This is a genomic window from Legionella resiliens, from assembly GCF_021344005.1.
GTDB lineage: Bacteria > Pseudomonadota > Gammaproteobacteria > Legionellales > Legionellaceae > Legionella > Legionella resiliens.
In genome coordinates, this window is the sequence record NZ_JAJTND010000007.1 from 1 (window position 1) to 115343 (window position 115343).

Below are 115343 nucleotides of genomic sequence, written 5' to 3' on the forward strand. Positions count from 1 at the left end.
GTATAAACCACTCACAAGGGCGGCTGCTAATTGAAACAGGTGCGTTGTTCTAGAGGGAATATCAAAAAACATTAGTAATTATAGGGGAAGCCTGTAATTCAAATCCTAAGCCTTGACCAAGCCAACATGCTATAATTCATTTCTGAAACTAAAAGGGGATATTAAAAAATGACAAAACGTATCTTCATCGTCGGTCATATGGGTGCAGGAAAATTTATATTTACCGAAGCTTTGGCTAAAAAATTAGGATGGCAAATCGTCGATGCAAATCCAAGTATTGAACGCTATATCGGGCGGCAGACACGAGATATTCTGGGCGAGCAAGGTGAAGCAGCGTTTAATCGATGTCAAGCCGACATCATTTCCCATTGTGCCGAAAAAGAAAATGTTGTTGTTTTATTAGAAGAATGTGTTGTGTCAAGCGAACAATGCCGAAAATTGTTATCCTCTGAATTTGTTGTTTACTTGAAGGTCTCTATTCCAACTCAACTTGGTCGGATGAAGAATGGGCGGGTCCCAGCGCTTCCGGTAGATGATATGATGACCTTCCTGGAAAAACAACATAGTGAACGCGATACTTTTTATGAAGAAGTTGCTACCTTAGTTATTGAATCTGTTGGGTATTCAGATCAGCTTTCGGAAATCAATAAAATTATTGAGGAAGATGTCAACAAAGTGATGAAGGCCTTGGAAATTTAGGCGAATATATAGACCCATTCCAATTCACAATAGTGCCTGCCACATTGAGTAGCCTCATTTGCATAATGAGGCTACTCATTAAATATCAGATAAAAGAATAAACCATTAATTTCTGTACAATTGAAGCAGCAAAACCATTCTATTTTTCAAAGATCCAAAAGACCTTTTATACCATGGAAATAAACTAAACTAACCTGGCTTCATGGAAGGTACAGCACGGTCAGCAAGTTTGTACTACTATATGATGGAGAATACTCAACGCAAGGAAAGATAATGTTAACAGGAGCTTTTGTGTGTTTGGTAATAGCGATTATTTCAGCTCTTTACCGATTTACAGGAACAAATCCCACTCTGGTCGCTATAGCAAAAATTATTCTCTATCTTTCCTTAGCTGCGTTTTTTATTCTATTAATTGTATATGTTCTTAATTCTGCACCACCACCTCCTGAGGATAAGAAAAATCTTCCTTTATAAATAGAACGAAGCAAATGATTCATTCCTTTTTAAATGGATAACTTTATTTCCTAGTGGAGATTGCAACTCCAATCGTATTGCCAAAAATCCCAGGTATTGAAAATGAATATATAAGTTATTTGATTATTGGGTTAATTTTCCATTGTCCCTATACGATGGATCTCTACAGCGAATTAGAGTAATAGAATATTCTGTGTGAGCTTATTGTTAATGAACCCTACCTACGCGGATAACAGTCAGGCTTAAAGCGCAAAATGTAGATTTGTCATGGATGTTGTAATTAATATCGATTGTTAATCAAGATATTAAAGTGATTTTTTGGCTAATCGATTTAAAATATTCTTAGGGAGCAATAACCAATAATGGCCTTCATTTTTCATATGTTCACCTAGAAATGTTGCAAGTTTTCCTGAACCCCAATAAATATCACCTCGCATAAAACCACGAATCGCGCCGCCTGTATCTTGTGCAATCATAAGACGCTGAAATTGTTTCTCATCTGTTTGATTTTTGTCGGGCCGTTTCGTATCTAACCAAAGCGGAGCACCAAGTGGGATCCACTTCTTGTCTACGGCTAAAGAATAGCCAGGTGTAAGTGCCATACCTTGAGCTCCAAGCGCCATGGGCTCTCCTAAATCCTCAAAAAAGACAAAGGACTTATTTTTCTCAATAATTGTTTTTGCTTTTTCAGGATGATTCTCTAAATAGCGTACAATCGCTGCTTTAGATGCATTATGCCGCGTCATGATCCCTTTATTAATCATTACCTTGGCAATTGACGTGTAGGGAGCACCATTCTCACCTGCATAGCCTAGGTATATATTTTCACCATTAGGTAGTTGAATCACACCAGAGCCTTCTATCTCTAAAAAAAGGCGTTCTGCAGGACTATGAATCCAGGCAATTACCGGCGCTTTTTTCTTAAGGGCTCCATTATCAATTTGTTCACGAGTATAGGAAGTTGAATATTTTCCCTTTGGTAATCCGTAAATTGGCGTATTGTATTTAGGGCTTTTTGTTAAATTTCCTTTTATTTTTGGCATGTAATAACCCGTAAATAAACCATGAACAGGCTTTTTTTGTGCAAACTCAATAGGACGAAACCACTTCTCGAAAAAAGCTTTTGCTGAATCTTCAGAGGCTGAGTCTAGAGCTAATGCCGCCTTGCACGCTGGATGCCAATCACGAGCTTTTAATTTGATGTGTTGTGTCCTGATCATATGAGAAGGGGACTGTTTCAAAAACGTCTCACACGACTTCTGAAATGCTGATAAAGATTTTTTAACATCTGCAGTATCCCAACCTGGCAATTCATCAAAAGATACTTTTGTTAAAGCAATATTTCTGCTTTTCATAATAACCTTTCTTGGGGTGTGCTTGGGCCGAGGGCTTTTTCTTACGGCCACAACTTTATGAGCACTCTTAGGTGCCATATTAGCTATTTTTTCGGCACTCTTATGCGAGGTATTATTGTCTGTCGTAACGTTTCTTACACTTTCGGTTTTAATAACTTTTTTGGTGTTATTAATAATTTCTTTTTGCGTGTTAACAACTTCTTTTTTGGTGTTAACAACTTCTTTTTTAGTATGTAGTGGTTTCGTATGAACCTGGGCTTTCTTATAAAGTGCCAATCCGATCATACCGAATGCAAGACAACTAATACCAATTATTATACAAATTAATTTCCTAATCATAGTTGCGCAAGGTTTACATAAGATGAAATTGAAATCAACACTTTTTAGTGTTTTTTATGCAAACTTAAATCGATTTAATAAAAGTTTAATCAACTTTTATTAAATAAGAACAAAAATTGGCTTTCATAAAGCCATTTAAGGAGTCAATCAAAAGACATGAATAAGCACATTGTGCGCCATTTATGCACAATTAAGTTGCTTAAGAATTGCCCCTTTCTGTCACTGCAGCAAACCACAGATTAATACTTTCAACTAAGGTAGGATGGGCAAACATAACATCACGTAATTTCTGATAGGGCATATCCAATTCCATAGCCAATTGGATTACGCCAAGGATTTCACCCGCCTCGGCACAAAAAATGGAAACACCTAAAATACGATCTGTTTTTGCATCAATAACGGCTTTCAGAACGCCTGTTGTTTCACCTTGTGTTTTTGCTCTAGGAACAACTGCAGCAGGAATTTTTGCTATTTTTAGCGAATAACCTTGTGCAAAAGCTTGTGATTCTGTCATTCCAATACGGGCTAGTTCTGGATCGAGAAATACTGTATAGGGAATAAGCCGCCCTTGTACTGAGTGTTTGTTCTGTGGATTTTTTAGATTATGCTTGACTAAACGATAATCATCTAAAGATAAATGGGTAAATTGTGCCCCGCCCTTTACATCTCCCAAAGCCCAAATACCTTGTGCTGTGGTTTCCAGATGTTCATTAACCTTGATAAAACCACGTTCATCAAGCTCAACTCCTGTTTTATCTAAATTCAATCCGCTTGTATTTGCCATACGACCAACAGCAATAAGAATGTCGCTTCCACGAATAAGCTCGGATTTTCCATTTTGATTTGTATTGATAGTTACTTCGCCTTGTGTTTCTTGAATACTATTGATTTTAGTATTAAGAGCGAAATGAATCCCTTCTTTGGTTAGCGTATCAAAAACCTGATCAGCAATATCTCTATCTTCACGGCCAATAAACTTGCTATCCGCCTCAATTACCGTGACCTCCGCCCCCAAGCGACGAAATAACTGAGCAAACTCTAAACCTATATAACCGCCCCCAATTACAAGCAAATGTTTAGGAACTCTATCAACATTCATTAAACTGTCATTAGTATAATATTTTACTTTGTCGAGCCCCGGAATCGGGGGTATAAAAGGTAAGGCCCCGGTATTAATAAAAATTTTATCCGCAGTAATTTCTAATACATCTTGCCCATCTCGTGGTGAAGATAAACTCACTTTAATCGTCTTTGGTCCTACAAAATGTCCACGACCTAGCATGAGATCCATTCCTGAATCTAGAAATTGTTTTAAATTTGCTTCACGCATCGCCTGTACTATCGCGTCTTTACGAGCACGAACCGCTTTAAAATCTACGGGGGCAAGAGTAGCATCTAAACCATACTCTGTTGCTGAGCGGCAGTAGTGGGCTATCTTAGCTGATTGTACAAGTGCTTTTGTTGGTATGCATGCCACATTAATGCAAGTACCACCAATTTGGTTGTCTTCTATTAGAGCAACTCGCTGACCTGTTTTCGCTAAATCGACAGCCAGAGTTTTTCCCCCTTTACCTCCCCCTAAAACGATCACATCATATTTTAATGTCATGATTTTTTCCTAATTTGTATTTAATTTAAAGCCACATACATAAAACTATAGAAGCAAAATATCTAATTTTGAAACATTAAATTTAAATTTTGAAATATCCTCCTGGGATTTAATATAATTGAAGAGGCATATAATTTAATTCCTTAGAAACTTTCATTTAGTTAATGATCAAATAGTTTTTATTATTCCTTGATGAAATAAGCGTAAGTTAATGATCTTAATTAAAAAAGAAAGGAGTGTTAATACAGCAGGGAAACTGAATACGCTTGAGTCAAATCCTATATAAAATAGAAAACAACATTCTATTGTACTTTCTGGAGTAAAGACCTTTGGACTAATATGCCATGATTTAAAAAAAGCATGGCATACTATTTAAAACAGTAAAAGAGTTATTAGTCTGCCTTTGTAAGAGCAAAGTTAGCTGTAATGTTGATTGTACTTATGCCAAAAGTATCATCGACTTCGTTCGTAGGATTATTATTTTTACTAAAACTAAGCGTAGAAACGTAACGAAAATCTAGGCCCAGGGTAGTAAAATCATCAAGGTAATAGTAAAACCCTATAATCCCTTGGGCGGCAAATCCTGTGTTAGACGTATCGAAACTTTCGTTGATGATCGGCGCACAGGTACCTAAGGTAACACATTGCTCATTAGTTATGAAGGCAGCATGATGTCGAATAAGCGCTCCACCAAAGCCTGCCCCTAAATAAGGGACAAAATTTGAATTGTCACCGACATCATTAGTGAATTGAAAATCATAATACACATTGACCAATCCATAAAGACCTATGACGTTTCCATTAAATCCTAGACCTGTAGCCTCAAAAGCAGCAGGGCATACTCCTTCAGGACCTAATACCTGAGGACTAATAAGCGTACAAGAACCCGATTTGAGCGAACCGTAATTATTTATATTAAAAAGAAGCTCCGCTTCTGTACGGAAATTTTTAATTTTATAGCCAAGAGCAGCTCCCATCCCGCCGCCAGCAGGTCCTAGCTGGATTGATCCTAGGGATGCGAGGTTGTTAATTGTAAAATTAATATCAGGACTTGAGGCATGGCTCACCTGCCCCAGTAAGTTCAAATAAAGTCCTTCAACAGGATCCGCACTAAAAGCGCTGCTACTTGCCATCAAACCCAATATAAATCCAAATTTAATTATTTGTCTCATTCTATATCCTATATCAATTCCAAAGGACAAAGTGCAATGATTTCTGCACAAGCCACAGGCTATATGAAAACATATACCCGATGCAAATTTTTTAATAATTTAATCTACACGATATTGGTAGTATCCTTAGCCCTTAAAGAATTCTTGATTTAAAAATCCAATTGATGAAAACTCCTGAACTCCAATATAAATTGTTATATCCCTATTTATTTAACAATAGTGTCATGCACCTCGAACACTCTTCTTTGAGCAGAAAATTTATCTTTAAAGAGATTAAGTCCCTCCTCACGCATCTTAGGGGAAAACTCAGCGAAATATACGTTTAAAGATTCCCTATTTTCCAATTGATATTGTATGGTTAATTTCTCCTGGTCCGCTGTTCTCTCATTTTCAGGTTTTAAAATAGATGCTTGCATAAATCCAGGAAGCTGGAGCATTTCTTTGACATGCTTTTTTAACCATAATTGAAATTGAGGATAAACCGCTTCATCAATGGCTAAATTTACTTCGTATATAACCATACTCCTCCCTAAATTAAAATCAAAAGTAATAAGGGCACCTTACGTGCCTACCCCACGTCTTGTTCGCGGAGGAGTCCGCGGCGTCCATGAATAGCCGCCTGAGAGCTGGATCTGGGGACAAGCCGCAGGACATAGACATTAGGACCTATTACAATCAAAGTTATAACACCCTAATTGCTCAAGAGAAACTTCGCTTGAGGCAATTATGAAGATTACAATTAAATTGGGTGTTAATCCAGTAGAGAAAACAAGATAAGAGATAAATTTTTTACACTAAAAAACAAAGAGATTAATCCGATTTTATTTCAATGAGTCAAACCCTGGTATTGATGAATTGCCAAGGATCGTCAGCATCCAAGTTTTCTGAATACAACCTTCCTCTGTTTTGTAATGGTGTCCAATCTGTATAATATCCATCTACCTTACCGAGATAAGGTAAAGCAATCTTCAAAATCTCCTCATGATTCAGCTCTTCAGGCTCAAGAATTCCTTGATTGGGATGTTCAATTGCCCAAACAATTCCAGCAAATAACCCTGCCACAACTTGTAAGCTTGTTGCATTATTATGCGGAGCCAATGCACGTGCTTGTTCAATGGATAAAGTTGAGCCGAACCAATATGCCCCTTTGGGATTCCCCATTAATAAGACCCCCAACTCATCCACACCTTGCTTTACTTCATCGACAATTAAACGACTCTTTTGTTGAGGAATCCATTCGTTTCCATAGAGCTCATAAAGAGAAAGAATCGCATCTGGACACGGACAATAGGAATAAAGAACCGTAGGGCGATAGTGTAGCTCGGCTCCCTCTTTCAAAGTTAAAAAATGCGTAATCGAAGTGGTTTCAGGATGAGTGATTAAAAAACCATGGTAGGTACCGAAGCTTGGTGTCCATGAGCGGATTTTAATACTCGCACTGGGACGCTCAAGGTAAATAGAACAGTTAGGTCCAACAGTATGGGATTTCGCTCCTTCCGGGAGGTGACGTTCGTGGCTTCCCCAACCAATCTCAACAGGTTGTCTTATCTCCTCAATAAATCCTTTAATCGACCATGTATTAACAAACTCGCCGACACCCTTAAAAGGTAAAGCAGTTTGAGTATCACGTTCAGCGATATGAATTACCTTAATACCCAGTGTATATGCAAGTTTGGCCCACTCAAAACGTGTTTTGGGTATCGGAATCTTAAGCTGATTATCTCGAGCTATATTTAATAACGCTTGCTTTACAAAATGTGACACTAAACCCGGATTGGCGCCATGAGTTATAATTGCTGTCTTACTGGTTTTTCCTTTTAATTTCAGTACTTCTTCCCGTAACAAATAATTAGTTCGAGACTCAGGCGGTATATTTTCTAAAATAAATTCGTCACCCCATCGCTCCGTAGAAGCGTTAATGTATAAAGCTCCTTTTTGTTCACAAAGTGTTAACATGCAGTAACTAGAAAGAGTAATTGAAACATCAATTACAAAATCCCCGGGTTGCAATCGGTCTCCTATAATTTCGATATAATTCGTGCGTGTAATTGTTTTTACTTGAAAATTTATCCCAAATTTTTGAGCTATGCCAATTGATTCTTCACCATTGGTAATCACTGTAATGTGCGAGGGTTTAACATTCAATTTATCAATGAGTAAGGGCAATAATGCGCGGCCAATACAGCCAAACCCAATCATAATAATTTGATTTTTATAATGCTCCTTTGCTTTTTCCATGCAAAATTCCCTCATGCGTTACTTTAATTATCTCAAAATTCCCTATCGATTTCTTTACAGGTTTAAAAGTACTATTTTATTGTTACTTATATTAGGATGTATTAACAATATAGATCAAATCTCAAACGTCGTGTTTAAAACGTTTCACTAAAAAAGCAACAAATCCGAGAGAAAGGGGGGGTGTTGAGTTTCTTCAACTACCTCACACGTAGAGGTAAGCTTTAATGCTTCTGGCCTTGGGATGATTTTATTTTCAGGGAAAATAACCCGAAATCCAGGCTCCAAAATTTGCCCTAGAGGATTCAATGAAATTTCAGATGCCCGAACCTCAGCACGTCTTTGCATCAATAAATGATACATCCTCACAACATGTTCGCTGTCTTGCAGTTTCGACTGGCATTGCAGAAGAAACTTTTGGGCTTTTCGCCTATAGAATTCGACATTTTTTTGCGGTGAGGTAAGATTTTTAAGTAATTTTTTAGCAGCCCAATCCTGAGACTGGCCGAGATTTTTCATAAAAATTTCTCGCCAATTGGATGTAGTTGTATTAGGAAGCAAACGTAAAAGACCACAACGTGCTGATGAAAATACTGGATTGGCTCTATCTACATCTAAAACATCCAATACAAACTTCTGATCAATTATTCCGTATTGTATCAAATTATCTACAGCCAATTGATCTGATTTCGCCTTAACAGGTGTAAGCCAAGCATGATCTGCATCAGTTAAATCAGTTTCAGGAAAATGACTACCTACTGTATTTAATGCGATATGATAAAAAGTCCGCGAAATCCTAATTGCCTGATTGTCTTCGGCCTGCAAAAATTTTGGATCAAGGAAAAATTCAGCAGGAATGCTTATTTCAGAGCGCAGTACGTCATTAGGAAAAATATCCGACATCAAATTTAATTCAACAGGACAAAATAAAGGTCTAAGCTGTTCTTGTAACGAACCCGATCGTTTTCGATATAAGGTTTTGCTTTGGTTCAATTTTTTAAGACCAATTAAGACATTTTTAGCTAATTCTTCTGAAGAAACCAGGGTTTCTAAAATATCGTGTAACGAGGCATCAGTCCTTCTTCCGCCAAAATCCAACCCTCTAACTGGTTCCCACCAATCATTATGAGGTTTATCCAACTCTTTCATAATAGGGCCTCCAGCACTATGACAGCCAGAACAACGGAGTCGACTCCCAAACTGAAGATGCTGTGGGTCGGGTTGGCGATGGAGCCATTCATTGTCAGCAAAAATATCAAATGAATCTCCTCGGTAAAACCATTGACCTTGAGTGCCATCGCCACGTAGCTCATAGAAATTAAATACTTCTTTCTTGGGATCCCAAGCAAATGCTTCGATCATGAGTGAATTTTTTTCTGGGCTCTGATCAGCGATCAACTCATCTTCTGAACTAATTGCCGTAAAATGTCCAAAGAAGAAATCACCCGCGTTAATGAGCAGATGATTATCCGATGTCTTAAATTCTCCAAAAACCATCTCGAATAAGCTAAAACTACCTTCACCAGGATTATGAAACCCTCGGTTTGCAACCAATGTAGTTTTCAATTGCAGGCCTGAATTTTTGAAAAGCTGACGTAATTCAAAAACATTTTTTGGGCATGCGTTTTCAGATAAAAGCAATAACCCTAAAGCGTCATGGGATCCCTTAACAGGTTGACCCGACGAATCAATGAGAGAACAGGCTGCAAAAGTCTTTTGTGGAAAAGGTACTACGCTATAGAAGAGAAGAATTAGAGAATAAAAAAATCCTTTTTTCACAATTACATTCCTATTTTGTTTTTCAGGCTACACGCGTAAAAAAATAAAATTCAGTATCTACTTCACTTAAAAAAGGGGTAATGGATTGCTGCTCCACATACCCCTTTTAAATTTATATTCCACTCTTGAACTTTTTAAGAAAGCATTTTTATTGATTTCGAGAATTTGCCACAAAGTGGGTATGGTTTGTATGACACCAAAAGATAATGAAATTCCATGTGATGTGTCAGAGTTTGTTAAATAATAATTTCGCCAATATTCATCCAAATAATTGTGCCAATATAAACTGGTCAAAGGCAAATTACTCAGACTTGTATGCAGTATTGCTCTTCCTTCTACAATTATTTGACCATGCTCCGGATTCACTAAGCAAATTCCTACATTGGGACAACGATTTAAATGAGACCATTTTGGTGAACGAGTATCCGTTAGGAAAATAAGGGAACTGTTAGGAGTGAAATGATAGAGTTCCATGGTCCTAATATGCGGCTTTTTATGCATAACCGTTGTTACTTGGGCAAATACCTTATCTTTCGGGAATGAAAACCAATGGCGTAAATAAAGTTCTACAGCATGAATCAGCTCTGAAGAATCGATAAGCATAGTTTTTCTTTAAACAGAATAAAAAATACATCATAAAAATAAATACTCATTCAGTCAAAAGATTACTTAACTCGCTGAAAGACAATCAAAAAATCAGTCAGACCAAAATAAATGCACATTTTACAAAAACTACTATACTTTTAAAACTTGGACGAACAGGAATTGAGTGATATGGATGCCATTCAATTAGCTCTGGATGTACAGTTAAGAAGGACTATTTACAATTCACAACGATTTTTTTTCAAACAACAAGAATTATCCGAAGCAACTTACCCCTTGCTCATATCGTATCTCGCATGGCTTAGAAAAATTAATGCAACCCTCAATAGCATCGATGTGATGCATCAAAATGAACAAAAAAATCGTGAATTCAAATTTTTATGCAAACGCAACTTCTTATTCTTTTTGACCGTTACGGGGCAATTTAATGTCATTGAAAAATTATTTAAAACCCCATCTTTAACAACAAAATTACGTCATTTAATCAATCTAATTAAAAAAGAACGTTGTAAGATAAAACAAAAAAAGAGCATGCTCTTAAAAGTAACCTGTTCACCTAAAGTAAAGTTCCGCAATCTGGATCAGAAACATAATGCCTATTGCTTGCCAAAAATGGGGCTATTCAATCAGGTAAGGAAAACGCACCAATTATCTTTTGAATACCCGCTTAGAAGAATAAACGTTTTTTATTTAGCATGCATCAGCAAAATTGAACTTTTAAGAAAAATTTTAAAAGCAATTCAAACCAATCCCAATCTGCAATCGCATATTAAAAAAAACTTGCTCCATCAAATAACAACGATTCATCGGCGTATATCAAAAAATAAAGCACTATTCACAAAACCCATCAATCCAAATGCGCCATCAGCTGGCGCTTTGGAACCCATACGCCAAGCATGGAAGCAATTACATAATGATGTTTTGGAACTAAATTCAATGTTTAAGCAATGCAAATACTTAAGCTTGGAATTAGAAAAAACCCGCAAAGATGAGTTTACAGCGTATACGAACCTTATGGATGAACTGAGTAATTTAATGCAAGGGTCCTATGAGTTACACAATGAGATCGACTTAGAGCAAACACCTGATGCATCAGCAGAAGATAGTGATATTAACCTAAGTTTTTTCATGCAAGATACAGAAAAATCCATAAATGGAACTCTTTTCAAACTCGCTGAGGAGAGTAATGTACAAGAAGACGAGGAGCAGGGAACGGAGGCGTACACACAGTCACATGAAGACTCGAGCACCGCAATAAAATTTGGAAAGAGTACCAATATAAACAAAAGTACCTTTGGTAGTCATCAACTCGCGTTTTTTTCACCGCCTCAAAAAAATGAAAAATCAGTACCGCTTGAACCAAAATTTAATTTCAATGAACAAAAAACAGAAAATAATATTAGGGCAGGATATTAAAAGAAATGATTGCTTTTTGTTGCAGCAAAGCTGCAACAAAAAATTCGTTAGCGGTACAAAATACCCGCTTTTTTTTAAATTAGGTGCGTTGAATGCATTCTATTCCCCCTAAATAGGGTCTTAGAGCCATTGGAATATGGATATTTCCTTCTTTATCCTGATAATTTTCCATCAATGCAACCAATGTTCTGCCTACAGCAAGGCCTGAGCCATTTAGGGTATGAACCAATTCAATCTCACGTGTATGTTCCTGCCTGTAGCGTGCTTTCATACGCCGCGCCTGGAATGATTCCATATTTGAACAGGATGAGATTTCTCGATAAGTATTTTGACTGGGTAGCCAAACTTCTAAATCATAAGTCTTTGCTGCACTAGGACCCATGTCACCTGAACATAGGGTTACCACTCGATAAGGCAGTTCTAAACGCTGTAAAATTATTTCTGCATGATTAACCAATTGTTCCAAAGCGAGATAAGAATCTTCAGGCTTGGTAATCCAAACCAGCTCCACTTTTTCAAACTGGTGCTGCCTGATCATTCCCTTGGTATCTTTACCATAAGAACCCGCTTCACTACGAAAACAAGGCGAATGACAGACATAACGAATTGGCAAAACCTGTTCATTTAAAAGAGTATCGCGGACGGTATTTGTGACAGGAATCTCTGCCGTAGGAATCAAATAGTATCCATGTTCTCCAGTTAATTTAAACAAATCCTCTTCAAATTTCGGTAATTGACCTGTACCCAATAGACTGTCTGCATTGACAATATAAGGCACATAAATTTCTTGATAACCATGCTGTTGGGTGTGAATATCCAACATAAATTGAATTAGGGCGCGATGTAGTCTGGCCAATTGATTTTTCATAACCACAAAGCGACTGCCTGTAAGTTTCGCCGCCAAAGCAAAATCCATTTGACCTAAACCGTCTCCCAACTCATCATGAGATTTAACCGGAAAATCAAAAGGAGTAACCTTACCCCAGCGCCTTACTTCTTGATTATGCTGCTCATCTTCGCCAACTGGAACTGATTCATGTGGTATATTAGGCAATCTTAAAGCAATTGCTTCGATTTGCTGTAATAATCCCTCCAAATCAGCTTTTTTTTCTTCTAACTCCTTGGCAAGACGATTCATATCCTCACGCATTGGCTCTATATCTTCACCACGAGCCTTTGCTTCGCCAATGGCTTTAGAACGTAAATTACGTTCATTTTGCAATGCTTGTGTTGCAACTTGGAGTGCTTTGCGTTTTTCTTCTAAAGTAGTAAAAGATGAAACATCAAACTTAAAACCTCGCTTTAATAGCTGCATAGCAACAAATTGCGGATCATCCCGTAATAATTGAATGTCTAGCATAGGATATCACTCTAATTAAATTTTTTTGTAATCAATTACCTAACAATTCCACGCGTGGATTGATTTAATGCATCTATCATTAAAACCACCTCAGGGCATTCATTTTGCATCAACTCTAATTCAGCAACTGCCTGTTGTACTGTTAATCCTTTGCGGAAAATTATTTTGTAAGCACGTCGTAAGCCATCGATTGCTTCAGATGAAAATCCTCGTCGGCGTAATCCCACAGTATTAATACCACATGCAGAGGTTGTGTCACCAGAAATCATAAGATAAGGGAGTACATCTTTAGCTACATAAGAAGCTCTAGCAATAAAGGAGTAAGCACCCACATGACAAAACTGATGGACTGCTGCATATCCACCTATATTCGCATAATCATTAACAGTTACATGCCCTGATAATGCAGCATAGCTAACCAAAATAATTTGATTACCGATCATGCAATCATGTCCCACATGGGAATAAGCCATAAAAAAGTTCTTATTACCGATACGGGTAACACCACCCCCTTTAACAGTTCCTCGACTAATCATACAATATTCACGAATGATATTATCATCGCCTATTTCTAATCGGGTTGACTCGCCTTTGTAAGTAATATCCTGGGGCTCATCGCCTACGGAAGCAAATTGGAAAATTTTATTATTTTTCCCAATAGTTGTAGGCCCTTCAATTACTGCATAAGGACCAATCCACGTATTCTCACCAATTTCTACATCAGCACCAATTACAGCGCCAGGACCTACTGATACCCCTTTTGCCAATTTTGCAGTGGGGTGAATTATCGCTCGTTCACTTATCACTTTTGAATTTCCTTTGCAGCACTTAATAAATCCGCGGAACAGGCCAGTTTATCACCTACATAAGCTTCACCATGTACACGCCAAAATTCTCTTTTTCTTGCTAATATCTTTACTTCCAAGCGCAATTGATCTCCTGGGGTAACCACATGTTTAAATTTTGCATTATCTATACCCGCAAAAAAATGCAAAATCCCATCAATTTCTTCCGGTGTTTGCGATAACCCCGCTAAAAGTCCACTAGCTTGTGCCAATGCCTCTAGCATTAATACTCCTGGCATAATGGGATTTTCTGGGAAATGACCACTAAAAAAATTTTCGTTAATGGTGACATTTTTTATAGCCGTCAAACAGTCAAATGGCTTGAAATCTAATACCCTGTCTATCAAAATCATGGGGTAACGGTGTGGCAATATACTAAAAATCTGTTTTATATCTACAGGTTCACTCATTGCATTTCTCGCTTAAATAAGTATGCTTAGCATGGTCCAAAAGTGAGGCTCAAAGGAAAAAACATTATCCTGATTTAACTGGTTCAAATCAATTGTTAATGTTAAAAACTTATCCTTTCTTGTCCGGGTTTACTTACATTTCGCTAGCTTGAGCCAAAATGGTCTGATTTTCGAGTACGAAGCGCAGCATACACAAAAGTATATGAGCATCGTAGCGCAGAAAATTAAGACAGTTTGGCCAAGATAGTAGAAGTAGAAACAGCCCCTATTCAATACGGCTTAACTTTTTCTCTAAGGCACCAAGCTTCACAATATAATCATCCAATCGTCGAAATCGCGCTACATTACGACGCCAACGGCGATGTTCATGTACTAAAGTCCCAGATGAATAAATTCCTGATTTGGCAAGAGATTTACTTACTGTGGACATCCCAGTAATCACTACATCATCTGCCAAATGCACATGTGCTGCAACGCAACTAGCACCACCAATAATACAATCTGCGCCAATTTGCGCATATGCGCCTAAAGCGGCACATCCGGCAATGATTGTATTTTTACCAACTAACACGTCATGTGCAATCTGGACCAAATTATCAATACAAACTCCTTCTCCCAAATAGGTATCACTTAAAGAGCCTCTATCAATCACGGTATTGGCGCCTATTTGTACTTGATTTGCGATAATAACGGCACCAACACTATAACCTTGTTGCCAACGCCCATGTTCTTTTAAATAATTGAAAGGAGAAGCACCAATAATACACCCTGTGTTTATAACTACAAAAGCACCCAGCTGGCAACCTGCATGGATCACGACTTTATGTCCAATCTGACTGTTTTGGCCGATGTGTACAGAAGACTCAATAACAGTATTTGCACCTATCGTAACTCCATCAGCAATTTGGGTATTCGCACCAATCACACTGTAAGCGCCTACTGATACATTTTGGCCTAATTGAGCAGATTGATGAATTATGGCTGTAGGATCAATGCCAGATCTTGAAGATGCAGGCACGGATAAAAACTGGGTAGCTTGCATCATTGCTTGTAAAGGATTCGATACAACAATACAGTTTCCCTGATATAAATGGTGATCTTTTGCTTTGAGTATTACTGCGCCTGCTGATGTCGTATCTAGGGCTTGACGTAATACTGAATTATCATAATAAGCAACATCCTTTAATGTAGCTCGAGCCAGAGAAGCAAAACAAAAAATGGCGTGATTGGCATTTCCATGCCACACGCCACCTAAATGATCTGCTAGTTCAGCTAAAGTTAGCAACGCGACTTCGCCGAAATTAATTAATTGCTTTTACAACTTTATCAGTTACATCAAGCGTTGTTGTACTGAAAGGAGCTGCATCTTTTTGTACAATAAGGTCGTACTTGTCATCTTTAGCTACTTTTGCAATTGCTGCACGAACTTTAGCATATAGTGCTTCCATTGCTTCGTTATTTGCTGTACTTAATTCTTGTTGATATTGCTGCCCATCACGCTCAAATTGTTGTTGTGCGCCAACAATTTTCCTCTCCATCTCTTTCTTTTGAGAAGCACTTAGAATCGCACTATCACGCTTGAACTTTTCCATATCCGCTTTAATACCCGCTTCAACCGCAACGAGTTTATCACGACGTGGTTTAAATTCTTTCTCCAATTTTTTTTGGATTTCTTTTATTTGACTGGAAGTCTGCATGATCTTTTGTAGATCAACCACGCCAATTTTTGCTGCATCAGCAAATGCGCTTGCGCCAAACACGCTGAAAACAAAGGCCACTAAGACCAGACCTAACCGTTTCATAACTAATCTCCTAAATTAAAGAGCATGATGCTAGCACAATTCGAAATGGGTTGCGATATATACAGCATGATTTTCGATAATTTTATAAATATAAAATTTCTCGCTTCCCCTCCTGATGAGGGGAAGCGAATATAAGTTTAGAATCCTGAAGATAAAGCAAATTGGAAGAATTGCTTTTGATCAAATTGCTGTGGATTCAACGGCTTAGCTAAGCTAAATGACAGTGGTCCAAAAGGGGAGCGCCATTCAAGTGAAACCCCTGCTGAATATCTTAAAGGACCTTCATACTTTCCAGTTAAAGTAGGCAACGTATTGACAGCAAACACGTTACCCGCATCAACAAAGGCTGTGGTGCGCATATTGTCCCGACTCAAAGGATAAGGCAGGATAATTCCGGCAGTTCCACTGAGCAATAAGTTACCGCCCACAGAATTACGGAAATTATCCAATGGTCCTAAAGAGTAACTATCATATCCGCGTACCTGGCCTGGCTGTGCAATACCCCCAGCATAGTAGTTCTCGAAAAATGGCAATCCATTACTGTTAAAGGAATTTCCATAACCTGCAAACCCTTGTACAGAGAAAATCCATCCCCTTCCTATAGGTTGATACATACGTGCTTGATACGACCCTTTATAATAAGACAAAGAGTCCGAGCTCGCTGGTAAAGCAACTACAGCCGAAAGTTGTTGATTAATCCCTCGTGTAGGATATGGAAACTGATCATAACTGTTTCGGTTCCATCCTGTAGATAATCGAATTTGCTGGAAATGGTTTCCATACATTTGCACAAAGTTCTTAATGACTATTACATTTCCAACGCTTTTGATATCTATATCTTGATAACCATAACCCAATTGCCATCGGCTCGTTTCACCCAGTGGTATACTATAATTCACATCAGCACCAAAGCGGTTGGAGCTGTACGTACTTACATTGAGGTTTTTGGGGTCGACGCGAGCATAATAAAGATTTAGACCTCGTCCTATACCTGTTTCAGTATAAAAGGGGTTGTAGTAGTTTATAGTATAGTCTTGCCCCCATTGGCTCGCAGTAAATGCGGCACCCATCGAGCGTCCAGTACCCATAAAGTTATGTTGGTTTACTGAAGCATTCAATTGATAACCGTTAGTACCATAACCAATGGAAGCACTCGCTTCAGCTGAAGGTGCTTCTTCTACTTGCACATCTAAATCAACCTGATTATTTGCTTCTGGTACTGGATTCGTTTTAACATCCACATTTTTCAAATAGCCTAATAAGCGCAATTGCCTTTCAGATTCTTTGATGTTATGCAGAGATAACAATCCGCCTTCATCCTGACGAATTACACTTCTCAGTACATAATCGCTTGTTTTGGTATTACCATGGAATTTAATACGACGAACGTACACGTGCCTGCCTGGCTGTACAATAAAAGTAATGAATACGGTTTTGTTCTCTTCATCGATTTGAGGATCTGCATTAATTGCTGGGAAGCCATAACCTACATCTCCTAAAGCCAAACCAATAGCAGAAATTGTATCAGTTACTTTTTTACGTGAAAAAACTGCACCTTTTTTAACTTGTACTAATGAAGTAATTTTTTCCGGTGCTAATATTGGCTTCCCTACTACTTTATACCCTGAGAAGTGATATTGGGGCCCTTCTTCAATATGAACATTAATGTAAACGTCTTTTCTGTCTGGCGACAGCAATACCTGTGACGATATGATCTTAAACTTTAAGTAACCTCTGTCCATGTAAAAGGAACGTAATGCCTCCAAAGATGCATCCATACCAGATTTGGAATATTGATCTTTTTTAGTAAAGTAGGTAAAGATGCCAGATTTTGATAAAGCGAATTCAGGCAACAATTCATTGGTAGAAAAATCGTGGTTACCTATTATTTTGATTTGTTTAATTCGTGAGACACGTCCCTCAGAAATTGTAACGGTAATTCCCACCCTATTATCGGTTAGAGGAGTAACTCGTGTTTCTATACGTGCATTATATTTACCTCGGGCGTTATAAGCTTGCTTTAATTCTTTTTCCAAACGCTCCAAAGTAGATGTTTGGAAGACACGACCTTTGACCAAGCCCATTTCTTTAAGGAAATCTTTCATCTTGTCACTAGGAATTTCCTTATTTCCTACCACGGTAATTGAGCCTATGGTTGCTCTTTCAATTACATTGACAATTAAAACATTGCCTTGACGTTCCAATGAAACAGATTGAAAAAAACCAGTATCATAAAGGGTTCGAATAATCTCAGCAGTTGATTCTGGACCTATCTCCTCTCCAACTTGAACAGGAATATAGTTGAGTACCGTTCCTGTAGAAACACGTTGCAAACCGGTAACTTTAATACTTCGAACGACGAAAGTATCTGCTGCGATTGTTTGTGCTGACCAGGCTATGAGCGAGGAACAACAAACACCTAATATTAACTTACTGCTGATTTTTTTCATTATTATTTTACGCCCAGTACTACGTGTACTTTTAATAATCAAACTCTGTACACCTAAAATTGAAACACTTTTTATAGGAAGTAGAAACTACTGTCAAGTTTTTGTTCCCTGACTTTGCCAATACTTTGCGATTGTGGACCTAATTAATATCTCCGACTATCCTGCCAGTCTCGATAAATCATTAGTCAATGCAATAAACATTAGAGCGGCTAATAGCAATAAACCTAAATAGGCCCCTGCAGATTTTAAATTATCAGATACAGGCTTGCGTCGAATTGCTTCCAATACATAATACAGTAAATGCCCACCATCCAGCATAGGTATGGGTAACAGATTTAATGCACCCAAGCTGATGCTCACCAAAGCAAGAAAAAATAAATAGGAAGTTAATCCACTGCGCCCAGAATAACCTGCTCCTTGAGCAATACCCACTGGGCCACTAATGCTATTTAATCCCAATTTTCCGGTAACCAACCTACCCATTAAAGTAAATGTAGTAGCGGTCAATTGCACGGTCTGCTTTAATGCGGTCCCTACGGCAGTTAAGGGGTCTTGTTTTTCCAAACGCAACCAATGTTCTGGCCAATTGACCTTTTGTGACCGAACTCCTAAGAACCCTTCTATTTTCCCTTTATTTTCCTGGCTACCAGTTTGTACCACAATTTTTTGTATGTTGCCTTTTCTATTAATAGAGAGAATCACTTGTTTCGCTGGCCGTTCCTGCACGTAACTCACCAAAAACAACCAGTCGTTAAAAGGCTTTCCATCCACGCTTAATATCTTATCGCCATTTTCTAATCCTGCTTTTGCTGCTGGGGAATTGGGGACGACTTCACCAACTATAGGAGGAATTGAAGGAATAAAAGGCTCAATCCCTAAACTTTGGAGCGGATCTGGCTTTTTACTATCCAATTGCCAATTAACCAAAGGTAAAGAAACTTGACGCAGATGTCCATCGACCATAGATTTCAACGTTAATTGGATCGTTTCCTGAGAACCTACAAGCGGCATGATTGCATACTGAAAATCGCGCCAGCTGTTGATCTGAGTATCATTGAGCGCAACAATTTCTTCTTTGGCATGTATTCCAGCATGGGCCGCAATACTATTAGGTTTCACCGATTCAATCATAGGCGCTAAAGACTGCATTCCTATAACCAATACCCACCATAAAGCGACAAAAGCGAAAAGAAAATTAAAAAAAGGACCTGCCAGCACGATTGCAGTTCTTTTCCAAAGAGATTGATTATTAAAGGCTAAATGACGTTCGTTCTCGGCAACATCTCCTTCAGATTCGTCAAGCATTTTGACATAACCGCCAAGAGGAAACAGAGACCAAGCATATTCTGTTCCTTTTTTATCGCGCCAATGCGCCAAAATGGGACCAAAACCAAAAGAAAAACGTAGTACTTTGACACCGCACCAACGTGCCACCTGAAAATGACCATACTCATGGACTGTAACCAATAAGACTAGGGCCAAAAGAAAATACAGCAATGTTGAAAGCATAGCGCAATCCCAAATGAAGTATGCTCGAGAATTACTCTCCTAAAATTCTCCGAGATTTAGATAAAAGTTCTTTCCTGCTATTTCACACTCACAAATAAAGTGAGTCCGAAATAAAATAAAGGTAAAGCTGCAATTAAACTGTCCAAACGGTCTAAAATACCCCCATGACCAGGAATAATAGCGCCTGTATCTTTTAAATGACAACGACGCTTCAATATACTGATGAATAAATCACCAAAGATCGCAATAATTATAGTACATATGGCTAAAACGAACCAATGAACCGCGGCAGTTGGATTAAAATAACCATAGCCAATCCAAGCAACAAGCATAGAAAAAATAACGCCGCCAACAACCCCTTCCCACGACTTTCCTGGACTAACACGCGGAATTAATTTATGTTTTCCTAGAAGCTTTCCACTAATATAAGCCCCTGTATCTGAAACCCAAATTAAAAACAATAAATAAACAAGTAAGGCTTTACCATGAGGCAAATAATATAAGTGAATCAGGCTTTGCACGAATAAGGGTAAGAGCACCAGACATACACCCGCTACAATAACAGGATAACCCCAATACTTCTGAGAGCTGGGGAACCAAAGAATAGCAAGAATATTTAAAGCCCAAATAATTAATCCTGCATATAACCAATAAGAAAAAAGATAATTACATGCCCACAAACAAAAAAACATCAACACAAAAAATCCAGCTTGAAAAGTCCAATTTTTCAAGGGAATTAATTGAAAACACTCTCTGCTTGCAGCAAAAAAAACAAGCAAAACTATTCCTGCCAAAAGCCACTGATTGCCATAAAAAATAAGCCATAAAACCAAGGGCACTAAAATCAGAGTTGTAATTAAGCGCTGCAAGAACATAATTTTGCCCTTCTTAATGTGAAAAATGAATTAGGAAATTTGCCCAAATCTTCTTTTTCTTTTATTAAATGAAGCTAAAGCCAACTCAAGTTCATGTTCACCGAAGTCCGGCCAATGAACCTCGCTAAAATATAGCTCTGTATAAGCAAGCTGCCAGAGGAAAAAATTACTAATTCGCAATTCACCGCTGGTGCGTATAAATAAATCAGGATCGGGTAACCCTTCCGTATCCAAATAATGAGCAAAATTGGTTTCGTTTATCTCTTCTATAGACAATTCACCATTCAATACAGAGAGGGCTATTTTTTTTGCTGCATTTACCAAATCCCATTTACCACCATAATTTACAACTACATTTAAAATTAATTGCTCATTATTTGCCGTCAAAAGTTCCGCTTCTTGCATTTGCTTTTGCAACACAGGTGAAAGCACACTACGGTCTCCAGTAAATCGCATGCGTATTCCGTGCTGATTCAATTCAAAAATTTCCTTTCGCAAGGACTCCAGAAATAGCTCCATTAAAAAATTAACTTCCTCTGCCGGCCTGCACCAGTTTTCAGAGCTAAAAGCAAATAAGCTAAGACAAGGAATTCCTTTAGCCATGCAGCAGCGAATCATTTTTTTTACTGACTCAACGCCCGCTTTATGACCTTCAATTCGGGGCAGCCCCCTACTTTCAGCCCAACGACCGTTTCCATCCATAATAATGGCAACATGCTGAGGTTTTTGTTCCAAACTACTCTTCCCAATCTAATAAATGGTGCATAGTCTAACCTTTTTAATACAAAATTGTCACTATTCACTCTTGTAAGTTAATAATGTAATACACTATTTTAGAAAAAAAATACCATATCAATGAGTGGTAGGCATACCTTAATTTTAACAGCTTAATGAACTATGAGAGAAGTGAATACATTACGAAATACCTGCTAAATAATGTATAATCCACCCACCAGATTTGACTGTATTCTACGGAGAATTGCATGCAAAAAAAAGCAACCTTGTTGCTCATGATCTTAGATGGCTGGGGCTATAATGAAAATAATAAACATAATGCTATTGCCCAAGCCAACACACCTCAATGGGATGAATGGTGGAACAGTTGTCCCCATATTCTTTTGCAAGCATCGGGGTTTGCCGTGGGTTTACCTGATGCACAAATGGGTAATTCAGAAGTAGGACATATGCATATTGGTGCAGGTAGAGTAATACAACAAGATTACACGCGCATTAACGAAAGCATAAAGAATGGAGAATTTGCCAATAACCCAGTTTTCCATGATGTAATTTCCACATTGCAAAAAACTGAAAAATCGTTACACATCATGGGGTTGTTTTCCCCAGGAGGCGTTCACAGTCACGAACATCATTTATTTGCCCTACTCAACTTATGTGCCCAGCACAAGTTTACTTCTGTATATTTGCATTTATTTTTAGATGGGCGAGACACTCCGCCGCAAAGTGTGTTACCAAGCTTGGCGCGCCTCAATGCAGAGTTAAAAACACATCCGGTAGCCCGCGTGTGTTCGATTAGCGGACGCTATTATGCTATGGACAGAGACAATCGTTGGGAAAGAATAGAGCCAGTCTATACTTTATTAACTCAAGGCAAGAGTGAGCATCATTTTTCGGATGCAGAAACAGCGATAAAGTCTTATTATCAACAAGAGCTGTCTGATGAATTCATACCACCCACTCTTATAGGCAAAGAGAAAGCAATCGAAGATGGCGATGCTATTTTCTTCTTTAATTTTCGAGCAGACAGAGCCCGACAATTAACTGCGGCCTTTATTGATCCCGCATTTAAAAAATTCAACCGGGCCGTACAACCTCGATTATCTTATTTTGTCAGTATGACTCAATACGATAAAAAATTGCCCACGACCCAAGCCTTCCCTCCTATTCTTTTAAATAACACTTTAGGAGAAGTTCTCGCAGCCCATGGCTTAAGTCAATTACGCATTGCAGAAACAGAAAAATATGCCCATGTTACTTTTTTCTTCAATGGTGGAAATGAAAATGTTTTTACTCACGAAGAAAGGATCTTGATTGCATCCCCCAAAGTTACCACATATGATTTACAGCCTGAAATGAGCGCACCCCAATTAACAGAATGCTTGGTCGAGGCAATTAACAGTCATGCTTATGATGTCATTATTTGTAATTATGCCAATGCCGATATGGTAGGACATAGCGGGGATTTTAAAGCTACAATTCGCGCAATAGAATGCCTTGATCAATGCATGAGTAAAGTCTGGAATGCACTGGAAAAACAAGGTGGAAAATTACTCATTACAGCGGATCATGGTAATGCGGAAGAAATGTTTGACGAAACAACGCGTCAAGCACATACTGCTCATACTAGTGAACCTGTACCCTTAGTATACGTCGGTGGTCATTGGCATTTTTCCCGAAACGAAGGCAGCTTAATTGACATCGCGCCAACCATGCTGGCTTTACTAGGAATTACTCCTCCCGTGGAAATGACAGGTCATCAATTGTTAGAAAAAGATACTCATGAATAAACGGAATTACACTGTTTCTTTTAACTTATGTTGCTCTGATGTTAAAAATTACTGCGTTTACAGTTCTAGAACAATCAGAGAACAATTAAAATTTAATAGCAGGCCTCTTTCGAAACTTGCGAAAGAAGTGAAAAGGGCTATGAAGCGCAGAACCGCAGTGTGTACACCAATACAGAATTCAGTCATTTTATCGACGAAGCAATCCTCTTCTGGAGCAAACTTTCGAAAGATGTCTGCAGGATGGAATCGTACCATCTATGTTACCGGATTGGTTTTTTGCATGCTGTTCTGCTTTGAAGTGCATGCAAAGTCGACTTCCACCGTACTGCAAACACAAAATAAATTAAAGCAATTGGACGCGCAAATTAACACCCTTCAACGAACCTTAAACTCAGCCCATGATAAACGAGGTGTTTTAAATAAGGAATTGTCAGAAACGGAAAAGCAAATTGGTGAAGGAATTCACAAGCTGCATTCCATCCAGGATGACATTAAGAATAAAGAAAATAGAATTACTGACTTACAAAATCAAGTAAATCAATTAAATCAACAGCTGATTACCCAACAACAATTATTAGCCAATCATGTACGTGCTCGTTATCAAATGGGTGAATATCAGCCGCTTAAATTACTGCTGAATCAGGATGATCCCAATAAAGTGAGTCGGATTCTAACGTACTATCAATATATTGTTAAATCACGACAACAACTTATTGATAAAATTGATAAAACACGAATGAGTCTCAGTGAGAGTAAAGAAAAACTCCGGGTAGAACTTATTGCGAACAAACAACTAAAAACAGAGCTTACTCAGCATCAGCAACTACTGCAACAAAATAAAAGTTATCATACTGCTTTAATTCAATCACTGAATCATGAAATTCAAGATAATCAAAACACCTTGCGCGAGGTGCGAAAAAATAAAGAGAATTTAGCACGCCTGCTCAAGTCATTAGCGCAACAAAGTAGTACCCCCACAAGCAAACCTTTTAACCAACCAAGCAAGCCCTTTAGTCAGATGCGCAAAAAATTGCCGGTTCCGATCCAGGGTCAGGGCCATTCTCTACGTAAAATGAACCAGGGAGTGACATTTTTTGCCGAGGAAGGAACAGTAGTTACTGCCGTTTACTCCGGGAAAGTAGTATTTAGCGATTGGCTTAAAGGATATGGTTTACTTCTTATCATTGATCACGGTCAAGGTTTTATGACTTTATACGCCCATAACCAATCTTTATTTAAAAGCAAAGGCCAATATGTCCATCAAAATGAACAAATTGCAAGCGTAGGACATACCGGCGGAATTAAACAAAACGGTCTATACTTTGAAATAAGACTAAAGGGAAAAGCTATTCCACCACTTAATTGGTTGTCGTAGATTAACCCTGGCACCTTAATTGCATTTCAAAAATTATAATAAAGAAGATGGCTTATTTTGTAGCCTTGCATCTGAGGAGATCGCTATGTTGATAAGAAAATTATATCCATACTCGCTTGCGATAGTATATGCGTTTACTCTTATGTTCCCTCTGACAAGTTTTGCAGAAGATGAGGTGGATACAGATACTTCAACAAGCTCCAGTACTTCTAAAGCGGTTCCTTTAGAAGATGTGCAACGATTTTCTAATGCCATAGGCGAAATTAAAAAATACTACGTTAAACCGATTGACGATAAAGAACTTTTTGATAATGCCATTCGTGGGATGCTGAGTGGCCTTGATCCACACTCCAGTTACTTGGATGAAGAAGAATTTAAAGACTTGCAAACATCAACAAGCGGTGAATTTGGTGGCTTAGGGTTAGAAGTTACCATGGAAGATGGCGTGGTTAAAGTAGTTACTCCTCTGGTTGACACCCCAGCTTTTAAAGCAGGGATCAAATCTGGCGACTACATTATTAAATTAGGAAAAGAATCCGTTCAAGGTCTTTCTCTTAAAGATGCAGTCAACCTTATGCGTGGTAAAGCTGGAAGTACCATCCAATTGACTGTACTACGTAAAGGGGTAAATAAAGCACTTACTTTTGATTTAATACGCGAAATTATTCAAATTAAAAGTGTACAAAGCAAAATACTTGCTCCAGGATATGGTTACATTCGCTTAACTCAATTCCAAGCATTGACTGGAAAAGATATGTTACAAGCCATTGATAGATTAAAACAACAATCTGGAGGGGATTTAAAAGGTTTAATACTGGATTTACGTAACAACCCAGGAGGATTGCTTGATTCAGCAATTCAGGTTTCTGATGCATTTCTTGGTAAAGACAAATCAGGTAAGCCAGAAACAATTGTCTCAACTAAAGGACGTTTGCCTGGGTCGGACTTTACTGCCATAGCTAAGGGAGTTGATATCTTACATAATGCCCCAATGGTAGTATTAATTAATAATGGTTCTGCATCTGCGGCCGAAATTGTTGCCGGAGCGCTCAAAGACAATAAAAGAGCGGTTATTCTTGGTACAACAAGCTTTGGCAAAGGTTCAGTACAAACCGTATTGCCACTGGATGATAAAACCGGGATTAAGTTAACTACCGCTCTTTATTACACCCCATCAGGAACATCAATTCAAGCTCAAGGAATTATACCTGATATCGTGGTTAATGAGGTGGAGATTCCTAAAACTGCTGCGAAATCTTCTGAACTCACTGGATTTAGTGAAGCAAGTCTTAATGGGCATTTAGTGAATAAGAATAATTCGGAAACCATAAAACCTAAAGACGTCAAAGCACAAATTGATGAGTTAATGCATAATGATTATCAACTCTATGCTGCTTTAACCGTCTTGGAGGGTATGGCTTTAGCTAACAGATAATTAGCCCTTGAGCGGGAAAAGGAGTCAAAAGGAGTTGATTTAAACCAACTCACTGAGGCTCCTCTTCTTTTATAGAGTAAAAATTGTTGCCCGGATGCAGGCAACTAGCAAATCTGAGTAATTTAAATAGGATTAGGCTGTAAGTATTTGCTTCTTATAAGAAACACCATTTTTATTTAAATTAAATGTACCCATTACCCCTATCCCAGATTCAAGCGCCAACAAATGTGTTGCAATCGCCTGACTGGAAAAATCAGGATAAGTTTTCAAAGCAAGCAAAGCACTCCTGTGGAGCAGGTGGAATATATCAAAAGCATAACCTGCTTCACTGGTAGGATGACTAAGGTATTCTTGTTTATATTGATCAATAAATTCTGGTTTCATTGATTTAGTCAAGACAGCAGACTGTTTGTGATTAGGGCTTTGTGCCTGAAAATTATTCTTCCCATCCGCAATTATTGAGTCATCGGTGAGGCAAAAATGAATAATATTATTTTTTTTCGCTAAAGGTGCAACTAAAGCGCCGCTTTCAGCTCCTTCAGTCAGTAAGATATTAATATGATGTGCCTCGATAAATTTTTGCACAGTTTTTGCTGCATGAACATTACTTAGCATTTTATCCAGAGTATAAAACTCATAGTTAATCTCCGAGGATGATAACTGCTCGCGCGCAATTTCCATTGCTCCCAGCATATTTCTACCAATAAAAGCAGATTCATTGGAAAAGGGAGCATAAATCCCAACATTGATTGTCATTTTGGTTTTATCTTGAGCTTTGTCCAAACCAGATGCCGCTTCACAAAAACTTACTGCTGTTAGCAATACTAAAAAGGCACCTAAGAAAGTATAAATTTTTGATAAAAAATAATTCATATTCATCATCCTAATTGATTAGACTCTATATTAATCTCATTTAAACGAATGTTGAGCTCTTTTTCCTACAGGCCCAATACCCGCTTTTCTACTCTCCTGATAGTCACTGCATAGTAAGGGCTCATTTGATTGCCCAAAGAACAGTAAAATTATTTTGCTATGAATAGAATCCAAATACAATGGTTGGGATTTAATAATAATTGTGCGATAATCCCATAAAATTGACATATTTTCGAATACAATGAACTATATTAAATCAATTGCACTTCTGACCAGCCTATTTTTTTTCTCTTTTGCTCAAGCGAATGTTCAATCCTATTTTGATCAAATAAAGAATGATCCCAATGCCTTATATGCCTTTTTTAAGAATATGCCTAAAGGTGGAGAGTTACATTATCATTTAGCTGGGGGTGCATATCCAGAAGTCATGCTGGAACTCGCATCTAAAGATAATTATTGCTTGAATCCAACCAATTGGGCAATCAGTAAAAACCCTGCAATCTGTCATGGTATAGATACTAAAGATCTGTTTAATCATCCTGAACTCTATGCAAATACCGTCAAAAGTTGGTCTATGAAAGATTTTGTTCCAGGGAAAGAATCTGGGCATGATCATTTTTTCAGCTCGTTCTACAAATTCAATGCAATAGTGGCTGATCATCACCCTGAATTAGTCGCAGCAGTGCTGCAAACGGCAGCGCAACAAAATGAACACTACATGGAATTAATGATTTTACCGGATAACGCTCATTCAGCCAGCTTCGGTGATATGCTTAAAAATACAACTTCGTTTAGCCAAAAAAGAAAGCTTTTATTAGCTAACCAGGATTTTCAGGGTAATATCAATTATACTGCAGTAGAGTCTAATCGAATACTGCAACAAGCTCACCAGGAATTAGGCTGTGATACTAATCCAGAAAAGAAAGCCTGCCAAATCAAAGTTAAATTTTTGTATTATTCACTTAGAGAACAATCTTTAGATAACCTTTTTGCACAAACTCTGAATGCTTTTGAAGCAGTAAGCCAATCCATGGAAAGTAAAGGTGCGCTTGTTGGTGTTAATTTAGTACAGCCTGAAGATGGTATTATTTCTTTACGCGACTATCGCAAACAGATGCAAATGTATCAGTATCTACACGGGGTATACCCACAGGTCAATATTGCATTGCATGCAGGTGAATTAACTCAGGAAATAGTTACTCCAGAAGAGTTGGATTATCACATTCATGATGCACTTTTTACTGGTCAAGCGCAAAGGGTTGGGCATGGGGTAGATATTGCCCATGAAAATAATGTGAAGAACACTTTAAATTACATGGCTAAGCATCATAAGCCGGTAGAAATTAATCTAATTAGTAACCTTAAAATATTAAAAGTTGCAGGTCGCAGCCATCCGTTGAATTTTTATCTTAAGCATCATGTTCCTGTTGTTTTATCTACTGATGATGAAGGTATCTTGCGAACCAATTTAAGCCAGCAATATGTAGAAGCCGCATTGAATCATGATCTGGATTATCAAACCCTAAAGCAAATCAATAGAAATGCACTAACTTATGCATTTTTACCTGGAAACAGCATATGGTCTGATGCAGAAAAAGCCCAATTGATCCCCGATTGCCAGGATTTAGAGAGTAAAGGCTGCCAGCAGTTTATAAAAGCAAACGAGAAAGCACAATTGCAGTGGAATTTAGAACAAAAATTACGTGCGTTTGAAAATAAATTTTAGATATCTATTTTTTGTGGCCTAAAAGAGTAAAGCGTAACCCGGGGAAAATATCTATATCTAGACTAAAAAAACCCGGGTTACGCTTGGCGACACCCAGGCTACACTGTTCATTTATGCAAACCGATACGAATTAAATTTTGAATGGATCTCGTAAAATAATCGTCGAATCACGTTCTGGGCCGGTTGATAATATATCAATAGGTACCTTGAGCAGATTTTCTATTCGTTTTATATAGGCAAGAGCATTCGCAGGTAAATCATTTATATTCGTAATATCAGCAGTAGATTCTTGCCAGCCTGGCATTTCTTCGTAAACAGGCTCTAAACCTTGAAAATCAGCGGCTGATTGGGGGGGGCGAGAAATTAAATTACCTGTTTCATCTTTATAAGCCACAGCAATGCGCAATATATCTAATTTATCCAGAACATCCAGTTTGGTGATGCATAATCCCGTAATACTATTTAACTCAATTGAATGTTTTAAAAGAACTGCATCAAACCATCCACAGCGCCTAGGTCTTCCAGTAACAGCCCCAAACTCCTGCCCACGTTCAGCAATCTGTTTACCCACTTCATCAAAAAGCTCGGTTGGGAAAGGACCACCGCCAACACGTGTAGTATAAGCTTTAGTAATCCCTAAAATATAGTCAAGGTATTTGGGACCAAATCCCGCACCATTAACTACCGAACCCACACAAGTATTCGATGAAGTAACAAAAGGATACGTGCCATGATCAATGTCCAGATAGACCCCTTGCGCTCCTTCAAATAAAATATTATCCCCTTGCTCTCTATGATCATGCAAACAAGCAGAAACATCACAAACCATTGGGCGTAATTCCTTAGCCCAGTGTAAAGCAGAATCCAATAAAGGGTTAAGATCCACAGCTGACTGCTTGAAATATTGAGTTAAAATAAAGTTATAGTATTCCAAAAGATCGATCAATTTTTTTTCAAAACGCTGTGGATGAAATAAATCGCTGACCTTTATCGCACGACGGGCAATTTTGTCTTCATACGCGGGACCTATACCACGTCCGGTTGTACCAATCGCTGAGTCTCCCATATGTGCTTCACGTGCTTTATCCATAGCAACATGACAAGGGAGTATCAGCGGGCAAGCCATACTAATACGTAAGCGGGAACGGACATCAATTCCACTTTGTTCTAATTCTTTAATTTCTCCCAATAGAGCATCGGGCGAAAGAACTACACCATTTGCAATGTAGCATGTGACGTGAGGTCTTAACATGCCAGAGGGAATAAGGCGAAGAACCGTTTTCACCCCATTAATTTTTAAGGTATGACCTGCATTATGACCACCTTGATAACGGACAACAACCTGCGCATCGTGGGTTAATAAATCGACTATTTTACCCTTGCCTTCATCGCCCCACTGCGTTCCTAAAACAACAACATTTTTACCCATGATAAACCTTAATTTGCACAATGCTTGTTCGTCGCTCTAAATTGCGAATCACTAAAACCCAATTTCACTAAAAATAGTCACTACCCAACCCATGCAGGGTTTTCTTCTTAAAAGAAAAGATTCCGAAAATACGTGCGCATATCCGTTGATGTGATGCATTTTCAGAATATTTTTCACTCAACCTGCATTCAAATCTGGACGCTCGCCACGATTTTAGTACAGGGATGAATAGTTACCAAAATCTGACATTATAGTTACTTTTTAGCAGGTACACCATCATTTTTTGGTGCGGCCGTTTTAAAATAATCAAAAAATGCACTACTTTGATCCAGTACCAAAATATCTTTTCTACTGTTAAAACTCTCTTTATATGCGAGCAAGCTGCGATATAAAGCAAAAAAATCCTTATCTTTATTGTATGCCTCCGCATACATTGCTGCTGCGCGCGCTTTTCCAATAGCTCTTACCTTTTGGGCATTACTACGGGTTTTTGCTAACAAAACCATCACATCAGCGTCAGCCTTTGCTTTTATTTCTTCAGCAGCTGCCTGACCATCAGCACGATGCCTATTCGCAATTTTTTGCATGTCTGCACGCATGCGTTGATAAATTGCATTACTGGTATTGGCTGGCAACTCTATTCCTTTAATACGGACATCAACAACAATAATACCTAACCCACCTGCTTGCTTTTGGGCAGCCTGACGCAGTAACTCCATTAAATCGTCACGACCACCAGATACTACTTCGGGAATGGTACGTTTACCGAACTGAGCACGCAATAATGTGTTTAATTGTTGTTCCAATAATGTTTCTGCTTTAAATTCACTGCCGCCAGTTGATTTAAAATACTGGGCCAAATCAGTAATTTGCCATTTAACATAATAATCAACCATTACGTCCTTTTTTTCCTTGGTAACAATTCGGGTTGATTTAATATCCATTGTCTGAATACGAGTATCAAAAATGCGCACATTTTCGATAAACGGTATTTTAAAATGCAATCCAGGTTTTAAGACTTTAACTTTATTAGTCGACTCATCATTGACCAGACGACCTAAACGTAAAAGAATACCTTGCTGCCCTTGTGTTATGGTAAACACACTGGTCAATAAAAAGAGAAGTATTAAAAAGATCAAAATACCAAGGGTTCTACCCATCGTTTTCATTATTCATTTCTCCCTTGTCGATAAACAGGTCTAGTAAATTCACGACCATCGACCAAATTCTCTGTCTCGCTGGTTTCATCACCTTCAACATTGCCATTTTTTGCGATTTCATGCGGGAAACCTGATGTTTTTTCGAACAATTTATCCAAAGGTAAATACAACAAATTACCTGATTTGCTATCAACAATGATCTTACTGCTCTGACTTAATACTTGTTGCATTGTTTCCAAATACATACGTTCTGCTGTAACTATTGGGGCCGCAGTATATTGAGGCAGCAAGGCTAAGAATTCAGAAACCTGTCCTTGGGCCTTCAGCACAACCTGTTTGGAATAGGCTTCTGCCTCTTGCTGGATACGACTCGCCTTTCCTTCCGCAATCGGTACCACTTTCGCCGCATAGGCATAAGCTTGTTCTTTAAAGCGTTTTTCATCTTCCTGTGCCTTAATCGCATCGTCAAAAGCATCTTGCACACTTTCAGGCGCACGTGCTGGTTGGGGTGAGACATTAACAATCACAATACCTGTTTTATATAAATCCAATGTCTTTATCAAAGTATCTTGTACTGTGTTACCCCAAACTTCACGTCCTTCAGTGATCATTTGATCTAACGTAGTTGTTCCGACTACTTGTCTTAGAGCACTTGAAGTGGCTTGTTGCAAACTTTCTTCGGGATTAGCTACATTAAATAAATAATCCTCAAGATCGCCAATGCGGTATTGTACAGCTAAAGACACGGAAACCAGATTTTCATCACGGGTAAGCATTTGTCCAGAATAGGAATAATCCAAAACTCTATCCACATTCATGATAATTTTGGAAGAAACAATTCTTGGTATCCAATGTGGTCCTGGCCCCACAGTTTCAACATATTTGCCAAAACGAAGAATAACCGCTTGCTCCGCAGGATCAACAATAAAGATGCCAGAAAGTACCCAAAGGATAAAAGCAATTAAGATAACAACGAGAGTTACCAAACCACCATTTGATTTTTTGGACGGCTCATTACCTGTTTTAGCAGAACCACCTCCAAAGAACTTCTTCAATTTGTCATGAACACGTTTAAGAGCGTCATCCAAATCTGGAGGCTGATTTTTACCCTTCCAGGGATCTTTGCCTTTATCTGGCTCATTCCACCCCATGTACTACTCTCCTGGCAAATTCTATGAAAACTAGAATTCTATGGGGTATATGAAGTTTAAGCAAGTTCTCCGGGTGTAATTAACTCAATATGGATTCTTAATTTTTTCACAGAGCATGAATTTCTTGAGATCGCCGGATAGGGTAAAGGAGTTAAATCCCGCAGCTCCTATTGACATTTTCCTCTAAGATCAATATTCCAAATATCCACTACAATATCATTTTCAGTAATAAAAAATTGATTAAATAAGTTAATAGTTGGGTCACAATGTGGAACAATAAGTTCTAAAACTTCACCATATGCTGGTAATGGAGCACCATTTACTGCAGTAACTTTGCCATGCTCATCACCAAATCCCCCCCAATCATATTCCAATCCCTGATGACTGATAATCTGGGGCTTTTGTTGATCTACATAAATGGATTTTGTACCTGCATCTACGGTAATATGTTCTGTTCTATTATTACTGATGACTGTGGTCAAAAGGGTCATTGCCGGTTTAAATAGGTTAAAATGCTTCTCATTACTTTTTGAACCAATAGCAGCGTATTGAACATCCATAACTGTATAAGAACCTGGTTGAATTTCAGTTACCTCCGCCGCATCAACATCAATATCATAAGTTCCCGTTCCGCTTCCGGTTAATATAGGGCAGTTAAGACCGTTTTCTCTAAAACTTTTTACAAGATTGCTTGCCATTTCCATCGTTTGCAATGATTTCCTTTTTCGCTCACTAAAGGAAGAAATATGTTGTAAATTCCCCGCATAACATTGAATTCCCATCAAGTTCAGCCAGGGTAATTGCTCAATCTCCAAAGCAAAATTTAAAGCACTTTCTGGTTTAATACCGGTACGCCCTATTCCTGGATCCACATCCACTAACACATGAATCATTTTTTTATTGTGTGCTCCAGCTTCATTTAAGGCAATGATATTTTCTTTATTATCTGCGACTATCAAAGTAGAGGGAGCTTTTTCCAGGCACGAAATAAGTCTGGAAATTTTATTTTTTGTGACAATTGGAGAAGTAATCAATACATTGGGTATTTTATTATGAATCAAAACTTCAGCTTCTGAGATTTTCGCGACACTAACACCAATTGCGCCGTATTCAATCTGTAAACGAGCTAGTTTGGAGCACTTATGCGTTTTACAATGAGGCCTAATATTTACATTATTTTCAATGGAATGTTTACGCATGACCTCTAGATTGGCTTTTAAAATGTTTTTATCAATTAATAAACAAGGAGTGTCCAACGCTGTTTTTCTTAGACCTAAGGCTGCCTTTGACATTCTATTCCTCATGAAATAGGGTCTATTTACATTTCGCTAGATTGAGCCAAGAGAGTAGAAATGGACCCTAATCTGCACTCAACATCACTCGAATTCCTATATAAACTAACAAACCACCAAACACACGACTTAATGCGGCTTGAAAATGAGTAAATACTTTTCGAACATTATCCGATTGCAGGAATAAAACGAGCAAAGGCCAATAAAACGCAGACTCAGAAACAAATACTCCGGCAACTAAAGCTTTATCACCAATTGATGCGTGTATTGATACAAACTGAGTAAAGACGCTAAGTAGAAAAACTGCAAGTTTTGGGTTTAAAGCATTACACAAGACACCTTCAATATAAGCCCTTGAAACGGTTATATTTTTTGTCAAAGAGAAGTCCTGACTTATTTTCATAGATCGCTTAAATTTTAAGCCTTTTAATCCAAGATAAATTAAATAACATGCGCCTGCATATTTTATCGCGGTATAGAGAACAATACTTTGAGTAATAATTAACGCCAATCCCAAAATACAATAAGTAGCATGAAAAAGACATCCAGTGACAATACCTAAGGCTGTTGCCAAAGCCTGACGCCTGGGATACAAAAGCGCATTTTTTGTAACAAGTATAAAATCTGGTCCAGGACTAATCATGCCAACAAAACAAATCATGATTAAAAGTAATAAGTTAATATTCATAATCACCATGTCTCAACAAATAGACTCGCTCCCCATCAATTTTAATCCAATGTCCATTTAATATCCATCCCAATAATATAGAGATGGTTCCCTTAAACACTATTTAAGGTTTTCCATCTCTATCATGGAAGACATGCAACAGATGTGAATCTTCACTTACATCGTAGCTTCGCTGTTAAGAGTGGGTTCTCCAGTAGAATTTTCAATTACTTCATGTACCTCCATTTTAGGCAAAGTTTTAAACATATCATCATAGATAATCTGTGTCCTGGTTCCTGGATGGTTACGAGCATACTCTTTTACTGTTTCCCAATTACATTTTCCCTCAGCAATCATCCAACGCATAGTACTCCAGGGATTGGTAATCCTTTGATTTTCATAAGCTTCATTATAACGTCGCACAAATTCTGCATAGAGTTTTAATGGAGGTTCGTCTCCTCTTAATGGGACCGCAGCCGCTGTTGGCAAAACAGAAACTTCGGAGTTTCCTTCTGGGCGACGGCTGTATTTGCGTGTAACCAACCTTTCTACAGCAAAGGCTGCGTCACTTGGTCTACCAAAAAGCTGACGCAAAGTACTACCCCAGGAATGATCCACATAAATTATGTGATACAATGCACTGTTTGCTAAATGGCATCGGTTCACAAAAGGATCGACCAGCTCAGGTCTCGTATCCATATAAGTATCAATTTCTTTGAGCAACTCTTTACGTTTATCTGCTAATACTTGACGCAGTTCCTCATTTCGTGGTGGTTCGGCGCCACGACAAAGCAACATAGCAACACCGCGAAGCAAATCTTTATCGTTTTGCTTATTAACTAACTTTTTACAAAGTACTTCAATTGCATTTTCACCTGTTTTGTTACCTTGCCCAAGATTTTTATTTCTCGCCTCAAGCTTCAATTCTTCTACTGGAGACTCTTCTAATAAAGCTTCAAGTGCCTTTATCTTACCGTGTTGTGCCGCCAACAATAGAGGAGTATTTTTCATCTCCCCCATAGGATTAGACACATCCGCCCCAGATCGGACTAAATTGGTTACTCCAGAAGCAAAATCCAATACTATAGCCTGGTGCAATGGTTGGAAGGGAATACGCTCTTCGTTAAGACGCGTTGCTGCGTTCACGTCAGGTTTACAGGTTAAGATTTCTACCAATAATTGACGGTTTCTAGTGGGTAAAACCAATGACAATAAGGTTCGAGCCTCATCATCACGTTTGTTGACATCAAAAACGTTATTCCCTAAAAGATGAAGAGCCAGTTGAATTTTATTGGCAACAATTGCTTGGTGCAAGGGCAAGCCAATATTTTTATCTTGAACTTTGCTTAAGATTGCATCAATGAAATCGGTCAAATCAGAAGAGCCCTCTTCATGGACAGAGTTTTTATTTTTTTCCTGGTGTTGTTGAATTAGATAATTCAAAACAGTCATTTGCACGCCACCTTCCGTCCAATATGGGCGCTCAAGATAGTTCGCTTCTCTTTGCAGCTTTTGCTCAATAAATAGATTAAATCCTTCTAGTCCTGATTTTATAGCTGCATTTATTTCTGTGATAAATTCCATGTTACGTCCCCTGTAATATCCTTCCGGATTTATATTACACATTGGACAATAGAAGATCAAAGAATAGTTAAATTTTATACAAAACCATCAGGGTCTGTTTACATTTACACTATCTTGGCAAACAGCCCTTTTTTATACGTTCTAAGTGCACATATTTCTGTATGCTGCAATCGATACTCGAAATCTCACATTTTGGCTCAAGCGAGCGAAAGGTAACAGCCCCTCAATTTCAAGAAATCTATCGGATATAGCGATGTATGCTATGCGTCCAATTTAGTAAAAATCAAATCCCAAACACCATGCCCTAAACGTTCACCGCGTTGTTCAAATTTAGTAAGTGGCCGCGATAAAGGTCTGGGTGAATACCCTCCTTCTTTCTGCGTATTTTTTAAAGTTGGCTCGGTAGATAAAACCTCTAATATGTGCTCAGCATAATCTTGCCAATCGGTTGCACAATGAATAAACCCACCTGGCTTAATTTTTTTTGTCAATAATTGAATGAATTCTTTCTGAATCAAGCGTCTTTTATGATGACGTTTCTTATGCCATGGATCCGGGAAAAAAATTTGTACCCCAGCAAGAGAGTTATCCAACAATTGAGTTCGAAACACTTCAACTGCATCATGAGCAACAATTCGCACATTGGATAATTGATATTCATGCAAATCAGCAGCCAAGCTTCCTACACCAGCCTGATGCACTTCTATTCCTATGTAATTAAGCTCAGGGTTATTTTTTGCCATTGCCAACAGCGATGCTCCCATACCAAAACCTATTTCAACCACTGTATCCGCAGTACGAATAAACTCTTCTGACAAATTCCATGGACTTTCATCTACAGTAAGTTCATAATTTTTAAGCCAAAGATCCAACCCCTGACGCTGTCGATTGCTCACCCGACCAGCACGTAAGACATAACTTTTTATCTTGCGCTGCATAAATCACACTCATATTTTGTTAAAGCCGGAATTATATGTCGTTACAAAAATCTTGCAACTAATGCATTTTTTTGATATAAAACCGCTCTTGTATTTCACATCCGGCTATTTGCCCAGAATTTTACAAAGACCAATAGAGTCTGTTTGTATTTAAAGTAAACAGAACCTAAATTAAAACCTATTTTGGAGTAACGCAATGTCTAGAGTATGTCAGGTAACTGGCAAGCGACCCATGACTGGTCATAAAGTGTCGCACGCTAACAACAAAACCAAAAGACGCTTTCTGCCGAATATTCAGAATCACAGTTTCTGGGTTGAAGAAGAGAAACGATTTGTCACATTAAAACTCAGTACCAAAGGTATGCGTATTGTAGACAAGTTAGGTATAAAAGCAGTTCTGGATAAACTCAGAGCTAAAGGCGAAAAAGTATAACTAAGGGGTTAAACCATGGCAGCCGTCACTATCAAAGTGAAAATGGAATCCACAGCAGGAACTGGATACTATAAAACTACGACTAAAAACCCAAGAAACCATCCTGAAAAAATGGAGCTTATGATGTACGATCCCAAAGTACGCAAGCACGTTCTTTTCAAAGAGAAAAAAGTAAAATAATTATTTAAGCCTCATACCCATGGGGCTTTACGTTTAATATTAATTTACTTCTTAAATACAATCTTTCTTCTCCTCAAAAGCTAAAAATTTAGCTTTTCTTGCAAAAGCAACTTAATTCAAAAGTGCGCTAGCAAATCGCCATTTCATGAATCTAACATGAACACTTTGATTTGTGTTTAACTCTTCCATTCTGAAAAGCCAATTAGTGTCATGCATTTTTTTCAGAGGATTCCTAAATTAACGCCCATAGATACTGGATAATCCTTACGAATCGTTTAAACTGATAGTAAATAGCAATGAATAAATACAAAGAGGATTTGCATGAAACCATCATTGCAACTAAGTATTGGACAGCATCTGACGCTGACGCCACAGTTACAACAAGCAATAAGACTGTTGCAATTATCAACGATTGATTTACAGCAAGAAATTCAGCTTATTGTTGAATCTAATCCAATGCTTGAAGCAACTCCAAATGAAGATAAAGAAGAATTTGGTCCCAATGAAGCAAAGCAGCAAAATAATGATGAGTCCTATGATTTTCAATGGTCTGAACTGTATCAAAGCCCAAACAAACGCACTTCTTTTGAGGATAATGACTATAATTTCGATAATTTGCATTGCACAACAACTAATTTAAAAGACCATCTAAGATGGCAACTTGAGCTTTCTCCTATGAGTGATATAGACAGAGCAATAGCAACCACAATTATTGATGCAGTGAATAGTGATGGTATCCTAACGATGAGCATTCCTGAACTGCATGCGATTCTTACAAGTGATGAACATCCACTCGATTTAGATGAAATAAATGCAGTACGTCATCGCTTACAATTATTTGATCCTGTGGGATGCGCCTCAACAAGCCTCGCAGAGGCACTACTTGTACAGCTAGAGCAGCTTTCTTTGGATGCGGAACATTTGGCATTGACTAAAAAGATTATTACCGAAGACATTGAATTACTGGCTCAGCATAATTACAAACAATTAATGAAAAATCATCAGATTACTGAAAAAACAATTAATGAGGTGTTGAAAACAATTCAAGGTCTAAACCCTAAGCCGGGCAATTTAATTCATGAAGACATTACGGAGTACATTATTCCTGATTTAACGGTTAAAAAAGTTAATAATAAATGGAGGGTTCAACTGAATCAAAGTGTACTTCCTCATTTAAGTATTAATAGCCAATATGCATCACTGATTCAACGAGCAGATAATAGTGCAGACAATCAGTTTTTGAAAAATAACCTGCAAGAAGCCCGCTGGTTTTTAAAGAGCATTCAAAGTCGCCAGGAAACTCTGCTTAAAGTAGCTACGTGCATCATGGAATACCAGCAAGGATTTCTAGAGTTTGGCGAAGAAGCGATGAAGCCATTAATTCTCAATGATGTTGCTTCCGCTTTGGATATGCATGAATCAACCATTTCTCGTGTCACTACACAGAAATTTATCCACACCCCTCGAGGAGTATTTGAACTCAAATACTTCTTTTCAAGTCATGTCAACACAAATGCTGGAGATGAATGCTCCTCTACAGCCATACGTGCCGTCATAAAAAAATTAATTTCTGCGGAGAATAGAAAAAAACCATTGAGTGACAGTAAAATTACCCAATTATTGGAAGAACAGGGTATTAAAGTAGCAAGACGAACCGTAGCAAAATATCGTGAAGCAATGGGAATTGCTCCATCCAATGAAAGAAAAATAATTTGTAATTAATTTAGAGGCCTGTTGACAATTCGCTAGATTGAGCCAAAATGGTGTGACTTTAGAACATCGAAATGCAGCATACATGAATAAAGTATGTGAGTATCGGAGCATATAAAAATCGCCCCCCTTTTTGTAAAGATAGTAGAATTGTCAAACAGACCTTATGTAACTGGAGATTTTCATGCAAATTAACATCACTGGACATCATATTGATGTTACTCCTGCCCTCAGAGCATTTACCGAAGAAAAATTCGATAAGCTGGAGCGTCACTTTGATCAAATCAAATCAATTAACGTGGTATTGAATGTAGAAAAATTACGTCAAATTGCTGAAGCAACCGTTCATGTAACCAAAGGTGAACTGCATGCAAGCTCAGAATCTGATGATTTATATGCTGCAATTGATACGTTGATTGATAAGTTGGAACGTCAACTAACGAAACATAAAGAGAAAAGCCATAAGCATCACGATTAAGGAATAATCGCTTGCAGTAATTTTGCAAACAGCAAAGTGAAAGCCTATTTTTATCTTGGCTCCACTTTGCTGAGCTTAACTACACTTATTACCTATTTCATGATACATTTGTAGCGCTATGATTAAAACTAAAATTAAAATAATTAATAAATTGGGCTTACACGCACGAGCTTCGGCAAAGTTTGTTTCTACCGCAGCAAAATTCCAAAGCCAAATTGATGTAACCAGTAATTCACAAACCGTTAATGGGAAAAGCATTATGGGTGTTATGATGCTTGCAGCCAATAAAGGGAGTGAACTCATTATGGAAATAGATGGCCCTGATGAAGTACAAATGAATGAAGCCTTAACTCATTTGATTAATAATTATTTTGGTGAAGGCGAATAAGTGGAATTTGAATAATATATTATTTTTTAACTGAATATAGTTCATAAGTAAACTTACATCATTGTAATCAATAAAACCTTTCGAGTAATTGGAATCAGCGAGATGATATTTTCCATCTGATGTACATAATCCACTTATAGCATATAGCATGGGTAAGGGTTGCAACATCATAATCTCATCCTATTGCAGAAGGTACTTATTGAAGACCCTTAAATAATTGTTTCTATTTCTCAGAATTCTTTCTTTGCTTCCTCACTTTGTGCAAAGCAAATAAAGTCATAAATAACCCAGATAATGCATAAACAGTAAAACCTACAAATAAGACGACTGAAGGATTGGCTGCAATAGCTACAAATAAAATGATCATTACCAAGACATAAAGAAATGGAACTTTGCCCTTAAAATCCACTTCCTTAAAACTGTAATAGCGAAAGTTAGAAACCATTAAACCTGAAGTAGTTAATGACAAGAGCGCCGTTAATAGGGCAACAAACATATTCTGCCATTCATTTTGATAGCATAACCAGGCAAAAGAGGCCATTACTGCAGCAGATGGCGGGCAAGGCAACCCTTGAAAATATCGTTTATCTGCTGTTTCAATCTGAGTATTAAAGCGAGCTAAGCGTAAAGCAACCGCAGCTGTATAAACAAAAGCGACCAACCAGCCTACTTTACCTAACTGACTTAAAATTAAATTATATACTAACAATGAAGGGGCAACACCAAAGGTGACCATGTCGGATAAACTATCATATTCAGCACCAAACTCTGTCTGTGTATGAGTTAAACGTGCAATTCTCCCATCCAGTCCATCAGCAATCATGCCAATAAATATGGCGATGATAGCGGCTTCAAATTGTCCCTTCATCGACGCAACCAGTGAGTAAAATGCGGCGAATAAGCTGGCCGTTGTAAATAAATTAGGCAATAAATAAATACCAGAATGACTTTCTTTTTCCATTCCTAATAACCTTCAAAAAAATGCCAAATACAATATGTTGACATAATAGGGATAAAAATTGCTTTTGAAAACCAAATTTAACACAAATTTATTTTTGCAAAATGAATAAATTTCAGTACAGCCCCCTCATATGATGGTATAATTAACATACTGTATTTATATTACATAAAAAATATGGCTGCATCTGAAAAAAAAACCATCATTATCGAAGGAATAACTTCACAAGGAAAAACTTTTCGACCCAGTGACTGGGCGGAGCGTATGAGTGGCTCATTGGCAAGCTTTAAGAACAGTCGTATTCATTATTCCCCTCTATTAAGGCCCAGTGTAAATAGTGAGGGATACCAATGCATTTTACTTGATCCAAAGCTTAAAGAATCAAGCCCGTTACTTTATCAGTCCATTATTGATTTTGCTAAGGCAAATAACCTCAGAATCTGTGGGGAAGAAAACTAAGAAGAGTGCGGCTAGTACCCTTGGCTCGTTTTAATTGCTATAGTCCAGGAAGTGAGAGAATTCATTACATAATTCAGCATCGCTATGCTGTTATCAAAATTCATTGCCAATACCCCGGCAATTATAAATACTAAACCTTTAGGTCCATGCTGAGTTCCTGGCTGACTGGCATGTGCAACCAACACACATCCACGCACAAACCATAAGACTCCTGCAGTTTGGACAACTAATCCCATTGAGCTGAATATATTTGATGAATTGTATGAGGTATAAGTTAAAACATTACCTACCCCAAAGGTAGTATTGGCCATAATATCTAACGCAGTCGGCAAATAAAGTAAGGCCGCCCCCATCAGTAGATACATCATTGGGCTAAACATTTTTTCTTGCGACGAGGATCCTGACCGGTGATCTGCAATTTTCCGGAATTTGGAAATAGCGGTTATAAAAAATAAAATTCCCAGCAAATATGCTCCCCCAGTAATTAAATGTTGTACTGGATATAAGGAATGGCTGAGATTGCCTATAATTGTAATGAGATCCGGTGTATTCATAATTTAATTATATGCTGTTAAAACTTATATTGCATAATTTTTTGCTTATATTAAGCTTCATTCGGAGTTATAATCTCAGATTTTTACAGTAAAGTTGAATATTCGTCATGCAAATAAACACATTTCCCATCAAATTAAAAGAATCATTTATGATTTCTCCTAAAGTAAAGCACTTCATTTTTACTTGTGAAGTAGCCCCATATTTCAATTATTTACCTGGTCAATTTATTACCATTCATTTTGAACATCAAGGTAAAATATTAAAACGTAGTTATAGTATAGCAAATGCACCACAACAAGATAATCAAATTGAGCTTGCAGCCGGCTATTTTGAAAATGGACCAGGTACTGAATTGCTGTATAATTTAAAATCTGGTGATACGATTCAGGTTAGTGGGCCATATGGTCGATTAGTTATCAAAGATGAAACAATCCCTCGTCGATTTATCTTAGTCGCTACCAGTACAGGAATTACTCCATACCGAGCAATGCTTCAAGAACTAGGAGTACTTATGGAGCAGCACCCAGCACTTGAGGTTGTCATATTACAAGGAGTACAACGACGAGAAGAAATTCTCTATGCCAATGAGTTCCAAGCATTTTCTCAAAAATATCCCAAGGTTTTATTCAGACCCTATTTAAGCAGACAACCTGTGCATGAATTAAATGAAAATGAGTACAGCGGCTATGTACAACATGCCTTTCCTACATTAAATCTAAATCCTCAGCACGATGTTATTTATTTATGTGGAAATCCCGGTATGATCGACGAGGCTTTTCACTCTTTAAAAGAACAAGGTTTTGCTATGCAACAAATTATTCGTGAAAAATATATATCTAGATAATGTAAACAATCAGGAGCAAATACACTATGAGTTATGATGAATTATCCAATACTATGGAGCTTATACTGCAAGAGGGCAAAGGAATTTTAGCTGCAGATGAAAGCAATTCAACTATAGGTAAACGATTTACCTCGATTGGTATTGAAAATACTGAAGAAAATCGCAGAGATTATAGATTACTGCTCGCCACGACTACTGATTTAGAACAATATATCAACGGGGTTATTTTATTTGAAGAGACCTTTAGCCAAACTGATGAGCATGGAACTCCTATCCCTCAATTATTTGCTGATAAGGGTATCGTTCCGGGCATTAAAGTAGATAAAGGACTAATTCATCTCGCCAATACTGAAAGCGAACAAGTAACTCAAGGGCTCGATGGATTAGCTGAGCGTTTGCAGCATTTTAAAAAATTAGGTGCAAAATTTGCTAAATGGCGGAATGTCTATTCAATTTCTGAATTTACTCCCAGTTTGACCGCGGTTAAAACAGGCGCAGAAAATCTGGCACGTTATGCCGCAGCTTGCCAAGAAGCAGGGATTGTTCCTATTGTTGAACCAGAAGTACTCATGGACGGTGATCACACTATTGAACATTGTGCAGAAGTATGTGAAATTGTATTGCACGAACTATTCCATGCCTTATTTATTCACCAGATTGAGTTAGAACATATTATTTTAAAACCAAGTATGGTTACTTGTGGTAAAGCACATAGTCCTTTCAGTGAGCCTGATGAAATTGCTGACTACACAATTAGTGTATTCCGTAATAACGTACCTGCTGCAGTACCAACAATTAATTTCCTCTCTGGTGGGCAAACACCACAACAAGCTACAGCAAATTTGAATGCAATCAATAGCATCGACCATCAACCTTGGCTACTCAGCTTTTCTTTCGGCAGAGCACTACAGGAAGATTGTTTAGCTGCCTGGGGCGGAAATAAAGCGAATATCGCTAAAGCACAAGAAGCTTTATTAAAACGCGCCCGTTTGAATAGCTTAGCTTGTGTAAGTGAATACAACAGCAATATGGAATAATCATTCTATTGGGGAGAGGTTTTTTCCATGAAATAAACCAATCCCCAAAACAGTAACCCTCATCTTTATGCATCCTAAAAAGATTCACACTACGATTTTTAAACAAAATGCTAAAGAGGTTTAATCAATTCAAAACGAGCATAAAGCGGCAAATGGTCAGAAAGCATTCGCCAGGGCTTGCCATGTAAACACGCTACCTCTTGCACTTTCATGCCACGGAAATAGACGCGATCAATGCAAAGTGCCGGCCTTATAGCCGGGAATGAGCGTGCATGCTGTCCTTCTACTGAAACAAAAGCCTCTTCTATATTTAAGTTCTCAGCCAGAGGTTTGGAAATAACAGTACGCCAATCATTGAAATCCCCAGCCATCAATAGGGGTTCATCTTGTGGCACTACATCCTTTATGCGCTGCATTAAAGCATTACATTGCACCATCCGCTCTGTTTTAAAAAGGCCTAAGTGAACACATAATAAATGGATGGTGACCTTATCCAGTTTCAATTGTGCATGCAATATTCCCCTCGAGGCTCTGCGTATATTTGCAAGATTAATATTTTCAAATCGTTCAAAAGCATATTTACTTAAAATTGCATTCCCATGATGTCCCGATTCATATACCGCATTTTTTGCATAAACATAGTGAGGCCATATGTTTTCAGCAATATATTCAAATTGAGGGGAGTCAGGCCAAGCATTGATCCGTTTTTGTCGTTTTCTATGTTCGCCTTGAACTTCTTGTAAAAAAACAAAATCAGGAGTTAAGCTGGTAATTGCATCGCGCATTTTAGGAAGCAAAAAACGCACAGCGCCGCCTACACCAAACCCTTTATGAATATTATAAGTAATTAATGAAACGCTCTGTACTTCTTGTTGCATAATTTACTCTTTTCAAGTTCTCGTATTAAGCATAACACTAAATGTCATAAAAAAATTGCACTACTCTCTCGTTATAGAGCTTTCAAAAAAATTACTGAACACGTTAATTGTAATCATTGAAACCACGAGGCTCAAATCATTATTCATTTTATAAGGAATTATAGCTCTCCTGTTTGCAGTAGGGATATAATGATTACTTATATTAATTAAAAAAATAGTAAATAAAATGAAAACATTAAAGCTCACCATTCCAGGCTTTTCTATAGCCTGCACGATTTGGGGAAATCCCGATAAACCTACAATTCTTGCACTACATGGTTGGTTAGATAATGCAAACAGTTTTGCTCCTCTTGCTTCATTTCTAGAGAATGATTTTTATTTTATTGCTGTTGATTTGCCTGGCCATGGTCATTCATCACATCTTCCCGAAGGATGTCATTATCATTTTTTTGATGGAATTTTTGTTGTTATTGAAATAATCAATGCATTAAAACTTGATACAGTCCATCTATTAGGACACTCCATGGGCGCTTGCCTGGCAAGTTTGGTTGGAGGCGTAGTTCCCGAGCGTTTTCTCTCCCTAAGTCTAATTGAGGGATTAGGCCCATTTTCTCATCCGGCAGAAACCGCATGCCAACAATTAAGAGAGTTCGCACATTTTCTTGCTCAAAAAAGCAAAAAACCTAAGGGGTATGACAGCATAAGTAGCGCGGCTCTTGCACGTGCCTTTAAAGGATATGTTTCTCTAGACATTGCAAAAATTCTTTGTGAGCGAAGTTTAATAGAAAAGCAAGGCCAATATTATTGGCGGCATGATCAACGCTTACTGGCACGCTCACCTTTACGGATGACGGAAACTCAAATACTCTCTTGTCTGCAAGAAATTACGGCAAGAACTTATCTACTTCTATCCAGCAGAGGATTTTCTTTTGATCCTGAAATAATGAATAACCGGATTAAGACGGTAAAAAATCTGACACTTAAAAATATGGATGGAGGACATCATATTCACATGGAACAGCCAGAAGTTATAAGTAAACTTCTGGCTGAATTTATTACCACATAGATTAATTATGCACAGCCTTCCATGTTAGTAATGATTTTAACTTCGTTTAATGACTTTTTAACATCACATACAGCAGAAGAAGGATACTTCTCATGGTTCGGATCACCTGCGATTAGGTCAGTAATTGCACTTACCAAACCTTCGCCACCCTCATCAAAGTTTGAATAAGGTGTCCAATAATCCATGTTGGCTTTAACCATAACATCGAATGCTGAGCGGGTATTCCAATTAGGTTGATTGGCCAAAATGTAGAATAAATGGTTGTACACTCCACTGGAATAATGAACATCCAGACCACCATAGTATTCATCAGCAGTATCAATAGACTCACCATCACGACTTGGCATATCCATGTAACGTAATGCCTCCCAGCCGCTGTCTTCTTTCATGATCTCGCCGCCAATTTGCCAGCTACTTTTATTCACAGAATAATACTCAGCTGCCTGAGCTGCCATGTCAGAAAAGGCCTCATTCATTCCGCCAGATTGGCCAAAGTATTGAAGATTGGAATGTTGTTCTGTAAAACCGTGGCTGATTTCATGGGCACCTACTCCAAGAGATACTAATGGATACATCATGGTATCGCCATCACCAAAAGTCATCTGCTGACCATCCCAATATGCATTCTCATAACCTTCGCCATAATGAACTCGCATGACTAGCTGCATTGGGGAACCATCAGGATTACTCAGTGCGTTAGTATCATACCAATCTTTAAACATATGCCTAATCACATGGCCAGCATACAAGGCATCATTTGTTGGAGAGGCGGCTCCATTCTCTTTGTCATAACCATCTCCTTTATAACCAGTTAGGTAAACGTTGGAGTCATTGGTTGGACAATTAAACTTCATTGCTTTATTTCTAGAACTGTATCGGTGATCCATGTCAATTACTTTGACATCTGTATTTTCCATAAAGCAAACTTCATTGCTCATATCACGAGTTAAATCGAGATAGGGTAAATCAGCTCCGAATCGATAGAACCCTGTTTTGTTATTTCCACCAAAACCTGCTCCATTCGCCGAATCTCTTTTTGTTTTTATATCATTCCATTGTACAAAGGGTTTATTGGTTTTTGCGTCAATTATTGCAGTTGGGCGTTCTGGAATTTGATCTCTATGCACAACAAGAACACTTACTTTATAAGCCCAGTGTGCTTTATGCTGAGCATCGATATAAACCATAGGGGTAGATTTTTCATCACGTACCTCTTTACCCGCATACTTAGCTTTAAATTGTTGTAGCGCCAGATCAGCATTTTTCACAAAAGAAGCATCAGGTTGCCCCAATTCAGTCTGTAGGCCTTGATAAATGACGCCATTCATAGCTACATTTGACTGTGCTTTAGCTAATGATTTTGCTGTATGTATGCTATGCATAATCGCATAACCACCATAAACAGGAAATCCTACATATTGTTGCTGCATACGCACGTGAGTTACTTTATTATTATCAGTATGCTCACTTACAAAACTTAAACTGTCTTTAGCAAAAGTGATGCCTTGTGGTGTCAAAGCAAACTTTTGTTTTACTTGCTCAAGAGACGCCTTCTGTAAAGGCATAGGTTCTGCGGCTCTCGCAGAAGATGCTATTCCCAAGGCCAGAGCAACAGCTAGGGGAGATAAATAGTAATTATGATGCATGGAAACCCTCTCCTTATTTGCAACTTAATCTAAATTGAAAGCAACTCATCTCCTGCCAAACCATTAGTCCTTAAAATCAAGCTATAGAATAACCTGATTGGTTTTAACAGTGAGTCACACCTGTGAACACAACCAATAACTTTAAAAATCTTATCCAAGCTAGCATAATTTTAGGATTTTTGAAATTATTATTTATGCCTGGTAATAATTACCATAAAAAATACAGAGATGAAGAGATAAAAATTCTTCCCTACACTCTATTTTCCCAAAATGATGTGACTGAAATGAAAACTTCTTTATTGGATTATTGATTCTTGATAATACCATGCTGCCAATGCACTTAAGCCTAGTACAAGTAATATTAAAGCCAAAGAGAGTTGACCTTGTATCTTAGCCACTGCGATGATCCCACTTGTCAATGCAGAAGTTAAATCTTGCATACTGACATATAATGCCGCCACTGTTCCTGCAATTTGAGGGAATGGATGGAAAACTCCTGCAAAAGCGTTAATAAAAGTAAAGCCTGCCCCCATACTAAATAATGCAATCGGGATCATGATTGTCGCTACATTCATTATTCCTGCAAGAGCAAAACTGAGCATGATCCCTCCTCCGCCGATCATCAACAGGACACCCATAAACAACATGTAAGATACTCCTTTAGACATGACTAATTGGCTGTTAATTATTCCGCTAAGGCAAATAGCACCGGCAATAAAAATTGACAGTTGACCATATTCCAAAGGGCTTAATCCCAATACATTTTGAAACAAAAAAGGAGCAATAGTAAGATAAGCAACTAAACCAGCACATGCAAAACAGGCACATAGAGTGTAACCTAAAAAAATTTTAGACCTTAATAAAGCACAATAATTTTGCTGTATTACCCTTATTTTAGTTGCATCAGGATTAAGATTTTTATTGGTTTCAGGCAAAGCCCAGAGAATAAAAAACCAAAATACAAAACCCACGATAAAAATAAATAAAAAGTTCGCCCTCCATCCAAAATGCTCTTGAATGAACCCACCCCAAATTGGGGAAGCAACCAGAAGAAACGTACTTACAACACCGACATAAGAACCAATTTTTGATAAATATTTGTCAGCAAAAAGATCACGAATTAATGAACGCCCTACTGAACTGCACGAGCCAATGCCAAATCCTTGTAAAAACCGTCCCAACGTTAACACCATGACAGAGGGAGCAAATAAACAAAAAAGGCAACCTATGACACTGATTCCAATACCATAAATTAATGGACGCCTACGGCCAATTTTATCGGACCAAGGCCCAAAAAAAATATGGGAAATTCCCAATCCAAACATAAAAAGAAATAGAGTGAATTGGATTGATGATTCGGTACTCTTAAAGGCTTTCGTAATAGCAGGTAATGATGGAATATATTGATCAATGGAAATTTGCACTAATATCATCATCATAAAAATAACAAAATATATTACCGGTTGTACTTTTTGTATCCCTTGCTGTTGCTCGAGCCTCTCCTGCATCAAAAATTCCTTTCTCTGGGAAGAGTTGAATAGAACGCCTTTTAATTCCTAAAATGATTGCATCATGAATTAATTCAATAGTCTAGTTTTACTGCAATAAAGCCCAGCAAATTTTCACTCAATATCGTAGGGACAAAAAATATAAAAAAGCGGAGATCATGCAGATATCCTCGGAGATATATAGACAATTTTAGGAAGATCAGGCAAAATCAGCCAAAATTGCTCGATACTAACTAAAACATGAAAAAAATTCTGGTTTTACATGGACCAAATTTAAACCTCTTGGGAACTCGAGAACCATCAATTTATGGCGCCACTACGCTCGATCATATCAACACCCGTTTAATCAAAGAAGCAACACAAGCCGGACTTGCATTAAGCTGTTATCAAAGCAATTCCGAGGCGGATTTAATCCAGGCAATTCACCAGGCCAGTATCGACAAAGTAGATTATATAATTTTTAATCCTGCAGGTTTTACTCATACCAGTGTGGCTTTAAGGGATGCTTTATGTGCTGTGGCCGTCCCATTTATTGAAGTACATATTAGTAATATTTATTCCCGTGAGCCTTTTCGTCACCATTCTTATTTTTCTGATATAGCAAAAGGAACGATTAGTGGCTTGGGCGTGCAAGGGTATTCATTAGCATTAACATCAATTATTGAAAGAGAAGCAAACAATGGACATTCGTAAAATCAGAAAATTAATCGAATTGCTGGAAGAAACTGGCATTTCTGAAATTGAAATTAAAGAAGGTGAAGAGTCACTTAGATTGAGCCGTCACAGTAGTGTGCCTGCAGCAGAACCGCATCAAGTTCACTATATTTCTGCTCCTGCACCTCGTCAGGAGTCATATCCTAATGTAAATAATCCACCTGCTCATGCAATGGCTGCTTCGCACCAGGAAAGCAAGCCTGCTGCACCGACTGCTTCGGGCCATAAAATTCGTTCTCCTATGGTAGGTACAATGTACACTTCTCCATCACCAGAAAGTTCTCCTTTTGTGACTCTTGGTCAAACAGTCAAAGCCGGGGATGTTTTATGTATTGTTGAAGCAATGAAAATGTTTAATGAAATCGAAGCGGATCGTGCCGGTAAAGTCGTAGAAATACTTGTCGCTAATGGAGAGCCTGTTGAATACGATCAGGTCTTGTTTGTTATAGAATAGAGGGTACATCCATGCTCAGTAAAATTGTTATTGCCAACAGAGGTGAAATTGCTCTTCGTATTTTACGTGCGTGTAAAGAACTTGGCATTCAGACTGTAGCCGTACATTCAGATGTAGATAAAGATTTATTACATGTGCGCCTTGCTGATGAAACGGTATGTATAGGCCCTGCTCCAGCACAAAAAAGTTACCTTAATATCCCAGCGATTATTTCTGCTGCCGAAATTACTGATGCCGTAGCGATTCACCCTGGTTATGGATTTCTTTCTGAAAATGCTGATTTTGCGGAAGTAGTAGAACAAAGCGGGTTTCGTTTTATCGGCCCCCGGGCAGATACCATTCGTCTTATGGGTGACAAGGTATCTGCCATCAACGCAATGAAGGCTGCGGGAGTTCCTTGTGTTCCAGGATCAGATGGCCCTTTGTCAGATGATGATCGGGTCAACTTAGAAATTGCCCGAAAAATTGGTTATCCTGTTATTATAAAAGCAGCAGGTGGCGGCGGTGGACGTGGTATGCGTGTTGTTCATGGTGAAGCCAATTTACTCAATGCCATCGCACTTACCAGTAGTGAAGCAAAAGCTGCATTTAATAATCCTATTGTTTACATGGAGAAATTCCTAGAAAATCCGCGTCATATTGAATTCCAGGTACTTGGAGATGGCAAAGGTAAGGCAATTCATTTAGGTGAACGTGACTGCTCCATGCAAAGACGTCATCAAAAAGTAGTAGAAGAAGCACCTGCCCCGGGAATTAGTCCTGAATTGAGAAAACAAATTGGTGCCTCTGTGGTCAAAGCGTGCCAAGAATTGCAATATCGTGGCGCAGGAACTTTTGAATTCTTATATCAGGATGGGTGTTTTTATTTTATTGAAATGAATACACGAATCCAGGTAGAGCATCCTGTAACTGAAATGATCACTGGAATCGATTTAATTAAAGAACAAATCAAAATTGCCAGTGATATTCCGATGACGCTTAGCCAAGAAGATATAAAGCTACGTGGTCATGCAATTGAATGCCGGATCAATGCAGAAGATGCCAGAACCTTCATGCCGTCACCAGGAATGATAAAGTTATTGCATCAACCCGGAGGACCAGGCATTCGCTTTGACTCTCATATTTACAGCAGTTATACGGTTCCCCCCAATTACGACTCCATGATAGGCAAATTGATTAGTTATGGGGAAACACGTGATGAGGCCATCGCAAGAATGCGAAATGCGCTTGATGAAATCATCATAGATGGTATAAAAACCAATATTGAATTACATCAACGTATTTTCCATGATCAATCTTTTATGGCAGGTGGTACTAATATCCATTACCTGGAAAAAATGTTGAAGGGCTAATGCTGTGTGGTTTCAATTAAAAGTAGAACATTGTCCAACCTCAGAAATAGAATTACTTAGCGAGGAGTTGGAAGAATTCGGTGCGCTGTCAGTGATGCTTACCGATAAAAATGACAATCCTGTTCTTGAACCTGAGCCAGGAACAACACCATTATGGCCTGAAGTTGTCATTCAGGCTTTATTTTCAGAAGTTTTTCAGGCGCAATATACACGAGATCACTTGTTACAAACGTACCCCGAATTAACCTGTTCCCTGGAAGTTCTGGAAGATAAAGATTGGGAAAGAGCCTGGATGGACGATTTTAAACCGCAGCGTTTTGGCCAACGCCTATGGATCTGTCCCACTTGGTCAACTCCTCCTGAACGCGATGCAGTCAATCTCATGCTCGATCCGGGTTTAGCTTTTGGGACCGGGACCCATCCCACGACTGCTTTATGCTTGACTTGGCTGGAACAGGCTAATTTAAAGAATAAATCGGTTATTGATTACGGTTGTGGCTCAGGAATACTTTCTTTGGCTGCATTAAAATTAGGCGCATGGGAAGTACATGCAGTAGATATTGATCCACAAGCGCTGCAAGCGACTAAAAATAACGCGTTGGCCAATGGACTTGATGAACGCAAATTGTCAATTGATATGCCCGAAGTAGTACATAAACCCGTCGATTTGATTATCGCAAACATTTTGTTGGCACCATTAATGAGTCTGAAAAAACGCTTTCAGCAATTGCTAAATCCTAAAGGAATACTCATTGTCTCGGGCATCCTCGAAGAACAAGCTCCCGAACTTATTGCAACGTATAGTTCAATGTTCACTGCAGTTCATCAGGAAAACCTTAATGGATGGGCATTATTGGCTTTTAAACACAAAACAGATTAAATTGTCATAACTTAGTGCAAGTAAAAACAATCCTGAAATTAGATTTCCTGGAGGTTTGCTTCACTGCACTCAGCCATACTAGTTAAGGAAGTTATAATGGTCCAAGAACATACATTCTCTAATTTTAAGCCTCAAAGAGCCCTGCTTAGTGTTTCCGATAAAAAAGGCATAGTAGCGCTGGGAAAAGTGCTCCATGAAATGGGCGTTGAACTGATTGCCACAGGAAATACTGCTGCATTACTTAAAGAAAATAAATTACCTGTCATCGATGTGAGTGAATGCACAGGATTTCCCGAAATGATGGATGGTAGAGTTAAAACACTGCACCCAGCCATTCATGCAGGTCTACTGGCACGTAAAAAAAAGGATGAAAAAACGCTAAAAGAGCACTCCATTAAGCCCATCGATTTGCTGATAATTAATTTATATCCATTTGAACAAACCATCAGTAGGCCTGACTGTAATTTCAACGAGGCTATAGAAAATATCGACATTGGCGGTCCAGCAATGATTCGCTCAGCGGCAAAAAATCATGCAAATACGTTTGTGGTGGTAAAACCAGACGATTACCCGGAACTTATTCATTATCTGAAAACACAAAAAATTCCTTCTGACTGGGGATTTACCTTAGCCAAAAAAGCCTTTGCACACACCGCCGCTTATGATGCGGCCATCACGAATTATCTGACTACATTAGATAAACAGTATACTCCCTGTGGCTTTCCAGAGGTTCTCACCTGTCAATTTAATAAACTAACTGACTTACGTTATGGAGAGAATCCACATCAACAAGCAGCTTTTTATGTAGATAAAAACAGTTCATCCGGCTCTCTTGGTGCTGCGCAATTGCTTCAGGGCAAGCAATTGTCTTATAACAATATTCTAGATGCTGATGCTGCTTTGGATTGTGTTAAATCATTTTCCTGTGACAAACCCACTTGTGTTATTGTCAAACATGCTAATCCTTGTGGAATCGCCATAAGTGATTCTCCTCTAAATGCTTATCTAAAAGCATTCCAATGTGATCCGACATCTGCCTACGGTGGGATCATTGCGTTTAACCAAAAATTAGATGGCAATACAGCAAAAACTATTCTTGAAAAACAATTTGTAGAAGTTATTGTAGCGCCCGAAGTTAGTAATGAAGCCAAAGAAATCCTTGCCAGCAAAGAAAATATTCGTGTCCTGGTGACTGGAGCGTGGAAGTCAGATGATGCATTTCGCTTGAATATGAAAAAAGTCGATGGAGGGTTATTGGTACAAGAACACGACTCACTTTCGCTAGGAAGTTATGAATTAAAAACTGTAACTCAAAAAAAACCATCCGAAGAGCAAATGAATGATTTACTGTTTGCCTGGCTTGCCGTAAAACATGTGAAATCCAATGCAATTGTTTATGCTAAAGATGCGGCAACGATTGGTTTGGGAGGCGGCCAAACCAGTCGGGTTATGAGCGCTCGCATTGGTCTGTGGCAAGCAGAACTCATGGGATTTAATACTCATGGAGCAGTCATGGCTTCAGATGCATTTATTCCTTTTCCGGATACTGTGGAAATTGCTGCAAAAGCAGGTATTTCTGCGATTATTCAACCAGGCGGTTCAATCAGAGACACACAAATTATCGCGTGTGCTGAAGAACACGGAATAATTATGGTATTTACTGGAATTCGCCACTTTAAACATTAGGAAAAATTCAGGTAAAAAATATTGTAGCCCGGGTACAGCAAAACGTGACCCGGGTTTGAGGGACCATCAAATTTCCCGGGTTACGCTTCGCTGCACCCAGGCTACGGATATTATGGAGAAATAGGATTATGAATACTCTTGTAATTACTGGTATTAGCCGCGGGATCGGATTAGAAACAGCAAAAATCTTTCTAAAAAATGACTGGCTCGTTATTGGAACCTCAACAACTGGACGCACTGTTTTAAACCACCCGAATCTAAAAATCCATCCACTTAATTTAACAGATTCAGAACAAATTAATCAATTTGCTAGACAATTACCAAAAATTGACGCGCTAATTAACAATGCCGCTGTACTCCTGGAAGATTGGCAAGAAGAGAAAATTAGCATGAGCCAACTAAGAGAGACATTCAATGTTAATGTATTTGGAACAATTGAATTAACCGAACAATGCATTTCCAAGTTAAATCCCAATGCCCAAATCATTAATATCTCGTCAGGATGGGGGGCTTTCAGTTCCAACGACTCTGCCTCGGTCCCGCACTACAAAATGTCAAAATCCTGCTTAAACATGTATACCCTGCTTCTGGCAAAAAGATTACCTAAAATTATTGTCTCCAGTTTTGACCCAGGTTGGGTCAAAACAGATATGGGTACCAACAATGCGCCAAAACTGCCTTCTAAGACAGCACACGAACTCTACGAGCTTATCAATAAGCAAAAGGAAAGCGGTTATTTTTGGCATGAGGGAACAATTAGAAATTGGTAAATTTACTTAAATAAGGCTATTTTCAAAAAAAACACATAAATATTTCTTAATAATAATTCTGCAATAATTACACCCACACCCTTTCAGTAAGGGTTATTCTAAATAAAACTTGCTAAACACCAATAAAAAAACCAAAATATACACCTGTTAATTTGTCTAATAGGAGTTAGGATGACCCATGACAAAGAACTTGCCGAGCTGTTGCAAGCAATAGCAGAAAAAACTCTGCAAATTATCTCTGATGTAAAGGAAACTCCTTTACAAGTTCCCGTGATAATCAACCAGTACATTGAGTTGACGGAGCACTTTCAAAATGTAATGAGTATTCTTTTACAGAATCCGGAAAAAATCTGGGAAATGCAACTTGCATACTGGCAAGATGCGTTTAATTTAGCACAAGTCCAATTGCAGCATTGGTTAAATGGGACATCTATGCCCATAAATGACCCACGTTTTCATGAAGAAGACTGGCTAAATAATCCGTTTTTTAATATGTTAACCCAGCACTACCTCTTAGCTAGTCAGCATATGAATACTTTATTTGAAAATCTGGAATATCCTGACCCAAATACGGCAAAACGCTTGCAATTTTTTACCAAACAATATTTAGATGCATTATCTCCTGCTAATTTTCTGCATACTAATCCCCAAATCATGGATGAAACATTGAAAAGCCACGGCAAAAATTTATTACAAGGGCTTCATAACTTACTTTCCGATCTGGAAGTAGGCTCTCCACGTCTCATGATTAAAATGACAGATACAGAAGCATTTAAGCTCGGTAAAAATATCGCCATTACCCCCGGAAAAGTAGTCTTTAGAAACAGCATGATGGAGCTTATCCAATACACACCACAAACTGCAAAAGTAAAGTCGATCCCCCTTCTTATTATTCCACCCTGGATAAATAAGTATTATATTCTTGACCTAAGCCCGCATAACTCACTCATTCTCTGGTTAGTGAAACAAGGAATTACTGTATTTGTCATTTCCTGGATTAATCCAGATTCAAATTTCTCTCATAAAAGCTTGTATGATTATTTGAATGAAGGACCATTAACTGCGATTAGTACAATTCAAAAACAACTCCATGCAAAACAAGTGAATACTATGGGGTTTTGTATCGGTGGAACACTTCTATCCATGTTGCTTGCTTATAATAAAGCACATCAAGACAATTCTATCCGTAGTGCGACCTTTTTAGCTTCAATGATTGATTTCAGTGATCCTGGCGATATTGCTGTCTTTATCGATGAACAACAAATTGCAAAGCTGGAAGATGAAATGAAGTCTAAAGGTTATCTTGCTGGAAAATTTATGGCTTCAAGTTTTAACTCATTACGGGCAAATGACTTAATTTGGTCTTTCTTTATTAAAAATTATCTACGTGGCAAAAACCCGGTTCCTTTCGATATATTGTACTGGAATTCAGACTCTACCAATATGCCAGCAACAATGCATTCTCAATATTTAAGATGGATGTATTTGCATAATGATCTGGCAAAACCAGGCAAGATCCATCTTAATCATACTCCAATTGATGTCAGTACCATTGACATACCAACTTTTTTTCTCTCAACAGAAAAAGATCATATAGCGCCATGGAAAACCACCTACTTGGGCTTCCAGCTTATGAATGGACCTAAACGCTTTGTGCTTGGCGGATCAGGACATATCGCAGGGATTATCAACGCCCCTGAGGCTAAAAAATACGGCTATAAAGTCAATCATCATTTTCCCCCTCATGCAGAACAATGGCTAGAACAGGCAACAGAATATCCCGGCTCATGGTGGCCAGAATGGTTAAAATGGTTAAAAACTCATTCAGGGAAACTGATACCTGCCCCTGACTTGAATCAACTCCCATTAAAACCTCTAATGGATGCACCAGGTAGTTATGTATTGAAAAAATAACGTAACTTGGCGAACAGGGCAAAATGTAACCTGGGAGCCCGGGGATAAGAAACCCTCGGCTACGTTTCAACTAATTCTTTCTCAATGGTAACGTAATCAATTTTTCCTGAAGGTAAAACAGGAATTTTGCTTCCTGGAAAAATTTTATGAGGAATGAGTAATTCCGAATAAGCCATTTCTTGTATTTTCTTTACAAAACTGACTTTATCTGCATTGGCAGCCTCACTATATAGTATAATCTGCTCTCCTTTATTGGGACTTTTCCTACTCACTGCAGCATGCAATAATTCAGGCCAAATTGAAGCAGCAACCCCTTCCACAGCAGTAAGGGAAACCATTTCTCCAGCAATCTTAGCGAAACGTTTTGCTCGACCAGCTATAGTAATGAATCCTTCTTCATTCATAGTGATTATATCCCCAGTATCGTGCCATCCATCTTCTGGAGCTATGATCGTTCCAGGTCTTTCAGACGAGAGATACCCGTTCATAATATTAGGGCCGCGCAATATAAACCGTCCTCCTTCAGCTATGCCATCTACCGGCTGAATTCGACCTTCCATAAAAGGTAATAACATGCCCACGCTGCCAGGCAAAGAAGCTAAAGGACAATTCATGGAAATCACCGGGGAAGCTTCTGTAGCACCATATCCCTCATAAATTTTTACCCCGAAAGTATCTATCCAATGTCGAATCGTCTCCGGTTTAACTTTTTCAGCACCGGCAAAAATGTAACGCACGCTGCTGAAATCATGTCGCTCTGCAACTCGAGCATACCCCGTTAAAAAAGTATCAGTCCCGAGCATAATGGTTGCACCGGTTTGATAAATCAAGCCGGGGATTATTTTATAATGCAAGGGAGATGGATAAAAAAAGCAATTAATTCCATGTATTAGAGGAAGAATTGAACCCGTAGTCAAACCAAAACTATGAAATATGGGTAAAGCATTGAAGAATTTATCATGAGACGAAAAATCCACTCGCGAAGTTAATTGGCAACAATTCGCGACTAAATTAGAATGGGATAAGACAACCCCTTTGGGAACTCCTTCAGAACCTGACGTAAATAGTATAACGCCTGTCATTTCAGGAGAAACCGGCTTTCCAATTAATTGATACGCTCGAAACGGAAACATCCCCTTAAGTAACCCAGAAAGTTTATGACCTAAATTAATAGAAGGCTTAAAATCTTCTAAAAAATAAACGTTTAACCCTGCTTTCTGTAATTCTTCAACTAAACCCTCCAATTTTGCTGTAGTGATAAATTGCCTTGCTGTATAGATAGTTTTTACTTCTGCAACCCTACACGTGCCCAACAAATTATGAAGTCCCAAACTAAAATTCAGCATAGCTGGAATACGCCGATATGCATGCAAAGCAAAAAAAGTGACCATACCCGCAATTGTAGTAGGTAACATAATCCCTACATGTTCTCCTACTTGTGTTTGTGTTTTAATTTGTCTGCCCAAAATAAAACAACGCGCAAGAAATTGCTTCGGCGTTAATGGAGTTCGGTTTGCGTCTTCAATTTTCGCCTTATTTTTTGTTCCTAACGCCATTCCTTGAATAAGTGCTTCAAACATTGGCATTGGTTGAAAACTATTTGCAAAAGTTAGTTCACTAATCAAACGAAACAAACGGGTACTCATCGCATTTCGATTCAGAGGCTTATTTCCGTCCTGTATGAAGGATCGTATGGGCAATACATGTAAAATAATTTTAGGGAATAAACGAATAAGATGTTTATCCTTACTTATAGAAAAAATACTGTGTTGAGCCCCATCAATTCGAATCGGAATTACGGAAGCGCCCGCTTTTTGTAACACCAGTCCAGGAGCATCAAAAACTTTCAAGCTTTCTTCCTGTAATCCAATTCCCTGAGGAAAAATAACGCAACGCTTTCCTTCCTTTATTGCTTTTACTAAAGCTCTTGCCGCAAAAGCATTCGTAGAATCGATAACAATGACGTCGGCAAAAAGCATCATTATCTTCATCCAAAGTTTACCTGATGAGTGTGGAGGAAACGCTACAGTCAATTGCTCAGGTAAAAAAGCAGCGAGTAAAAGCAAATCAATTTTTGAGGTCCTATTAGCAATAATCACCGAGTTAAACTCAGGTTGATAATTTCCATGCAATTCTACTTTAAACCAGCGGGCTAACATTGCTCTAATCCATTTCCGAGCACGCTGCTTTTGCCTTTCCTTTCGCATAACTTGTTCCATGTTTTTGTTTCTCTTATAAAAATTCGCTTTGAGTTATACCCAATCAATCATTTTTTTTCAAGATTGCAACGGATAACCAGGTGTAATAGACTTCTTAATCAATTGATTGTTAAGGGACAGTAGCGATTACCAGGGTCTATTTACAATTCGCTATTTTGAGTCAAAACACTGCGAAATATGTGAGTATTGGAGCGCATAAAATCGCAGTATTTTGGCCAAGGGAGCAGAATTGTAAACAGAGCCTGATAAAGATTTATCCTACACAAAATAAATCCTATGAAATACCGAATCATTCATCCAGTTAAGTCACTCTTCATTGTTTTAGCATTGGTATCTCTAATTACTACTGCCTTCTTTTTTCAAAAATCCTCAAGTGAAATTATTAACTGGATTGATCATCTTGGTTGGCTTGCCCCCATTTTCTTTTTAATTATATATTGTCTGGCAACCATTATGTTCTTGCCAACTATGGTAATCACTTTAGCAGGAGGAGCACTTTTTGGCCCCTTCTTTGGCATCCTGCTCAATTTATTAGGTGCAACAAGCGGTGCTGCTTTCTCTTTTTTAATTACAAGGCATTTGATTTATAACTGGTTTTCTCAAAGAAAAGGAGAAAAGCTAGGCAAATTAATCTCCGCTGTGGAACAAAAAGGATGGGTGATTGTCGCCCTTTTGCGATTAGTTCCAATTATCCCTTTTAATATAGTTAATTATGGTTTAGGGATGACAGCAATAAAATTTCGATCTTATCTGATCACTACGTTCATTTTTCTTATTCCAGCTGAAATTGTTTATACCTATTTTGGTTATGCTGGAATGGAGTTCATATTAAAGCAAGGAGCATTTTATAAAAATACTGAAATCTTAATAGTATCCCTAGCACTCTTATTGTTATGCGTTATTAAGTTTCTGCATCTTAATAATTTTCGTTTCAAATATTCAGAGAAGAAGACAATTGATTCAGCAACGGATGATCGACTGTAAAAACGATGTCATCTAAAGAAAATACGGAACGAATACCTTGTAATGAATTCGTTATAAAAAGACCATCCGCATCCTTAAGCATTGCTTTTGTAATAGAAACCTCCGTACAACTTACACCTTGTTGTTTGGAAAGCTGAAGTACTCTTGAGCGAGTAATACCGGGAAGTACACCATCAGTTAAAGGAGGAGTCAGCAATCTTTTATCCTGTATCAAAAATAAATTAGCACAGGTAGTTTCAGTTGCATGATGCTGCAGGTTAAAAAACAAAGCATCATCAGCGCCTAGAGCAATGGCTTGGCGACGGGCTAATATCGCTTCCAAATAATTGACCGACTTAACTTGATATATAGGATTATTACCATCTCTTAGCCATAGCACACTAAGCAATTTCAGTGGATGTGATTCCACCGAATAATTAAAAGTCTGGAAGATAAGCTGGCTTACTTGTGCTCGAGCGGCTAATCCTCTAGGTGCAGAACCACCGCTTAATATCGCTTTGATCCCGCCATGATATAAATTATCTTGCTTAATTTTACTAAGCAGATGTTCTAACCAATGCTCAAAAGAAAGATCAAAGGGGATACCTAATTTTAGTGCGGAGTCCCCTAACCTCTGCCAATGCAAATAAGCACAGCATGGCGTGGCTGCCTCCACTCTAAGCGTCTCAAACAAGCCCTCGCCTAAAAAGACGCGATCATCTATTGGAAACGCAAAATTGCTTTCCCCTTCTGAGAGTATTCGTGTCCGGCTCATAAACTCTAGTTAAACCTTAATTGTCAATTGAATCTACTACGAGTGTTAATAGATTCCGTTCCAAACCGGGCATTAAAGACCAATTCGGTTAGTAGTCTCCAAAATCGTCCAGTTCATCACGTAAACGTTTTTCATCTAACATATTTTCCAATTTCCTGCGTGCATCCAAGCCACGTGGAACTGTTTCCATAACCTCCGCTTCAACATCCAATTCGCTATCAACATCGACGAAGTCTTCTCCGACTTCTACAACAGCATCTTCATCATCTTCAAACAAATCACTCATACCATTCTCTCAATGAGTTATACTGTACCTATACTCTGGATCATTAAAAACCAGGACGGCTTATATACCTTATTTTTACATTCTTGACTAGTTTTTTTAAAAAAAATTAGCAATTACCCTAGGATTTCAGGGTGACAAATTTTTTAAAGCATTGCAATACCTTGAATTTTTACCATAAAAAATCGATAATTTAATAAGAACAATACACTGATACCTGTATGACAGATCAAGTCAAGAAGGCTTTAAGAGATACGATGAAAGAAATACGATCCAAGATATCGGTTTCATATCGTGCTACCGCTTCAAATCAAGTTTGTACTCGCATCCGTTATCTGGAGCAATATCGCCATGCCAAGCAAATAGCATTTTATTTTTCGGTCAATGGTGAAATTGATTTAGATGAGCTCTGGAGGAATGCACTCTTACAAGGGAAACTCTGTTACTTCCCAGTTCTCAATGACGATTTAACCCTTTCTTTTTTGCCTGCAACACCAGATACCCCTTTTCAAAAAAATCGCTACGGAATTGCCGAACCGGAAGTTCACCCCGATTTAGCCATTCCTGTGCAAGAGTTAGATTTGGTTTTAGTTCCATTAGTTGCTTTTGATGTACGATGTAATCGCCTTGGCATGGGAGCTGGCTATTACGACCGTACTTTTAAAGGTAAAGAGAATTGTCCATTATTTGGCGTAGCTTACCAATTCCAGCGTGTAGATGATTATCTTGAGCCAGAACCTTGGGATATTCAGCTCAACGCTGTCATTACCCAACGCGCCATTTATTGGTATGGCGGATAATTCACAAAGCGTTCACACCCTATTGACCGAAAACTGTATTTGTCACATCTTCCAAGATATCCCCTGAATAGATAATTCAAGTTTTTAAACTATCCCTGGAAAAAACAATCTCAACTGCTTTTCTACGTTAAGGCATCAGCATTTATTTCGCCAGTACGCACACGAATCACTTGTTGCAACTCATAAACAAAAATTTTGCCATCACCAATTTTACCGGTATAAGCCGACTTGCAAATCGCTTCAATTGCAGCTTCAACCATATCATCCGGCAAAGCGAGTTCAATTTTAATTTTAGGAAGAAAATCCACTACATACTCAGCACCACGATACAACTCAGTATGACCTTTTTGTCTGCCAAAACCCCGCGTCTCAGAAATGGTTATTCCTGGTACTCCTATTTCCATTAATGCCTCATGAACATCATCTAATTTAAAAGGTTTAATAATTGCCATAATCATTTTCATAAAATATTCCGCTGTGATTATACTTTTGTTAGACTCTTTGCAAGCAATAGCTCAAGCCGCCCATGTTTATGTTTACTCAAACGGTTAGATTTTAGCGCGGATCGCGCCAAATAAAGCCGTTCCCGGGTAAGGGCTGGGCACTTACCTTTGCAAAACCAAAAGGAGTGATTATGTTCGACCCCAAACAATTTGACGATTTAGCAAAAAAACTTTTTGCCGCTCTCCCCCCCAGTCTACAAAACATTGAAAAAGACATCCAACAAAAATTCAAAGATGTACTCCAAGCTGCTTTTGCTCATATGGATCTGATTACCCGCGAAGAATTTGATGTGCAAACTAAAGTTCTAGCTCGAACTCGAGAGAAGGTAGATCATCTTCAAAAACAACTCGATGTTTTAATAGCCCAGCTTAACAAAGAACAAAAGTAATTACAGTGTAAACTTAGGGTCTATTTTACAATTCCCCCGGACTTGATCCGGGGCAAAATGCTTCGATTTTAGAGCACCGATACGGAGCATACACGAAGTATGTGAGTATCGAAGCGCAGAAAATCGAAGCATTTTGGCCAAGAAAGTAGAGTTGTAAATAGACCCTAAGCGACGATAGAGCTCTTGCAGGTTATGCAAGAACTCTAATAGGAAAATTTTGTCGCTCATTTTGTCCAACATTAAAGGAATAAGCAATGAATCTTTCGTTTACTAAAACGCGGAGTACGATTGGGATATTGGCACAGCCCGTGTCAGTAGAAGTACATTTATCAAATGGTTTGCCGAGCTTTACAATAGTAGGTCTTGCGGAAACCGCAGTGAAAGAAAGTAAGGATCGAGTTCGCTCTGCTATTATTAATAGCCAATTTGAATTTCCCTGCCGTAAAATTACGGTAAATTTGGGGCCTGCTGATTTACCTAAAACTGGAAGCGGTTTTGATTTACCAATCGCTCTTGGCATTCTAGCCGCTTCCAACCAAATTCCCCAAAACCAATTAGCCTACCATGAATTTATAGCAGAACTTGCTTTAAGCGGTGAACTTCGAGGCATTTCCGCAATTATCCCCTCAGTATTAGCAGCTCATAAAGACCAAAGTTTACTCATAATCGCCACTGCGAACGCTCATGAAGCATCTTTAACCGGTTATCAAAACATCTATAGCGCGAACAATTTACGTGAAGTATGCAGCTATCTTTGCCAAGGGACTCCCTTATATTCCTTACCGCCCAAGCCAGAATCTTGTTCGGAACCATACCCAATAGACTGGTCTGATATCAAAGGACAGTTTCACGCAAAAAAAGCAATGGAAATTGCCGCTTGTGGTGGACACAGTATTTTGTTAAGTGGTGCTCCTGGAAGCGGTAAAACCATGTTAGCAAAACGGTTTAATACACTCTTACCACAATTATCTGAAAAAGAAGCTCTAGAATGTGTAGCCATCAATTCCATACGCGGTAAATTACCTGATTTTAGTGAATGGCGCTCCCCTCCTTTCCGCTCTCCTCATCATACTGCCTCACCTGTATCTTTAGTGGGTGGGGGTAATCCTCCTAAACCAGGAGAAATCTCTCTGGCACATCATGGAGTTTTGTTTCTTGATGAATTACCTGAATTTAGCCGGCACGTTCTAGAAACGTTAAGACAACCACTTGAAGCAGGAACAATATGCATTTCAAGAGCCGCTGCACAAACAGAGTTCCCAGCTAAATTCCAGCTCATCGCAGCAATGAATCCCTGTCCATGTGGGCAATGGGGTAATCCTCAGGCGAACTGTTTATGCAGTCCTGATCGAATTAAGCGTTATCATGCCAAGATTTCAGCCCCTCTATTAGATCGTATCGACATGCATATTTCTGTACAAGCATTAACTCAGGAAGAATTAATTGCCCCTAACATTAATCCCAAGAAACAAAGTGATCTTATCCGAGAAAAGGTAATCAAAGTACGAAGCGTTCAATTGGAACGACAAAAGTGTCTTAATGCCTCTTTAAGTGCCAATAGTTGTGAAAAAATTTGTGCATTAGGCATCCAAGAACAAAATTTTTTACGCCAGTCTACGCTGCAACTCAAACTGTCTGCTCGAGGATATCATCGCTTATTGAAAGTTGCGCGAACTATTGCAGATATGAGTGAAAGCAGTCAGGTTTTTCAAACTCATTTACAACAAGCATTGTCCTTTAGACATATTTTGAGCGCTCCTGGGACCCTATAATTCCCATAACCTGTTTGCACTTATTCGATCATTCAGAGCTGAATTTTTTTGCACTTGAATTTAGGGTAACCCTAAATTCAAATGCTAATTTGATAAACGTATAAGGTAATATATTATAGGGACAAACACGCCGAGCATTAAAATAATGATGATTACGGATATCGAATAATGTTTCGCTCCATCCCACAGAATTTCATTATTTCCATAGATTTTTTTTCTTTTGCCTAAAAGATAAATTAAACAAATTAAACCATAAAAAAAACTCGAGAAGAAACTGATTCTCGCTAACAAATTAGGCATATTTTGACTGTTCAAGTAATCAATAGGAGCGTTGATGAGAAAAAGACAGGAAAGCCAAACAAACATTGTTTTCGCAGAACTTTTCTGCTCCTCCAAAGCGACAAACCAAGTAAGTGTCATAGGAAAAATCAATAAAGAAAAATAATACATCCAGCCAAAAGGACTCATAAATAACATCATTGCCAAAGTGAGGCAAAAGGGTTGATGATTGATGGGTTTGTTTTCGGTTGGCCCCAACTTTCCCCAATACCAAAGAAGCAAAATAATAAAGAGGACACCATAAGATAAATTAATGGCTATTAAATAAGACATATCAGGGAGTTTCTCCCCACCAAAAAAAAGACGAAAAATGAAACCATAAATTGAGGCATTCCAATCATCGCCATACCAAAATACATGATTCATCATTTTGAAATAGTATTTATAAATCATTGGACCATGAAACAGGACAGGAAGAAATGTGGCAATTAAGAGAGTGACTATCATAGTCACAAGAACTCTCTTCCTGCCTTGTTTTAAAGCATAGAAAAGTAACAATGCAGGGAATATTTTAATCGCAATAATAATGCCCCATAATATACCCGCCAAATAGTCGCGATGATTCAAATAAAAATAATAACCCACCATGATGAAAAACAATAAAATGCAGCCAAATTGCTGCGTTACAAAATTCATTAATGTCGGAAAAAATGCGAAATAAAAAAGGTATAAATTTATATAGTTTTTCTGAAAAAATTGAGTAGAAAAAGCGTAGCGAAAGGTAATGGTTACACCAATTACTCCCAAAACAAAGGACAAACAAAACCAAACAATTAAAGCATTGGAGAAACTTAATCGTGCCAAAAAATCAAAGCTCCAGAGAACAAAGGGTGGATTTAAATTAACAGGTAGTATCTTTATAGAAGACGAGTAGGGAGTAAAAAAATTTCTATAAGGATTTTCGTCATGCAATAATGCCTGCGTCGAGTAATAGAAAGAAGAAAAATCAATCCGTTGATAATTTTTAAAAATGAAAAAGGAAAGCAAGCAATAGAAACTCAGAAGCACAAGAATGCATATTTGCTTGTAGCGATGGCTGCTCATGGAGATATCCTTGGGGCTTTTCTATTTTAAATTGCTCTTCCTTTGTGGATTAGAATAGCTCTGTTTACAGTTCTATATGAGCCAAACTGGCCTGATTTTCTGCGCCCCAATACATATACTTCATATATGTTGAAAATCTGGCCACTTTGGTTCAAGCTAGCAAAATGTAAAATATATCCTACTATCCCTGGTTACATAAAGCATCAAAAATTGCCATACGCACAAAAACACCGTTAGTAACTTGGTGCAATATAAAAGAATTTGCACCATCTGCCACATCGCTGTCGATTTCAATGCCACGATTTATAGGTCCTGGATGCATCACCATCACATCCGAGTCAGCATAAGCCAGACTTTCTTTTGTTAAAGCAAAATCCCGACGATAAGAATCTAAATCCAAATGATCAGATTCCAATAAGCGCTCACGTTGCACCCGTAAACAAATCACTACATCTGCATCAGTTAATCCATCACGTAAATCATGAGTTATTCGTCCATAATGCACTGTTTTCGGCTGCCAAAGTTCTGGCGCGACTAAAACAAGCTCACCGACCCCTAATTGCGCGCAAATACATTGCAATGAATTGGCTACTCGCGAATGCCTAATGTTTCCTAGAATTGCTATTTTTAATTGATCCAACTGTGGTTTTTGTTCAAGAATTGTCATCATATCAAGCAAAGCTTGGCTTGGATGTGCATGAGTACCATCACCTGCATTAATTATATGAGCATTTTCCCCAATTTGATTTGCTAAATTTTGCTGTAAACCCTCTTGCCTATGACGAATCACAAAATGTTGAATTCCCATGGCAGCAAGGTTACGGATTGTATCTTCAATAGCCTCTCCTTTGGTTTCTGAAGAGCTTTGTAGATCCAAATTAATTACCGGCATAGATAAACGATTTGCTGCCAACTCAAAACTCACTCGAGTGCGAGTACTGTTTTCATAAAATAAAGTCGCAACAGGATGCTGTGCATAGGAAGGATAGTGATTATGGTGTTTGAAATAAACTGCACGATCCAGTATAGACTCAATCTGTTGTCGTGATAATTGACTAATTTCTAAAAAATGATTCATAAAAACCCTATCTTTTTAACTTAACCCCCAGGAATTTTGGGTCTGGTTCCATTTCGCTAGCTTGAGCCAAAATGGTTTGATTTTCGAGTAGCAAAGCGCAGCATACACAAAGTATGTGAGCATCCGAACGCAGAAAATCAAGTCATTTTGGCCAAGATAGTAGAAATGGGATCCTATTCAGGATGTTGCAGCCATTGCTCCAGTATAACACACGCCGCTATACTATCTACCTCAGACTGTTTGATTTTACGATATCCACCTTGTGCAAACAATTGCTCTTTAGCCTCCACAGTTGAGAGTCGCTCGTCAACTAAATGTACTGGCAGAGAAAATCGTTTACGTAATTCTTTGGCAAATCGCCGTGCGGCAGAAGTTGTGTACAATTCACTGCCATCAATACACGTGGGAATACCAACTATTAATGCTTGAGGTGACCATTCAGCAATAACTTTAGCCACTGCATTCCAATCAGGGATGCCCAAACGGGCACCAAGGGTTGCGAGAGGAGAAGCACTGCATGTGAGTTGTTGGCCTACTGCAACACCTATGCGTTTATAACCAAAATCAAAACCTATATAAACAGGACTAGGCATGGCCAATATTTGAACTAAGTTGACTCATTTTGATCCCTAATGTGGATCCCGCATATTCCCAACGATCTTCGAAGGGTACCTCATACAGAATCTCTGAGCGATATGGGCAAATTAACCAAGTATTTTCGAGAAGTTCTTTTTCTAATTGATTCTCTACCCATCCAGCATAACCTAAAGTAATTAAAACATCTTTAGGTCCTTTATCTTCTGCAATAGCGCGAATAATATCATTTGATGTGGTAACCGTCACCTCATCTTGCAGAAACAAGCTGGAACGCCAACCTCCAAATTGTTTATGGATAACAAATCCCCTCTCAGGTTGAACCGGGCCACCAAACATTAAAGGCAACTGGCTTTGTTCCATACGAACTGGCTCAATATGGAGTTGCTCAAAAACAATTGACAAAGGAAATTGCATTGGGCGATTTATAATTAAGCCCACTGAACCTTGTTCATGGTGTTCGCAAATATAAATAACGGTTCTTTCAAAATTGGGATCATTAAGGGAAGGCATTGCGATCAGCAAGTGATTAGCCAATGAGCTTATAATTGCCATGAGCCCTCCTGAAAGGTCAGTTTATTAATTAGTATCTTTATATTAATTATATACCATAAACAAATTGTTTAATTTTTATTCTTCTATTGAAGATCACGTTCAACTGAAACCTTTACATAAAGTGTTGCTTGCTGAGAGAATGGTCTTCCTGCTGTATACGATACCGACGTAGAATCAGTATCCTGTGTTCCCTCAGCAGTTCCTAGAGAAACCCACTTATTCAATGGAACCATTAAAGTAGTATCTATATTTTGATTATCAAATTGTTGCCCTCCCGCAGGATCTTGCTGTTCACGTACTCGACGTAGCTTTAGTTCGACCTTTGAGCCACGCATAATGGGTTGCACCAATAAACCATTTTTGATTTGATGCTGTTGGTAAGCGATTCCTGTTGTAAAAAATCCTGCACCTACTGAAGTGATGATGGGTACTTCTTCATCGGTAGATACGAACGCGGATTCGCCACTCATTACTTTAACGGATTGTGAGCGTTTTACTTCAGCTGGAGATTTTGTACTGTAGCTTACGGAATTTTCATTTTGGGCACTAAGCCAATCCGGATCACCTTGATAAATGGAAATTTTAAATGTTACTGGAGGTACATCAATTTGGTGTATTACAGTTCTGATTTGGGTAAGTGTTTGCGGCGAAACCTGAACTACTAAAGTTTCCCCGGAACCGCTTATTTTTTCCCCAGTTTGCAATAAGGGTTGTATTAATTGGATAACTTTTTGGACTGGAACATAGTGTAACTCAATAACTTTTGTGATTGTTTGGGAAAATACATTACTTGCTAAAAACAGTAATCCTATTAGGCAAAATCGCTGCATCCTCAGCTCCTTGTTCCTATTCCCTAGACAATGAAGAAAAATTTATAGTGGTAAACCCTAGTATTTTCAATTGTAGACTAATATGAAAGATTCATGTAACAAATTGAAAATATTTTTATTTTTAACCTCGAAAGATCAAAGAATAAACTGAAAAAATCTTCGAACGCTGATTCAATAGTTTTGTTCCTGAAAAAGTTTGGGTATACTTCTCAAAAATTTGCTTAAGAGATGCAAACATGGGTAGCATATTTAATATATTTGGTCCTTCTCCGATAAGGCCGATAGAACAACACATGCGTAAAGTACATCAATGTGCCAAACAACTCTACCCATTTTTTGAAGCAGCCCTAAAAAAAGACTGGTCTACTGCGAATAAAATAGCAGAAAAAATAATTTCCCTAAAAAAAGAAGCCGATTTAATCAAGCGGGATCTACGTCTTCATTTGCCTACCGGTCTCTTTCTTCCTGTTTCTCGAACTGATTTGCTTGAGGTGCTCAGCGCCCAGAATCTTATTGCAAAAAAAACTAAAGCTATCGCCAAACTCATCATAAGTAGACAAATGCTCATTCCAGAATCACTCGTTCCCGTTTTTATGCCTTTTTTAAGTCGTTGTCTGGATGCATCAAAACAAGCTTGTAAAGCAATCAATGAATTGGATGAATTGCTTGAGGCAGGCTTCAGAGGATCTGAAGTTAAAATCGTTGAAGAAATGATCTTAACACTTTATGAGATTGAACATGACAGCGATGAACGCCTAGCGGATATCCGACATCGTATTTTTGAAATCGAAAAAGATTTATCTGCAATTGATGCAATTTTCCTTTATGAATTAGTCCAATTGATTGATGATTTAGCCGATAGTGCTCAGCATGTGGGTAGTCGTCTTCAAATTCTAATAGCTCGGTAGTCACTTTTTATGGATTATTCAATTATATATCTTCTTGCAGCAGTCATTTTGTGTTTTCTTATGACTTGGGGGGTTGGCGCTAATGATTTAGCCAATGTCATGAGCACTACTATGGGCTCAAAAGCAGTTACTGTCAGACAAGCGATGCTGATCGCCATAATTTTTGAATTTGCCGGGGCATTTTTAGGAGGAACCGGTGTTACAGAAACAATGCGCGATGGGATTATTAATTCCAGTGAGCTCTCTGGACAACCACTCATTCTTATTGAAGGAATGCTGGGTGTTTTATTAGCATGCACGATTTGGATGAATCTCGCAAGTTACCTTGGTGTTCCTGTTTCTATTACTAATGCTTTAGTAGGTTCAATGGTAGGTTTTGGCACCTTAGTGCTAGGTCCGCAAGCAATCCATTGGAACCAAGTAAGCCGCATTGCTATAAGCTGGATTACCTCACCAATGATTTCAGGGATCACTGCTTATGCATTATTTATCAGTATTCAGCAAACTATTTTTGTCAAAAGTAATCCACTAGCCAAAGCTAAATTGTATATCCCGATTTACCTTTTTCTCATTGGCTCTATTTTGTCATTTATCACTGTATTTAAAGGGCTCCATCATTTTCACATTCATCTCAATTTTAAACAAAATCTTGCAGTTACTTTGGCGACCAGTATTGTTATTACAATTATAGGAATGGTCATTATTAAACGAATCCCGGAACCCCATAGAATAAGACGCAGAGAACGATTTATCCAGGTTGAAAAATATTTTGCTGTACTCATGGCGATGACCGCATGCGCAATGGCTTTTGCACATGGTTCGAATGACGTAGCATTAGCCGTGGGGCCACTATCAATTATTTACAGTTTGATCATGAATTCTCATCAAGCGTTTGATGCCAATAATTACCCAGCCTGGATCATATTATTAGGCTGTATTGGCGTAGTAACCGGTTTGCTTATGTATGGTAGAAAAGTTATTGAAACGGTAGGCAGCGCTATCACTGCACTTACTCCTAGCCGCGCCTTCGCCGCTACTCTTTCTGCCGCAACCACTGTTGTTGTAGCAACAAGTACAGGCATACCCGTTTCAGCGACACAAACATTGGTTGGTGCAGTTCTTGGGGTAGGTTTAGCACGAGGTATTGGCGCATTAAATCTGATTGTAATTCGCAATATCTTTATGTCCTGGATACTGACATTACCTGCAGCATCTCTCCTTACGATTTTAGCTTACAAATTGCTGCATTATTTTATAGGGTAGGTCAATAGATTACATTTTTTGACATTTGTTTCTTTGCACGGCTGATTTGGCCGCATCTTGGGCGAGAATCTAACCGTTAACCATTAACATGAGGAACCTGAGCCCTTACTGAGTGTTGCAGAAAGGAACTAAGGTTGCAAAGCCTGGGTTCCGCCATGTGCCCCTCAGGCTACACCAATATTTAAAACTCTTCCCAGATTTCGCCCTCTTTGTTTTCGTAATCTTTATTATCACGCATTAAAAAAATACGCTTGTGCTTGTTAATTTCTTTTATTTGCGATGCGGATTTATTATGCGTTGCATCAAATTCAAATAAAAATTTATCATAGGGACTTACATAAGCTTTATCTATATCGTCTGAATTCATAACTAATCCAAAATAACTATAATTTAAATCAGGTATTTTATAGCTTTTTCGGCTAAGTTACCATTATCCTAGAAAAAGTAGTTGAACCGTGCTAACTAAATTAGGGGCTGAAGATGAGTTTAAAAAAAGCAGAGTTACATGTCCATTTGGAAGGGACCATCACGCCAAAATTAGCTGCAAAACTGGCCGCACGTAATAAATTAGTTCTTCCGGAAGGCCTTGTTGCTCCAGATGGGAAAAGTTATTTATCCAAAGATTTTCTCGATTTTTTAAAAGTTTATGATACCCTTGCAGCGCTGATTCGCTACCCTCAGGATTATTATGATATTACCTTAGACTATTTACGAGCTCGAGCCCAAGAAGACACTATTTATGTGGAGATGATGTATTCACCTGATCATGCCGAGCTTTCCAGTAAAATTCCTTCTGCAGAACATTTGACTGCAATTCAACAAGCAATTGACGATGCTGAAGAACAATATAACATAGTAGGACGAATTATAATGACAGCGGTACGTCATTTTGGCGTCCCAGCTGTAGAGCATGTTGCGCAACAAACTCATAAAGACAGGTTTCCATGCGTCACAGGCTTTGGCCTAGGGGGGGATGAAGCAAAGTTTCCTCCGAAACTTTTCAATAAAGCATATCGCATCGCAGCCGATGCGGGTTTACAATGTACTGTGCATGCAGGTGAATTTGCTCCTGCAAGCGGAATGGTTGAGGCAATGGAGAATCTTCCAATCCAACGTATTGGCCATGGAGTTAATTCAATTTATTCCCCAGAAACAATGGCTATGGTAAAAGAGAGAGGGATCGCTTTAGAGGTTTGTCCTTCAAGCAATATCTTTTTGGGTTTATTCAAAGATATGAATGAACATCCCTTACCTAAATTTTATGATGCAGGCATCAAGATCAGCATCAGCTCAGATGATCCGCCATTTATGAATACCACTCTGGGTCAAGAATATCAACGTGTACAAAAATCGTATCACTACAGTGATGAGACAATGAACAAAATCACACATATGGCTATAGAAGCTGCTTTTGTTGATAAAAAAACCAAAGCAGAACTGCTCGCAAGAATTTAAATTCATTTCTACGTATCGTGCTTTTATGCACGGACGTAGCGAGTTTATAAAAAACTTTGTGAGGGTCTCTTAGGCCGTAACCAGAAAAAACTGTCTCAAAAAAACCAAGTTCCGCGAGAGGAGCCTGAATCTTCTACACATCATGAAAAAAAGTCTAGCTCTATTCCGACGTCCAGCGCCTTGTCCGCGGGATCCAGAAGATCTGTTCTCAAATACTCGAGCCGCGGGGCGTAGGAAAGATGTGGATCAAGAGACAAACACTGCTTGCAGGCTGCATACATTATTTGAATCTTTAATTTTTCTGTGCTTCATCGCACAGAGGTATAAAAAAACTAATCACCTCGCAGCTCACCCAACAATTGCTCGATGTAGCGCCTGCACGTCAGCGGGTGATGCAAAAAATTAATAATGCGACGTGTGCCACCAGTTCCTGTAATGCATATCATCCCATAGCTCAACATACTGCCTAAGATCGATTGGCGGATATCAATTGCTTCAATCTTGCTTAATGGAATATCAATCGTTTGTCTTACAACAACCCCGGTGCGGATAATAACATGATTTTTCTTGATCGTAACCGAAGAAAAATAATAGGTCATCCACGTCATGCCAATCCATAGCAAAGCTAAAGCCGCCAAACCGTACCCAATTTTTTGTAAAATATCCATTTCTACATAAAAGACAATTGCCAAAGCACCGCATAAGGCAAGAGCTGGCCAAAGAAATATTATCCAATGCATTCGCGTAAAAAAAATAACATTACTGTCGTAGGGCTTCTCAAACATGGATTCACCTATAATCCTGAATTATTTACTAAAAAATTATAATATTGCATTTAGCTTGAATTTGCTATTCTATACTTTGTATGAAGTATATACTAACCCTCTTAATTTTTTTAGAATCGAAAAATGCGCTCAATCAGTCACTGCCTTAATAAACAACTTGCAGACCTCTGCCAACGCTCTGTTCAATTGGAAGAGCTTACAAATAAAATCAAGCTTATTCTACCTGAAGCCTTAGCAAATGAATGTCAGGTAGGAAGTTTTAATAAGGGTTGTTTGTTATTAACAACTACTGATGCCGCTTGGGCATCGCAACTACGTTATGCGATTCCTGAACTACGCGATAAATTACGTAAAGAAGCTGGTATGTATCAGCTTTCTTCAATTAAAGTGAGTGTCATTGAAGCCCAAATTCAATATGAAAAATCGCGACAGTCTCAAAAACATGAATTGTCAGAAAAAGCTAAAGCGATCATAATTAGTGAAAGTCAAAGTTGTACGTATGAACCATTACAAAAAGCATTATTGCATTTGGCTGATGGTGATGATTAGCAGTACAAATTACAGATATACCTAGAATAAATTTCTGAATCATTCTCAATTGAACACTATGGCAAAACGACGTGTTACCCATTCTGAGCCAAGATAAGTAAAACAATCGTGCAAGTAATCATTCAACTCTTCCTCTTCCAGCACATGTTCTTGACCAATAGGTTCAACATCATGATGAAAATAAGTATCAAAATAGCGTATTGAAAAATCGAGATAATCTCGTGTATGGAGAATAAAGGAATGCCATAGTTCATCAAGAATGAGTAATGGACCAAAAAGATAGGTTTTTTTACCCTGTTTTGCCCTTTGTGCATTGAGCCACATCCAGGACAATAAATCTGCAAATAAGACCTGACTTTCTTGCTCAGAAAACTCAGGATGAAAATGGCGAAAATGGTTTAGTACTGCATTATTTTGATAATCAAGCAGAGCGGATAAATTAATCATCCGCAACATGCTTTTTTATTACTTGGTCTTTGTATTACATAACGTACAATACGGCAGATCATTTCTTCTTTCGTCATTATTATCTCCACGCCTGTGATTATAAATAAACGGTGCAGACAGTCTAACCAATGTCCATAATGGAAGCAATTTAATTCTTTTATTTTTCACTTCAATGCACATTGTTCAAGCTCAATCCTGAATATTCAGGATTGAGCACTTAATTACCAAATCACACAACGATTTTTATTTACCATAGGACTGTCATTCGGAATGTGGAAGGCTTCCTGAAATTGTGGAATATTAGCCAAACTCCCATTCACTCGATATTGGGCTGGAGGATGCGGATCAGTAGTTACCTGATTACGCAGTTGTTGGGGTCGAATGTTCATTGCCCAGACATGAGCTGTTGCTATAAAAAATTGCTGCTCTGGTGTAAAACCCTCAATTGTAGGGGCATTTTTATATGCATCAGAACGTTGGAAGGCTCTATAGGCAAGAGTGATACCTCCCAAATCAGCAGTAGCTTCTCCTACAACCAATTTTCCTTGTACGCGCAAACCTTCATCTACATCATATTGTGAAAATTGATTCACGATACATTGTGTTGCCGCCTTGAATTTTTCTAAATCACTTGGTGTCCACCAATTTTTTAAATTACCATGACCATCAAATTGTGCACCTTGATCATCAAATCCATGAGTCATTTCATGTCCCATTACAAAACCAATTGCTCCATAATTTAAAGCAGCAGGTGCATTAGGATCAAAAAATGGTGGTTGGAGAATGCCCGCTGGAATATTTAAATTATTCATTGATGGATCATAATATGCGTTAATCGTTTGTGGTGTCATAACCCATTCAGTTCTATCTATGGGTTTACCAATTTTATTAAGATCACGTTGGGTTAAAAATTCATTGGCTCGAATTACATTTAATACGTAGGGTCCTCGATTAACAACCAATTTGGAATAATCCCACCACTTAGAAGGATAACCAACTCGCTCTTCCATCATATCAAGTTTTTTCAATGCAGCTTTACGAGTAGCAGGGGTCATCCATGATAAAGTATTGATGTCTTCACGCAAGACTGCGCGAATATTTTTGAGTATATCCAAAGCCTGTTTTTTATCTTCTGGAGAGAAATAGCGTTCCACATACATTTTTCCTATGGCAAAACCTAACGCCCCATTTTCTGTGCCGACAACCCGTTTCCATCGAGGTAATATTTTCTCAGCACCAGTCAAAACAGCTACCATCTTAAAATTTTGATCGACAAAAGGTTTAGATAAGTACGAAGCAAAAGCATCAATTAAATGCCAACGCAAGTAAGTTTTCCAATCTTCTAAAGAAACCGTTTTTAATTGCTTGTCCATATCCTTAAAAAACTCAGGCATTGCTAAATTCATACTCTTTATTTGAGCTTGTCCCATTGCCGAAAAATATGCCGGCCAAGAAAAATTGGGAGTTACTTCGGCGAGTTGGGCTCTATCCATAATATGATATATCGCATGAGGATCACGTTGCTCTACTTGAGACATGGAAACCCTAGCCATTTGTGTTTCTAATTTCATTACAGTATTGGCTTCAGCTGCTGCTTTATCAGGAGAATCCCCTAATAACTCAAACATTTTAGCGATATGATTGGTATAAGCCTCGCGAATTTGTTTAAATTTAGCATCATCTTTTAGATAATAATCGCGATCGGGCAAACCTAACCCACCCTGCATGACAGCAGCGATCATCTCTTCACTATTTTTAAAATCTTGCATGCTACCAAAATTAAAGAAAACACCTACGCCTATTTGATGCAAATGTGCTATTTCACTTTGTAAATCCGTCAAATTTTTTAAATCTTTAATACGATCAAATTCAGGCTGTAATGGTTTAATGCCCAGTTGGTTGATGCTGGTTTCATCCATACCGCTGTAATAAAAGTCACCTACTTTTTGTTCTATGCTACCTGGTTTTGCTTTGGTATTTTTTGATGCATTGATTAACATCTGATGAATAATATTTTGGACTTTTTCATTGATAAGATTAAAGCTTCCCCAGCTTGAATAATCAGGAGGAATTGGGTTGTTTTTTTGCCAATTACCGACAGCGTAAGAATAAAAATTCTTACTCGGTGGAATATTGGTATCCAACCAATTCAAATGAAGTGCTTGTTCCGTTATTTTTTGTGGTTCAGTGTTTGCAGAATATATTGAGGAGCTGCATAACAAAGCCAAAACAAAAAGGCTACCATTAAGTTTCATACTACAACTCTCCCTTGCCAATTATTTATTGTTAATTCACCAAGAAATTTAAATAAACCTAGACAGGTGGAGGCAAAACCATAACCAGTAAATATCTCTGAAATCCAGTTTTCCCGGGTTATGAATTCACCTTCACCTTACACTTGTGCACAATTTAGCAAAAGCCATGTGACCAAGAGACAGGTTACTCCCAGGGCTACATTTTCCTACGCTTCGACAGGATAAAATTCAGTGTGCATTGCAGGGAGATATTCTTCTGTATCAAAATAAGTATATTCCCAAGCGTCTTGTCTTGCCATTAATTCCCGTAATAATCTGTTATTCAGTTCATGTCCTGACTTATAACCTTCGAATGCGCCAATCAAACTAGAACCTAACAGATACAGATCACCAATTGCATCCAATACTTTATGAGAAACAAATTCTGATTCAAAACGAAGTCCATCATCGTTGAGAACACGGTAGTTATCAACAACTATGGCGTTATCCAAACTACCGCCTTTTGCCAAATCGCATTCCCTTAATTTTTCATAATCGGAGAGAAATCCAAATGTACGTGCTCGGCAAACTTCTTTGACATAAGAAGTTGTAGAAAAGTCAAAACTTACTGTTTGTGGTTTATTATTAAAAGCCGGGTGGTCAAAATCAATAGTGAAGGTAATTTTATACCCATTATAAGGATAAAATTGAACAAATTTCCCATTATCTTCTACACGAATAGGCTTAAGAATACGTATGTACTTTTTAGATGCATTTTGCTCGCGTATACCTGCTGATTGAATCAGGAAAACAAAAGGAGCCGCGCTACCATCCATAATTGGCAACTCTGGGGCATTCACATCAATGTAAGCATTATCAATACCCAGCCCTGCTAAAGCAGAGAGCAAATGTTCCACGGTTGCGATTTTAACAGGCCCATGATGTAGCGTGGTACAAAGCATAGTGTCACCCACATTCTCATATGACGCAGGTATTTCTACAACAGGTGAAAGATCTACCCTTCTAAAAACTATGCCTGTATTCACAGGAGCAGGTCTCAAGGTTAAAAGCACTTTTTCACCGGAATGCAATCCAACACCAGTTGCCTGGATCACCTTTTTAGGAGTTCTTTGTTTTGTCATTCAGTGCTCACCTTGTTCCTCATCATTTTAGTTTTACTTTGCACGCAAAACTTCGTGATCGTATCAATATTTTAATATTTAGTCTAATTATTTTTGTATCAAAGACTTAAATTTCCCTTCCTCTGCACTATGAAGAGGAAGGATCAGAATATTTATACCTCTTCTTGTCGTCGTAAAAACGCAGGAATATCAAGATAATCCACATCAGGAATACTCTCACTATTTTGCTTTATAGAAGAGGACATATTTGCTTGGGCTTGTTTGCGAACAAGGGCTGGTCTATCTAACTGCTGATAATCCAAAGAACCATCACTACGCGTTGTTTCAATCAAACGTGCACGATGTGCGTGTTGTGGTTGTGCCTGCTGATGACGTTGTCGTCCATCACCCAGACCTGTCACAATAACGGTTACACGCATTTCATCTGTCATTTCTGGATCAATGACTGTTCCTACTACTACAGTTGCATCATCAGAAATAAATTCTTTGACTACATCGCCTACTTCCTCAAACTCACCAATTGACATATCAAGGCCAGCGGTAATATTGACCAGGATTCCACGGGCACCTGAAAAATTCACATCCTCCAATAAAGGAGACGCAATAGCAGCTTCAGCAGCTTGACGTGCTCTTTGTTCGCCTACAGCGCTGCCTGTACCCATCATAGCCATTCCCATTTCTGACATTACGGTACGTACATCTGCAAAATCTACGTTGATCAAACCTGGGCGAGTAATTAAATCTGAGATGCCTTTAACTGCACCAAGTAACACATTGTTCGCTGCCTTGAATGCATTAAGAAGACTAATGTTTTTTCCTAAAACGCTGAGTAATTTATTGTTAGGAATTGTGATCAATGAATCAACATGTTCTGCTAAACGACGAATTCCTTCGTCAGCTGCTAAGGCTCGCTGCTTGCCCTCAAATGAGAATGGCTTGGTGACAACAGCTACGGTTAGTATGCCTAATTCTTTGGCGATTTCCGCAAAGACAGGCGCAGCACCAGTTCCAGTGCCTCCCCCCATTCCTGCAGTAATGAACACCATATCTGCACCACTTAAGATTTCACGAATATGGTCCCTGTCTTCTTCTGCTGCTTCACGACCTATTTGTGGATTTGCACCAGCACCTAAGCCTTTAGTGAGCTCATCACCCAGTTGAATGTGTATTTTCGCATTTGAGCCCCTTAATGCCTGCGCATCAGTATTAGCGCAGATAAATTCAACTCCATCAATATTTTCTGCAACCATATGCTCGACGGCATTACCACCTCCACCGCCAACACCAACTACCTTAATGACTGCGTTATTATTACTATGGTGTTGGCCTTCCATTAATTCAAACATAACCCTGCTCCCCTCATATGTTTAATCTTTTAACAAAAAACCGGCAGTAAACTTTTGGTCGAATCGATTACCAGTTTTCATTTTTTAAATGTTTTTTGAAACCTAAAAATTACCTTGGAACCATTCTTTCATACGTGCCCACAAACTCTGGGTATTATCATTCATTTTGGGTACAGTGTAGTTTGATTCATACTGCTGCTGATAACCTTGCAACAACAATCCTACGCCTGTAGCAAAAGAAGGATTTTCAGTTGCTTCAGCCAACCCAGAAACATGATGAGCACAACCTTTTCTTACCGGCATTTCAAAACAGAGTTCTGCAAGTTCAATGCCTCCTCTCACATTGGCAGCACCGCCCGTTAGAACAATGCCTGCAGCCATCCTATCTTCAAAACCACTACGTCTTAATTCATTTCGTACTAAAGTAAATAGCTCTTCATATCGCGCTGCAACAACATCAGATAAAGCTTTAGCTGATATTTTTCTTCCTGGCCTATCATTGACGCTGGTCACTTCCAACATCTGATCTGAATTGGCTAATTCGGTTAATGCAACCGCGTGATTCAGTTTAATGGATTCTGCCGCTTTTGTAGGTGTGCGTAAAGCCATAGCGATATCATTGGTCACTTGATCTCCTGCAATAGGAATTACGGCTGTATGCTGAATTGCACCTTCACAAAATATCGCAATATCTGTGGTACCACCCCCAATATCAATCAGGCAAACACCCAGATCTTTTTCATCATCGGTCAAAACAGCATGGCTTGAAGCTAGTTGTTCAAGAATGATGTCATTTACCTCTAGACCGCAACGACGCACACATTTAACTATATTTTGCGCAGCGCTTACTGATCCAGTGACAATGTGTACACGCGACTCAAGCCGCACTCCTGCCATTCCTATAGGTTCACGGATACTGCCTTGTTGATCGATGATAAATTCCTGAGGTAAAACATGCAGAATTTTTTGATCTGCAGGAATTGCTACTGCTTTTGCAGCATCAATGACGCGTTCTACATCAGCCTGCGATACTTCTTTATCGCGGATGGCAACGATACCATGTGAATTTAAGCTACGAATATGACTACCAGCAATACCTGCATACACAGTTCTTACCTCACAACCTGCCATAAGTTCAGCCTCCTGAACAGCACGTTGAATGGAATTCACAGTAGCCTCTATATCAACTACAACGCCACGTTTTAAACCACGAGAAGGATGACGACCTATTCCGATAATTTCTATTGCACCGTCCGAGGTAACTTCTCCAATTAAGGCAATTACTTTTGAAGTTCCTATATCCAATCCAGTGATAATATCTTTTTCTATTTTTTTTGCCATTATCGTTCCGTTTGTTGTTTCCACTGCACCGCCATACCACGTGGATAACGCAGGTCCACGCTAGACAATTGCTCAATTTTTTCTGCAAATACCGCTGGATATGCTTTACAAAAACGCAGCAATCGGTCTTCTAACTCTTTCTTTCCTAAATATATTTTTATACCATTGCCTAAAAGCAATACCCAAGATTGGTTTTCTCTTAGATGCAGTCCAGCAGCGTTTAAACCATATATTGATAATATCTTACTCAATTTTTCGTAAACTTGTAAGACTTCTGCTTGTTGAGATAGAGGTCCTTTTAATTGTGGTAAGTTTAGACCCTCTGGTACAGCACCTTCATTAAATAATCTGCCGTCCTCAGTCATCAAAGCATTGTCCCAAACCGCAACTGGTTTTTTCTCAACGAGCCTAATTTTTAATGTATCTGGCCAAACACGCTCCACGGAAGCAGTGTCGACCCAGTTCAGCTCATTTAATTCACTCTCTAATGCTCTTACCGATAAAGTAAAAAAGCTATTGCTCAAGTGTTTTGATAATACACCTTCCAATTCTTTATGTGTAACATGCTCATAATTTGCAGCAATTTTGATTGTAGTGACTGGAAACCGTTCCACATCAGACACATAATAATAGCCTAATCGACAAGTTAAAAATATTGCGCTTAAACTGAGTACCAATAACCAACAGATGTATCGCAAATTCCCGGAATAAACATCCCTATTTCTATTCATGGTGTTCACAGATAATTGGTTACTAAATGTCGCCGGCAATTCTGATGTACCGTTGCAATACGGATCAACTCGTCCAGTAACTCAGGATAAGATAAACCACTTGCCTGCCATAGTTTTGGATACATGCTAATCGAAGTAAAACCAGGTAAAGTATTTACCTCATTGAAATAAATCGTTTCGGTTTTGTCATTAACAAAAAAGTCAATACGTGCCATACCCTTACATTTTAATCGGATAAAAATATCTGCGGCTGCCTTTTTTAATTGCGCATACAAAGTCTGAGTTAAAGGAGCGGGTATAATTAGATCTGTTTGTCCGCTCTCTAAGTATTTCGCCGAATAAGAATAAAAGCCATCCGGATGATTAACACGTATTTCACCCGCAATACTGACTCTTGGCTCTCCCGCAGGTACCGCACTTTCTAATACTGACAATTCAATTTCCCGTCCAGGAATAAATGATTCAATCAAAATCTCTTCGTCATAACGTAATGCATCATCAACTGCTACGAGCAATTCAGCCATATTTTTTGCTTTATGAATGCCTACACTGGAGCCCATTGCACAAGGTTTAACAAATAAAGGCCAGCCAAATTCTTCTGCAACTTCCTGACAAAAACGTTGTCTTTCAGTTGCTGGGGTATGCCATGAAAAAAGCTTATAGTTCGCTGATTTCAAACCATTGACGCAGACGATGCGTCTTGCCATATCTTTATCCATTCCAATGGATGACGAAAGTACATCACAACCAACATAAGCAACACCGGATAATTCAAGCATTCCTTGCAAACATCCATCTTCGTATAAGGGGCCATGGACTATGGGAAAAACCACATCAGCATCAACAGATAAACGTCCATTAATAAATAAGCTTGGCATAGGTTTGGAGCGTTCTGTTACTACTGGAAGTTTTTCTTTATAAGCGAGTAAATCATGATATTGATGAAGATGAAATAATCCATCCTTATCCATTGCTACAGGGATAATGTTATATTGTTTCGCATCCAAATGTGCAAGAACAGAAGCAGCTGAAATTAATGAGATTTCATGTTCCCCTGATTTTCCACCATAAAGCAGAACTAGATTGAGAAGCTTGGACATTAACGGTCTCCGATTATGTGAACTTCGCGCATCAACTCAATTGTTGTCTGCTCACGAACTTTAGTTTGTACTAAATGTATCAATGCTTCAATATCTGCAGCAGTTGCTGAGCCTTGATGATTGATAATAAAATTAGCATGCTTTTGAGAAACCACTGCACCTCCGATATTGAAACCTTTTAATCCACAAGATTCAATAAGCCGAGCTGCAAAATTCCCTGGAGGATTTCGAAACACAGACCCACAATTGTATTCATTAGTTGGTTGTGTATTTGCCCGATGAGCCAACAAATCTTTTATAACCTGCAATGAAGTTTCTTTATCACCAGAATTTAATTTAAATGTGGCTGAAATAAACCACTCATCAGGAGGTCCCGAAACATGTCGATACGCTACTTCGTATTCATCAGGCTTACGAATTCTTATTTCACCGCTTCGAGTCATGGTCTGCAGCTCCACTACAAACTGCCAGGTTTCACCACCATGACAACCAGCATTCATTCGCAATGCCCCTCCCATGGTACCAGGGATTCCTGCCCAAAACTCGCCACCAGACAAATCATTGCGCGCACAAAAACGGGCCATGCTCGCACAAGATACTCCTGCTTCGACTTTAACTGTCTGGGTGTCTAAGAGTGCCATTTCTTTCAGGCATCCTTGAGTGAGAATCACTGTTCCTGAAAATCCACCATCGCGAATCAAGGAATTGGATCCCAATCCCAACCATAATAAAGGTTCTGTTTCAGGAAGCTTACGTAGAAATAAAGCGAGATCAGCGATATTTTTAGGCTTATATAGCTTGGCAGCAGGCCCCCCTACACGCCAGGTTGTATATTCCGCCAAAGGCTCATTATAAAGCAAATTGCCTTGGAATTCAGCTACAAGGCCACAATCATTCTCAGTTGGACTCATGTCGCCCTCACATTTCTTTCATCAAGTTCACAGCAATTTGACCAATACTCCCAGCACCTTGCATCAAAACCACATCGCCATCTTTAATCAACTGATTTAGCTTTGCTTTAAGCGATTGTTCATTTACAAGAGTTACTTTTTTATCTTTACCTCTAATTTTTTGTGCCAGACTCTCACTGGTTATCCCTGGAATCTCAGGTTCCCCTGCAGAGTAAATATCAAACAAGAATAATTCATCGGCAAGGCTTAACACATCAACAAATTGATCTTGCAAGGATTGAGTTCTTGTATACCGATGCGGTTGGAAGACGTGTACAAGTCGTTTATTGGGCCAAACATGTCGAAACGCATCGATGGTTGAGAGAATTTCTTGAGGATGATGCCCATAATCATCAACGATAAGAGCCGTACCATTCTCAAATTTTTTCTCGCCTAACATTTGAAAACGACGACCTACTCCCTGAAATTTTACCAAGGCACGTATAATCGAAGCATCATCCACACCTAATTGGGTTGCTATCGCAATAGAAGCCAAGGCATTTAACACATTGTGACGACCTGGATATTGAAATTGGATGTTTAATGAAGAATATGGAACAGGACGTACTACCGTAAATTCACTAATCAATTCATTTTGGATCCAATTAGTTGCCCGGTAATGAGCCTCCTCAGCAAACCCGTATGTTAATGTAGGTCGTTCAATAGCTGGAAGGATCTTGCGCACCTCTGGGTCATCAATACATACCACTGCCAACCCGTAAAAAGGCAAATGGTGTAAAAATTCAAGAAAAGTTGTTCGTAATTTATCAAAATCATTCTCATAGTTATCCATATGATCTGCATCAATATTCGTCACTATAGCCATCATAGGTTTTAAGAAAAGAAATGACGCATCACTTTCATCGGCCTCAACAACAAAATACGGAGATTGACCAAGTTGAGCATTAACACCCAGGCTATTCAATTTTCCACCGATCACAAAACTTGGATCTAACCCGCCTTCAGCCAAAAGACTACTTACCAGACTTGTTGTTGTCGTTTTGCCATGGGTTCCAGCCACAGCAATGCCATGACGAAAGCGCATGAGTTCAGCAAGCATCGCTGCTCGTGGAATTACTGGAATCATTTGTTCGCGAGCAGCCATAATTTCGGGATTATTCATACCAACTGCTGAAGAACGAACTACAACATCCGCCCCTTTTATATGTTCCGCTTTATGCCCCATATAAACAGGAATTCCTAAGGATTTTAACCTTTGTACCGTACTGCCTTCGCCTAAATCAGAACCTGTAATACGGTATCCTTGGTAGTGTAATACTTCAGCAATACCACACATACCTACACCGCCAATTCCAACAAAATGTATTTGTTCTACGCAGCCCATCCTTGAAGATATAAATTGTCCTGAATTACCCACAAATGCCCCCTTAAGCTGACAGAGGCCCTAAGCCCAGAGCCTGCCAACGATTTTCATGATCAATGCGCAATAATAACGCAATTACAACACAATTAATAACCATACTTGCGCCACCATAACTCATTAAAGGTAAAGTTAACCCTTTTGTCGGTAATAGACCCGAGTTAACTCCCATGTTTATAGCAGCCTGTAACCCCAACCAAAATGTCAAACCATAAGCAGTATATGAGGCAAATAACCTCTCTTGCATATAAGCATTATACGCAATAATCAAACCTCTAATCACCAATATACTGTATAGGGTCATGACCATTAAAATACCTACCAGTCCTAATTCCTCTGCCAATACAGCAAATAAAAAGTCAGTATGGGCTTCTGGTAAATAGAGTAATTTCTGAATACTTTCTCCCAAACCTGACCCAAACCACCCTCCCCGACCAAATGCAATCAAGGATTGAGTCAACTGATATCCACTATTATACTGATCAGCCCAAGGATCTAAAAATGCAGTCAAGCGGGCAACCCGATAAGGGGATGAAACCGCCAAAAATGCCAATGCTCCCATGACCACAATCATTAATCCTATATAATAGCGTAATTTTACACCAGCTAAAAACAGCATGGCCATAACAGTACCTGAAATCACCACCGTAGCCCCAAAATCTGGCTCGAGCAATAATAAAAAGGATACAACTCCTAAAATCACCATTGGCTTAATAAAACCCAAAATACTACTACTGACAGCTTCCTGTTGACGTACTAAATAACCTGAAAGATAAAAAATCATCGTGAGCTTGGCTAATTCGGATACTTGGATACCTATTGGCCCAAAAGCTAACCATCGTCGACTTCCATTGACTGCTCGACCTATTCCTGGAATTAATACAATAAGCAACATCAACACACAAATTAACAACATCGGCATGCTGATGCGCTGCCAAATACTGCTATCCATCCTGATCACAATAAGAGCAATCATTAAACCAGCAAATAAATAACATGCTTGACGAATTAAAAAATGGAATGGTTGATGAAAATATTTGGTAGAGATCATGACCGAACTTGAAGCCACCATCATTAGTCCGATAATGAGCAAACCGATGACCACACTAATTAACCATTTATCATAAAGTGAAATAGGTCTGCTGACAGGTTTGCCTCTTTGATTCACATGTCTTGGCCGCATTGATTACAATCCATTCACTAATGAAGCAAACGATTCGCCGCGATGATTAAAATCCCGGAACATATCCAAACTGGCACAAGCGGGGGATAATAAAACAACATCACCTGGTTTTGCCTGTGACTTGGCTATAACTACTGCATTATCCAATGAAGAAGCACGCGCTATGGGCACTACATTAGCTAATGCAGCTTCAATCTTATCGGCATCTTCACCAATTAAAACAATGGATCTTACATAATCAGCTATAGGTTGCGCCAGCTCACTAAAATCAGCCCCCTTTCCTTGCCCACCTGCAATAAGTACAATCTTTCCTTGCATAGAACCTCCTATTCCATTAATTGCAGAAATCGTTGCACCAATATTAGTCCCTTTAGAATCATTAATCCAATCAACGCCATCAAGAGTTCGCACCCATTGACAACGATGCGGTAAACCCGTGAATGAAGTCAATACACTTATAATATATTGTTGTGAAATACCTGCGGCATCCGCTAAAGCGGAAGCAGCAAGAGCATTAAGCCAATTATGGACACCTTTTATCAATACAGACTCAACGGGCAAAATGTATGCACTTCCCTTTGCCAAGTATATTTTATCGTGTTGCGTGATCAGCCCCCAATTGTTTTTTTCCGGGGCGTCAATACCAAAAGAAATACGATTAACCGCCCCAGTTGGAACAGTACAAGAATCATCCCGATTAAATAATGCAATTTGTGCTTTATCATATATTCGTTGTTTGGCTTGCGCATAAGCCTCCATAGTATGATGTCTGTCCAAATGGTCGGGAGTCACATTGAGAATGGTCGCAGCAATCGGAGTTAAAGAATAAGTTAAATCCAATTGAAAGCTGGATAACTCCAAAACCCATAAATCATACTGATGCGCATCATGAAGCATATCAAGAACTGGTGTTCCAATATTTCCAGCCACAGCAACTTTATATCCTGCTGCCTTCGCCATTTCTCCCACTAAGGTAGTAACTGTTGATTTTCCGTTGGTTCCTGTAATTGCGATCACTGGTGCATGAATCTCTCGGGCCAAACATTCTATATCCCCATACACAGCAATGCCCATTTGCATTGCCTTTTTTAAAAAAGGGGTATCCAAAGGTAAACCTGGGCTTGCAATGATATCTGACAATTGGCCTATTATTTCATCAGGAATGTCCTGGGTATAAACACGGACATTCGGAAATTCTTTTGTAAATTCGGTTACACTCTGAGCTTGTGCGCGGGTGTCAAACGCAATAAAAGGTTTATTTTTACCATGTAAATATCGTGCTACCGATACCCCAGTTTTACCCAAACCTGCAACTAAATACAAAGGAGGATTCATGAGTGCACCTTTTTATCGAAGTTTTAAAGTAGCTAACCCGCATAACACAAAAACAACAGTAATAATCCAGAATCTGACAATTATTTTAGGTTCTGACCATCCCTTTAATTCGAAATGGTGATGTAAAGGCGCCATTCGGAATAAGCGTTTACCATGAGTATATTTAAAATAACCTACCTGCAAGATAACTGAAATTGTCTCAATAACGAATAAACCACCCATCATTAATAAAACCAATTCCTCTCTGATAACTACAGCGACTATACCTAAAGCTGCCCCTAAAGCTAAAGATCCCACATCACCCATAAACAATTGTGCAGGATAGCTGTTGTACCAAAGAAAGCCAAGTCCTGCGCCGACAATGGAAGAACAAAAGATGGTTAACTCCCCTGTATTAGGAACATAGGGTATACCCAGATAAGGTGCATACACCGAGTTGCTTGAGGCATAAGCAAAAATTCCTAAGGCACCAGCAACCATGACAATCGGCATAATTGCTAAGCCATCTAATCCATCTGTCAAATTCACTGCATTGGAACTTCCGACAATTACAAAATAACCTAAGATAGGAAATAAAATCCCTAAACCTATAGTCAGGGATTTAAAAAAAGGAACAGTCAACTGGGTATGGACAGGTAACGTAGCATGCATATATAAATAAATTACAGCAATAAGTGCAATGACTGATTGCCAAAAATATTTCCACCGGGCAGGCAATCCTTTACTGTTTTTTAATACCAGTTTACGGTAATCATCAACCCAGCCCACTACCCCATTCGCAAGAGTAACCAAAAGAACAAGCCATAAACTGGATTGTTGTAAATCCCCCCAAAGCAAACAACTCACTGTGATTGCTAACAAGATTAATACCCCTCCCATAGTTGGGGTTCCTGCTTTGGATAAATGTGTTTGGGGACCATCATCTCGTACCATCTGACCAATCTGTAAACCTCGCAACCAGCGAATCATCACCGGACCACATAGCAACCCTACTATAAGTGCAGTCAATGAAGCCAAAATGGATCTGAAAGTTAGATATTGAAAAACTCTTAACGCATGATATTGCCCTTGAAATAGCTGCGTTAGCCAGTAGAGCATAATTGTTCCTCTTGTTTACCCCAACTTATGGGTTGTTTTAAATAATGCCCAACAGGATAATGGGCCAAAAAAGCGGCCAAGCATACCATAAATCAATACACCATTCAGCATCATACAAAAAATTCTTTTGGCTCTTAATTCGATTATTGATTACCGTATAGGTCAGACACACTGGACTCCATTCAGTCTATATCAGTTGATGTACAATTTTTTCCATTGCACTGGATCGAGATCCTTTTACTAAAACAACAGTATTCGGTGATAATTTTTCCACCAGGTTTTGCACCAGTTGTTCTTGGTTAGTAAAATGCTCGCCACCAGCACCAAATGCCTCGGCAGCCAATTTGCTATTGGAACCACAGCTGAGTAATTGATCGATTCCCAAGCGACGTGCTGCAAATCCAACTTCCTGATGGTGCTGACTCGCCCAAATACCCAACTCGCCCATATCCCCAAAAACAAAGATCTTTTTCCCAGGGTGCTCTGCCAATACTTCTAACGCAGCTAAAACCGAGCGTAAATTTGCATTGTACGTATCATCGATCACAATAGAGTTATTTTTTCCTTCAAGAATGGTTAAACGTCCTTTTACCCCGCCAAAGCAATTTAGCCCATTTTGAATTTCTTTTATGGAAATGCCTACAGCATGACAACATGCTGCAGCGGCCAAGGCATTACGAACATTATGTAACCCAGGAACTTTTAAATGGATGTCCGCTTGCCCGTTAGGTACGATTAAAGAAAACTGGCCACAGCCATTAGCATCCAGCACCACATCTTGGGCATAAATATCCGCAACGTGATCTAAAGAAAAGCGAAGGACCTTTTTGTCAATTAACAACTCATCCCAGAAATGAGCATAAGCATCATCATCATTGACTACTGCAATACCAGCAAGGGATAAGCCTTGATGTATTTCTCCTTTGGCACGAGCAACACCATCTATAGAACCAAAACCTTCAACATGTGCTGGAGCAATGTTATTAATTAAGGTCACATCAGGATGAACAACTGCAACAGTATGCGCGATTTCGCCAGGATGATTTGCTCCCAACTCAAAAACTGCATAACGATGGGTGCTATTCAATTGTAAAATGCTTAATGGCGCACCAATATGATTATTAAAATTTCCTTTGGTCGCATGGGAAGGAGCTGGTAAAATAGCAGCAATCATTTCTTTGGTTGTGGTTTTTCCATTGGATCCGGTTAACGCGATGACGGGGCAATGTATATTTTGTCGATGCGCAGCTGCTATTTTGGCCAATGCTTGTATTGGATCTGGAACAACAAATTGTGGTATGTGCACCCCATCTACAGCATGATTCACTACTGCAGCTACCGCACCCCGTGTTTCCGCTTCCTTAATAAAATCATGCCCATCAAAGCGTTCACCCTGTATGGCAATAAACAAACTCCCTGGTTTTAGTACTCGGCTATCAGTACAAATACCAGTAAGTTCAGCATTGATCTGACATGGTTGGGCAAGTAATGCAGCAACAGTATTTAGGTTCATAGTATTAAGACATGGCCAAAAGTCTAGTGTACTAACACTTGAGCATAGAGTTCAAGTGGGTAATCGCAGTAAAAGCAATCCCTCTTCTCTTCATCCCCTTTTAAACAAGTAGGAAAAAGAGAGTTCCATTTTTCCTTAGGGAAAAACTAGAATAATAAATTGCAGTTTGCGTGAAACGCAGCGTAACCCGGGTTTCAGAAAATAAACTCTCAAAGCCAGGGTGCCGCTACGATTCATCCAGGCTGCACTGTAGATTTAGACAGCAGCAGACTCAAAATGAGACTGATTAATTTGCAACAGACGATGATAACGAGCAATACGCTCTTCCGTCAGCAACTGACGCTGATCATCGAGTAAGTGAGCATCCAAACCTTCGCTTAATTGTCTTGCTGTTTCTAACATCACTGTAAATCGCTCAATATCAATACCGGGATTTTTTGAAGAATGCATATATAAACAAAGGCCACGTACGCTAAAAGCACCTATATTTTGCAAATCAAAAACCCCTGTCGCAGTTGCTGCCGCCAAGCTACATAAAACCGGTCCTTGGCCATTAGGAAATTGATGGCGATGAAATAATTGACCTTGTCCAAAACGCAGGCCAGCTGCCAAAACGGTTTGTAATAATTCATATCCTGCAAATTGTCTGTTTTCTTTTGCGAGTAAAAAAATCATCAAAGTAAAAGGATTTTCTGTTTTTACTGTGGCTTCAACTTCTAACTTAGGTTCTGGCCTGGGCTCAAGCTCTCTCATTAGTGTTACTTCTTCATCATCATCCTGAGGCATCAAGCGTGGTTGTGAAGGTTTTGCATTTGGTTTTTTAAATACTTGCAAATCCTCATCCACGTCTATTTCATTCTCCATGGCTGCAGCATTGATTTTGCGTACAGCAATTATGTCATCATTATAATTTTGTGTGTTTTCAGAACCCTTTTCGGTTTTTTCCAAACTAGGTTGATAACGTTCTGGACTTAAGCTCTGTCTTCGAGCTTTCATTAAGCGCCCAATTGCTACGATAACACCTATTAACAACAGGACATTAAGAATTAAGCTCCAATTTGCCTGCATCATCTACTCCATAGCCAAAGCTTGTGTTACATCAACCGCAACCAAGCGAGAAACTCCAGGTTCACGCATAGTTACCCCAATCAAATGATCCGCCAATTCCATCGTAACCTTATTATGTGTAATAAAAAGAAACTGAACGAATTGTGACATCTCTTTCACTAAAGCGCAAAAACGCCCCACATTTACGTCATCTAAAGGTGCATCTACTTCATCCAGCATACAAAAGGGTGAAGGATTTAACTGAAAAATAGCAAAAACCAATGCCACTGCAGTCATTGCCTTCTCTCCTCCGGATAACAAATGAATCGTACTGTTTCGTTTTCCCGGAGGTTGTGCCATTACTACAATACCAGCTTCCAGCAGATTATCACAAGTCAATTCAAGCTGCGCTCTTCCGCCACCGAACAAGCGTGGGAAAAGTGCCTTGAATGAAGAATTGACTTCTTCAAAAGTATTTTCCAGCCGCGAACGGGTTTCTTTATCCATTTTTTCAATGGCAGTTTCAAGAGTTGCCAAAGCTTGGTTTAAATCATTATACTGCTCATCCAAATACATTTTACGTTGTTGTTCTGCAGTAAATTCCTCAATCGCAGCGAGGTTAATCGCTCCTAAGCGTTTGATTTTTTCAGAAAGATCAATTAATTCATCTTCACGCATGACTTGCGTCACACCCTCAGGTATTTGTTCAAGTAATGCTTGCGGTAACAAGCCTAACTCATCAAGAGATTCATGTACGGAGCTTGCACGCACTACTAAAGCCTGCTCTTCCATTCGAGTTTGGCCTATTTGTTCTTGTGCCCGTTTTACCTCAAAATCATAGTTTAAAATATTCTTCTCACACTCTTCAACCTCCATTCTAAGTTGTGATAATTGCTCTCTGCTTAAATTTAATTGCGATTCTACTTCACTATGTTTTAGTAATTGCTGGGCAAGTTGTTCTTTGAGTTCCTCGCCGGGGCCTTCGGTTTGCAAACAAAGCATTGCCAGGTTTTCCAAACGATCCTGCAGAATATTTAAACGCTCTTGCTCTCGGGAAATGCGCTCATTGAGTTGCTGTATTTTATTTTTTTCTCTATCGTATTCCAACTCGGCATGATGCAATACCGCTCGAGACTCCTCCACATGTTCCCTTTTTAATGCCAAACTTTGCATCCATTCTTGCTTTTCATTCAGACACTGTTCTTGCCGCTGCTCGGAATCACTGCATTGCTCCTCTAAAGAATGCAATTCTTCCTTGATATTGCATTGTTCTACTACTATTTCTTCTAAAACACATTTCAACTCTTCGCATTCAAATGCTAAAGCAGCCGCCTGTTTTTCAGCATGAATAATTGCTTGTTCATTAGTATTCAAAGCGAGGCTGTTCGTTCTTAGGGCTTCATTACTGGCATTGACATTAAGCTTTTGTAATTCAATTTCTTTTAAGCTTTTTTGGAGCTGCTGATGCGTCTCGTCACGTTCTACTCTGAAGACGTCAATCTTCTGTTGTAACTCCTGAACAACCACAGACAACTCAGTAATTTTTTGTTGCCGCGCCAATAAACCCAACTCGTCCTGTGTCTCAGGAGTAACAAATTTCACCCATCCTTGCCCTAACCAAAAACCGTCAGGCGTTATAATAGATTCATATTCTGTCAATTCAGATAACCAACTCAATGCTTCATCAAAATGTTCCGCGGTATAGATATGCTCCAAAGGATGTGCATTTGCTGGGATTTCCCCTTTCATTTTATCTATAAGACGTGGGTAAGGCCTGGGGTTAGGTGTTTTATTTTTCAGAGTAACAATATTTTCTCCTTGTTGTTCGCAAATCACTCTCTGCGGCAATAGCTCATCAAACGTTTCTAGAACATACGCGTGTAATGCTTCATTAAGAACTCGTTCGCAAGCAAATTGCCATTTCGTTTCAACGTCTAGAATATCCATCAATCTAGGTTTTGCTGACCATTCCTTAATAAGATTTTTATTGTTTTGCATACCTTGTCGTGCCGCACGCTGTGCCGCCATCAACGCAGCATGCTCACTGTTCACTTGATGAAAATCATCTTGTAACTCATGCAGCTGTTGCTCTATATCTTCCAACCTTGCGCGTAACCGTTCTGTGTTCTCTTGGCTTTGTTTGAGTTGAAATTCATCAAACTCGTGATCAGCAATCAATTTGGTGTGCTGATCTTCTAAGTTTGTTCTAATCTGTTGTAAATCCGTTATAGAAATTGTTTCTTGCTCTACTTGAAGTTTCTCTAATCTTAAAAGGGTGTGTTGATGTTTCTCTTCTAAATGTTGGGCTTTAATCTGTGTAACTTGGAATTCTCTTTTTAGATTGCTGGCATGAGCCTGGACTTCTTGCCAACGAAGTTCCCATTCGCCCTGTCGTTCTTGCGCATTTTGCCAACTCGCTTCATGTTCTTTAAATTGATCCCTTAATTGTTCCAGTCGATTCTCTAGATTATGTGCATTCTCCTGGCAATAAAGTACTTCTTCTTTATCGTGTTTGAGTTGTTCTTGTGCAACTTGCCAATCATTCTGCATTTGCTGTTGATCGTGTTCTAAACGCTTTTTTTCACGAATTTGCTGTTGAATGGTTTCTTCCAAACGTGCAATTTCTGTCCCTAACTGATAGAAACCCGCTTGAATTTGCTGCGTTTGCTCATCCACATCATAAAGTGTTTCATTTAAAGTGGCTCGCTCTTTATTCGCTTTGGCTAATGCACTTTGCTGTTGTTCATAACTCACTGCCAATTCTTGTATTTGGCGCTGCTTTACTTCTTGTTGGACAATAAAATCTCGCCATTTGAGTGCTAAAATTTCTGCACGACATAATCGTTCTTCGTCTTTGAGAATGAGATAACGTTCGGCGGCTTTAGCTTGACGTTCCAGACGTTGCAATTGTTTGTCTAATTCATCTCGAATGTCTGCAACACGAGTCAGATTTTCGCGTGTGTGCTCAATACGTTGTAAGGTCTCACGTCGCCGTTCTTTATATTTGGAAACACCTGCAGCTTCCTCTAGATGTACTCTTAAGTCCTCGGGCTTAGCTTCAATTAACTGGGAAATCGTGCCTTGTCCAATAATTGAATAACCACGAGCTCCCGCACCGGTACCAAGAAAAATATCAGTAATATCTTTACGTCGACAACGACTGCCATTCAGGTAATAAGAAGAATCACCATCTCGAGTCACTACACGTTTTACAGCGATTTCGCCATAACTTGAAAAAGGACCCGTCAAGCGTCCAAGACTATTATCAAATACTAGTTCAACAGAAGCCTGACCTACAGACTTACGATTAGAAGAACCATTAAAAATCACATCGGTCATGGATTCCCCACGCAAATTTCGTGCAGAACTTTCCCCCATAACCCAGCGTACCGCATCAATAATATTTGATTTTCCACAACCATTAGGGCCCACAACGGCAACCAATTGGCTTGGGAAGTGAACCACTGTGGGGTCTACGAACGATTTAAAACCGGCTAATTTCAATTGCTTCAAATGCATAAGGATGGCAATTTAAACAAAAATAAGTGGGGCATTATAACCGAGGATGAACAGGCTATCCATATAAGTACAAAACCTCTTTCCAGTTGAGACCAGATATCGTTTTACTAGGTAACGATTTTTTTAAATTTGTTAGAATAGTTGGAACTGCAAAGTGTGCTATCGCATGACCAATTTTTATGAAACTATTTTATTTGACTCATTTGGTATTTTATTAGCTACTAATCATAAGCTGGTTTTGCCCAGTCATCTTCAAGACAAGTAGTGCTTTCTTTAATTCTATGGATATAGGAAGCATCGATGATTTTAGTATAAGGATGTGTTTTAAATAAGTTACCTGATGAACTTAGGACAAAATCTTTCATCAAGCCTATTTTTGATATTATATGATTTGATTGAAAGAAATTTTCCATAAATTCCGGATAGAGATCTAATAGTTCTGCAAAACTTTTATTAAAAGGATTGCCACTACCACTAAATTTACCATAAAACTCTAAATAAGCTGTAGCATATGCGCTTAATACTATTTTCTCTTCTTCATCATCTCCTTCTTGGGTATATTTTTTTCTTAATAGCGAAATCAGCTGGCAATAGAGAGAATTAAATGCAGTTGTTGCTTCGGAGTTGTCGGGAGATATACTGATATAAAAAGGGTTCGCTAATTCTTTATTGCGAATCGTTATTTTTTTTATACTACAAAAAGGTATAACTAAGGCTGTATGCTCTTTTTCTCGTTCCATTCGAGCAGGAAAATTTAGTAGATTTTCACGAAAAGTTGCATGAACATCTACAATATAATTAGAAAATAAAATAGGGTCGATTGTAATAAAGCATCCATTCCCCCAATCTAATGCAATTTGAAGATCTTCTGACATACTTACCATATGAAAATCATTAGATATGTTTGTTAATTTGTGCAATTTTATTTGCTCAATATCTACTACTTCGGGAAAGCTTTGACAAAAAATTCCTGTAAGTAAAGTAGGCAAAAGAAAAATTACATCTGAAAGATTATTATCGCCTCTATATAATGATTGGATTTCAGAGGAGGTTTTTGTAACATTTAAAAACTGTACGCCCAAGGAAGATTTTATATTTTTATTTGGGAAAAATGCTGGATATTTACTATACATAAGTTGTCTTTGTATTTAATTTTGCTCAATAATACAACACATTGCTCACAAAATCAAAATACGGCTAATTTATAATTGATTCCATTTACTGGTTTATTCTTCTAGTATTGCTCTCCAACGCTAATCCGGGTTTAGAATTAATCAGACTTAGGAGGTTTTATTTAATAGATACATTACTATCTCCATTTATAAAATTTAAGACCTTTTTCTTTTCTCTATTTATAGAGAATAAAATTTTGAAAGATAATCATAGCAATTACTAAGAGGGTATTTCAAAAATGTAAATATGAAAGACCTATCGCTATGGAACTTGCGCTGACGCAAAATCTATAATCACTATCTTAAATGGTATTTCTACCAATGGGATGACAACAGATAAATTCAAACGGCTTAGGCTTGACCTGCTTATTTAAATGTAAATCATCTCGTGTGGTTCACAAACCCATCAAAATAGGGACGCAAATATTGGATTGATTTGACAAGCAAATGAACAAAGATATAATTCTACCATTTAGCAAAAATGGATAGATAATGACACGTTTACTCAACAAATCACTCACCCTAATTATACTTGGTGCTGCGTTTCTTTTTTCCAATCCAATTTTTGCAGATCCACCCAATCTGAGTCTTGTTAAAAATGAACTCAAAAATTATTATGATTCAGGTCTTTATCTAAAAGAGTTCGCACAAGTGATTAAAAAAGCACAAAAATATATTGATCAACAAGCCGAAATGAATCAAAAAGAAAAATCACCTAAAAAACTGGCTCTGATTTTAGATATTGATGAAACCAGCTTATCGAATTATAAGTATATGATTAAACGTGATTTTGGTGGAAATCGTAAGCAATTTCACAAAGACATAATGGCGGCTAATGCTCCGGTAATTAAGCCTATGCTTGCCTTGTATCAGGATGCCCGCAATCATGGTATCAACGTATTTTTTATTACGGGAAGAAATGAAACTGAGCGCAAGGCAACAGAGAAAAATTTACAGGAAGCAGGTTATTCTAAGTGGTCAGGCCTGTATTTGCGTCCCAATGATTACTCTGCTAAATCGATTATTCCATTCAAGTCAAGTACACGAAAAATGATTACCAAAAAAGGTTACACCATCGTAGCATCTATAGGTGATCAGTACAGTGATCTTAAGGGCGGATACGCTCAAAAGGTATTTAAATTACCCAATCCCTTTTATTATTTACCCTAAATAAGGTGCACACTCTGAATACTGCTTGGGAAGTTGTGCACTTCCCTACACTTTTTTAGGACTATCAGGCACAATTTGATGTGTCTCCTGATGGACTATATCTTTCAAAACAAGTGACATCAACAATTGAACTTGTTGCTCATACATATTTCGATCATATCCACCTTCTAATCCCCAATATATTCTTTCAATATGATTTTTATTTTCTTGATACAGTTTAAATAGACCTTCATAAAAATAGATCAAGTCCTTTGAGTTAAAACGAGTTTTTCGTGCCTCAGCAGTCCCCATTAATTCACCTTCAACATACTTTCCACAATAAGCGGTTTCTTCTTCATGTGAATCCCAACCGGTAGGCAACAATAGAGCTACTTTCTGATGATTTTTTTTGGCCTGCTCTATTTGCTGCTCAATTTTCTCTAATGCAAAAACCAAAGCAGGGTGTACTATGCCTGGTTTACGGATTGTGAGACTTAAATCCACTGCAAAATAGTCTAAACTTCCTCGCTGCCATGACTGAATTTTTTGTCCCGCATCTTTCCCACTTTGTTTGAAGGTCTGAGAAATAAAAGCATCATCCTGCTGGGGATATACTCTCGAATCAAAAATATCTATATGACATATATCCATATCTGAAGCAGAGTTCATTAAAATATCGCATAAACCATTGTCTCTATTTACGTCAGTCCCAACAATAATGTGTTTCAATGGCTTACTCGATAAACTCTGCAGGTATTTAATTAGTACTGCTGACTTATTTAAAATACAAAAACCACTTCCTTCATTACTGTAAGCATGATGGGTAGGCAAACCAAAAGAAAAATGAATTTTTCCCGAGTGAAATAGAGTCATTGCGATATCTTTAATCAATACCTCAAATGCTCCTGGAGTAATAAGAATATCTGGAGATAATTGTTTCCATCCTTTTTGTTGGGCTTGAATGCAATAAACAATGATTTCCTGAATATATTCTTGTGTATGTACCGCAAGTAACGCGCGAAGAATTTCATCCTTTTCAGGAAATTGAGCAAAAAGTGCCAATACCGCCTCCGCATTGCCTTTCTTCATTGCGGAAAATAATTGGTTCCAATGCGTGGGTAACTCCACAACATCTGTAGTGACAACAGGTAATGACGAATCTTTAGATTGAGTGTCGACAATCACCTGTACCATATGTTTTAACCGTTTAAATTGATCTTCATCAGCACCTGCCGGCATATTATGCATTTGCGCTATATCTTTAGCAGAGGGAATTTGAATACAGCATTCTTGATTTTTTTCTTTATGCGAGTCATGAGAACCCTTCTGTCTAAAGAAATATTTATGCCTCATCTTCATTTGCCCATAGGAAAGAAAAGAGAAAAGGAGTTTCTGCCAAAAAACAAAAACTCCGGTCATCTTTACTAGATTATAGAGTATGGTTCAATGATGCAATGAGGAAGAACTAATAATTTAAGACAGGAGCACTATAAGCTGGTGGTTCACCATAATTTTCAATCCCTTCTTTAATATCCATAAGCTCCTGAGATAAACCTTTACGTGCTCCTGACTCAATCGCAGTAGGGCCTGCAAAAAATGTTAATCCGATTCCAGTAGCAGCTGCTAGCGAAGAGGTTATTCCGAAAACAAGTTCTGCTTCAAATAAACTAAGTCCCAGTGCAAAACCCCAAGCGCTTAGCACGGAACTTGAACAGAAAGTGGTTATAAAAACAGCAATGCTGGCACTCATAAGCAATGTGCCACACACAATAAGAAGCCCCCCTAAAACTTGTTTACCCACCGAGGTGCTTCCTGATGCATATTCTGCGATATCGCCTAACCGCCTCGCTGCTTGCTTATCCCTAGGTTTAGCAAGAGCATCATTCAAAATGAGAGCTGCTCGTCCATAAAAATGGTAATCAATTTCCTCACACTTTTGTTTTTTCAATTTAACTTCTGCGTCAATTAAATTGGCCGCATTAATTATATGTTTTTGTAATGCAGTAGGTTGAACTAGCCTATTTATCTGGGCAATAAAAGCAAGTGCGTTATTAAGGATTTGCTCTTCTAAATTGGGTAAATCCTGTTCTTTCAATGCAAAACATCCTGGCGCACTTTGTTTATTGCTTTCAAACCAGGTAGTTGCATTATAACCGGTTAATATTGGATAAGGTAAATCACCATGGTGATCAACATGGGTACTTTCAATGAGACTTGTTAAGATCTTCTCAAATTCGGCGTCTCTTTTTTCGTGTTTTACCTTGGAGTACACATCCCATAAAAAACCGCACAACCGAAGATAATTGCTACGATGGAATGAATTCACATAGTCAGAAGAATATCCTCCGGGATAAGAAGTCAGTAGATGCAAATATCTACCACTAAGCAAGCAGATACGTACCTGTGGCGAAAGACCGGTCAAGTGGGTGTCTTCGTAATCAATGAAAGCGTCCCAGATTTTCCTGGTTAAAGTCTGCACCGCTCCTAAAGGATCTTCTTGTAATGTATTTAAAAACGATTGAGCTGCAGGAATGTGCTCTTTTAACCATGCTTGCCGAGCGGACAATTCCCTAAAATTGGCTTGGGCCTCATTAAGTGCGTGTTGAGAAGGTTGCATAGTTCTTGTGAGTACATCAGCTCGCCTTAGCAAATCTTCTAATTCCAATTGCAATTTGAATGTATCCAGAGTTCGATTATATCCCCCTAGGCCTATATTCATATCAATCTGGTGTTGTATTAAGGAAATGCGTAAGCTTAGAGGACTCAATGCTTCTTGGAGGAGTCTAAGTGATTGCCTCTGCGTTTTAATAAATTGCAAACTTTCTGTTATTTGCAGCTCAAGTGGAGTTAATTCTTCTTGCCAGGATGTGAGGTTGGTGTAATTGTAAACAACGGGATTAGGCATAACGGTCCTCGCAATTATTGCATTAGAAGCGGAGTTGATTATACATAGCGAGAACTGTTGATTCAATTATTGCTCTCCATATCCAAAAAATGACTGTATCTCGCTGAATTTAATGATAAAATTGGGCTAGAAAATTAAACTTGCATACAATTTTCTCCACTTACATTAAAGTATTCGTTCCCTGGCATCATTTACCTTTCCTAAAAGACTCATCAATGTATAGCATGCTACCTAGACAAAGAGATACAATAGCAACAGCTCCTAAAATTTTTAAGGACACTGGTTGATGAGTACCCGAAAAACTTTTGGCTCTTATTTTTTCCCCTTTATTTTAGTTACAGCCATTATACTAGGAGGTCTCACAGGCTACTTTTTTGGCCAGATTACTCCCTACTTAAAACCTTTTGGAGAGATTTTTCTTAACCTAATTTTTACGGCAATTGTTCCTTTGATTTTCTTTAGCGTTTCTTCGGCAATAGCACGGGTTGGTCCTATGGGCAAACTGGGTAAGATCGCTTTTTATATGACAATTGTATTTTTATTTACTGGAATCGTAGCCGCAACTTGTTCTCTTTTTATTGTCAGTTTATTTCCACCTGCTCAAGGCGTTGCCTTACCACTTAGTGTTCCAGAAAAAAACACTGCCTTAGATTTCTTCAATCAAATGGCTGGTATTTTTACTGTTCCTGAGTTTAGCAAACTTCTTTCGCATCAGCATATTTTGGCACTCATTATCTTTTCAATCTTAGTGGGCTTAGCCGCAGCGAATACTAACGACAAAGGAAAAACATTTATTGATTTTTTAAAAGCAGGCGAAGAAATTTTTATGCGTGTTTTTACTTTGATTATGTATTATGCACCATTGGGTTTTTTTGCCTATTTTGCTGTTTTGGTTCATGACTTGGGCCCGCAATTGATGACGAATTACTTCCGTATTGCTGTTCTTTATTATACATTTGGAATCATTTATTTTATTGTTGCTTTCACACTATTTGCCTATTTAGCTGGAAGAGCTCGAGGTATCAAATTATTTTGGAGCAACATTTTTCTACCTGCTGTGACATCAATCGCCACATGCAGCAGTGCCGCCAGTCTTCCTGCTAATTTAATAGCAGCAAAAAAAATGCGAATCGCTCCTGAAATTTACGAAACAGTAATTCCTTTGGGTACCATCATTCATAAAGATGGTTCTGTAATAGGCGGAGTTTTCAAGATTGCTTTTTTATTCGGGATCTTTCACTTAAATTTTTCAAGTCCGGGGGTACTGCTTACCGCCCTTGGAGTTTCTTTACTAGTGGGTACAGTAATGGGAGCAATTCCTAGTGGAGGAATGCTCGGTGAATTACTTATACTTAATGTATATGGATTTCCTCCTTCAGTTTTAATAGCAATAGCTGCAATTAGTATTATTATTGATCCTCTTGCGACTATGCTTAATGTAACATGCAACACAGTAAGCAGTATGATGATTGCGCGTCTTGTGGAAGGGAGAAAATGGTTAACATTCTCGTAACCGGATAAGTTAATTTACGTTTATTAGAAGGCAAATTATGAATCAACCTTATAAAAAATTGAATCAACCCTATAAAAAATTATGGCGCTCCCGTAAAGATCGAAAAATTGCTGGGGTATGCGGTGGTTTAGGAGTTTATTTTGGTGTCGACCCTGTATGGATGAGAATTATTTTTGTGATTTTCTTTCTCATTGGAGGCGCAGCACTTATCGCATACCTACTGCTATGGCTCATTATTCCTTTAGAGCCTGAAGACTGGCAAGATGTATAATTTGACAGTCCTAGATTAAGGCAGAAAAAATGGTGCGAAGATTAATCCTTCTTATTTTCATCTCTATTTTCGTCACATCAACAACCTATGCTACAGAAAAGAGTAACGCTATCCAGTTATTCCAACATATTTTTTCTGCCTGGACAAAAGCATTCAACAGTAAAGACTTAAAACGCTCTTGTAACTTATTTTCAGTGCACGTGCAAGCAAATTATCAAGGCGCTCCTCCTAAAAATTATCAATCAATCTGTACTGGTTTCAAGAAAATTTTCCAGGAAAAACGCGACTATAAATACCGCTTCAAACTTCACCAAGTCTATCATTCCCACAATTGGGCAAGTGTAAGAGTCACTTGGTATCTTCAAATTTTGGAACACGGAAAAGTCATTTCAGAAACAGTAGATGAAGGGCTGGATGTCTTCGAACAAGACAAACAAGGTAATTGGAAGATTATCAATTATTTAGCATATCCTCGAAAAAGTTATTAATTTTGTAATTATAAGTGAAAATACCGCTTGGGCTTACTCTGAAGCCCATTAAGTGAATAATGCAATTAAGAGTGTAAATGGTATTCCATTGAAATTTGAGGTGATGTTAATAATTCTTTGAATACGGCGGATGCTTCTGCAGCGCATGGCCGAGTTTCATGATCTATATTGGTCATTTTCTCAAGCATTAAATAAATATACTCTGCCTGTTCTGTCGAGAAACCAAATTTCCTTTGCATTTTGGTAATCGCCCCTTCTTCGCAATCTCCTTCTCCAAAGAGAATATCCTTTTTAGGAGCCAAGAATGCAACTGGAGCTGGATCAGTATCAGGAACCATCAATAGTTTATAAGTAGTAATTTCTAATAATAAGGCAATCGTTATCCCTGCAGAATAAACATCACTCGCATAGCTATTGGTTTCCCCTTTCAGTATTTCCGGTGCCGCTGTAAGAGGAATACCCGCATTTCCTCGCCTTTCGCCTTCCCTAACTGACAAGTTAAAATCAAATAATGCTGCAGAAAGTGGATGTCTTCTTAATCCTAGATTATGTGTTCCCACATCACTATGAATAATTTTTCGTTCATGAATTTTCGCTAAGCTTTCTAATAATCCATTAATCGCTGCATATCGTTCTTCATTAGAAAGATTAAATTGCATGTTTCCCGGATCTTCATTAATAAGGTAACGTGATACTTTTTTACCAACATAAAGCATAAAAAATTTATGTTGTGAGGCATCAACCTTAGTTCCCATTAACATACCAACATCTTCTAAAAATTCACCTTCTCGCTCAATAAGCTTAAAATCGCTGGTGTGTCCATGCTTAATTACTTTGACAACCATTTTTTCCTGACGACCATCTGGGTGTTCCACTAAAATCTTCTTTGCAACCCCAAAACTTCCGCCACCAAGTTTTTTCGAAGCAATTAATTTGACTGAAATTTTTCCTTGAGAATTGGGTAAGTCAATGTCTATAGTTTGATTCGCTTTTTGTTTCCAAGTGCCAGGGACATCACGAGCAATAAGCTCTTGGGTTGTTGGCCTAGGTGGAAGAGGTTCTGTCTTGGAGGGCTGCTGATAGACTCTTTCTTGCGATATGCGTGCTTTATATAAGTGCTCTGGCTTCTTTCTTCTTACTGTATTATCTTTTGGCGCAATAACCTCTGTATTTTCTTTCTGATAAGCAGAAGTGTCGTTTGCCTCAGACTTAAGCTCTCTAACATCTATACAATCCTCAGTATCTATTATGGAAATAGGTCTCGCCTCAGATACCTTTTGATCATAACGATAAATCATACCATTTCTTATAAGAGAACTCTTATCTGGCTGTTTTGTACTCGCTGGCAAGTCTATTTTAGTTCTTACTTCTTGTTGTATGTGAGGTTCTTTTGTTGAATCCGTTTGTTTTTTTCCATCAGTAGATGGATTATTCTCTTGAGTTGAAGACGTTTTAAAAATTTTTCTTTTGGTTGCTTGCCATGCACGTACAATGCTAAAACCATTGTCTTGTTTTTTATCTATATCCTTTTTACTTGAATCGTTTTTAGAATTTTTCTTCATAATTCACACTAATTAACATAAAATTAATCAATTATAACCGCCTAAGCTTAAGACAGCCTGAGTTGGAATTAAAAAAAGAAATAAGTGGGAATTTGAACCATCACCAATTAAGTAAGATTATTTTTATAAAAGAATAGTGATTTTATAGCCTGGAGCAGACTTAACCGTCCAGGGGCAAACCAGCATCAGAGCTCCCGAAAGGTTCAGGAAATCAATCCGAATTATAGTTTTTGCGACAAAAACCATTTGAAGACCCATTTCAATATAGACTGCACGGAGAAACCATTTTTTGAAAGAAATGGTTAAATAATCTACAATTAGTGAGTATGTTTTATCGAAATTTAAAATAATTGATTGCTAATATTCCGGCTACTGGATTATAAATAAGACAAGGAGAGCTATTATGAGTAATGTAAGCCCTATTTTTAGATCCAGGACCGGTTATATCTACCCAGTGCAAGATTTAATAGATCATATCCGTTTAAAAGGCTATCTCTGTGACTTCCAATACAGCAAAGAATTTATCGCTTATCCCGCAAAACCCTTTACAGTAGAAGAAATCAATCAAATATTATCCATTGAGGAAGTATTTAGTGCTTATAGGGTTGCCATGGATAAAAAATTAGCAATGTTGCTGCAAGAAAGTGCAAAAATTGAGGGAGATACCTTAGAACTAATGGAAAATTTATTAAAAGCCTTTGAAGAAGGAGCTAAGGCGCATGGGGGGTTACCTTGGTTCCTCAACTCTGATGATTTTATTAATAGAATTACTGCACCCATTGAAGCTCTTTATTCTCATCTAAAAAAACATCCCTTAGAAGAGGGGGCTTTAACTTCAATTTCTTCCGGGATGAGCCATCAATTTAATTTTGTGAACTACTTACAGAGAATTATTGAGAAAGGTGATTGCTCTAGTGGTTTTCCCAATGAGTTATCTGAAATGTTCTCATTAGTATTAAGTCTCAAACTATATATGCATCATGAAGAACAAAGAATGTCTTTAAATACAAATGAACAAGAGCCAATTCAGGAAACAGCTTTTTTTGATGTAAAACCAATGACTAATTACCATGGAATTCAAATAAAAGGTTTAACAACCCAAAATCCCGAAACCGAAGAAACGCTTAAGAAACTAATAGAGTATCTGGACACTTTACATATTAATCGCTATGACATACCAACTATCTCCGTAAATGGTGATCAAATAACTATTCAAACCAAACAGGATCGAGAATTTAAAACTCATTTGCGGGAAACCATATTAAGCGGAGATCTTGGGCTGGACACACAAAATATAAGTGGGCATTATAAATTTATTATTTCAGACCTAAATGATTTAGGAAATAAATTAAGCAACATAAGCTTAAAAGAGCGAGAAGGAATACTGAAACAATTGTAATGTAACAGTTAAATTAGAGCGTGTTACAGCTGAAAATGCCAAAGGATTTCCATGTGCATCAAAAACAACATGGATTTTAGTGAGGCGAATAGCCATATTAACGTGTTCCTTATCATATTTTTTTGTAAGTTACTTAATTAAGTAATCAACTAGAATTATGAGCGGCAAAACATTAAGGTCATTCCTGAAGGAAAAATTTTTCACTATACGCATTTTGGCCCTGGATTAAACCATATCCAGAGCCATCTCCTTATAATCCATCCGGTGATAAAACAAATGACAATGCATTTAAAATCGCCGCAATTCTAAGTGCCGATTGCACTGCAACTTTATTCAACTCATGTTCCAACAACTGCTTCACGTGTGAGTGAATACACATACCACAACCATTGATTGCAGAGACTGCCAAAGCAAATAACTCAAAGTCAGCTTTAGATACCCCAGGATTTAACATCCCATTCATACGCAAATTAGCAGGGAGTGATGCAAGTTCCTTATTTTCTGCCAAATGAATTGCTCGATAATATATATTATTCATTGCCATCAGAGCAGCCGCTGTTTTTACTGCATGATTCAATTCAGAAGTGATATAGAGTGATCCGTCTGTTTTAATGGCATCAATAATACGCCTATCTTTCAATGCGTAGGCTACAGCTAATGCAACCCCATAAAATTGGGTTTCTGTTAAACCGGATTGTGCCATATTGCCAAATAGGTTACTGACATTAAGACGGATGTCTTTAGCAAAATCAGGTATCGCTTGTTTCAACTGTTCTATAGACATTTAACTCTCCTTCTCAGAAGTTCCCATATTTGTAAGAACTTCTGAATTTTTGTTCGGATTATAATGTTTCACCGCCAATAGGACGGTTACAAGGACATAATTCATCGGTTTGCAAAGCATCCAAAATACGTACTATTTCTTGGGGATTACGGCCAACATTTAATGAGTTGACACTCACATGTTGAATCACATTATTCGGGTCAATAATAAACGTTGCCCTTAAAGCACACCCACTTTCTTCATCTCGAATACCAAACCCATTAGTCAATTTCCCCTGAACATCAGCAAAGCTGTATTGAGCTAATTTATTTAAATCCTTGTGCTCCCGTCGCCAAGCGAGTTTGACAAACTCATTATCTGTACTTCCTCCAAGTACTACTGCATCCCTATCATTGAATTCACTATTTAATTTTGCAAACTCCACAATTTCTGTTGGACATACGAAAGTAAAATCTTTTGGGTAGAAAAAAAGTACTTTCCATTTTCCTGGAAAACTTTTTTCAGTAATCACTTCAAAAGCACTCACACCATTTTCTTCATGATTATTAAAGCCAGGTTTTGCTGCAACAACAGAAAATTCTGGAATTTTTTGACCAACAGTTAGCATATATTTCTCCTCAGTTCGTTTGTTTCAATTAAATTATAGTTATGGTGTATAATTATTTAAAATGAATAAAACAGATAACTTTAATCGGAAAAATCGATGAGTAGATTAATCAGCCTGAAACAGCTGCATTACTTGATTACACTATATGACCATCAACATTTTGGTCGCGCTGCTTCCGCATGTTTTATTAGTCAATCGACTTTAAGTGCAGCAATTACAAGTCTTGAAGAGACCTTAGAAGCGCAACTCCTTGAACGCGATCATAAAACGTTTTTATTCACCCCCCTAGGCGAAGAAATTGTTCGTCGCAGTCGACTCATTATTGAGCAAAGCAATGACTTAGTAGATTATGCACAAAACCAAGGAAAAATAATGCAAGGTAAGTTTTATCTTGGGGTTATTCCTACCATTGCTCCTTTTATTTTAAGTGAACTACAAAATCTATGTCAGCAACTCTATCCGGAGCTCACTTTATTCATCAGAGAAGACACTACAGAAAACGTTTTGCACTATTTAAGTGAGGGAAAGCTTGATCTTGTGATTTTAGCGCTTCCTTATCCAACCCAAGACTTCCATACCCAAATATTATGCAAAGATTACTTTAAACTGGTCTTACCTAAGACATGGTCACATAAAGGATTTGACAAAGAAATCAATAAACTACCTGAAAACAGTATTTTTCTTCTTGAAAAAGAACACTGCTTGACAGGCCATGCATTGCAAGCATGTCAATTAAAAGAAAGCAAAAAAATCAATCATTTTTTTGCCACCAGCTTACATACGTTAATCCAAATGGTAAGTCATCAACCCGGCATTACTTTTTTACCTAATCTTGCGATTAACAGCGGCATTCTTACAGGAACTGATTTAATTTCACTTCCTTTAAAAACAAACCATGCTTATAGAGAAATTGGCGTAGCCTGGCGCTCTACCTCCCATAAAACGCAAAACTACATTTTATTGACGGAGCTGATTAAGCAGGTTGTTGTTAAAAAATGTGATGATGTGGAGCAATAAAACAATCTTCCCTACAGTAAAAATGTGTGGTTAAATCTTCTTAAATGAAACGCCATGTATTATAGTTCTCCTAAAAAATTTTTGGAGAACATTATGCGGAACTACATCACTTCGATCCTTTCTATTCTTCCATTTTTGATATCAATAAACTCTTATGCAGATGCAAAAAAAACCGTTCGTATTCCCCAACTATCCAATGAAAAGGTCTCTGTCTGGACAACAGTAATTTACCCGAATAAAGAGCAAATTTTAAAAATGCATCGGCATGAGCACAATAGAGTAATTGTTGCTTTAGATAGCGGATTAATAAAAGTAGTTAACAATAAAGGAAAAGAACATTTCCTAAAATTAGAAAAAGATAAAGCATATTATCTCTCTAAAGATGTTCCTGGTGAATTACACACCGATGAGAACATGGACAAACATCCAATAAAAGTTGTAGTCATTGAATTAAAAGATTGAACGGTTTCGCAAAAGACGCGAAACCGTCAAACGCTGTTATGATTTTTTGACAGAATTTTTATTTTGAAAACCACAATGATGACCATGACGAATAGGCAATAAAACACCCAGTTTTTGGTAGGTTTTAAATTGGGTTTGAGCCCGTAAAGTATTTATTTTTGCATTAACACTATTTTTCTTTTCCACTAATCTGGATATATCACTCCATTTGGCATTAGGCGTTGCTAATTTACCTCGTATTTGCATAGAGAGCGCACGCTTTTCTTTAATTAATGGGGCCATTTGCGCATGAAGATTTCTCTTGATTTTTGCTAATTCGGAACGTTGTTCTGGAGTTAACAACTTACCGACATGCTGACGATAATGTCCTGTTTGATTTACAGAAACCACCGTCGCAGCAGATGCTGATGGTTGTGCTGTAGCAATTGAGGCACTCAAGACCAGGCTACTAATTAATAAGAACCGTTTCATATTCATTTTTACTCTCCTATTAGGTTTCATTAGACCTCTTTCGAAACTCGCTGCTGAGAAAGAAACGCGAGTAGACAAGAAGCGCTGAACCGGAGTGTAAGTCCAGTACATGAGGATTCGAGCACCGTACCAACGAAGCAGGTCTCCTCTGCAGTAGTGTTTCGAAAGAGGTTTATTGGCAAGTGTAATGAGACAATGTAATAGGAATATGACAAATGCAGTGTTTATTGTAACAGTGTTGTCACAATAATAAACAACATAGAGAAGTTTACTGTTATAATGTCGTACATTATTTTGCCAGGTGATTTATGAGTACAAGAAAAAGTCACATATTGATTATTGATGATGATCAAGAAATTACGCACTTGATTAATGATTACTTAATTAAAAATGGTTTTCGAACTACCTGGACCTTGAATGGTTTGCACATCAAACAATTATTAAGAGAAAATAATTTTGATTTAATTATCTTAGATATTATGCTCCCTGGAATTGATGGATTAAATTTATGCCAAATGATTCGTCAAACTCACAGTATGCCTATTATTATGCTTAGCGCAGCAAATAGCATTGCTGACCGAGTTGCTGGCTTGGAATTAGGAGCAGATGATTACATTTCCAAACCCTTCAGTTCCCGTGAATTGCTGGCCCGAGTAAAAGCGCAATTACGACGTACTCAGGGAGAATTGGAGCATGATCGTAAAAAACTCACTCCATTACAACAAATACATTTCGATAATTGGATTCTCGATCGCAATACCCATTCTTTGATTGATAAGGAATCTGTCGCTATTCCATTAAGCCACCGAGAATACGAACTGTTGGTCATTTTTTTGGAACATCCTGGACGTATTTTGAGCCGCGATCAATTAATGGATTTGTTGTATGAGAAGGATTGTGATTCACAAGATAGATCAATTGATGTCCTCATCGGTCGTTTGCGTAAAAAAATTGAGCTTGATCCACGTAATCCACGATTATTATTAACGATTCGCGGGGGTGGGTATCAATTCAAAACTAAGGTTGATTTGGTATGAGTCAATTAACCAAAACAGCAAAAAAAACATTGGTGGGATTAATACTAGGCAATCTATTAATAATTTTTTCACTGATGCAGTTGGGAAAATACTATTATGAAAACATTCGCTCTCCACTTCCTCCCAAAGCAGTCCGATCATTGACCCATCTTGTTGTGCTATTACAAAAAAACACCCAATCGATGTGGCCTTTAATCCTTAGAAATCAAAGTATTTCCTGGGCAGAAATAAGCTTATCTCCTAAACCTTTATACGATAAAAATGCGTTGTTGACTTTAAAAGCCCCAATTCTTTTTAATTTGATGAAACAAAATAAAAAATTGGAATTTTCGGTATTTCTAAAGGAAAATAATTGGTTAAATATCAAAGTAATTTCCTTTTTTCCAAGGCAAGCAAATTCAATAGTCAGTATGTTTCTTATCCTAGTAGGCGCTTTGCTTTTCATTAATTATTGGGCGGTTAGATCACTAAATCAACCAATACACACATTAATCCAAAGTCTCCATTACAGTGAGCATCAAGACAACTGGTTACCTATCCCAGTAACAGGAAATCAAGATCAAAAAACTATTTTTAAAAAAATTAATGACCTGCAGGAAAAAGTGAATAAGCTTTTAGCCAATCGAACTCGAGTGGTCACCGCCATTTCGCATGATCTACGTACTCCTTTAACTCGTTTAAAATTACGTGCTGAATATTTGGAAGATGATCCAAATTACAGCAAAATAATGACTGATATTAATGAGATGGAACTCATGATCCGAGAAACGCTGGATTATTTTAGAGATGTGAATGTCGAAGAAAAGCCTCAGCTTTTTGATTTGGTGGCCCTGCTTTCATCATTAAAGGATGATGCTATTGAACTGAATTATGATGTTAGTTTTACTAGCGAAAGCCCAAAACTGGTTTGTTATGGTACGGTAAATTTACTTAAACGTGCTTTTAATAATTTGATCAATAATGCAGTTCATTACGGCTATAAGGCAATGATTCATCTAATTTGCCTACAAAATAAAGTGGAAATTACCATTACGGATCAAGGCCCAGGCATGGCAGAAACGGATCTGGAACACGTTTTTTTACCTTTTTATCGTGGCGAAAATTCACGCTCCCGTAGTACAGGAGGTACAGGACTTGGATTAACAATTGCCAGAGAAATTATTCAAATGCATCAAGGCGATATTACATTGACGAATAATTTCCAAGGAGGGTTAAAGGTCATTGTAACGTTACCTCTTAGAGCCTCTTAACTTCTGTCCAAAAAATTCTAATTGCAATGCAAACAATGGATGCAATAAAACATTTTTTATTACACATTGAAGGCTTAATATATGATGGGAAATAGTTGTAAAGGGGTATAGCAGAATATCAGATTTGTGCTCAGGTTGAACGAAAATACGATGAAGAATGTAGCTTGGGGTGGAATATCACCTGTTCCAAGCTACGGTTAAAATACGATTCACTTAACTTCAGACACAGTGTTATATTATGTTTGCTGCGCCTTCCAAACGTGCATTAAGTAAGAAAAGAATTGCTTTCTTTTTCTCATGAGTAAAAGTATTTGATTGTACTAAACTCAAACAATATTCAGTGAACGTATCAAGTTTTTCCTTATTTGTTTGTGTTGATTCATCAGGGACATACAATTTTTTGTAACTCTCTTCAAGCTCATTGGCAATTGCATCCATCATTTTTGGAGCAGGATTTCCTATATTTTCCAATCCCTCTTGTTTGCTGACTGCTGCAATTTTTTCCAAAAGCTCATTTACCTGTTCTGATGTGACTTCGTTTGCTTGGGCAGACTTTTTCGTAACTCCTCTTAGGGAGTTTCGATTAGTACTTTCCCAATATTCTCTATCCCCCTGGAATGCAATAACAGTCATCAACACACGAGAATCAATTTCTTTTTGATTGAATAAAGCTCGGTTGGTAATATTAAAAGTCCAATCATTTTTCAGTCTAAAAAATGGCCGATATAAAGTTGCCATTTCTTTATCTGTTACAGGATCATAAATGGTAAAGGTTGTACCCCAAAAGTTCATACTTGCCTTAGCTAATTTGGTGTGGCCATCTTGTCCATAAATATCAAACGTAGGGAAAAAGGCAAATAGTTTTTCATCAGCCGATCCAATAAAATTTTCGTAATTATCATAAACATCAAAATGAGCAGTCAGAGAAAAAAACTTTGACTGTGCATATGCCAATTTATTATCGAATGGATCAAAAAATTCATAGGTCAATAAGAGACTCAGAAATTTTCTATATAAAGTACCCAGTTTTCGTGTTTTTGTTTCAATATCGTAGCTCGTCGTTAAACTGATCCAATGCTCTTTAATGTACATCTCATCAGGAATTTCTGTGTTACCAAGAGCAAAACTGGTATTGACTGCAATTAATGATGAAAACAAAATGGCAATTACTTTTCTCATATAGACCTCATTCTAAATAAATATTCCGTTGTATTTATTCTTTTCAGAAACAGATTTGAATGCATCAAATCCATTCTAGATTAAGAACAAGGCCGATTATATGGGAGTTCTCTTAAGGGAATATTAAGGGAATTTAACGGAAGTTCGAGATAAGAAAAATAATGCTATTTTCTTATCTCGAACTGAGTTATTTAGAAGGGACTCCATATATAAAATGCTTCATTTTTTTACGGGATAATGTTTGTTTAGCGACATAAAAAGTATAAAATTATTTTATACTTTTTATGTCGAACTCACGTTAATTTTGCAGGTAGACTCTTAACATCAGGATTTTTTGAATAAGCATCAAGAATTTCGTTAATTAACTGTTCTACAATACTTTCTTTCAGCTCATCTTCAATCAAACCAACTTTTTCTTTCATACTATTCAATCGAGTTTCTAGTTCTTTGGCAACAGAACCATTAGGAAATAGTGCTGCCAAAAGGCGTCTTGCTTCTGAGGGACCAATGTGGCGATACAAGTGGTTCCTCACTGTAGCATCTTCGGCTGTAGTGCTGAAAGCCCATAATTCAACCGGTCCTAAGGTCAACGTAAGCAACTGCACATTCACTCCAGTTTTAGTAGCATATTGTGCTAGAAAAGTACCCCCCCCTTCCCTTGGGCCATGCACTCGAGTGCGTAAAGCAGTTTTTGCAGTATCGGAAAGTCCGAATATTGAAGTAGTTTTTTCAATTGCTTGTGAAGGTCCCGCATCCATAATGTAAATTGCAGTAGCAAAATCGATCATTACAGGATCAAAGTCATCAACTGATTGTGATAATAAAGCAATTTGTACTTTCCATTTACGGCCTTCACGCATATCGATAATAACCTGCTCACGTACCGCAGCAGATTTTGAAGTACGGTGAAACTCATCATATACAATACGTTTGTGATCTTCTCGAATTTCTTGCACTCTTTCTTGATGATATTCTTTGTATTGTTCCGGTATGTTGTTTAAGCTCTCTTCAGTTAAATAATAGTGCCTTGCCAATACATAACGTGCCAGCATATACATAACAGCAGTCTGTCTATCTGCAGCGTCCCCGCCACTTTTCGCTACTTCATCAAGGTCAAGCGATACAACACGCGCATCACCAATATCAAAACTGCTCACGCGTGACAAAATAGGATATTCACGCACTGCAGAAGAGATCATTCGTGAAAATGCATTAATTAATGATTCACCTGTTGGTGCCGTTATTCTTTCGTATAAGTCTTCAATAGAGGGAGTCCGACAAATTGATGCAGCATCTGCTAACAAAGGCATTGCATAACGTTGAGCAAGCATCGCTTCATGTACAAAACCTGCGGAATAAAGTGAGTCTGTTACTTCCCACCAGGTTGATTTTGAATCTCGAACAAACCCAATTTCCTCTAAAATACTGTCAAGAAACTCCTCTACCCCGGGGGAATAAGGAGCTGGATTAAATTCATCAGCCAAACTTTTATATAATTCATCTACTACCATACCCGCCAGATCCGGCATACCATCATAGGGTCTTTCCGCTCCAAGGGGAGTAGTTAGTAACGTAATAAAGTTAACTAAAAAAGCACGCTCCAGTGCTGTAGGATACCGACATCCCAATTGTGTATCAAAAGGATTGATTGAATACTCAGGCGTCATTCGTAACCTGTGATAAGCAACTAAATGCCGTTTTGATGCCGGAAGCGCTTCTTTCAACAATGAGATGAGACCACTACTTGAAGGTCCAATATCAATAATCGCAATACGTGGTAATCGTAATAACCCCCCCGATAAGCATAAAGCTAAGTTAATCGCATTGGATAACACTGATTTACCAGAACCTGGACGCGCATAAACCAAGTCAATCCAAGTCGTTTGTTCTGTAGATCCTGGCTGGAATGGCCAAGGTTTACCATCAGGCGTTCTAAAGAGTAATGCTCCTTTTGTCCAAGGTGATGCAGGACGTGTAATGGGCAATATCGAAATTATTGAGCTTAGTGGAGCAACTGTAGGGACTGCCATGCTGTTAAGGGTAGCACCTAACATACTGGAAACAAAACCACCGAACGGATCGCCACAAATTTCCGAAACATCGGTTGATCCCCACCCCTCAATTGCTTTTACTAATTCAGAACTTCTTTGTCGCAATAACGCCATTCTGTCTTCGGGCGCCCAAGTTGTGGCAACAACTCGCAAACGAACTATTGATTCATCGGTATTGAGCTGTACGTATTTTAATAAGTTCACCGAATCACTGATCAAACGATTTTGTGCTGAGCTAAACGTTAGAATCGCCGCTAGAAGTCCTTTAAGCTTAATAGTTGCAAGTCCTTCACTTTCAATTAAAAAGGATATTCTCCAAGGAATATGTGCGGGTAATATACGGGTAAATAACTGAATAAAGGCTCTTAAATCTTTTGGAAATAAATCAATGTAGGTTGATGAATAAATCTTATCTCCAACCCTAACCGTACGTAAATCTAATACTTCTGCATCACGAGGAAATACTTGTTTTGCTAATGAGGGCCATAATAAATCAGAAGCATCACCTTCAAAATTATTAATTTCACGAACTGTTACCTTATCTCCCGGTAAGCTTGCCCGCCAATCATCTGCCGTATAATCAGGGTCAGCGGTCATGCGAATTGCATGAACTGCATCATGAACCTCCAGTAATTTAGCAAAAACGTGAAGCGAATCTAAATCATTCATAACGGAACGAACATAAGCATCATGAGTATCGCGTAACTCTGGAATTGCTGCATAGATAGTCTGGCTGTTTTTAAAAGGAGGAGCCTTCATATCTTTGATCATTTTCATTTTAGTTTTAGTTGCTACCTTTAATTGTTCAGAAGGTAAATTGAATGGCCGTGTAATTAGCACAAAATAGACACGCTCTTCTGCGCAATACTGTGCCATATAATTGACTCGTTCCTCAAACAAGTCTGTTAAATTAAGTTCCAATCGTCTTGCACTAGCTGTAGCTGGTTCGTAAGTATCTTGGATCAATTTTCTTATGTTTTGTTTATCATGGCTAAAGTAAACCTGTAAGGCGTGCCCTGGACGTCCCATAGCGCCTTGAAATGAGTTGGTGATACCATCCACAAGATTGTCGAATTCTAAACTTCCGACAAGGGCTGATACCCCTTCAACTTTCAAAATAGATAATAAGGAACCATCATGATTAACCAATACAGTTGGGCTATCTGCTGTTTCCAAATCAATATAAGATTCTGTTGTCTGCTTGAGCGAAGTACTTAGCCAGGCAAAGAAGGTATCTATCCCTTCAAAAAATGATTCTGACCAATGCGCCATTCCATTCCTCACGTTTTAACTAACTTGAAATTTCTTCTAATGCACTAGCAGCCCATTTTTCAATTTGTTTACGAAATTTGGCGCGCGAAGGCAATAGAAGTATATCTTTAAACAATTGAGCTCTTCTCTCTTCGTCATTTACACCTGCATCGATCATTAGCTGACCAAATATTGCAGGGTCACTCGTTCCCTCTCCAAATTTTTCCTCCACAAGTTGTGAACGAAACTTGAATGCTCGATAAATATTTTGTGCACTGGATTTATACCCAGTATCGTTAGTGATCGC

At 38.3% G+C, this 115343-nt stretch carries 105 protein-coding genes (1 of these 105 running past the window's edge); 40 read left to right on the plus strand and 65 right to left on the minus strand.

The genetic code is table 11. The features are described from left to right. Positions 1–168: 168 nt before the first annotated feature. Positions 169–699 carry a shikimate kinase gene (locus tag LXO92_RS15800; protein WP_182350491.1) on the plus strand — a complete coding sequence of 177 codons (531 nt, stop codon included), beginning with the start codon at positions 169–171 and terminating at the stop codon, positions 697–699. A gap of 273 nt (positions 700–972) precedes the next feature. Next, positions 973–1173: a DUF1328 domain-containing protein gene (locus LXO92_RS15805; protein WP_182350492.1), complete on the plus strand. Its 201-nt coding sequence runs from the start codon at positions 973–975 to the stop codon at positions 1171–1173. Positions 1174–1478: 305 nt separating this feature from the next. Here the strand turns inward: LXO92_RS15805 and mltA are convergent, their stop codons facing one another. The 7 genes from mltA to LXO92_RS15840 form a co-directional block, all read right to left on the minus strand. Further along, entirely contained in the window at positions 1479–2867 is a 1389-nt protein-coding gene (gene mltA, locus LXO92_RS15810) for a murein transglycosylase A (protein WP_232891310.1), read from the minus strand. A gap of 199 nt (positions 2868–3066) precedes the next feature. Next, positions 3067–4476, minus strand: a complete 1410-nt coding sequence (locus LXO92_RS15815) for a mercuric reductase (RefSeq protein WP_232891311.1) — start codon at positions 4474–4476, stop codon at positions 3067–3069. A gap of 392 nt (positions 4477–4868) precedes the next feature. After that, complete coding sequence (locus tag LXO92_RS15820) at positions 4869–5648, minus strand: outer membrane protein (RefSeq protein WP_182350495.1); 780 nt, start codon at positions 5646–5648, stop codon at positions 4869–4871. A gap of 206 nt (positions 5649–5854) precedes the next feature. Further along, on the minus strand, positions 5855–6169 hold the full coding sequence (locus LXO92_RS15825; protein WP_232891312.1) for a DUF4286 family protein: 315 nt from the start codon (positions 6167–6169) through the stop codon (positions 5855–5857). Positions 6170–6482: 313 nt separating this feature from the next. Continuing rightward, positions 6483–7886: a saccharopine dehydrogenase C-terminal domain-containing protein gene (locus LXO92_RS15830; protein ID WP_182350497.1), complete on the minus strand. Its 1404-nt coding sequence runs from the start codon at positions 7884–7886 to the stop codon at positions 6483–6485. A 147-nt stretch (positions 7887–8033) separates the two neighbouring features. Continuing rightward, positions 8034–9662 (minus strand): hypothetical protein, encoded by a 1629-nt coding sequence (locus LXO92_RS15835; RefSeq protein WP_182350498.1) that lies wholly within the window; start codon positions 9660–9662, stop codon positions 8034–8036. A gap of 66 nt (positions 9663–9728) precedes the next feature. After that, on the minus strand, positions 9729–10265 hold the full coding sequence (locus LXO92_RS15840; RefSeq protein WP_182350499.1) for a pyridoxamine 5'-phosphate oxidase family protein: 537 nt from the start codon (positions 10263–10265) through the stop codon (positions 9729–9731). 171 nt (positions 10266–10436) lie between these two features. Between LXO92_RS15840 and LXO92_RS15845 the strand changes: the two genes are divergently transcribed. After that, positions 10437–11681, plus strand: coding sequence for a hypothetical protein (locus LXO92_RS15845; protein ID WP_182350500.1), 1245 nt, complete (start codon positions 10437–10439; stop codon positions 11679–11681). A 79-nt stretch (positions 11682–11760) separates the two neighbouring features. Here the strand turns inward: LXO92_RS15845 and serS are convergent, their stop codons facing one another. The 9 genes from serS to uppS all read right to left on the minus strand — a co-directional run bounded on the left by serS (position 11761) and on the right by uppS (position 21634). Then, positions 11761–13041, minus strand: a complete 1281-nt coding sequence (gene serS / locus LXO92_RS15850) for a serine--tRNA ligase (protein ID WP_182350501.1) — start codon at positions 13039–13041, stop codon at positions 11761–11763. A 35-nt stretch (positions 13042–13076) separates the two neighbouring features. Beyond that, complete coding sequence (gene lpxA, locus LXO92_RS15855; RefSeq protein WP_182350502.1) at positions 13077–13847, minus strand: acyl-ACP--UDP-N-acetylglucosamine O-acyltransferase; 771 nt, start codon at positions 13845–13847, stop codon at positions 13077–13079. Further along, complete coding sequence (gene fabZ, locus LXO92_RS15860) at positions 13844–14296, minus strand: 3-hydroxyacyl-ACP dehydratase FabZ (RefSeq protein WP_040522516.1); 453 nt, start codon at positions 14294–14296, stop codon at positions 13844–13846. Before fabZ ends, lpxA begins: the two co-directional genes overlap by 4 nt. Positions 14297–14561: 265 nt before the next feature. Continuing rightward, entirely contained in the window at positions 14562–15581 is a 1020-nt protein-coding gene (lpxD, locus tag LXO92_RS15865) for a UDP-3-O-(3-hydroxymyristoyl)glucosamine N-acyltransferase (RefSeq protein ID WP_182350504.1), read from the minus strand. 16 nt (positions 15582–15597) lie between these two features. After that, positions 15598–16098, minus strand: a complete 501-nt coding sequence (locus LXO92_RS15870; protein ID WP_182350505.1) for an OmpH/Skp family outer membrane protein — start codon at positions 16096–16098, stop codon at positions 15598–15600. A gap of 137 nt (positions 16099–16235) precedes the next feature. After that, the gene (bamA, locus tag LXO92_RS15875) at positions 16236–18548 is read right to left on the minus strand and encodes an outer membrane protein assembly factor BamA (protein WP_182350506.1); all 2313 of its coding nucleotides are present in this window, start codon (positions 18546–18548) and stop codon (positions 16236–16238) included. A 156-nt stretch (positions 18549–18704) separates the two neighbouring features. Further along, complete coding sequence (gene rseP, locus LXO92_RS15880) at positions 18705–20057, minus strand: RIP metalloprotease RseP (RefSeq protein ID WP_182350508.1); 1353 nt, start codon at positions 20055–20057, stop codon at positions 18705–18707. 77 nt (positions 20058–20134) lie between these two features. After that, complete coding sequence (locus tag LXO92_RS15885; RefSeq protein ID WP_182350509.1) at positions 20135–20932, minus strand: phosphatidate cytidylyltransferase; 798 nt, start codon at positions 20930–20932, stop codon at positions 20135–20137. Positions 20933–20962: 30 nt separating this feature from the next. Further along, positions 20963–21634, minus strand: a complete 672-nt coding sequence (gene uppS / locus LXO92_RS15890) for a polyprenyl diphosphate synthase (protein WP_232891336.1) — start codon at positions 21632–21634, stop codon at positions 20963–20965. A 281-nt stretch (positions 21635–21915) separates the two neighbouring features. Between uppS and gpmI the strand changes: the two genes are divergently transcribed. The 3 genes from gpmI (at position 21916) to LXO92_RS15905 (ending at position 26267) form a co-directional block, all read left to right on the plus strand. After that, positions 21916–23457: a 2,3-bisphosphoglycerate-independent phosphoglycerate mutase gene (gene gpmI, locus LXO92_RS15895; protein WP_182350513.1), complete on the plus strand. Its 1542-nt coding sequence runs from the start codon at positions 21916–21918 to the stop codon at positions 23455–23457. Between the two features lie 229 nt (positions 23458–23686). Further along, a complete protein-coding gene (locus LXO92_RS15900) occupies positions 23687–24832 on the plus strand; it encodes a murein hydrolase activator EnvC family protein (RefSeq protein ID WP_182352876.1) in 1146 nt (381 codons plus the stop codon). An 85-nt stretch (positions 24833–24917) separates the two neighbouring features. Then, positions 24918–26267 (plus strand): S41 family peptidase, encoded by a 1350-nt coding sequence (locus LXO92_RS15905; RefSeq protein WP_182350514.1) that lies wholly within the window; start codon positions 24918–24920, stop codon positions 26265–26267. Positions 26268–26399: 132 nt separating this feature from the next. Here the strand turns inward: LXO92_RS15905 and LXO92_RS15910 are convergent, their stop codons facing one another. Beyond that, entirely contained in the window at positions 26400–27140 is a 741-nt protein-coding gene (locus LXO92_RS15910; RefSeq protein WP_182350515.1) for a type 1 periplasmic-binding domain-containing protein, read from the minus strand. A 241-nt stretch (positions 27141–27381) separates the two neighbouring features. Between LXO92_RS15910 and LXO92_RS15915 the strand changes: the two genes are divergently transcribed. Beyond that, positions 27382–28866 carry an adenosine deaminase family protein gene (locus tag LXO92_RS15915; protein WP_182350517.1) on the plus strand — a complete coding sequence of 495 codons (1485 nt, stop codon included), beginning with the start codon at positions 27382–27384 and terminating at the stop codon, positions 28864–28866. 130 nt (positions 28867–28996) lie between these two features. Here LXO92_RS15915 and LXO92_RS15920 read toward each other — a convergent pair whose 3' ends face one another. The 7 genes from LXO92_RS15920 to trmB all read right to left on the minus strand — a co-directional run bounded on the left by LXO92_RS15920 (position 28997) and on the right by trmB (position 37087). Next, on the minus strand, positions 28997–30295 hold the full coding sequence (locus LXO92_RS15920; protein ID WP_182350518.1) for an adenylosuccinate synthase: 1299 nt from the start codon (positions 30293–30295) through the stop codon (positions 28997–28999). Positions 30296–30549: 254 nt separating this feature from the next. After that, on the minus strand, positions 30550–31464 hold the full coding sequence (hflC, locus tag LXO92_RS15925; RefSeq protein WP_182350519.1) for a protease modulator HflC: 915 nt from the start codon (positions 31462–31464) through the stop codon (positions 30550–30552). Further along, positions 31464–32606: an FtsH protease activity modulator HflK gene (gene hflK, locus LXO92_RS15930; protein ID WP_182350520.1), complete on the minus strand. Its 1143-nt coding sequence runs from the start codon at positions 32604–32606 to the stop codon at positions 31464–31466. Before hflK ends, hflC begins: the two co-directional genes overlap by 1 nt. A gap of 167 nt (positions 32607–32773) precedes the next feature. Next, positions 32774–33898 (minus strand): DSD1 family PLP-dependent enzyme, encoded by a 1125-nt coding sequence (locus tag LXO92_RS15935; RefSeq protein ID WP_232891313.1) that lies wholly within the window; start codon positions 33896–33898, stop codon positions 32774–32776. Between the two features lie 67 nt (positions 33899–33965). Further along, positions 33966–34586: a LysE family translocator gene (locus tag LXO92_RS15940; protein ID WP_182350522.1), complete on the minus strand. Its 621-nt coding sequence runs from the start codon at positions 34584–34586 to the stop codon at positions 33966–33968. 156 nt (positions 34587–34742) lie between these two features. Beyond that, positions 34743–36149 carry a Dot/Icm T4SS effector AnkC/LegA12 gene (ankC, locus tag LXO92_RS15945; protein WP_182350524.1) on the minus strand — a complete coding sequence of 469 codons (1407 nt, stop codon included), beginning with the start codon at positions 36147–36149 and terminating at the stop codon, positions 34743–34745. 260 nt (positions 36150–36409) lie between these two features. Further along, positions 36410–37087: a tRNA (guanosine(46)-N7)-methyltransferase TrmB gene (gene trmB, locus LXO92_RS15950; protein WP_182350526.1), complete on the minus strand. Its 678-nt coding sequence runs from the start codon at positions 37085–37087 to the stop codon at positions 36410–36412. 196 nt (positions 37088–37283) lie between these two features. Here trmB and rpmB point away from each other — a divergent pair, with 196 nt between their 5' ends. The 5 genes from rpmB to LXO92_RS15975 all read left to right on the plus strand — a co-directional run bounded on the left by rpmB (position 37284) and on the right by LXO92_RS15975 (position 40276). Then, a complete protein-coding gene (gene rpmB / locus LXO92_RS15955) occupies positions 37284–37520 on the plus strand; it encodes a 50S ribosomal protein L28 (protein WP_019233564.1) in 237 nt (78 codons plus the stop codon). Between the two features lie 15 nt (positions 37521–37535). Continuing rightward, a complete protein-coding gene (gene rpmG, locus LXO92_RS15960; protein ID WP_003635328.1) occupies positions 37536–37700 on the plus strand; it encodes a 50S ribosomal protein L33 in 165 nt (54 codons plus the stop codon). 321 nt (positions 37701–38021) lie between these two features. Next, positions 38022–39422, plus strand: coding sequence for an RNA polymerase factor sigma-54 (locus LXO92_RS15965; protein WP_182350527.1), 1401 nt, complete (start codon positions 38022–38024; stop codon positions 39420–39422). A 172-nt stretch (positions 39423–39594) separates the two neighbouring features. Continuing rightward, positions 39595–39888 (plus strand): ribosome hibernation promoting factor, encoded by a 294-nt coding sequence (gene hpf / locus LXO92_RS15970; RefSeq protein WP_182350528.1) that lies wholly within the window; start codon positions 39595–39597, stop codon positions 39886–39888. A gap of 118 nt (positions 39889–40006) precedes the next feature. After that, a complete protein-coding gene (locus LXO92_RS15975) occupies positions 40007–40276 on the plus strand; it encodes an HPr family phosphocarrier protein (RefSeq protein WP_182350529.1) in 270 nt (89 codons plus the stop codon). A 223-nt stretch (positions 40277–40499) separates the two neighbouring features. Here LXO92_RS15975 and pssA read toward each other — a convergent pair whose 3' ends face one another. Beyond that, positions 40500–41237, minus strand: coding sequence for a CDP-diacylglycerol--serine O-phosphatidyltransferase (gene pssA, locus LXO92_RS15980; protein ID WP_182350530.1), 738 nt, complete (start codon positions 41235–41237; stop codon positions 40500–40502). 174 nt (positions 41238–41411) lie between these two features. Here pssA and LXO92_RS15985 point away from each other — a divergent pair, with 174 nt between their 5' ends. Further along, the gene (locus LXO92_RS15985) at positions 41412–41693 is read left to right on the plus strand and encodes a DUF3579 domain-containing protein (protein WP_019233559.1); all 282 of its coding nucleotides are present in this window, start codon (positions 41412–41414) and stop codon (positions 41691–41693) included. A gap of 11 nt (positions 41694–41704) precedes the next feature. Here the strand turns inward: LXO92_RS15985 and LXO92_RS15990 are convergent, their stop codons facing one another. Continuing rightward, positions 41705–42247: a type IV secretion protein IcmC gene (locus LXO92_RS15990; RefSeq protein WP_182350531.1), complete on the minus strand. Its 543-nt coding sequence runs from the start codon at positions 42245–42247 to the stop codon at positions 41705–41707. A gap of 107 nt (positions 42248–42354) precedes the next feature. Here LXO92_RS15990 and LXO92_RS15995 point away from each other — a divergent pair, with 107 nt between their 5' ends. Continuing rightward, positions 42355–43092, plus strand: coding sequence for a ferredoxin--NADP reductase (locus tag LXO92_RS15995; RefSeq protein WP_182350532.1), 738 nt, complete (start codon positions 42355–42357; stop codon positions 43090–43092). Between the two features lie 26 nt (positions 43093–43118). Next, on the plus strand, positions 43119–44129 hold the full coding sequence (locus LXO92_RS16000; RefSeq protein WP_182350533.1) for a class I fructose-bisphosphate aldolase: 1011 nt from the start codon (positions 43119–43121) through the stop codon (positions 44127–44129). Positions 44130–44239: 110 nt separating this feature from the next. On the opposite strand, the gene LXO92_RS16005 is transcribed toward LXO92_RS16000, so the two are convergent. Continuing rightward, complete coding sequence (locus LXO92_RS16005; RefSeq protein WP_182350534.1) at positions 44240–45007, minus strand: endonuclease/exonuclease/phosphatase family protein; 768 nt, start codon at positions 45005–45007, stop codon at positions 44240–44242. Positions 45008–45233: 226 nt separating this feature from the next. Between LXO92_RS16005 and LXO92_RS16010 the strand changes: the two genes are divergently transcribed. After that, positions 45234–46073: an alpha/beta fold hydrolase gene (locus tag LXO92_RS16010; protein WP_182350535.1), complete on the plus strand. Its 840-nt coding sequence runs from the start codon at positions 45234–45236 to the stop codon at positions 46071–46073. Positions 46074–46078: 5 nt separating this feature from the next. On the opposite strand, the gene proA is transcribed toward LXO92_RS16010, so the two are convergent. Further along, positions 46079–47719 (minus strand): zinc metalloprotease ProA, encoded by a 1641-nt coding sequence (gene proA, locus LXO92_RS16015; protein ID WP_182350536.1) that lies wholly within the window; start codon positions 47717–47719, stop codon positions 46079–46081. Positions 47720–48015: 296 nt separating this feature from the next. Beyond that, entirely contained in the window at positions 48016–49227 is a 1212-nt protein-coding gene (locus LXO92_RS16020) for a multidrug effflux MFS transporter (protein ID WP_182350537.1), read from the minus strand. Between the two features lie 240 nt (positions 49228–49467). On the opposite strand from LXO92_RS16020, the gene aroQ reads away from it, so the two are divergent. The 7 genes from aroQ to LXO92_RS16055 all read left to right on the plus strand — a co-directional run bounded on the left by aroQ (position 49468) and on the right by LXO92_RS16055 (position 56997). Then, positions 49468–49920 (plus strand): type II 3-dehydroquinate dehydratase, encoded by a 453-nt coding sequence (gene aroQ, locus LXO92_RS16025; RefSeq protein ID WP_182350538.1) that lies wholly within the window; start codon positions 49468–49470, stop codon positions 49918–49920. Further along, complete coding sequence (gene accB / locus LXO92_RS16030) at positions 49907–50395, plus strand: acetyl-CoA carboxylase biotin carboxyl carrier protein (RefSeq protein ID WP_182350539.1); 489 nt, start codon at positions 49907–49909, stop codon at positions 50393–50395. Before aroQ ends, accB begins: the two co-directional genes overlap by 14 nt. Before the next feature lie 11 nt (positions 50396–50406). Next, positions 50407–51747 carry an acetyl-CoA carboxylase biotin carboxylase subunit gene (gene accC, locus LXO92_RS16035; protein WP_182350540.1) on the plus strand — a complete coding sequence of 447 codons (1341 nt, stop codon included), beginning with the start codon at positions 50407–50409 and terminating at the stop codon, positions 51745–51747. Between the two features lie 4 nt (positions 51748–51751). After that, complete coding sequence (prmA, locus tag LXO92_RS16040; protein ID WP_232891314.1) at positions 51752–52627, plus strand: 50S ribosomal protein L11 methyltransferase; 876 nt, start codon at positions 51752–51754, stop codon at positions 52625–52627. A 96-nt stretch (positions 52628–52723) separates the two neighbouring features. Beyond that, on the plus strand, positions 52724–54313 hold the full coding sequence (purH, locus tag LXO92_RS16045) for a bifunctional phosphoribosylaminoimidazolecarboxamide formyltransferase/IMP cyclohydrolase (protein ID WP_182350542.1): 1590 nt from the start codon (positions 52724–52726) through the stop codon (positions 54311–54313). Between the two features lie 128 nt (positions 54314–54441). Continuing rightward, the gene (locus LXO92_RS16050) at positions 54442–55083 is read left to right on the plus strand and encodes an SDR family NAD(P)-dependent oxidoreductase (protein ID WP_182350543.1); all 642 of its coding nucleotides are present in this window, start codon (positions 54442–54444) and stop codon (positions 55081–55083) included. A 171-nt stretch (positions 55084–55254) separates the two neighbouring features. Continuing rightward, entirely contained in the window at positions 55255–56997 is a 1743-nt protein-coding gene (locus LXO92_RS16055) for a PHA/PHB synthase family protein (protein ID WP_182350544.1), read from the plus strand. A 59-nt stretch (positions 56998–57056) separates the two neighbouring features. Here LXO92_RS16055 and LXO92_RS16060 read toward each other — a convergent pair whose 3' ends face one another. Beyond that, positions 57057–59216, minus strand: coding sequence for an AMP-binding protein (locus LXO92_RS16060; protein WP_182350545.1), 2160 nt, complete (start codon positions 59214–59216; stop codon positions 57057–57059). Between the two features lie 276 nt (positions 59217–59492). On the opposite strand from LXO92_RS16060, the gene LXO92_RS16065 reads away from it, so the two are divergent. Beyond that, positions 59493–60200 (plus strand): TVP38/TMEM64 family protein, encoded by a 708-nt coding sequence (locus tag LXO92_RS16065; RefSeq protein ID WP_182350546.1) that lies wholly within the window; start codon positions 59493–59495, stop codon positions 60198–60200. On the opposite strand, the gene LXO92_RS16070 is transcribed toward LXO92_RS16065, so the two are convergent. Both LXO92_RS16070 and LXO92_RS16075 read right to left on the minus strand, forming a co-directional pair. Continuing rightward, a complete protein-coding gene (locus LXO92_RS16070) occupies positions 60148–60954 on the minus strand; it encodes an aminotransferase class IV (RefSeq protein WP_182350547.1) in 807 nt (268 codons plus the stop codon). The two genes, LXO92_RS16065 and LXO92_RS16070, sit on opposite strands and share 53 nt — an antisense overlap. A gap of 88 nt (positions 60955–61042) precedes the next feature. Next, positions 61043–61240, minus strand: a complete 198-nt coding sequence (locus tag LXO92_RS16075; protein ID WP_182350548.1) for a PA3496 family putative envelope integrity protein — start codon at positions 61238–61240, stop codon at positions 61043–61045. A 218-nt stretch (positions 61241–61458) separates the two neighbouring features. Here LXO92_RS16075 and LXO92_RS16080 point away from each other — a divergent pair, with 218 nt between their 5' ends. Beyond that, positions 61459–62037 carry a 5-formyltetrahydrofolate cyclo-ligase gene (locus LXO92_RS16080; RefSeq protein WP_182350549.1) on the plus strand — a complete coding sequence of 193 codons (579 nt, stop codon included), beginning with the start codon at positions 61459–61461 and terminating at the stop codon, positions 62035–62037. Between the two features lie 122 nt (positions 62038–62159). On the opposite strand, the gene LXO92_RS16085 is transcribed toward LXO92_RS16080, so the two are convergent. Beyond that, on the minus strand, positions 62160–62501 hold the full coding sequence (locus LXO92_RS16085; protein ID WP_019233538.1) for a P-II family nitrogen regulator: 342 nt from the start codon (positions 62499–62501) through the stop codon (positions 62160–62162). Between the two features lie 170 nt (positions 62502–62671). On the opposite strand from LXO92_RS16085, the gene ubiK reads away from it, so the two are divergent. Together ubiK and LXO92_RS16095 are read left to right on the plus strand one after the other, a co-directional pair. Next, a complete protein-coding gene (gene ubiK, locus LXO92_RS16090) occupies positions 62672–62929 on the plus strand; it encodes a ubiquinone biosynthesis accessory factor UbiK (RefSeq protein ID WP_019233537.1) in 258 nt (85 codons plus the stop codon). 254 nt (positions 62930–63183) lie between these two features. Beyond that, the gene (locus LXO92_RS16095) at positions 63184–64701 is read left to right on the plus strand and encodes a YifB family Mg chelatase-like AAA ATPase (protein WP_182350550.1); all 1518 of its coding nucleotides are present in this window, start codon (positions 63184–63186) and stop codon (positions 64699–64701) included. An 84-nt stretch (positions 64702–64785) separates the two neighbouring features. Here the strand turns inward: LXO92_RS16095 and LXO92_RS16100 are convergent, their stop codons facing one another. From LXO92_RS16100 to LXO92_RS16120, 5 genes are all read right to left on the minus strand, one after another. Beyond that, on the minus strand, positions 64786–66084 hold the full coding sequence (locus LXO92_RS16100) for a glycosyltransferase family 87 protein (RefSeq protein WP_182350551.1): 1299 nt from the start codon (positions 66082–66084) through the stop codon (positions 64786–64788). A 181-nt stretch (positions 66085–66265) separates the two neighbouring features. Next, positions 66266–67162 carry an aspartate carbamoyltransferase catalytic subunit gene (locus LXO92_RS16105; RefSeq protein ID WP_182350552.1) on the minus strand — a complete coding sequence of 299 codons (897 nt, stop codon included), beginning with the start codon at positions 67160–67162 and terminating at the stop codon, positions 66266–66268. 173 nt (positions 67163–67335) lie between these two features. Next, positions 67336–67755: a Holliday junction resolvase RuvX gene (gene ruvX, locus LXO92_RS16110; protein ID WP_182350553.1), complete on the minus strand. Its 420-nt coding sequence runs from the start codon at positions 67753–67755 to the stop codon at positions 67336–67338. Then, complete coding sequence (locus LXO92_RS16115) at positions 67748–68311, minus strand: YqgE/AlgH family protein (RefSeq protein ID WP_182350554.1); 564 nt, start codon at positions 68309–68311, stop codon at positions 67748–67750. The genes ruvX and LXO92_RS16115 overlap by 8 nt, the downstream gene beginning before the upstream one ends. A gap of 83 nt (positions 68312–68394) precedes the next feature. Beyond that, a complete protein-coding gene (locus tag LXO92_RS16120) occupies positions 68395–69141 on the minus strand; it encodes a type II/III secretion system protein (RefSeq protein ID WP_182350555.1) in 747 nt (248 codons plus the stop codon). Positions 69142–69377: 236 nt separating this feature from the next. On the opposite strand from LXO92_RS16120, the gene LXO92_RS16125 reads away from it, so the two are divergent. Together LXO92_RS16125 and LXO92_RS16130 are read left to right on the plus strand one after the other, a co-directional pair. Continuing rightward, positions 69378–70049 carry a TIGR00153 family protein gene (locus LXO92_RS16125; RefSeq protein ID WP_182350556.1) on the plus strand — a complete coding sequence of 224 codons (672 nt, stop codon included), beginning with the start codon at positions 69378–69380 and terminating at the stop codon, positions 70047–70049. A gap of 9 nt (positions 70050–70058) precedes the next feature. Then, on the plus strand, positions 70059–71312 hold the full coding sequence (locus LXO92_RS16130) for an inorganic phosphate transporter (RefSeq protein WP_182350557.1): 1254 nt from the start codon (positions 70059–70061) through the stop codon (positions 71310–71312). A 181-nt stretch (positions 71313–71493) separates the two neighbouring features. On the opposite strand, the gene LXO92_RS16135 is transcribed toward LXO92_RS16130, so the two are convergent. Next, positions 71494–71679: a CBU_0585 family protein gene (locus tag LXO92_RS16135; RefSeq protein ID WP_182350558.1), complete on the minus strand. Its 186-nt coding sequence runs from the start codon at positions 71677–71679 to the stop codon at positions 71494–71496. 113 nt (positions 71680–71792) lie between these two features. Here LXO92_RS16135 and LXO92_RS16140 point away from each other — a divergent pair, with 113 nt between their 5' ends. After that, positions 71793–72767, plus strand: coding sequence for an adenosine deaminase (locus LXO92_RS16140; RefSeq protein WP_182350559.1), 975 nt, complete (start codon positions 71793–71795; stop codon positions 72765–72767). A 332-nt stretch (positions 72768–73099) separates the two neighbouring features. On the opposite strand, the gene LXO92_RS16145 is transcribed toward LXO92_RS16140, so the two are convergent. Continuing rightward, positions 73100–73552, minus strand: coding sequence for a PH domain-containing protein (locus LXO92_RS16145; RefSeq protein WP_182350560.1), 453 nt, complete (start codon positions 73550–73552; stop codon positions 73100–73102). A gap of 123 nt (positions 73553–73675) precedes the next feature. Here LXO92_RS16145 and LXO92_RS16150 point away from each other — a divergent pair, with 123 nt between their 5' ends. Continuing rightward, the gene (locus tag LXO92_RS16150; protein ID WP_182350561.1) at positions 73676–74101 is read left to right on the plus strand and encodes a DciA family protein; all 426 of its coding nucleotides are present in this window, start codon (positions 73676–73678) and stop codon (positions 74099–74101) included. Positions 74102–74146: 45 nt separating this feature from the next. Here LXO92_RS16150 and LXO92_RS16155 read toward each other — a convergent pair whose 3' ends face one another. From LXO92_RS16155 to lart1, 16 genes are all read right to left on the minus strand, one after another. Then, on the minus strand, positions 74147–74548 hold the full coding sequence (locus LXO92_RS16155; protein WP_182350562.1) for a glycine-rich domain-containing protein: 402 nt from the start codon (positions 74546–74548) through the stop codon (positions 74147–74149). 221 nt (positions 74549–74769) lie between these two features. Then, positions 74770–76803, minus strand: a complete 2034-nt coding sequence (locus LXO92_RS16160) for a M13 family metallopeptidase (protein WP_182350563.1) — start codon at positions 76801–76803, stop codon at positions 74770–74772. Positions 76804–77009: 206 nt separating this feature from the next. Then, complete coding sequence (lpxC, locus tag LXO92_RS16165) at positions 77010–77924, minus strand: UDP-3-O-acyl-N-acetylglucosamine deacetylase (protein WP_182350564.1); 915 nt, start codon at positions 77922–77924, stop codon at positions 77010–77012. A 152-nt stretch (positions 77925–78076) separates the two neighbouring features. Beyond that, positions 78077–79270, minus strand: coding sequence for a cell division protein FtsZ (gene ftsZ, locus LXO92_RS16170; protein ID WP_182350565.1), 1194 nt, complete (start codon positions 79268–79270; stop codon positions 78077–78079). A gap of 102 nt (positions 79271–79372) precedes the next feature. Next, positions 79373–80611 carry a cell division protein FtsA gene (gene ftsA, locus LXO92_RS16175; protein ID WP_182350566.1) on the minus strand — a complete coding sequence of 413 codons (1239 nt, stop codon included), beginning with the start codon at positions 80609–80611 and terminating at the stop codon, positions 79373–79375. Further along, positions 80611–81342: a cell division protein FtsQ/DivIB gene (locus LXO92_RS16180; RefSeq protein ID WP_182350567.1), complete on the minus strand. Its 732-nt coding sequence runs from the start codon at positions 81340–81342 to the stop codon at positions 80611–80613. The genes ftsA and LXO92_RS16180 overlap by 1 nt, the downstream gene beginning before the upstream one ends. A 5-nt stretch (positions 81343–81347) precedes the next feature. After that, positions 81348–82442 carry a D-alanine--D-alanine ligase family protein gene (locus tag LXO92_RS16185; protein ID WP_182350568.1) on the minus strand — a complete coding sequence of 365 codons (1095 nt, stop codon included), beginning with the start codon at positions 82440–82442 and terminating at the stop codon, positions 81348–81350. Further along, positions 82442–83353: a UDP-N-acetylmuramate dehydrogenase gene (murB, locus tag LXO92_RS16190; RefSeq protein WP_182350569.1), complete on the minus strand. Its 912-nt coding sequence runs from the start codon at positions 83351–83353 to the stop codon at positions 82442–82444. The genes LXO92_RS16185 and murB overlap by 1 nt, the downstream gene beginning before the upstream one ends. Before the next feature lie 7 nt (positions 83354–83360). Then, complete coding sequence (murC, locus tag LXO92_RS16195) at positions 83361–84770, minus strand: UDP-N-acetylmuramate--L-alanine ligase (protein WP_182350570.1); 1410 nt, start codon at positions 84768–84770, stop codon at positions 83361–83363. 10 nt (positions 84771–84780) lie between these two features. Continuing rightward, positions 84781–85956, minus strand: coding sequence for a putative lipid II flippase FtsW (gene ftsW / locus LXO92_RS16200; RefSeq protein WP_182350571.1), 1176 nt, complete (start codon positions 85954–85956; stop codon positions 84781–84783). A 3-nt stretch (positions 85957–85959) separates the two neighbouring features. Beyond that, a complete protein-coding gene (gene murD / locus LXO92_RS16205; protein ID WP_182350572.1) occupies positions 85960–87291 on the minus strand; it encodes a UDP-N-acetylmuramoyl-L-alanine--D-glutamate ligase in 1332 nt (443 codons plus the stop codon). A gap of 12 nt (positions 87292–87303) precedes the next feature. Next, positions 87304–88389, minus strand: coding sequence for a phospho-N-acetylmuramoyl-pentapeptide-transferase (mraY, locus tag LXO92_RS16210; RefSeq protein WP_182350573.1), 1086 nt, complete (start codon positions 88387–88389; stop codon positions 87304–87306). Between the two features lie 187 nt (positions 88390–88576). Further along, positions 88577–89902 (minus strand): UDP-N-acetylmuramoyl-tripeptide--D-alanyl-D-alanine ligase, encoded by a 1326-nt coding sequence (locus LXO92_RS16215; protein WP_232891315.1) that lies wholly within the window; start codon positions 89900–89902, stop codon positions 88577–88579. Between the two features lie 255 nt (positions 89903–90157). Then, the gene (locus LXO92_RS16220) at positions 90158–90970 is read right to left on the minus strand and encodes a cell division protein ZipA C-terminal FtsZ-binding domain-containing protein (protein ID WP_182352877.1); all 813 of its coding nucleotides are present in this window, start codon (positions 90968–90970) and stop codon (positions 90158–90160) included. 3 nt (positions 90971–90973) lie between these two features. Continuing rightward, entirely contained in the window at positions 90974–94468 is a 3495-nt protein-coding gene (gene smc / locus LXO92_RS16225) for a chromosome segregation protein SMC (protein WP_232891316.1), read from the minus strand. 221 nt (positions 94469–94689) lie between these two features. Beyond that, a complete protein-coding gene (gene lart1 / locus LXO92_RS16230) occupies positions 94690–95601 on the minus strand; it encodes an NAD(+)--arginine ADP-ribosyltransferase Lart1 (protein ID WP_182350576.1) in 912 nt (303 codons plus the stop codon). A gap of 531 nt (positions 95602–96132) precedes the next feature. Between lart1 and LXO92_RS16235 the strand changes: the two genes are divergently transcribed. Then, entirely contained in the window at positions 96133–96810 is a 678-nt protein-coding gene (locus LXO92_RS16235; protein ID WP_182350577.1) for an HAD family acid phosphatase, read from the plus strand. Between the two features lie 45 nt (positions 96811–96855). On the opposite strand, the gene LXO92_RS16240 is transcribed toward LXO92_RS16235, so the two are convergent. After that, the gene (locus tag LXO92_RS16240) at positions 96856–98142 is read right to left on the minus strand and encodes an acetylpolyamine aminohydrolase (RefSeq protein ID WP_182350578.1); all 1287 of its coding nucleotides are present in this window, start codon (positions 98140–98142) and stop codon (positions 96856–96858) included. A 112-nt stretch (positions 98143–98254) separates the two neighbouring features. Continuing rightward, positions 98255–99694: a hypothetical protein gene (locus LXO92_RS16245; RefSeq protein WP_182350579.1), complete on the minus strand. Its 1440-nt coding sequence runs from the start codon at positions 99692–99694 to the stop codon at positions 98255–98257. Positions 99695–99977: 283 nt separating this feature from the next. Between LXO92_RS16245 and LXO92_RS16250 the strand changes: the two genes are divergently transcribed. Genes LXO92_RS16250 through LXO92_RS16260 form a run of 3 tightly spaced genes read left to right on the plus strand, consistent with a single transcriptional unit; the run spans position 99978 to position 101966 of the window. Further along, positions 99978–101207 (plus strand): dicarboxylate/amino acid:cation symporter, encoded by a 1230-nt coding sequence (locus LXO92_RS16250; RefSeq protein ID WP_370529169.1) that lies wholly within the window; start codon positions 99978–99980, stop codon positions 101205–101207. A gap of 37 nt (positions 101208–101244) precedes the next feature. Next, positions 101245–101478, plus strand: a complete 234-nt coding sequence (locus tag LXO92_RS16255; protein ID WP_182350581.1) for a PspC domain-containing protein — start codon at positions 101245–101247, stop codon at positions 101476–101478. A gap of 29 nt (positions 101479–101507) precedes the next feature. Next, positions 101508–101966, plus strand: a complete 459-nt coding sequence (locus tag LXO92_RS16260) for a YybH family protein (protein ID WP_232891318.1) — start codon at positions 101508–101510, stop codon at positions 101964–101966. A gap of 65 nt (positions 101967–102031) precedes the next feature. Here the strand turns inward: LXO92_RS16260 and LXO92_RS16265 are convergent, their stop codons facing one another. Then, entirely contained in the window at positions 102032–103528 is a 1497-nt protein-coding gene (locus LXO92_RS16265; RefSeq protein ID WP_182350583.1) for a protein kinase domain-containing protein, read from the minus strand. A gap of 403 nt (positions 103529–103931) precedes the next feature. Between LXO92_RS16265 and LXO92_RS16270 the strand changes: the two genes are divergently transcribed. Continuing rightward, positions 103932–104927: a hypothetical protein gene (locus LXO92_RS16270; protein WP_182350584.1), complete on the plus strand. Its 996-nt coding sequence runs from the start codon at positions 103932–103934 to the stop codon at positions 104925–104927. A gap of 250 nt (positions 104928–105177) precedes the next feature. Here LXO92_RS16270 and LXO92_RS16275 read toward each other — a convergent pair whose 3' ends face one another. Both LXO92_RS16275 and LXO92_RS16280 read right to left on the minus strand, forming a co-directional pair. Continuing rightward, positions 105178–105711, minus strand: coding sequence for a carboxymuconolactone decarboxylase family protein (locus LXO92_RS16275; RefSeq protein ID WP_182350585.1), 534 nt, complete (start codon positions 105709–105711; stop codon positions 105178–105180). A 58-nt stretch (positions 105712–105769) separates the two neighbouring features. Further along, on the minus strand, positions 105770–106318 hold the full coding sequence (locus tag LXO92_RS16280) for a peroxiredoxin (protein ID WP_182350586.1): 549 nt from the start codon (positions 106316–106318) through the stop codon (positions 105770–105772). Between the two features lie 96 nt (positions 106319–106414). On the opposite strand from LXO92_RS16280, the gene LXO92_RS16285 reads away from it, so the two are divergent. Then, the gene (locus LXO92_RS16285; RefSeq protein WP_182350587.1) at positions 106415–107335 is read left to right on the plus strand and encodes a hydrogen peroxide-inducible genes activator; all 921 of its coding nucleotides are present in this window, start codon (positions 106415–106417) and stop codon (positions 107333–107335) included. Positions 107336–107428: 93 nt separating this feature from the next. Then, entirely contained in the window at positions 107429–107797 is a 369-nt protein-coding gene (locus LXO92_RS16290; protein WP_182350588.1) for a cupin domain-containing protein, read from the plus strand. Positions 107798–107833: 36 nt separating this feature from the next. On the opposite strand, the gene LXO92_RS16295 is transcribed toward LXO92_RS16290, so the two are convergent. Then, positions 107834–108274 carry a Spy/CpxP family protein refolding chaperone gene (locus tag LXO92_RS16295; RefSeq protein WP_182350589.1) on the minus strand — a complete coding sequence of 147 codons (441 nt, stop codon included), beginning with the start codon at positions 108272–108274 and terminating at the stop codon, positions 107834–107836. 302 nt (positions 108275–108576) lie between these two features. Between LXO92_RS16295 and LXO92_RS16300 the strand changes: the two genes are divergently transcribed. Together LXO92_RS16300 and LXO92_RS16305 are read left to right on the plus strand one after the other, a co-directional pair. Beyond that, the gene (locus LXO92_RS16300; protein ID WP_182350590.1) at positions 108577–109305 is read left to right on the plus strand and encodes a response regulator transcription factor; all 729 of its coding nucleotides are present in this window, start codon (positions 108577–108579) and stop codon (positions 109303–109305) included. Continuing rightward, positions 109302–110555, plus strand: coding sequence for a sensor histidine kinase (locus LXO92_RS16305; RefSeq protein WP_182350591.1), 1254 nt, complete (start codon positions 109302–109304; stop codon positions 110553–110555). The genes LXO92_RS16300 and LXO92_RS16305 overlap by 4 nt, the downstream gene beginning before the upstream one ends. A 231-nt stretch (positions 110556–110786) precedes the next feature. Here LXO92_RS16305 and LXO92_RS16310 read toward each other — a convergent pair whose 3' ends face one another. From LXO92_RS16310 to icmJ, 3 genes are all read right to left on the minus strand, one after another. Further along, entirely contained in the window at positions 110787–111734 is a 948-nt protein-coding gene (locus tag LXO92_RS16310; RefSeq protein WP_232891319.1) for an LURP-one-related/scramblase family protein, read from the minus strand. Positions 111735–112027: 293 nt separating this feature from the next. Continuing rightward, positions 112028–115057: a type IV secretion protein IcmB gene (locus tag LXO92_RS16315; protein WP_182350593.1), complete on the minus strand. Its 3030-nt coding sequence runs from the start codon at positions 115055–115057 to the stop codon at positions 112028–112030. A 19-nt stretch (positions 115058–115076) separates the two neighbouring features. Then, positions 115077–115343, minus strand: the 3' end of a protein-coding gene (gene icmJ, locus LXO92_RS16320) for a type IVB secretion system protein IcmJDotN (RefSeq protein ID WP_182350594.1). Its footprint extends 360 nt past the window's final position; the window shows 267 of its 627 coding nt (coding positions 361–627); the start codon falls outside the window, past its right edge; it ends in the stop codon at positions 115077–115079.

Excerpts from the sequence above, each read along its gene's own strand:
- LXO92_RS16115 (WP_182350554.1), bottom strand. The coding sequence starts at position 68,311 with ATGGCAATTATAAGCTCATTGGCTAATCACTTGCTGATCGCAATGCCT.
- LXO92_RS16055 (WP_182350544.1), top strand. The coding sequence starts at position 55,255 with ATGACCCATGACAAAGAACTTGCCGAGCTGTTGCAAGCAATAGCAGAA.
- LXO92_RS16075 (WP_182350548.1), bottom strand. The coding sequence starts at position 61,240 with ATGAGTGATTTGTTTGAAGATGATGAAGATGCTGTTGTAGAAGTCGGA.
- LXO92_RS15910 (WP_182350515.1), bottom strand. The coding sequence starts at position 27,140 with ATGAATTATTTTTTATCAAAAATTTATACTTTCTTAGGTGCCTTTTTA.
- ftsZ (WP_182350565.1), bottom strand. The coding sequence starts at position 79,270 with ATGTTTGAATTAATGGAAGGCCAACACCATAGTAATAATAACGCAGTC.
- purH (WP_182350542.1), top strand. The coding sequence starts at position 52,724 with ATGGTCCAAGAACATACATTCTCTAATTTTAAGCCTCAAAGAGCCCTG.
- LXO92_RS15905 (WP_182350514.1), top strand. The coding sequence starts at position 24,918 with ATGTTGATAAGAAAATTATATCCATACTCGCTTGCGATAGTATATGCG.
- rseP (WP_182350508.1), bottom strand. The coding sequence starts at position 20,057 with ATGCTTTCAACATTGCTGTATTTTCTTTTGGCCCTAGTCTTATTGGTT.
- ftsW (WP_182350571.1), bottom strand. The coding sequence starts at position 85,956 with ATGCGGCCAAGACATGTGAATCAAAGAGGCAAACCTGTCAGCAGACCT.
- LXO92_RS16120 (WP_182350555.1), bottom strand. The coding sequence starts at position 69,141 with ATGCAGCGATTTTGCCTAATAGGATTACTGTTTTTAGCAAGTAATGTA.
- LXO92_RS15985 (WP_019233559.1), top strand. The coding sequence starts at position 41,412 with ATGGCTGCATCTGAAAAAAAAACCATCATTATCGAAGGAATAACTTCA.
- LXO92_RS16135 (WP_182350558.1), bottom strand. The coding sequence starts at position 71,679 with ATGAATTCAGACGATATAGATAAAGCTTATGTAAGTCCCTATGATAAA.
- LXO92_RS16215 (WP_232891315.1), bottom strand. The coding sequence starts at position 89,902 with ATGAACCTAAATACTGTTGCTGCATTACTTGCCCAACCATGTCAGATC.
- LXO92_RS16065 (WP_182350546.1), top strand. The coding sequence starts at position 59,493 with ATGAAATACCGAATCATTCATCCAGTTAAGTCACTCTTCATTGTTTTA.
- rpmG (WP_003635328.1), top strand. The coding sequence starts at position 37,536 with ATGGCAGCCGTCACTATCAAAGTGAAAATGGAATCCACAGCAGGAACT.
- LXO92_RS16270 (WP_182350584.1), top strand. The coding sequence starts at position 103,932 with ATGAGTAATGTAAGCCCTATTTTTAGATCCAGGACCGGTTATATCTAC.
- LXO92_RS15870 (WP_182350505.1), bottom strand. The coding sequence starts at position 16,098 with ATGAAACGGTTAGGTCTGGTCTTAGTGGCCTTTGTTTTCAGCGTGTTT.
- LXO92_RS15935 (WP_232891313.1), bottom strand. The coding sequence starts at position 33,898 with ATGTCAAAGGCAGCCTTAGGTCTAAGAAAAACAGCGTTGGACACTCCT.
- LXO92_RS16160 (WP_182350563.1), bottom strand. The coding sequence starts at position 76,803 with ATGAAACTTAATGGTAGCCTTTTTGTTTTGGCTTTGTTATGCAGCTCC.
- LXO92_RS16150 (WP_182350561.1), top strand. The coding sequence starts at position 73,676 with ATGCGCTCAATCAGTCACTGCCTTAATAAACAACTTGCAGACCTCTGC.
- rpmB (WP_019233564.1), top strand. The coding sequence starts at position 37,284 with ATGTCTAGAGTATGTCAGGTAACTGGCAAGCGACCCATGACTGGTCAT.
- LXO92_RS16005 (WP_182350534.1), bottom strand. The coding sequence starts at position 45,007 with ATGCAACAAGAAGTACAGAGCGTTTCATTAATTACTTATAATATTCAT.
- LXO92_RS16070 (WP_182350547.1), bottom strand. The coding sequence starts at position 60,954 with ATGAGCCGGACACGAATACTCTCAGAAGGGGAAAGCAATTTTGCGTTT.
- LXO92_RS15805 (WP_182350492.1), top strand. The coding sequence starts at position 973 with ATGTTAACAGGAGCTTTTGTGTGTTTGGTAATAGCGATTATTTCAGCT.
- LXO92_RS16260 (WP_232891318.1), top strand. The coding sequence starts at position 101,508 with ATGGTGCGAAGATTAATCCTTCTTATTTTCATCTCTATTTTCGTCACA.
- accB (WP_182350539.1), top strand. The coding sequence starts at position 49,907 with ATGGACATTCGTAAAATCAGAAAATTAATCGAATTGCTGGAAGAAACT.
- LXO92_RS15830 (WP_182350497.1), bottom strand. The coding sequence starts at position 7,886 with ATGGAAAAAGCAAAGGAGCATTATAAAAATCAAATTATTATGATTGGG.
- LXO92_RS16285 (WP_182350587.1), top strand. The coding sequence starts at position 106,415 with ATGAGTAGATTAATCAGCCTGAAACAGCTGCATTACTTGATTACACTA.
- LXO92_RS16105 (WP_182350552.1), bottom strand. The coding sequence starts at position 67,162 with ATGAATCATTTTTTAGAAATTAGTCAATTATCACGACAACAGATTGAG.
- aroQ (WP_182350538.1), top strand. The coding sequence starts at position 49,468 with ATGAAAAAAATTCTGGTTTTACATGGACCAAATTTAAACCTCTTGGGA.
- smc (WP_232891316.1), bottom strand. The coding sequence starts at position 94,468 with ATGCATTTGAAGCAATTGAAATTAGCCGGTTTTAAATCGTTCGTAGAC.
- LXO92_RS15940 (WP_182350522.1), bottom strand. The coding sequence starts at position 34,586 with ATGAATATTAACTTATTACTTTTAATCATGATTTGTTTTGTTGGCATG.
- LXO92_RS15885 (WP_182350509.1), bottom strand. The coding sequence starts at position 20,932 with ATGTTCTTGCAGCGCTTAATTACAACTCTGATTTTAGTGCCCTTGGTT.
- ftsA (WP_182350566.1), bottom strand. The coding sequence starts at position 80,611 with ATGGCAAAAAAAATAGAAAAAGATATTATCACTGGATTGGATATAGGA.
- serS (WP_182350501.1), bottom strand. The coding sequence starts at position 13,041 with ATGCTAGACATTCAATTATTACGGGATGATCCGCAATTTGTTGCTATG.
- gpmI (WP_182350513.1), top strand. The coding sequence starts at position 21,916 with ATGCAAAAAAAAGCAACCTTGTTGCTCATGATCTTAGATGGCTGGGGC.
- ubiK (WP_019233537.1), top strand. The coding sequence starts at position 62,672 with ATGTTCGACCCCAAACAATTTGACGATTTAGCAAAAAAACTTTTTGCC.
- LXO92_RS15915 (WP_182350517.1), top strand. The coding sequence starts at position 27,382 with ATGAACTATATTAAATCAATTGCACTTCTGACCAGCCTATTTTTTTTC.
- LXO92_RS15820 (WP_182350495.1), bottom strand. The coding sequence starts at position 5,648 with ATGAGACAAATAATTAAATTTGGATTTATATTGGGTTTGATGGCAAGT.
- LXO92_RS16095 (WP_182350550.1), top strand. The coding sequence starts at position 63,184 with ATGAATCTTTCGTTTACTAAAACGCGGAGTACGATTGGGATATTGGCA.
- LXO92_RS16060 (WP_182350545.1), bottom strand. The coding sequence starts at position 59,216 with ATGGAACAAGTTATGCGAAAGGAAAGGCAAAAGCAGCGTGCTCGGAAA.
- mraY (WP_182350573.1), bottom strand. The coding sequence starts at position 88,389 with ATGCTCTACTGGCTAACGCAGCTATTTCAAGGGCAATATCATGCGTTA.
- LXO92_RS16300 (WP_182350590.1), top strand. The coding sequence starts at position 108,577 with ATGAGTACAAGAAAAAGTCACATATTGATTATTGATGATGATCAAGAA.
- accC (WP_182350540.1), top strand. The coding sequence starts at position 50,407 with ATGCTCAGTAAAATTGTTATTGCCAACAGAGGTGAAATTGCTCTTCGT.
- LXO92_RS15845 (WP_182350500.1), top strand. The coding sequence starts at position 10,437 with ATGGATGCCATTCAATTAGCTCTGGATGTACAGTTAAGAAGGACTATT.
- LXO92_RS15815 (WP_232891311.1), bottom strand. The coding sequence starts at position 4,476 with ATGACATTAAAATATGATGTGATCGTTTTAGGGGGAGGTAAAGGGGGA.
- LXO92_RS16010 (WP_182350535.1), top strand. The coding sequence starts at position 45,234 with ATGAAAACATTAAAGCTCACCATTCCAGGCTTTTCTATAGCCTGCACG.
- LXO92_RS16145 (WP_182350560.1), bottom strand. The coding sequence starts at position 73,552 with ATGTTTGAGAAGCCCTACGACAGTAATGTTATTTTTTTTACGCGAATG.
- LXO92_RS15800 (WP_182350491.1), top strand. The coding sequence starts at position 169 with ATGACAAAACGTATCTTCATCGTCGGTCATATGGGTGCAGGAAAATTT.
- LXO92_RS15920 (WP_182350518.1), bottom strand. The coding sequence starts at position 30,295 with ATGGGTAAAAATGTTGTTGTTTTAGGAACGCAGTGGGGCGATGAAGGC.
- LXO92_RS16235 (WP_182350577.1), top strand. The coding sequence starts at position 96,133 with ATGACACGTTTACTCAACAAATCACTCACCCTAATTATACTTGGTGCT.
- mltA (WP_232891310.1), bottom strand. The coding sequence starts at position 2,867 with ATGATTAGGAAATTAATTTGTATAATAATTGGTATTAGTTGTCTTGCA.
- LXO92_RS16265 (WP_182350583.1), bottom strand. The coding sequence starts at position 103,528 with ATGAAGAAAAATTCTAAAAACGATTCAAGTAAAAAGGATATAGATAAA.
- LXO92_RS16155 (WP_182350562.1), bottom strand. The coding sequence starts at position 74,548 with ATGATTAATTTATCCGCTCTGCTTGATTATCAAAATAATGCAGTACTA.
- LXO92_RS16125 (WP_182350556.1), top strand. The coding sequence starts at position 69,378 with ATGGGTAGCATATTTAATATATTTGGTCCTTCTCCGATAAGGCCGATA.
- LXO92_RS16080 (WP_182350549.1), top strand. The coding sequence starts at position 61,459 with ATGACAGATCAAGTCAAGAAGGCTTTAAGAGATACGATGAAAGAAATA.
- LXO92_RS16085 (WP_019233538.1), bottom strand. The coding sequence starts at position 62,501 with ATGAAAATGATTATGGCAATTATTAAACCTTTTAAATTAGATGATGTT.
- LXO92_RS16140 (WP_182350559.1), top strand. The coding sequence starts at position 71,793 with ATGAGTTTAAAAAAAGCAGAGTTACATGTCCATTTGGAAGGGACCATC.
- proA (WP_182350536.1), bottom strand. The coding sequence starts at position 47,719 with ATGCATCATAATTACTATTTATCTCCCCTAGCTGTTGCTCTGGCCTTG.
- LXO92_RS15900 (WP_182352876.1), top strand. The coding sequence starts at position 23,687 with ATGTCTGCAGGATGGAATCGTACCATCTATGTTACCGGATTGGTTTTT.
- LXO92_RS16280 (WP_182350586.1), bottom strand. The coding sequence starts at position 106,318 with ATGCTAACTGTTGGTCAAAAAATTCCAGAATTTTCTGTTGTTGCAGCA.
- bamA (WP_182350506.1), bottom strand. The coding sequence starts at position 18,548 with ATGAAAAAAATCAGCAGTAAGTTAATATTAGGTGTTTGTTGTTCCTCG.
- fabZ (WP_040522516.1), bottom strand. The coding sequence starts at position 14,296 with ATGAGTGAACCTGTAGATATAAAACAGATTTTTAGTATATTGCCACAC.
- uppS (WP_232891336.1), bottom strand. The coding sequence starts at position 21,634 with ATGGATGGAAACGGTCGTTGGGCTGAAAGTAGGGGGCTGCCCCGAATT.
- LXO92_RS16185 (WP_182350568.1), bottom strand. The coding sequence starts at position 82,442 with ATGTCCAAGCTTCTCAATCTAGTTCTGCTTTATGGTGGAAAATCAGGG.
- LXO92_RS15825 (WP_232891312.1), bottom strand. The coding sequence starts at position 6,169 with ATGGTTATATACGAAGTAAATTTAGCCATTGATGAAGCGGTTTATCCT.
- LXO92_RS16290 (WP_182350588.1), top strand. The coding sequence starts at position 107,429 with ATGCGGAACTACATCACTTCGATCCTTTCTATTCTTCCATTTTTGATA.
- LXO92_RS15840 (WP_182350499.1), bottom strand. The coding sequence starts at position 10,265 with ATGCTTATCGATTCTTCAGAGCTGATTCATGCTGTAGAACTTTATTTA.
- LXO92_RS16180 (WP_182350567.1), bottom strand. The coding sequence starts at position 81,342 with ATGAATAGAAATAGGGATGTTTATTCCGGGAATTTGCGATACATCTGT.
- ankC (WP_182350524.1), bottom strand. The coding sequence starts at position 36,149 with ATGGAATTTATCACAGAAATAAATGCAGCTATAAAATCAGGACTAGAA.
- LXO92_RS16315 (WP_182350593.1), bottom strand. The coding sequence starts at position 115,057 with ATGGCGCATTGGTCAGAATCATTTTTTGAAGGGATAGATACCTTCTTT.
- LXO92_RS16000 (WP_182350533.1), top strand. The coding sequence starts at position 43,119 with ATGAGTTATGATGAATTATCCAATACTATGGAGCTTATACTGCAAGAG.
- LXO92_RS16255 (WP_182350581.1), top strand. The coding sequence starts at position 101,245 with ATGAATCAACCTTATAAAAAATTGAATCAACCCTATAAAAAATTATGG.
- LXO92_RS16020 (WP_182350537.1), bottom strand. The coding sequence starts at position 49,227 with ATGCAGGAGAGGCTCGAGCAACAGCAAGGGATACAAAAAGTACAACCG.
- ruvX (WP_182350553.1), bottom strand. The coding sequence starts at position 67,755 with ATGCCTAGTCCTGTTTATATAGGTTTTGATTTTGGTTATAAACGCATA.
- LXO92_RS15995 (WP_182350532.1), top strand. The coding sequence starts at position 42,355 with ATGCAAATAAACACATTTCCCATCAAATTAAAAGAATCATTTATGATT.
- hpf (WP_182350528.1), top strand. The coding sequence starts at position 39,595 with ATGCAAATTAACATCACTGGACATCATATTGATGTTACTCCTGCCCTC.
- LXO92_RS16100 (WP_182350551.1), bottom strand. The coding sequence starts at position 66,084 with ATGAGCAGCCATCGCTACAAGCAAATATGCATTCTTGTGCTTCTGAGT.
- LXO92_RS15975 (WP_182350529.1), top strand. The coding sequence starts at position 40,007 with ATGATTAAAACTAAAATTAAAATAATTAATAAATTGGGCTTACACGCA.
- murD (WP_182350572.1), bottom strand. The coding sequence starts at position 87,291 with ATGAATCCTCCTTTGTATTTAGTTGCAGGTTTGGGTAAAACTGGGGTA.
- LXO92_RS16220 (WP_182352877.1), bottom strand. The coding sequence starts at position 90,970 with ATGCAGGCAAATTGGAGCTTAATTCTTAATGTCCTGTTGTTAATAGGT.
- LXO92_RS16130 (WP_182350557.1), top strand. The coding sequence starts at position 70,059 with ATGGATTATTCAATTATATATCTTCTTGCAGCAGTCATTTTGTGTTTT.
- pssA (WP_182350530.1), bottom strand. The coding sequence starts at position 41,237 with ATGGAAAAAGAAAGTCATTCTGGTATTTATTTATTGCCTAATTTATTT.
- lpxC (WP_182350564.1), bottom strand. The coding sequence starts at position 77,924 with ATGACAAAACAAAGAACTCCTAAAAAGGTGATCCAGGCAACTGGTGTT.
- LXO92_RS15965 (WP_182350527.1), top strand. The coding sequence starts at position 38,022 with ATGAAACCATCATTGCAACTAAGTATTGGACAGCATCTGACGCTGACG.
- LXO92_RS16050 (WP_182350543.1), top strand. The coding sequence starts at position 54,442 with ATGAATACTCTTGTAATTACTGGTATTAGCCGCGGGATCGGATTAGAA.
- LXO92_RS16245 (WP_182350579.1), bottom strand. The coding sequence starts at position 99,694 with ATGCCTAATCCCGTTGTTTACAATTACACCAACCTCACATCCTGGCAA.
- LXO92_RS16295 (WP_182350589.1), bottom strand. The coding sequence starts at position 108,274 with ATGAATATGAAACGGTTCTTATTAATTAGTAGCCTGGTCTTGAGTGCC.
- murB (WP_182350569.1), bottom strand. The coding sequence starts at position 83,353 with ATGAGTCCAACTGAGAATGATTGTGGCCTTGTAGCTGAATTCCAAGGC.
- hflK (WP_182350520.1), bottom strand. The coding sequence starts at position 32,606 with ATGGGGTGGAATGAGCCAGATAAAGGCAAAGATCCCTGGAAGGGTAAA.
- LXO92_RS16305 (WP_182350591.1), top strand. The coding sequence starts at position 109,302 with ATGAGTCAATTAACCAAAACAGCAAAAAAAACATTGGTGGGATTAATA.
- LXO92_RS16310 (WP_232891319.1), bottom strand. The coding sequence starts at position 111,734 with ATGAGAAAAGTAATTGCCATTTTGTTTTCATCATTAATTGCAGTCAAT.
- LXO92_RS16240 (WP_182350578.1), bottom strand. The coding sequence starts at position 98,142 with ATGAGGCATAAATATTTCTTTAGACAGAAGGGTTCTCATGACTCGCAT.
- LXO92_RS16275 (WP_182350585.1), bottom strand. The coding sequence starts at position 105,711 with ATGTCTATAGAACAGTTGAAACAAGCGATACCTGATTTTGCTAAAGAC.
- lart1 (WP_182350576.1), bottom strand. The coding sequence starts at position 95,601 with ATGTATAGTAAATATCCAGCATTTTTCCCAAATAAAAATATAAAATCT.
- hflC (WP_182350519.1), bottom strand. The coding sequence starts at position 31,464 with ATGAAAACGATGGGTAGAACCCTTGGTATTTTGATCTTTTTAATACTT.
- trmB (WP_182350526.1), bottom strand. The coding sequence starts at position 37,087 with ATGCAGCGCAAGATAAAAAGTTATGTCTTACGTGCTGGTCGGGTGAGC.
- LXO92_RS15990 (WP_182350531.1), bottom strand. The coding sequence starts at position 42,247 with ATGAATACACCGGATCTCATTACAATTATAGGCAATCTCAGCCATTCC.